Genomic DNA, 112384 nt, shown 5'->3' on the forward strand with positions numbered 1-112384 from the left:
TAGGTGACACGGTCGTCTACCAAGGCGATGTCGTCATCAAAACCTCAATGAATCAAGGAATGTTCAATTAAGGGAAGTCGCTATGACGATGAAGCTCGATTCCGGCCAAATGTTTCCGAGTATTCCGTTATCCCTCGTGTCCGGCGGTCAGGCTGATGCGGCAGAGATGTCGGGCTGGCGCATGCTGGTCGTCTATCGCGGCAAGCATTGCCCGCTTTGCAAGAGGTACTTCCAGACGCTCGACAGTATGTCTGACGAATTCAAAGCTCTAGGCGTTTCCATACTCGCTGTTTCGGCTGATACGAAGGAGAAGGCCGAAGCGGATGTTGCCGAGCAGCGCTGGCGCTTTCCGGTAGGCTACGGCCTCACGCTCAATCAGATGCGGGCGCTTGGGCTTTATGTCTCAGAGCCGCGCTCGCCGCAGGAGACCGACCGCCCGTTCGCCGAACCTGGATTGTTCGTGGTTGATCCGGACGGCAAGGCGCACATCATCGAAATATCCAACGCGCCATTTGCTCGGCCTGATCTCACTGGCATCCTCAATGGAATAAAAATCATCCAGGAACGGAACTATCCGGTACGCGGCACCATGGCCTGAACAATAAGGTCAAGGGGATGCTATCGGAATATAGAGAATTATGCATCCATCGGGCCGCTAAAGCGAGTGTAATCGCTGCGGAAAGCCAAATTAGAAGCCCAATTAGGGGGAAAATAATGAGTAGCGACAGCGTGACTGCACAAGAGGTCGAAAACATCAGTAGAGAGAGCGGCTTCTTGGCGAAGCAGCTTTATGTGGTATTCACGACGCCCACCAATGGGATGGGCCCCGTAATGGCCGCTCTCCAGAGCCACCTCGACTACCAGCGGCATTTGGAGAAGGCAGGCCTCATGTTCGCGGCCGGTCCCCATTGGTCAGACGACGAGCAGCGGTGGGAGGGCGAGGGCATGGTGGTGGTGCGAGCATCGTCGCTATCCGAAGCCGACGCTATCGCGGCTGCCGACCCTATGCACGCGTGTGGCGCGCGCAGCTATCGGGTGCGCCCCTGGCTGGTGAATGAAGGCACACTTACGGTGAAGCTCGACTTTTCATCTGGCCGCTTTGCGCTCGACTAAAATCTGGCTGGCCTTACCAACTGTGCGTATTCCCGAAGAGTGATCTTTTCAAGGAATAGACCATGATTAAGGCATTCGTCTTCGATGCTTACGGAACTCTTTATGACGTGCAGTCTGTCATAGGCTCTGCCGAAGCTGCATTCCCCGGACGCGGCGCACTCATAAGCCAGATCTGGCGACTCAAGCAATTGGAGTATAGCTGGTTGCGATCAATGATGCGGGATTATCAGAATTTCGAATCTATTACGCGACACTCTCTCACTTACACACTCGATGTATTGGGTCAAAAGTCAGACGATAAAACGATCGATAAAATCGTCGAATCTTACAATAGGTTGATCCCATACCCGGACGCTGGTGGCGCTTTGGACGCACTCGGAGAATATAAAATAGCGATTTTGTCTAATGGAAGCCCGCAGATGCTTAACGCGTTGGTCGGGAAATCCACCCTGGCTCGCTACATAGATGTGGTCATCAGTGTGGACTCTAAGAAGGTATATAAGCCAGACCCGCGCGCCTATGAACTGGTCGAAGAGCATTTGGGTCTTTCGCCGAATGAAATAATATTTGTTTCGTCGAACGGCTTCGATGCGTGCGGCGCGAAGCATTTTGGGTTCCGTGTGGCGCAAATCAAGCGCACCCAAACGGACGAACCGCTCAAAATTGTTGACGGGCGCGCAGAGGTTTCGCCGATGGAAATGTTCAATGCGCTTCGCATGCAGCAAGAAAACCTCGGTTGCAAGCCCGACTTCGTGATCTCTTCTCTTGCAGGTCTCGCAAGCCTGCCTTCAATCATATCTCAGAACCGCGACTCTATATCTGCAATTGATCAATCAGGCGTGTATAGTATATCAAAGTGAGGCGGAGGCAAAATTTCGCAATGGAAGCAACGACATTTCTAAATAGAATAGACGCGAACGGATTTATCAGAAATTAGAAATGTCGACCAAGCACGGCTTGATATTTTCATATAAAATGGGAAAGGAGGCATACAAATGCCGAATATTACAATGCTCGACATCGAGGCGCTGCGGAAGACAAAGCTCGCTCCATATATCGACAAGTGTCTCTTGCACCGGGCGCCTGATCCCGGCTTCCACGCGATCATGGGGCACAATCTCGATCTGTGCGAGGCGATGTTCGTGGCTTGGGATGGTGTTTTTAACAAGGGGCGCATCCCGCACAAGCTAAAAGAAGTCATTCGGGTTCAACTGTCGCGGGCGGTATCTTGCACCTATTGAGGGAATGTTCGGTCTGCTTCGGCGAAGCGACAGGGACTTTCTGAGGAATTGCTTGACGAGGGCATCGATAGCTACGCCACGAGCGACCGATATACCGAAGCTGAGAAGCTCGCGCTGCGCTATAGCGACCTGATGAGCGTCAATCCGGACGCTGTGGATGACACATTCTTCGACGCGCTGCGCAAATATTACAGCGAGGAGGAGATTGTCGAACTCGGCCTGTTCATCGGTATGAATCTGGGCTTCCACACATTCTTCGGCACGCTCAAATTCTATCCGTTGTTCTCACCCGACGGCCGCCTGCTGACGCAAGAGGAGTCCGAGGAACTCTACGGAACAGGCGCGTCCTCCTTAAGTGCGAGGTCCGCAAAGTGACACAGATTTCTCCCTTACCGCTCGACACCGTGACCGACCCCGAAATGCTCGACTTGATCGCGCAAGCCCGAGACTTAGGAGTTCCGGACGATGTGTTCATCGGCGTGCTCGCGCGCGCGCCGGAGCAAGGCAAGCCGATCCTGAGGGCGATGTTGATGAGTCATACGCAGGGAAGCGTCGACCATCGTTTGAAGGAGATCATTCGCATTCTGCTTGCGCGTTTTGCGGACGATACGTATTTCGCGTCTTTGCGATCCCGCGCGGCACAAGAACGCGGACTGACTGAAGCGCGCATCAATCAAGGCTGCTACGAATACGAGGATGATACGACGTGCTTCACTGAGGCTGAGAAATTCGCGCTTCGCTTCGCCGACTTGATGTACTTGGACGCAAACCAGATTGACAAAGCCTTTTATGACTCAATGAAGATCCATTGGACAGAGGCGCAGATCATGGAGCTCGGCTCGTTCATAGTTATTCATTACGGAATGCAACGATTTATGAGATCGCTGCGTTAATATTTGTCTTGTTAGCGGGCGGCTATTAGAAGGCGGATCGCTGAGGCTTGAGCGGGGGGCTCTCGAGATTTTCCTGAGCCCATTCCCCCTTTGAGGCGAACCCCATCGATACGAGCCAGAGCCATTTTTCTAGCCACTGAAAGGCCCCCTGAATGGCCGGGTTCGTCCCGGCCATGACAGAAGTTATTGCCACAGTGAGAAATCGATCCTCAGGCGGCGAGCGGGAGAAGGGTGTTGCCTTCCTTCTCCAGAACCCGGCGCACCGCCGGCCGGTCTAGCATCTCCCGGATCCAGCGCGAGGCATTGGGCAGGGTGCCGATCGGCAATTCGCCGCCCTTGCCCCAGCCGAGGAAAACGAGCGCATAGGGGTCGCAGATGGTGTAGCTGTCGCCAGCCATCCATTTCCGCCCCTCCAGCATGGCGTCAATCTCCTGAAGAGCCTTCCAGAAGGTCTTCAGCCCCATTTCCTTGATAGAGGGAAGCGCAGCCGGATCTTCCGAGAAGCGTTCCGCACGACGGTAGCGCGTCCAGTGCGGGTGAACGCCATTGGAAAGCCACGCCACGGTCTCGATGCAGTGCGCGGCGTCGATTGGATCCTCTGGCATCAGCCTGGACTGCGGATAGACCCGCGCGAGATAGGTCAGGATCGCCACGTTCTCGGTGATCACCCGGTCGCCCACAACCAGCGCCGGAACCTTGCCGCGCCTGTTGATAGCGAGATATTCGGGCGAGATATTCTCCTTCTTGTCGAGAGCGATGCGGTGCGCCTCGTAGGGAATGCCCGTCTCTTCGAGGCCGATATGCGAGCCCATGGAGCAGGCACCGTTGGCGTAGTAGAATTTAAGCATCAACCTCTCCCTCCGCCCCATGCAACTAAGCCGGGGTCTCTCCAGCGCTCATTAAGTGCGCCGTTTTATTTAACCGACACGTCATAGGCGTCTCTGGCTTGAAACATACCAGAGATAGCGCGCCGGTTGAAAGGCGCAGTGCGCCGATTGCCATCATCGCGACCAGGCGCAGGTTCGTCTCGCGGTCCGGCGCCGGCCATTTCTCGCGTAGAACTGCGTAGAGGGTCGCCTCGTGCTGAACGCAGCTTGCCTGCTTCCGCGCCTGGACAACCGCGCTGGACCGCATCAACCGGTCAATCGCGATCATCTCATTTGCAGGGACGACGGCGCAGACAATAAAGTCGTCTGAATGCCACCGCCTCTGAGCTTAGCGTTGGCCGGTTCATTCCACCCTCACCAGCTAATGCGCAGTGTCCCGCTCGCACCAATCGTGCTGTAGCTTGACGCGACTTGGGCATCCAATGCCGCGTAGAAGCTCATGTTGGGGCCGGTCTTGAACTGCAGCCCGGCATGGATGTCGGCGGCGTCCGTCACGGTCGGCAGCGCGTTGCCGCTGAAGCTCAGGCCCGGCAGTTCGGCGAAGCTGCGCGGCACGTCGCGGCTGGGGCTGAAGTCGTGCATCCAGGCGAGCCGCAGGAACGGGGCAAGGCCCACGCCGCCGGGCGCGGTCCATATCCCGTCCAACTGGATGCCGACATAGGTCGGCAGGGCCGTGATGGTCGTGGCGTCATAGGTCAGGCCGGACCCGAGGGCGCCGAAGCTTTCGCTCGCAGTGCCCTGCCAGAGCTGCATCGGCTGGAATGCCACGAAGGGCGTGATGCTGGCATGGGTGCCGGGGATGGCGAAGGCGTAGCCGGCCTCGATCCGCCCGCCCAGAACCGTGCTGTCGAAGCCGGACGAGGTCGAAAGGTTGATGCCGAGGCCGTACAGGTTCCGGTCCAGGTTCGATGAGCCATAGCCCAGCGTCGCGATGGCCGAGACATAGGCCGAGCCGCTGCGGTAGAGGCCATACAGGCTCGCGCCGCCGTAGCTGGTCGATGTGCTGGCGCCGAAGTTCGCGGCGGAAAGGCTGGTGTCAGAATAATTCACCGCGCCGCCCAGAAGTAGCGGCAGGTTGGGCAGTTCGGCATCGATGCCGATGGTGCCGCCGAAGGTCTGGCCGGATATCCCGCCGCCGCTGGTGGCACTGCCCATAGGGGTTGCCCATACGCTCTTGGCGAAACCGCTGTCGGCAGCGGGAGCGGCATTGCCGTCCTGCGGCGCGGCGAGGGTCGTGCCGGTGCGGAAATGGTCCAGCTGCCCTGTCACCGCATTGATGGCGAAGGCGGCGGCGCCCAGCGTCGCCTGCGGCACCAGCGAGGCCGCTCCGCCCGCCACGGTCTCATAGCCCTGGCTAAGGCTGACGACGCTCGGCATGGCGATGAGCGCCGGCACGATGACCTGGAACAGGGACGAACTGCCCGCGGTCTGGATCGCGCCGATCAGCGCGCCGATCCGCATGTCGCGCGGCGACAGGCCAGCCGGGGTGAAATTGACCGTGGTTGAGAGCGTCAGGCTGTCTCCGACGCCGGAGAGCGCATAGCTCAGGATCGCGGTCTGCCCGAGGATGGAGAGGCCGGAGGTGGTGATCCCGCCGTCGGCGACGATGAAGGTGTTGGTGATCTGCCCCGGCATGATCAGGCCAGGGTTGAACGGCACCGGATTGATGGCGCCGGACAGCGCAGCCGTGCCGGTGATGTGGAACACATCTGAGGTGCCCGATCCCTGGTCGAACCGCACTTGGATGACGCCCGAGCCGCTCTGGAGCAACGCGCCGTCGATCAACGTGGTGCCGGGGTTGGCGGCACCACTGCGCAGCAGGCCGTCGTTCTGGAGCCGGCCGGTGCCGCCGAGATCAAGCGATGAGCCGGCGAGGATGGTGCCGGAGGCAAGGTTGTGGACCAGATTGTCGGCCCCTACCACCAGGGCGAGATTTCCCAGGATCTGCCCGGAATTGTTCACTGTACCGACGCCGCTCGTGACCCGGATGGCAAGGCCCTCCGCGCCGTCGAAGGTGGAGAGGATGCCGGCATTGTTGATGACGTTCTCCGGTCCGTCGCTCTCGATGGCGACGCCGCCGACACCGCCGGTGATGGCGACGCCGGTGCCGACATTGATGATGGGGTCGGTGGTGCTCTGCGCCAGGATGCCCCTGGAGCCGCTGCCGGAGACGGTGATCGAGGCATTTGCGTTCACCGTGACGAGCCCTGCCGAGCCGCTGCCCTTGGCGGCGTAAAGCTCCATGCCGTTGCCGGTGAGAACCATGCCGCCGCCACCGCCCACGCTCTGGGCAATCACGCCGTCCGCATCGGCCCCGGTGGTCTTGATCGCCGCGTTCACCGTGACGGTGACGTTGCCGCCGTTGCCGGAGCCGGCGCTCATGAACGCCGCAACGTCCCCACCGTTCGACAGCGAGATGCCGCCGCCACCGCCCACGCTCTGGGCGATGATCGCGGGCGCGCCGCCGCCGGAGGTGGAGATATTGCCGTTGCTGGTGATCGTCACCGTCCCGCCGTCGGAGGTACCGCTCGCACCGCCGAGATAGGCTTTTTCAACCGCGAAGCCGAGGCCGCCGCCGCCGCCCACGCTCTGGGCGAGAATGCCCACCGCCGCCGAGTGGGTGGTCGAGATCGCAGCGGAACTCTGCACGTTAACCGTGCCGCCGGAGCCGCACGACCCGCCGCCCAGGCCCAGTTCGTTGGCGAAGATGGCGCTGAACCCGCCGCCGCCGCCGATCGACTGCGCGAGGATGCCGACCGACAAGGCGGCATTGGTGCTGATGCTGCCGGACAGAATGGTGGTGACGGCACCGCCGTTGCCACCGCCGCCACCGGTGCCGCCCAGCGAGATCAGGCCGTCCACAACGGTGGAATTGCCCGAGGTGCCGACACCGGCGATGCCGCCGCCGCCGCCGATGCTCTGCGCGAGCACGGCGGTGGAGAGATAGCCCTGCGTGACGATGGCCTGGGTGCTGGTGACGGAGACGCTTTCGCCGGAGCTTCCGCTGCCGCCGGTTCCGCCCAGTGCCGCGCCCGCGCTCATGCTGACGCCGGGCGTACCGCCATCGACGATGGCGAAGCCGCCCATGCCGCCGCCGCCGCCGACCGACTGGGCGGCGATGGCCATGGCGAGAATGCCGGTGGTGGTGATGGCCCCGTTGTTCTCCACCACCACCTGCCCGGCGCTCTGGCCCGAGCCGCCGCTGCCGCCGATGGCGATGCCCAGCGAGACGCTGCCACTGGTTGCGGTAGAGGACGCCGCGGCCCCGGCGCTGCCGCCGCCGCCGCCGAGGGATTGCACGAAGATGCCGTGCGCCAGGGCGCCGCTGGTCAGGATCGCCGAACCGTTGGTCACGGTGGCGCTGCTGCCAGTCCCGCCGGTGCCGCCACTGCCGCCCAGGGCAAAATTTGCGGCATAGGTCGCGGTGGAGGATGTCAGCGTGTCGATGCTGCCGCCGCTGCCGCCGCCGCCGCCGACCGACTGGGCGAAGATGCCCGTGGCGTTCAGCCCGCTGGTGACGATGGAGCCCGCGCCGGTGGTCACAGCGACAACGCCCGCCCCGCCGCCGCCACCGCCCGAACCGCCCAGCGCGAAGCCGACGCTGACATTGGGCGTGCCGCTGGAACTGGTGTTGCTCGATCCCCCCGCGCCGCCGCCGCCGCCAATGGACTGGGCGAAGATGCCGGCCGCGTTCGCGCCACTGGTATAGAGCGCGACGGAGGCGGAGGTGCCGCTGTTGACAGTGACGTTTCCGCCCTCCCCGCCCCCGGCGCCCGATCCGCCGAGCGCGAACTGGGTCGAGGTGTTGCCGCTGCCGCCGCTGCTGGAATTCACCGCGCCGCCGAAGCCGCCGCCGCCGCCGATCGACTGGACCATCAGCGCCGCCGCGCCCGATCCCTGCGTGGAGACGCCGCCGTTGTTGACGAGGGCGACAGCGTTGCCGTTGCCGCCCGAACCGCCCGAACCGCCGAGGCTCAGCGCGGTGGAGACATCGCCGCCCGTGGCGGTGGAGGTGCTGGCGCCGCCCGCGCCGCCGCCGCCGCCGACGGACTGGACGAAAATGCCGTTGGCCGCATGCCCGGACGTCGCGACCAGGGCGCTGGAGGTCACGCTGACCGTGCCGCCGGTCTGGCCGCTGCCGCCGGAGCCGCCGAGGCTCATGGAGACCGAGGCATCGCTGCCCCCGGAAGAGGCGCTGCTGGACGAGCCCGCCGTGCCGCCGCCGCCGCCGATGGATTGGGCGAAGATGCCGTAAGAGAGATGCCCCGTGGTGACGATCTGGTCCTCGTCCGCATTCACCGTGACCACGCCGCCGACACCACCGGCGCCGCCCGAACCGCCGAGCCCGAGGGCGACGGTGAAGTCGCCGGTATTGGTGGCGCTGCTGGACGCGGCGCCGCCAGAGCCGCCGCCGCCGCCCACCGATTGCGCAAAGATGCCCGAGGCATTGGCGCCGGTGGTGGAAATCGCGCCCGCTCCGCCGCTGACGGTGACGATGCCGCCGATGCCGCCGCCCGCGCCCGCTCCGCCAAGCGCAAAAGTGACGGCATTCCCGTTGGTGCCGCTGGTGCTGGAATTGGATGCGCCGCCGGCGCCGCCGCCACCGCCCACAGACTGGGCGAAGATGCCGTTTGCATTGGCACCGGTGGTGGAGATCAGCGGCAGATAGGGCAGATAGGCCGGCGCGAGCGTCGTGACGATGACCTCGGCGCCCGCACCGCCGCTGCCGCCGGACCCGCCGAGCGCGAAGCTGGCGTTGATCTTGCCGCTGTCGCCGGCGCTGGTGGTGGACGAGCCACCCATGCCGCCGCCGCCGCCGATGGATTGCGCGACGATCGCCCCGGCATTGGCGCCGGTGGTGTAGATGGAGTCTGAGCTGCTCACGCTCACCAGGGCGCTGTTGCCGCCCGTGCCGCCGCTGCCGCCGAGGCCGAAGGAGGCGGAGACATCCCCCTGCGAGGCGGAACCGAGGCTGGAGCCGCCCGCGCCGCCGCCGCCGCCGATGGATTGGGCGAGGACGCCGGTGGCGCCGGCGCCCTGCGTGGCGATCGCTCCGGTCAGGGTCACTGTGACTGTGCCGCCGACCTGGCCGCTGCCGCCCGTGCCGCCCATGGCCATGTCGATGGAGGCTGTGCTACCTCCCGCCGAGGTCGAACTGGAAGACCCCGCCGCGCCGCCGCCACCACCGATGGATTGGGCGAGGATGCCATAGGCCAGCACGCCGCGCGTCTCGATGGTGCGGGTGTCGCTGACCGCCACGGTGCCGCCGATCCCGCCCACGCCGCCGGAACCGCCGAGGCCGAAGCTCAGGGCATAGGTCCCGCTGTTGGCGTTGGTGGTGCTGGAGCCGGCGCTGCCGCCGCCACCGCCCACCGATTGCGCATAGATGCCGGCCGCGCCGGCGCCCAGGGTCTGGATCGCATTGTCGGAGAAGACGCTCACCGCGCCGCCCGCCCCGCCGGCCCCGCCGCTGCCGCCCAGGCCCGCCGCGATGGCGACGCCGTTGGTGCTGGACGATGAGGTGCCGGAGGATGAGCCCGAGGCGCTGCCGCTGCCGGTGTCGCTGGTGCTGGCGGCGGTCGCCGCCGCGCTGAACGCCCCGCCGGAGCCGCCGCCCCCGCCCACCGATTGGGCGAAGATGCCGTAGGAGCCGTCGCCGAGCGTCACCATGGCGGTGCCGGAGAGCACCCGCACGTCCACCGTGCCGCCTTCGCCGCCGCCCGCGCCCGAGCCGCCAAGACCCAGGGCGATGGAGGTGGAGCCGCCGCCGCCCGAGGTGGTGGAGGAAGACCCGCCCGAGCCGCCGCCGCCGCCCACCGACTGGGCGAACACGGCGGATGAACTCGGCCCGAAGGTGACGAGTGAACCCACCGTCTCGACGCTGACGATGCCGCCAACGCCGGCGCCGCTTCCGCTGCCGCCGAGGGAGAGAGCGACGCTGCTCTTGCTGCCGCTGGAATTGGTGGTGCTGGAGCCGCCCGAGCCGCCGCCGCCGCCCACCGACTGGGCGAAGATCGCCCCAGAGTTTCCGGCGGAGGTCGCTGCTGGGGTGACTGTGGGCGCCGAGACGGAGACGGTCGAGACCTCAGCGCTGTCTTCCGGCTCGACTTCGTCCTCCGGCTGCGGCGGTACTGGCGGGGTCGGGGCCGAGCCCTCGCCGGTGGTGATGCTGCGCGTATTGAGAATGGAGACCGCGCCACCCGCGCCGCCGCTTCCGCCCGCGCCGCCGATGCTCATCGCGAGCGCCGTGCCGCCATCGGCCGCCGACTGCGTGCCCTTGCTCCCGGAACTGGTGTTGCCGGCCGAGGAGGAATTGCTGGTGCTGCCGGACGCGGTGCCGGAGATGGTGCCCGTGTTGGCGCTGCTGCCGGCGGATGCGGTGGGGGTGGGATCGGTCGCGACTGCCGAACTCAGGCTGGTGCCGCCATTGCCGCCGCCACCGCCGACCGACTGAGCGAACAGGCCGACGGAATTTTCGCCCGAGGTGGAGATGTCACCGCGATTAATGATGGCGACCACGCCTGCGGTGCCGCCGCCCGCGCCGGTGCCGCCGAGCCCGAAGGAGAGCGCCGCCGTGCCGCCCGTGGCGGGGCTGGACGCCGCACCGCCATTGCCGCCGCCGCCGCCGACCGATTGCGCGAACACGCCGCCCGACTGCATGCCGAAGGTGTAGATCGAATTGGAATTGGTGACGGTCACGCCGCCGCCCGTGCCGCCCGTGGCACCGCCGCCGCCTAGGCTGATGGCGCCGGCATATTTGCCGCCGTTGGCATTTGCCGAGCTTGAGCCGCCATTGCCGCCGCCGCCGCCGACCGACTGGGCGAAGATGCCGCCGGAGAGGTTGCCGAAGGTATAGATGAGCGAGTTGCTGTTGACGACGACGGTTCCGCCGGTCCCACCCTGGCCGCCGTATCCGCCGATACTGAGGGAGGCCGCCGCGCCGGTGTCGGGCGCGGTGGTGCTCGCGGCCGGCTCGGTCGCGCTCAGGTCCGCCGCTGCCTTGCTGGCGGCGCTGGCAAGGCCGCCGCCGGTGACCGAGGCCACGCCGCCGGAGACCTCACCGCCCGGGGTGCCCGTCGCCACCGAAGATGCGGCGCCGCCATTGCCGCCGCCGCCGCCTACTGATTGCGCGAAGATGGCAGCGGAATTGACCCCGAAGGTCTCCAATTGGCCGCCGCTCGCCACATAGACGCTGCCTGCATCGCCGCCGCCGCTGCCCCAGCCGCCGATGGCAAGGCCCGCAGCGTAATTGTTGCTGGAGGAATTGGTCTGCGACCAGCCGCCGTTGCCGCCGCCGCCTCCCACCGACTGGGCATAAATAGCCGAGGCCTGGGCGCCATAGGTGAGGATGCCGGGCTTGCGGGCCAGCACGTTGCTGCGCACGACCACGTCGCCGCCGGTGCCCCCGCTGCCGCCGCCTCCGCCCACGGCGATGGAGGCCGACATGGTTCCGGCGATGGCGTTGGCGTCCGCTGACCCGCCGTTGCCGCCGCTGCCGCCAATGCTTTGCGCCACGATGCCGGCGGAGAAGTCACCGGGTTGCTCGACGTTGCCGGTCAGGATGACGCCGACCATCTCCACCAGCACGCTGCCGCCGGACCCCGCCACGGCTCCATCGCCGCCGATGGCGACAGAGGCCGAGCCGGAGTTGGCATCGCCGCTCGACTGGGTGGCGCTGAACGCGCGGCTGGAGCCGCCATTGCCGCCGCCGCCGCCGATGGACTGGGCGAGCAGACCGACCGAGCCGACGCCGTTGGTGACGATGAGATGGGTGCTGGTGACGGCGACGCTGCCGGCGTTCTGCCCGGTGCCGCCGGTACCGCCGACCGAGGCGGCCGCGCCCACCGCGACCTTCGCCCCGGCCGCGCCGGTTGCCGCGCTGCCGGCCATGGCCGAGCCGCCATTGCCGCCGCTGCCGCCGATGGATTGCGCGATGATGCCGAGCGATTGCGCGCCATTGGTGCTGACATTGGCGTCCACCAGCACGACGACCGGACCCGCTACGCCGCCATCTCCGCCGCTGCCGCCGAGCGCGACGCTCGCGGCGATGACATTGGAGCCGGCCGCCGCGGCGCTGAACCCGCCGGTGCCGCCGGTGCCGCCGATGGACTGGGCGATAACGCCGGACGACAACATGCCGTAGGTGCTGATGTTGGAGCCAGACGCCACCTCGACGGCCACGGGGCCAGCCGTGCCGCCAGCGCCGCCCTTGCCGCCAATGCTCACGGAGGCGGCCGCGCCGTCACCCAGAGCGCCCGCGAAATCCCAGCCGGCGCTGCCGCCGCTGCCGCCGATGGATTGGGCGAGAATACCCGAGGACTGGTTGCCCGAGGTCGAAATAGGACCGACCGATTGATAGAGTTCGACACCCCTAGACGACCCGCCGGAGCCGCCGGACCCGCCGACGCTGGCGGCGATGCTTGCGTCCGCGCCGAGGCTGCCCGAGACGGCGAAGCCGCCATTGCCGCCGCCGCCGCCCATGGACTGCGCCACGATCCCCGGCGAAAGCGGGCCGGACGTGGTCACGCTCGCCTGGTCGGTAATAAAGACCGATTGCGCCGAGCCACCGCCACCGCCACCGCCGCCGATGGCGAGGGTCGCGGAATATTCACCCGTGAGCGAACCCACGGCTGAATAGCCGCCATTGCCGCCGCCGCCGCCGATGGACTGCACCAGAATGCCGGGGGCGTTGCCCGTGCCCGAGGCATCGGCGGTGATGTTGCCGTAGTTGTAAGCGTAGACGTAGCTTCCGCCGGAACCGCCGCCGCCGGTCCCGCCCACGGACAGGCTTGCAGCCGAACCCATCGCCACGTCCGCCGCGACCGAGAAGCCGCCGTTGCCGCCGCCGCCGCCGATGGATTGCACCAGGATGACGGGGGCGCCGCCACCCGATGTGGTCAGTGCGCCCCAGTTTCTCACCTCGGCGGCGCTGCCGGAATTGCCGCCGCCGCCGGCGCCGCCGCCGATGACGGCGATTGAGCCGCCCACGGACATTGATGCTGTGACGTCGAAGCCGCCATTGCCGCCGCCGCCGCCGATCGACTGCGCCACCAAGGCGCTCGCGCCATAGCCCGACGTGGTGATCGCGCCGCTGGTGCCGCCTGAATTGCTGTAGTCTTCGTTATAGAGGTAAACGAAGTTTCCTGCGCCGCCGGAGCCGCCCTTACCCCCCACCGTGAGGGAGGCGGATATGACGCCTGCGGCGTTGGCCGAGATGGTCGAGCCGCCCGCGCCGCCGCCGCCGCCGATCGACTGCGCGATGATGCCGTAGGAACGCGCGCCGGTGGTGGTGATGATCCCTCCGGGATTTTCCGCGATCACCTCGGCGGCGGAGCCGCCACTGCCGCCACTCCCGCCGATGCCCATAACGACCGAGGTTCCCGCCGCAACACTGCCGGCGATGCTCGCGCCGCCGCTGCCGCCGCCGCCACCGATGGACTGTGCCAGCAGAGCGGGCGAATCCGCACCGGTGGTGGTCAAGGCACCGCCGTTCGAGCCGCCATAGATTTCCCCGCTATCGCCGCCCGATCCGCCGGAACCGCCGAACGACACAGCGAAGCTCGCCGCCTCGGCCCCGGACAGCGAGACCGCATACCCTCCCGCACCGCCGCCGCCGCCGATGGACTGCACGGCAATGGCCGGGGAGCCGGTCCCCTGGGTGGAGATCGTCACCGAAGCTGAAAGATTCGGCGCGTCCATGTTATTGTCGCCGCTCAGAATGCACGTATAGCTTGCTTTTGCGGCCTGGCTGTACGTGTTGCAGTTGACCCCGACGTACGAGCTCACGCCGCCGCCGCCGCCGGAACCGCCGCCGCCCATCGCCAAAGACGCAGCCCCGGCCATGGAGAAGGCCACCGCACCGCCGCCGGAGCCGCCGCCGCCGCCGATGGACTGGGCCAGGATGCCGGCCGAATTCACTTCCACCGTGGTGATCGAACCGGTGTTCGCCACCAGCACGAGGTTGCCGGCGCCGCCGCCACCGCCGGTACCGCCGAGCGCCAGTGCTGCGCCGGCCACCTCCGAATAGGAGCCGGAGAGGCCGAAGCCGCCCAGCCCGCCGCCGCCGCCGATCGATTGCGCGAGGATGCCCACGGCACCGCCCGCGCTGGAGGTCGGCGCCGCGCCGCCGTTACAGGAATTGCCGGTGCAGATGGCGGCGCCGTCCGCGTTGGAGACGAAGACATTGGCGCCGTCGCCGCCATCGCCGCCGGTGCCGCCAATGGCGACGCTCAGGCCCGGCGCGCCGCTGAAGGCCATCCCGCCGCTGCCGCCCGCGCCGCCGATGGACTGCGCAAAAATGCCCACGGACGAGGCGCTGGTCAGCGTGATGTTGCCGGTATTGAAGACGTTCACAGTGCCGGAGGTGCCGGCGAGGCCGCCGCTTGCGCCCAGGGCGATCAGCCCGGCGGAGATGCCGGCATTGCCGCCGCCGCCGCCGACCGACTGGGCATAGATGCCGTGCCCGCCCTGCTGGCCGGAGCTGAGGTTGGCATAATTCTGGACCAGGATGCCGCCGGCATTCCCGCCGTAGCCGCCGCCGCCGCCGCTGCCGCCGAACCAGCCGCCGGCCGAGCCGCCATTGCCGCCGTTGCCGCCGATGCTCTGGGCGAAGATCGGGATCGCGGCGCTCGAGGAGACGGCTGCGTTGTTGTAGATGGTGACGCCGCCGCCCGCGCCGCCCTGGCCGGCCTGCCCGCCATTGCCGCTGCTCACGGAGCTGTCTTCATTGCCGCCGTTGCCGCCCTGGCCGCCGACGCTCTGCGCCCACAGGCCGTAGGAGATGGTGTTGCTGCTGGTGACGCCGCCGGTCGCCGAGACCGTAGAGTCATTGCTCAGGGTCACGGCGCCGCCATTTCCGCCTGTGCCGCCGTTGCCGCCGTTGTATTCGGTGGAATTGGTGCGCCCGCCCTGGCCGCCCGCGCCGCCCTGGCTGTAGGCGACGACGGCGGTTCCGCTGAAGCTGTTGGCGCCGGCGCCGGCCTCCACGGTGAGGGTAACGGTACCGCCCACCGCGCCATTGCCGCCGCCGCGCCCGGCAAAGCCGCAACTGATGCCGCCGCCGCCCTCGCCGCCTGAACCGCCGGTGCTGCTGGCGAGCGCGAGGGTGCCGTTATAGCTCGCGCCGGCCGCCAGATTGTTGGGGGCGGTGATGATGGCATTTGGGCCTGTCGAGCCGTCGTGGCCGTCGGTCGGCGCATCGCAGCCGTCGGAATCCGCGCCGTTGCCTCCGTTGGAACCCGGCATCTGGAGGATCGTGCCGTAGCTCGGGCCTAAGGTGGGCGCGGTGATGACGGTGGCGCTCTGCGCGAACGCGGCCCCGCTCAGAGTGCAGGAAAGCGCCGCCGCCAGGGGAATGTGAGACCAGCGGGCCGCGCGTTCCGCCGTGCGCTTCGTTCCGATGCGCAGGATGGCGGCTTGAAGGTGAAACGGCGCGCTCATCGCATGTTCCTGTCAGGCTTCAGGGTCCTGGCAGGTCGCTTAGCTAGAGCGTAACTGCACGGCGGGTGCGTTAGTAGGACGGACCCTAGCCCATTGGAAGATCAGTGCAATGTGGAAAATTGGCCGTAACCGCGATGCTGCGACCTTGGCTATGGATCGCCCCCCAAAGGCTCTGCCTGCCGAGCGAGCGAAAGAAGCTACTTTGATCGTGCTATAGGGAGATCTTAACGCGGCTTCCATCACTTCAATTAAACTTCACAAATCAAAAATTTTGAGAGGCTTGCCGTATTCTGCAATTTCAATGGCTAAGTGTCTCATTTCTTAGTCTCAAAAGTGCGCCGCAGCGAACGCGACGCTTGCCTTTGCGGCCGGTGTTGGCACGTCATGGAACAGAGCAGTAGCGCTCTGGTAACACGGTCCGATACCTTGGTGTCGACGTGGAGGATGCGCTGCTCCTGGCGGAGCGAACCTAAATCTGAACTCAAGCGGTTATCCGTCTCATCGCGGATCACCACTTCGATGCGCAGGATATGTTGTTTGCTTGTCGATCTTGGGATGGGAAGCGGTCAGTCAGCTTTCGGGCCGACAAGGGCAGAAGCTGACTCCGGTATCGCAAAATCGACGGCACCGAATTGTCAGAGAAGAATCTGTAGCAAAGTCGAGTGCGAAAGTCCGACTTGCGCGACAGACATTTGCGATACACGTACCGGAAACCGGCACGCTGCGGACGTGGTGCAGGCTCAGGATTTCCGAGACAATGGCGACGTGCGCCAGTCTGACGGAAGATTGAATGTGCCGCTGAACCCAGCCTCGCCGGCGCGTGTGATACGCAGAGCACGGCTTTCGGCCGTGCGATCGATCCAGCGGAGCGCAAGGGACCGATCGAGAAGGGCAGCGCCTAGACGGCCGGCAAGGTGTGACCGTCGCTCGCTCCAATCGAGGCAGGTTCGGCAAAGCAGGCGTTTAGAACGTGTCGCTTCGTCCAGATCAATGCCGAAATCACAGAAGAAACGCCGCCCTTCGTCGGTCACAAGGCCGGCTCCATCTGCCAGCATGACATAGTTCCTGCCTGTCAAAACGTCCGCCAGGGCAATGGCGAGACGACCGGCCATATGGTCGTAGCAAGTGCGGGCAAGGCGCAGCGCCTCGTCTTTCGGTCCGATCGGGTGATAACGCTTTGGCCCGCTCGCCGCGACCGCCATCAGAGCATGAATGGCGTGCGCCACATCGGGCGAGGCCAGCCGATAATAGCGATGCCGCCCCTGCTTCTCGACGGAGATCAATTCGGCTTCTGTAAGCTTGCCAAGATGGCCGCTCGTGGTCTGCGCGGTCACGCCGGCATGTCGCGCCAGCTCGCCTGCCGTCAAAGCCTGTCCGCCCATTAATGCGGAAAGCATGTTGGCGCGCGCTGCATCCCCGATCAGGCTTGCAACCTCGGCAATCGTATTCCCCGAAGCAACATTCGACATGCCCGGAGTTTAGCAGCCGAACGCAGTGTCGTCAGCGCTAAATAGTTCGGCCAGCGCCGAAACATCCTGCTCTCGATTTCCAGTAGGAAAAAAATCAAAGCCGCACCAGAGAAACAGGAAAACAATGGCTCGTAAGACAAACATAACAACGGAATTAGCGTTGCTTCTGGCCCTATCGACGCTTTGGGGAGCGTCCTATAGCTTCATCAAGATCGGCGTAGAAACTATTCCGCCTGTCACCCTGATCGCGGCCAGAACCCTTGTTGCCGGGGTCGTGCTTGTCGCCATTCTCCATCTGCGTGGGCTGAAGCTGCCTACTGATAGACAAGTTTGGGGACGCTTCCTGTTTCAAGCCTGCCTCAACAGTGTCGTGCCCTTCACCCTGATCGCGTGGGCCGAGCAAACCACCGACGCGGGCCTCGCGACGATCCTCAATTCCACTTCGCCAATCTTCACGTTCCTGCTGACGGCGCTAATTACGCGCCACGAAGCCGTCACCGGCCGCACGCTATTCGGCGTTGCGGCCGGGTTGACCGGAACATGCCTGATCGTCGGTGTCCAAGCGCTCGGTGGCTTCGGACATGAGCTGTCGGCGCAACTCGCCATTGTCGCGGCCACAATCTGCTATGCCGGCGCTGCGATCTTCGGCAAAAACTTCAAGGGCCTCGATCCGATGATGCCGGCTGCTGGCTCGCTGATCTGCGGCGCGGCGATTCTCATCCCGGTCAGTCTCATTGTAGATCAGCCGTGGACCTTGGCACCGAGCACCGATTCCACCCTCGCGCTCCTTGCTCTTTCGGTTTTCTCCACAGCGTTGGCTTTCGTGATCTATTTCCGGCTCGTGCAAACGCTCGGCTCTGTCGGCACAACGGCGCAAGCCTATCTCCGTGTGCCGATCGGTGTTGCGATCGGCGTCCTGTTTCTTGGGGAAACGCTGTCCCCAACGGCATGGATAGGTCTGGCCTGCGTCGTGGCTGGCGTTATTGCCATGACGCTACCTATTAGGAAGCAGGGATGAGCGGGCATGTCATGGCTCGCCCGCATGCTCGTGACGATCTTCTCCATTTGGCCGGATCGGTGGCATCAGCGCCGCAATCTCCGTGAAATAAACGATGACCCGCTTCGCGAACTTAATATCAGCAGTGGTGAAGTGATGAGGGAAGGTAGAAAACCGTTCTGGCCATGAACTGTAGCAACATCCCGAAACCCGCGACAGGTATGACCGAACACAACGGACGCTTGCAGGGCCGCATTCTAGGGCGGGCGCTGGCCTGGTTTGCCCGCCACTGTGTCCTGGTGCAGCTGATGATAACTGATAGCGGCTCGGCCTATCGCTCCAAGCTGTTCGCCGACGTCTTGCGGGGTGTCGGCGCACGCCACGTCAGGCCGCCCCTACGCTTCTGGAAAAGATTGGACAACCTGCTCGACAGCGACATCAACGGCTCAAATTTATAGACGCGTTCGAAGCCATACGGCGAACTCCTGCGTTGTACGTTGAGCTGCGGGCAATGGATGGGGGGTTGAGGGTGGGTGAGGAAATTTGGGCGACAGTCGTGAAGGAGTTCTCGGACGTTCCTGACGTGTCAGCCATGACTCGCATCATGTTGCGTTTGGCGTTGGCCGCATTCCTGGGCGGAGTTCTCGGATATGAACGCGAGCTTAAGAGGAGAAGCGCAGGGGTAAGGACGCACATGCTTGTAGCCGTCGGATCAGCGCTTTTTATCATTGGCCCGATGCAGAGCGGGATGCCATTGGAGGACATGTCTCGTATCTTGCAAGGTATAGTCCAGGGCATTGGGTTTCTTGGTGCCGGCGCCATCATCGTGCGAGCCAAACAGCAATTGGTGGAGGGCCTGACCACGGCTGCGAGTATCTGGGCTACCGCTGGTATTGGAGTCATTGCCGGACTTGGTCTAGAAGCTACTGCTGTATTATCGGCAGCTTTTGTCCTCATTATACTCGCGGCAGTCCCATACATCCTCCCAACGCAGTCTAAAACGGAGGTGGAAGAGGACGACCCGCGTCCCGGAAAGTAGTCAGAATCTGATTGCAGCGCCGCCGAGAAGACATCAAAACGTCCGACTAGGACCATCCACGCCGCAGCGGCTCAACCGGATGCCGAGATCCACGCGGATTATCTCGCGCCGCGTCGAGAAACTATAGAACTCGGTGGTTTCCAGCCTTCGCTGATGCTGGTCAGGGACCATATTACGACGTTTGAGGAGGCGGCGCCGCTCCCAGAAGGCTCCTCAGTTGGATATTTCCTTTCGAAGCGCGGTCTCCCGCCGATCAAGCAAGGTGGCTCGGATCGAGCTGGCTCCCGCTAATCCGCACGATCTCGGCTAACGGAGGACGAAGACCCCCCACCATCGAAGCGTAAAGTCAGACATCGACCGTTGGTTCGGCACAGGCCCCGCGCCGGTTGAGATGGATGGCGAACTCGTTTCGAATTGAGCGACGAAATCTCGGCATCCCGGCGGCTCCCTGACCCTGATTATCGACAGCACCGGGCTAATGCAGCGCGCCGGAAGAGCAAAGCCGGATCGGCCGCCGAAGCGGCCGAAGTCAGAGCGGCAGGCCCTCCAGCGAGGCGATTGCGGTCATCACGCCGCGCACTTCGGCGAGGCCGCGCATGCGGCCGATGGCGGGGTAGCCGGGGTGGTTGGCCTTGCCCACATCGTCAAGAAGCTCGTGCCCGTGGTCGGGGCGAAACGGCAGGCGCCAGTCGCAAAGCCCCGCATCGCGCCGGCGCTTCTGCTCCTGAAGCAGCGCCCGCACAACGGCCACCATATCCACGTCGCCTCCCAGGTGGTCCGCCTCCATGAACGAGCCGTCCGGCTCCTTCGAGACGTTGCGCAGGTGCACGAAATGGATGCGGTCGGCGAACCGCGCGGCCATGGCCGGCAGGTCGTTGCCCGGCCGGGCGCCGAGCGAACCGGTGCAGAAGGTCAGGCCGTTGGCGCGGGACGGATGGAGCGCCAGCACCTCCGCCAGATCGGCCTCGCTGCTGACGATGCGCGGCAGGCCCAGCAGCGGGCGCGGCGGATCGTCGGGATGGATGCCCATGCGGATGCCCACCTCCTCGCAGGTGGGGATCACCTCTGCCAGGAACCGGCCGAGATTCTCCCGCAGCCGCTCGGCGGAGACGTCCTTGAAGCGGGCGAGCATGGTGCGCAGGCCCGGCAGGTCGTAGCGGTCGAAGGCGCCCGGCAGGCCGGCCATGATGTTGGAGAGAAGCTGGTCGCGGTCCGCCTTGCCGGAGGCGTCGAACCAGGCCTTGGCCCGCGCCAGGACGTCGGGGGAATGATCCGCCTCGGCGCCGTCCCGCTCCAGCATGAAGACGTCAAAGGCGGCATACTCGAAGGCGTTGAACTTCAGCGCCCGCCCACCGCCGGGCACCGGGCTGCGCAGGTCGGTGCGGGTCCAGTCCAGCACCGGCATGAAATTGTAGCAGACCGTGTCGATGCCGCAGGCCGCGAGGTTGCGCAGGGAGGCGCGGTAATTGTCGAACAGCTCCGTCAGGTCGCCGGTGCCGATCTTGATGGGCTCGGCCACCGGCAGGCTCTCAACCACGCTCCAGCGCAGGCCCAGCGAGGCGTCCGCCTCGATAAAGTCCTTGCGGGCCTGGATGTCCTCGCGGGTCCACACCACCCCGGCGGGCACCTCATGGAGCGCGTTGACGATGCCGCTCGCGCCGGTCTGGCGCACATGCGCCAGGGTGATGATGTCCTTGGGGCCCCACCACCGCCATGTCTGTTCCATGAGCGCCAGTTCCTTCCTATGAATGATTGCGCCGTCAGGCGTCGTTGACGATGAGGCCCGGGTGGGTCGCGGCGAGCGCGTCCGTCACCTTCAGCACCTCAGACAGATGCTCACGCGTCGCCGCCTCGGTGCGGGCGACATCGCCGGCGCGGATCGCCGCCAGTATGGCCTTGTGCTGGGTGATCAGCGTATCGACGGGCGTCACGTTGGGCAGGCTGAGGAAGCGCAGCCGGTCGAACTGCGCCTTCTCCCGCTCCACCACGTCCCAGATGCTGCCGGCGTCGATGCCGTCCGCGAGGGTGCGGTGGAAGGCATCGTCGGCGGTGGTGAAGCGCTCGGGGATATCGCGGGCCACCTCCTGCTCGGCAATCACCTCGTCCAGGGTGCGCAGCCGTGCGGGAGAGAGGCCATGCTCGGCGGCGTGACGCACGATGGCCACTTCCATGGCCTCGCGCACGAACCGCGCCCGCTTCACCGCCCGCAGCGAGATGCGGGTGATGAAGGTGCCGCGCTGTGGCAGCACCTCGATCAGCCCCTCGTCCACCAGGCGGAACAGCGCCTCGCGCACCGGTGTGCGGCTGGTGCCGAAGCGGCGGGCCAGCTCGTTCTCCGACATGCGGGCACCGGGCATCAGCCGCAGTGCGATGATGTCCTGCCGGATCTCCGCCTGGATCGCCGCGACGCTCGCGGGTCCGGCGAAAGCCCGCACCTCGCCCCGCGCGGCGTCCATCACGCGTCCCAGCCGAGGTGGCTCAGGAAGTCGCGGGTGCGGGTGGCGTGCGGCGCGTCGAAGATCTGCTTCGGCGGTCCCTGCTCGATGACCTCGCCGCGCTCGAACACCACCACATGGTCGGCGACCCGGCGGGCGAACGTCATCTCGTGGGTCACCACGATCATGGTCATGCCGTCGTCGGCGAGCGCCTTCATCACGTTCAGCACCTCGCCGATGGTCTCGGGGTCGAGGGCGGAGGTGGGCTCATCGAACAACATCACCTCCGGCTCCATGGCCAGCGCCCGGGCGATCGCCACGCGCTGCTGCTGGCCGCCGGAGAGGTTGGCCGGATAATTCCCCATCTTGTCGGCGAGGCCGACCTTGACCAGCAGCTTCTCGGCCCGCTGGCGGCAGTCCTTGTCCGCGAGGCGCAGCACCGTGGACGGCCCGATCATCACGTTCTCAAGGGCGGTCTTGTGGGGGAACAGCTCGAAATTCTGGAACACCATGCCCATGCGCTGGCGCACCTTGCGGATGGACGCGGCGTCCTTCGGCAGCGGCACGCCATCGAACAGGATCTCGCCGCCGTCCATGGTCTCCAGCGCATTGGTACAGCGCAGCAGCGTGGACTTGCCCGAGCCGGAGGGGCCGATGAGGCACACCACCTGCTGGCGCTTCACGTCCAGGGACACCCCGTTCAGGGCGACGAATTCGCCGTAGAGCTTGCGGACATCCCGATACTTCAGCACGACGTCCGGGAGCGCCTGCGGCGCGACAGAGGAAGGTGTCATTCCGTTACCCCGAACTTCTGGCGGATCCAGTCCGCGATCTTGGCCTGCGGATAGCCCAGCAGCCAGTAGATGGCCGCCATGGCGGTCAGCATCTCCAGCACCCGGAACGTCTGCGAGCGGATCTGCATGGCGGTGTGGGCAAGGTCGCCCACGGCGATGACGGACACCAGCGAGGTGTCCTTGAACAGCGTGACCCAGGTGGTGGCGAGCACCGGCAGCACGCGGCGCAGGGCCTGGGGCAGGATGATCTTGCGGAACGCCTGCCCCTCGCTCATGCCGAGCGCCAGCGCCGCCTCGGACTGCCCCTTGCGGATCGACTTGATGCCGGAGCGGAATGTCTCGGAATTGTACGCCGTGTTGTTCAGCGACAAGGCGACGAGCCCGGTGACGAAGGGCGAGAAGCTGAGGTCCAGCACCACGGGCATCACATAGAAGGCCCAGTAGACCACCAGCAGGATGGGAATGTTGCGAAACAGCTCCACGAAACAGGTGGCGAGGAACGCCACCGGCTTCAACCGCGATTCCCGCAGCATCGCCACGCCGATGCCGCACGGTACGGCGATCGCCATGGTGAGCACGGTGAGGCCGATGGTGACCAGCGCGCCGTGAAAGAGAAGCCCGGCGCTGGCGGGGACGATGGACCAATCGAGGTTCATGACCGCCCCAGGAAGGAAATGCGCTGGTAGACCATGTCTACGATGCGGGTGAGCGGGAAGATGACGAGGAAGTAGACGAACATCACCGTGGTGAAGACCTCCACTGGCGCATAGCTCTGAGCGGCCACCGTATCCGCGCGGCGCATCAGCTCGGGCACGGCGATGACGGTGGAGATGGCGGTGTCCTTCACCGCCAGCGACAGCAGGTTGCCGAAGGCCGGCATCATGCGCACGAACGCCTGGGGCAACACGATCTTGCGCACCACCTGGGCCATCGACATGCCCAGCGCCAGCCCGGCGCGCAACTGCCCCGGACGCACAGATTCTATCCCCGCGCGCACCACCTCCGCCACATAGGCGGCGAGGTGGAAGGAGAGCGCGAACATGGCCGACCAGAAGGGCGGCAGGTTCACCCCGGTGGCGATGGGCAGGGCGAAATAGATCCACACCAGCACCACCAGCACCGGAATGGCGCGCATTGAGTCGATGTAGAAGACGAGCGGGATGCGCACCCAGGCCGGCCCATAGCGCCTGCCGAGCGCCACCAGCGTGCCGAACATGAAGGCCCAAAGCGCCACGCCGAAGGCGAGCTGGAGGGTGACCCAGAGCCCGCTGAGCAGGAACTGCCAGCTATCCAGGATCGGGGCGAGATTCAATTCCATGAATGCCTGTGCCGGATGCAATTTCGAAGGTGACGGCCCCGGCACGCGCCGGGCGGATTCCCTCCCCCACAAGCGGGAGAGGGAGTTACGTTTCCCCTGAGAAGGCGCTCCTCACATGGTCGAGACGATCTTCTCTTCCTCGGCCATCAGCGCGGGCAGCATGGGCTTGGTGACAGCCTGGAGCCACGCCAGGAATTCCGGCTGGTTCTTGTCGATCGCGAGGCCGATCTCGGTGGCCGCCTCGGTGCTCTCCTGGCAATTGGCGCCCTTGGGCAGCGCCATCAGGCCCTTCACCTTGCGGTTCAGCGCCACCCACGGGATGCGGTTGATGGGGGTGACGTCGGCGCGCTTGGCCATGATCTCTTCGACCGGCGCGGCGGTGCCGGCGCTGGTGACGCCGCGCAGCTTGGCCTTCGGGAAGCGCTCCTTCGCCCAGTTCTCCTCACCGCCGCCGGTGAAGTAGGCGATGGTCACGTCCTCGCGGTTGAAGTCGTCGATGGAGGTGGCGTTGGCGACCTTGGGATTGTCGGCGCGGCCGAACACGCACAGCGCGGTCTTGGAATAGGTGACGAAATCCACCACCTGTTGGCGGGCCTTGGTCACCGAGAGCGGGGACACGGTGATGTCCACCTGGTTGGAGGCCAGCACCGGCACCTTGGTCTCGTGCGACACCGGCACGGCCACCAGCTTCACGCCCAGGCGCTTGGCGAAGTCGTTCACCAGCGTCCAGGCCGGGCCGGACCACGCCTCGCCGGAGCCCGTGGTGTTCTCCACCAGCCACGGCGGATTGGCGAGCACGCCAACGCGCAACTGGCCGGCCTTCTTGATGGCATCGATGCGGGCGCTGGTGCCCGGAGCGGGAACGGCAACGTCCTGGGCGAAGGCGGCGCCCACCGACAGGCTGACGCCCAGGGCAGCCACGCCTAAGAGATTGATAATTCTACCGAAACCCATGGTATCTCCTCCGACTACGGCCTTAAGCCTGTTCAGCCGGAAACCCGGCCCGGCCCTGACTTGCACTCTAGTATACAAATTGAAACCCAGATCAAGACCGATGTCGGAGACCGCCCTCGCCACGCTGCGTGCCGGGAGCCGGAGAGGAGACGCTGCTGTGCGGGGCCATTTGGCAAGGTTACCGCCGAAGAGATCGGCCGGCCGGCCACCCCCAACATTCACATCGGCAGCCGATCGGGCTCGCCCTGGGGCTTCTCGCCATTGTGGGCCAAGACTTCCTGGTGATGACGACCGCGGACGGCCTTTCGGCCCTGCCACATCGCCCAACTGAGGGAGGCAGATCCAAAGGGAGGGGGAGCATTGAGATGAGGACGTCTGGCTCCTGCAGCCCACCACCAACATCGTCGCTGCCAGAAAAGTAGACCTTCCCAAGGCCCGCGATGGGTCAGCCCCGGACGCCGCAGCCGCTTCGCGCGACAACAGGATGGATCAGATTCCAAGGAGCGGCGTTGCTGCAGTCTCTCAGGCACAATCAGGTGCCGGGATTTCCAGAGGCAGCCGACGTGCGCAAATCGACACGCATCTTCGTCCTGACCGCTGTCATCGAGGTCCTGCTCCTTGCCGGAGCGGCCTACATGCTCATGCAGGTCACATCCGGCGCTTGGCGGACATTCGATCAGGCCGACGCAGTCAATCGCATTCTGACTGTGATGGGCGCGGCCGTTGGCGGCGTGGGCGGCGTGATGCTGTTCCTCGGGTTCTTTCTTCGGTCCAAGGGCGAGTAGATCGCGACGTCATTTGGATTTCGGAAAGGGGCGCGTGGAGGGATGCCTGCCTGGAAGCATTCGCGCCCTCCCCTCCCGCAGATGCACGTCAGCTCATACTTCTACAGTTAAGAGGTATGAGCCGGCAGGGAATGGGAGTGCGACGTCTCGGAAAAAGTATCCCGCCACGACCGATGTGAACTCGTTGAATCCACCCCGAGTCCGAACGTCCGAAACGTTGGCGGGAATGGTGGCACTATAGCTGAAGCGCCTAACTCTCAACACTGGACGGATTGCACCGAAAGTGTGGCGACCGGCGAATCCCTCGCCTTGATCGCGAGTCGGCCAGGAAAGCAGTCGCCCCCTTACTAACCGACTTTAGCCCCCGTGGCTAAATGGTGGCTAAACGCGAATGCGCCAGAGCCGCCACCCGAAGGCGGCAGTCTCGCAAGTCGCTGATATCTATGAGAAAAACTGGAGCGGGCGATGGGAACCGCACTCGCCAGATATCGCGTTGAAATTGCTATCTTTTTTTATCGCTAAAATTTTTTATGCCCACGTTAGTGCCTACATTTTTCACGGCTGCTCACGCGCGCGAGGTTCCCTTTCAAAGGCTGTGAGGTGCGAAGCTGACCGAATAGGGCAAGGGACCTACAACGGAAAGCGGGAACTCCAGGGGAACACATAGCTGGCCTCAGCGCTATCACCCCGTGAAGATCGCGACCTTCAACGTCAATGGCATAAACGGCCGACTGCCGGTCCTGCTTCGGTGGCTATCGGAAGCTGAGCCGGACGTCGTTTGTCTTCAGGAATTGAAGGCGCCGGATGCCAAATTTCCCGCAGCGGCTTTGGAGAAAGCTGGCTACGGTGCCCTCTGGCATGGCCAGCAGCGGTGGAATGGGGTCGCCATTCTGGCCCGAGGCGCCACTCCCGTTGAGACCAGGCGCGGCCTCCCTGGGGATAAAGACGACACGCATAGCCGCTACATAGAGGCAGCAGTGAGCGGGGTCCTGATCGGATGCCTCTATCTTCCCAATGGCAATCCGGCACCCGGGCCCAAGCTCGACTACAAGCTTCGGTGGTTCACCCGCCTGGCCGAGCACGCGAGCAGCCTGCTGGCCACAGGAGCACCAGTGGTTCTGGCCGGCGACTACAACGTGATGCCCACCGAGTTAGACGTCTACAAGCCTGAGCGCTGGGTTGATGATGCACTGTTTCGGCCGGAGGTGCGTGCGGCGTTCAGGGGCGTGACCGACCAGGGGTGGGTCGATGCCATTCGTGCCCTGCACCCCAAGGAGCGAATCTACACATTCTGGGACTATTTTCGGAACGCATGGGCACGCGATGCTGGCCTTCGGCTCGACCACCTTCTGCTCAGCCCTTCTCTTTGTCCGCGCCTTCTGTCCGCTGGGGTCGATCGCGATGTTCGTGGCTGGGAGCACGCGAGCGACCACGCACCCGCCTGGGTCGAGCTTTCCGCAGAGCCGCCTCGCAGGCCGCGCCAGGGCCTCTCTCCTGCTCGCCGCACTTCCCATAAGGCTATTTGAGGTACGCAATTCTGTGATCGGGCACCTGCAAGCGCCGACCTAAAATGGCCAGCCGCCCCTCATAGAAATAACGACTTCAAATTGCGCAGATCTAGGTGTCGCAACGATTCTCTTGACATTTATGTGGTATTATGATACAATCATGAGGGCGGAGTTCGCCGCCTCCTTTTCGGAGACCCCTTATGACAAACAAGTCCAACGTGACGCCGATGAACTCTGCCAAGGCCGGCGCCGGCAAGACGAAAGCCGCTGCCAGTGCTGCGCGCAAAGATCCTACGATTGCCAGTCAGGCGGTGAAGCCTGCCGTCGAAAATGCCGAAGCGTCTGCGGCGGCCGTCAGCGGCCAGGCAAAGGCCGATGCGCCGTCGGCCGCTGTGAATGTGACGCCGGCCGCGGGCGGCGTGCCTGAGGCCTCGGAAGCCAATAGCGGCAGCACGTCGATACTGCCGCAGGCCGAGAAGGCCTCGATGATGGAGAGCGAACTGTTTCTCGTCCCATGGCAGGTCGTGGCCATCGGGCAGATCGTTCTTGTCGCTGACAATTCGGACGGCGAGTTCGAGGGGTGGTGGCCCGCTCGGCTCATCGCCAGCGCCGGTGACGACTTCGTCTACGAATGGGTCGACTACGAGGTGATGGGCACCTTCCACGTCAACTACAAGGACATCGCCTTGCTCTTCCCAGCGTTCGCCCGCTGAGACCGCCGGAGGGCGCTGCGTGGCAGCGCCCTCTCCCACTTCGACGGGGTGAGGACACCGATATGGGAAAACGAAACAGGCGACGTCATGGGCAATATGCGCGCGAAGGTGCAAAGCGAGATGCGGCGCTGATCCGAGACTGCATCACCTATGCTCAGGCCTTGGCGGCACTCAAGGCTGGCCACGATGCCGACCCCGACCCGGACGGTCAGTATGCCGACGAGCTTGGCGGCGCGGCGACGTGCAACAGCGTCGAGACGCTTGGGCGGCTGGCGATCCTGTCGGCCGCGACGCCGATCAGCTTGCAGGCAAAGGCACGGGTCGTCCCTTTGCTGCTCGCCCACTGCCATGGCGTGTTGGAAGCGACGGAAGAGGCTTTTCTGAAGCGCTTCGCGGACGATGTGCGGTGCTATCTCCAGCCGCGGATTCGACCTAACCGTTCGGCAGCAGAACGGTGGGGCCAATAGGCCAGCTTACTTGGTCTTCAGACGCGGGGCGCGCTTGCGCTCCGTGGCTGGAGGGCGAAGCTCTTCATCCTCCTCGAACAGCGCCTGAAGCTTCACGCCCAGGGCCTGCGCCGCGTGCCAGGCCGTGAGAACGGTTGGATTGCGGCGGCCGCCTTCGAGGCTGCTCACGTAGGCTCGGTCCACGCCCATCTTTACGGCCACATCCTCCTGAGACAGACCGGCCGCAAGCCGCAGCCTTCTGACATTGATCCCGATGAGTTGCCGCGCATCCAACATGAAGCGCATGCGGCGTTATTGTGCACTGTTGTGCTACGTATTATAGTGCACGTTACAAACGGGGCGTGGGTGCAATCGAGCCATGCTGAAGCGATCAATCAGGCCTTCTTACGCCCCCGGCGTAACGGCTCAGGCGGGCTGGAACCCTCCATCGGAGCGCGGATGAGGTCGGAGACGGGGACCTGCAATATCTCGGCAAGACGGTCCATGAGATCGATAGTCGGGTTCTCTGTCTGCCGCTCGATGCCCCCGAGATATGCGCGGTCGATCCCGGCATCGGCAGCCAGGCGCTCTTGGGAAAGCCCCCGCTCCACCCGCAGGGCTCTCACGTTCCAGGCCAGCAGTGCGCGTCCTTTCATGGGAACGCATGGTCGGTAAATATATGCCTATCAAACCACTGGCTATAGCCATCATAAATAACTAGCCTTACGGCAACGCTATCGGCGAACAGGGCGCCTCTTCGAATGACACGTCTTCTCATCCCCCTCGCGGCAGCGGGGCTTCTAGGCTTGACTCTCGTCCTCCCAGCGACAGCCCAAGCTCAGGTCGAGTTCGGCTACAAAGACCGCATCTTCAAACTCAAATACTACCTGCCCGAAAGCATGGATCTCGTGCAGTCGCGGCTTGTCGATCTGGCGACGACGCTGAACGGGTGGAGCGGCGCGGCAGCAAGCCCGCGTACCATTGAAGAGATCGGAGGCATGTGCCTGGAAACCTTCATCGAAGCGGTGAAGCCGACGCCATCGCCAAGTCCCCTGGAAGCCAAGATCGACGATTTGCTTCGGCAGCGGGCCGAGGTGTCACAGGGTCAAACCACTGGTGTGCCGAGCTTTGCGCCACTCGCCATCCCTGCCACCTCATGCGAGCAGCAGGTTCGCCTCTTTGCACAGGCATTCGAGGATTCACTCTCGACCGACGATCAACTGGCGGGTCTGGCCAAGGAGACACGTCGGCGATTTTCTGATCAATGGATGAAGACAAGCGATCTGCGCGATGCGGGGATGCGGCTTGCTGCGGACCGCCTGGCCGAGATTGTTGCACGTAGCACTCGGCTGATGCGAGCGGGCGTGGACGCGCCGGCGGATGTTCGTACTCTGTTACAAAATGGCCTAACCCGCCGGCTTTTGACGTCTCTGGCAGCCCAGCAGCCATTCGAGGCGATCAATGCCAACCTGACCGCGCTCGAAAATGCGACGGCCACGACACTCTCGGTCATGGTCGGAGATGCGATCCGCGAAAGGGAGGAAATGCAGAGGCTGGCTGCGGCTAACAAAGCCATGCTTTCCCGAGCGAACCAGCAGTTGAGCGCATTGATGAGCGTCGAGTTAGCGCGGGCAAAGCTGAAGGCAGCGGAGCGCCAGCTGATCGATATGCGTAGCCGGACCGCTCGCCAACTTTCGCCATTTGGCGCGTGGGTGCCATCGGTTCCGAATGCCGTGCCGCCAAGCGCTGTGAATTCGGCAGCGGAATACGTGAAGGTCGCGCGAGCGGAACTGGCCAGTGCAACAGCTGCAGCGCGCGCAATAGCACCGGCGCCCGATCCACGTTTCACGCAAAACCCCACACTGGTAGCGCAACTAAGGCCCAGGGACGCAGAGTTTAAGGCGTTCGAGAACCGTTTTATCAGGTGCTGGAGTGCGAACGGGCAGGTGGATCCAGGGATCTCCGCGACAGTTCAGGTTTACCTGAATAAGGACGGGACGCTGGTCCACGCTCCGATGTTGATCGGGGGGGACACTGGGCCGCGCAATGACGTTGACGGATTGTTCAAAGTGGCGTCGAAAGCCATCACGGCTTTGATAGAATGCCAGCCGTACGCCGTGTTTAATCCCGATGGCTATGAGGCTTGGAAGACTTTCGCCATACCATTTGGCGCATTGGGGGCCACCGAAGCGGCTACCCCGAGTCCCGCCACGTCCTCTGTCGGCACCTGCGAAATCGACCAGACGTGTCGGGTGGTCGAAAAGACAGTGTTCTGCAAAAGCTTCAACGACCTGAAGGCGGTGTTGGAGAAGCCCGTCGGGGCAGAGCGTAGAAAACTACTAACGACACTGAAGGCGCGTGGCAGCTGCTCGCTCCTTGAGGTCGATACATCGCTGACCACCTCCGGTTCCAGCCGACAGGTAACTCCTGCAGATGAACCACCGGTGGAGCTTGTGCTGGGTAGCCTCGCGGGCGGCGAGAGGGGCTTCGTTCTGAAGAGTGCTCTCGCATCTCTATCGCCCCCTCCCGAAGAAGAAGGGTCAAAACAACCGCCTGCGCAAACGCGTAAAACAGACGCGCAGCCCTCTCCGACGGAAGCTATCCCCCCGCAGAACGCCGCGATTCCATCCGCAGCCAATGCAGGCATTCCAACATCCGAGCAGGAAGCCTTCCGTGACAAGGTAAAGCAGTGCTGGAAGATGCCGCACGTCAAGGACAACACGATGTACGCCTACGTCGTGCTGCGGCTGAATCCCGACGGCACCTTAATCGGGTCGCCACTACTCAGCGACCGTTATCAACAGACGGCTGATAAGCGGGGCTTCAAGGCCTTTGTAGAGAGTGCATTTCAAGCGCTCGTCGAGTGTCAACCCTACACGATGTTCAGCCCCGATAATTACGGCAGCTGGAAAGAACTAGAGCCTCGCTTCTTTCCAGGCATGCTCAAGCGCGGCTGATAGACGAACACGCCGGTCGTGCGCGGCGGTGCTTCCAATACAGATTTTCCAACCCCCTCTAAAGGAGAACATCATGCGTGGCCTTATGTACATATTCGCCGTACTCGCATTTGCCATCGGCGCTCTAATGGCCGCCATCAGCAAATCCGATATCCAGCTCGGCATGAGCGTCACCGGGTTCATCGGCAGTTTCGTCCTGCTTGGCCTCGGCCACTTGATGGGAATAGTCAACAAATGAAAGGCGCCGCACTGGTCTCGTGCTTCATCAGCAGCCTGCTGACGATACCGGCGGTGGCGCAAGTTGAACGCAGCTCAGGCGGATGGGCCTGCTTCGACAGCATGCATGACCTGCTCAACTATCAAACGGATGGAACTGTCCGCTTGAACAATATCAGCCTGCGGGAAGGCAGGGACGTGATGTTTGACGTTCCCCAGATCACCTTCAAGGCATCGATCGCCAATCGAAGCGATACCGACATCGTGGCGTCTGTAGAACTGGTGGGAAGCAGCGGCAACTCGTCATTGTTCGCACTCTCCGCCGAGCCTCTTATGGGCACTGTAAGGGCGGGATAACTGAAAGAAATAATGAGCACGCTGTACGTCGAGAAGAATACGCTTTCCCGCACCGACGGCGGCTGCGTCAAGATCACGGTCTTCCCCGTCAAGTCAAATGTACCCTGAATGAGGCGATACACTAATCGCTGGATAAATTATTAACGTATTGACTGTTTGGAATTGCTGCAAGACGCAACCACTAAGCTAACAAGGTCTACCCTCATGAAAATCTGGCTCGTAGACCCCTCCACGGGCGCCGTCAAGCATGCGCCGGCGTCGCGGCACTGGGTGATGCAACGTATCGCTCTTCAGCTAGCGCTATCCGCAGCTCTTCTTATTCTCAACGAAGCGATACCGCGCTTGAGACACGGAGCACCGGAGTTGCTGCGCGAGCTGGCCTTTCTCGCGGTCATTCTCGCTACGATCGTTCGCCCTTTCTTTATCGCGCGCCGCCACGGCAAGTCGCTCTTTATGCGTGGCTGGCGCTTTGCCGACCCCGCTAGCCTTGATGCCCGGTGGGCTCTAGCCGAATGGCAACTCCAGTACACGCCATCACCCACAGCCGGCGCTGCCACGCCCACAGCGCGGCCCGCTCCTCTCGCGAATTTCCTACACGACGAGAGCGTCTCCCCTTCGGGCGGATTATCGGCGAGCCCTCAAACATCACCTTCACCACTTCACACCAGCATGGGGGACACTATGAAGATCATGTTGCATAATCCGAGGACCGGAGCACTCAAATCGATCAAAGTCGGCTTTAGTTGGACGCTGCTATTATTCTCAAGCTTCTTCGGGGTCCCACTCTTTATGCGCGGCCTCTATGGTTGGGCTATTTTCTTCTTGGTAAAGCCGATTGTGTCAACGTTCATTTTTTATGGAATGCATTTCCCCACCAAAGATGCTGACACGGCCGCAACCGTCCTCAGCTGGATCATTGAATTGGGGTTGGCCCTTTTCATCGCTATCAAGGGCAACAAATTCACCGCGTTGAACATGCTCGGGAAGGGCTGGACCTTCGCAAGCCCGGACGCCATCGAGACCCAATTCGCAAAGCGTAAGTGGGGTCTGATGTGAATTGACCTCCAGATGGCTCCGACATGCCCCGTGGCGGATTACTTTAGTCCGTGACGGGGAATCTTTTTGCGAACGGATTCCGAAAGGCGGTGAGCATGGTGCACGACGTCCTGGGACTTCAGAGGCCGGTCTGTACAATCGATTTCGAGGCCAGTTCAGTGGACGAATGCGGCTACCCGATAGAGGTGGGCATTGAAGTCTGGCCGGCGCCGAATGAGCCCATCGTCGGCTGGTCCACCCTTATTAGCCCGACGGAAGAGTGGCGGGAGTTCGGGTGTTGGGGCGATGAGGCCGCGATGGTCCACGGGATAACGCCCGAACAAGTTGAAGGAGGTGCACTCCCGCACATGGCAGCGGCGGAATTAAATGCTCGTCTGGGACGCGGCCTCGTGTGGTGTGATGGAGGTGCGTTCGATCAGCACTGGCTAGGCGAGCTGTTCGAGGCGGCGAACATGCAGCCGACATTCACGTTGCGCGATTGGCACGTTTTCCTCCAGGGCATCCCTCCGGACGCTCGCACGACAGCACTGAAGCTAGCCGAAAGCAGCCCCCGCACACATCGCGCACGAGCAGACGCTGAGGTGCTCCTGCATATCTTATCTTGCGGGTCGCAGAAGGGGGGAACTTGATCGGACTGTCGAGACTGGTATCTCGCTGATCGGCCTCGCGAGGTAGCGTGTGATCACGGGCCGAGAGCGCTGGGCAAAAGCGGTCTGTCCAGATGATCCATCGTGCTTTGGTGCGCATCGTCCGGGACGGGCGTTGGCGGTCTAATTACTTAAGCTATCGTTGTGAATCCCAGAACCTCCCCAAATCGAACAGCGTGGCTTGGCGGGGGTTCCCTTTTAGTCAGGAGGTGAACGATGCAGAACATTTAGCCGATGGCAGGCGGGCGCCCATGGAGCGGGGATAGCAGCCCTAGCCATCGACTTTCGGTGCGATGTTGGCTTTGGTCGTCATCACAGCGACCGCATTATGATAAGTCGAGGCTCGCGCTTGAATGAATATCTTCCGAAAGGCCGGAAGACGTTCTCTGCCTTTTAAAAAAAGGCCTCTTGCATATGCGGTTCACTAGGGCACGTCGTTAGCCGGTATTGAGCTGGCGTGCTGCCGCTTCAGCGGTGTCTTCTGGACGCGTGTTGAATGCGATTTTTGCGCCGGGTGCTGCTTTGTGAACGGAGTTGACCACCATCTCGAACAGGGCCAAGCTCTTTGGCGGAATCCTAAGGCCTCCACCGATCACGACGCAGTCATAGGCAGCCTCCTTCAGCTTTTTTTCAAGCATATCGCGCCCGGCTTCATCGGGTGTGATCATGCAAGTGTCACCTTTCCATCCGCGTTCTCCGATCTTCGCCACGGCTACGGCAATGCCAGCGTTAATCTTCTCCGCATCGAAACCTGGCGGCAAAGCCGGGTCGGAGAAGTCTACGGTTTCGGGCTTTTGACCGACGAACAATATATGCGTCATATGTTTTATCCGCCATTCGGTCGCATTCACGACTAGCCAAGTACTTAGCGATGTCGGTTCCAGGTCATTCGAGCCGCTTTTAGCATGTCAGCGCCATTTCCGCCATCCGACCCATTTGGGAAATCACGTTTGTGTTGCGAGCAGCAAGATAGACACGATTCAAGCTCACGAACCGGGGCCTCGAATCACGAGATACGAACTCACGAACTATGAGTTGACTGCCATCAGGCCGTTCCTTCCGAACAAGCCGCGCGGCGTGCCGAGGGTGGACGCTGGCGGGGTCCTCAAGGCATTTTCTGGATACCGCGGTCGGGAGCGCCATGGCGCGATCTGTGGGAGAACTTTGGGCCTCACACGACCTGCTAAAACCGGTTTGTTCGTTGGCGGAAGGCTGTCGCTGGCACCACGCAGCGGTTCTCGGCGCCCAGCCGCCGCTGCCAATGCGGTATCCAAGTTTTGCGTACACTGGTGACGCCGGTGTCGGGGGCTTCCGGCGATCTCAAATGTTCGATCGGTGTTGGCATGCCCTAGGTCAGGCGAACGAATTCGATGGTGCCGCCGATGTTGCGCGCGACCGGAGTTGGGCGGTCAGGGTCGGCACGGCCCTATCGGCGCCCACAGCATCGTGCCGCGCGGTTCGCGACGACGCGGCCATGTGGTTTGTCATTCCCGTCAATGTGTCGTTGCGATACAACTCCGTTCGATTTCAAGAACGAACAATAGGCACCGACACGATGAAAACGCTGAGTTTGATTTTGCTCTGCAATGCCATGACCATTTCTGTCGCCTCCGCTCAGGCGCCCGACATGAAAGGTGATTGGGTCGGCAAGACCAATACGATCGTCGCCGGCGTGGGTGGCCCGCACTGGCCGGACAGCAAGGGCACATGGGCAAAGCCTTTGCTGGCGCAGCGGGACATCACGCTCCGCATTGTCGGTCAGGACGACCGCCGCTTCTGGGGCGAGAGCGTCATTGCCGGCGACGCGGCCTCGGGCGGCGCGGTGACGTCAGAACCCTTCATCGGAACCCTCTCAAAAGGTGGCGACAGGGTGATGATGACGGACACGGACGGCTATTTTCTCGGTGACCTGTCCGGCACCACGCTTTCCTATTGTTATCTTCAGGCCGGCGCCCGGCAGGTCAATGATAAGCCGGCCGTCGCGACCTGCAACGATGTGACGAAACGCTGATTGCTTCCCTGCGGCGGCGGCCCCGCCTCCCCCTTGGGTGAGGCGGGCTTTGCTGCTTCAGTCCATGCAGGCGCGTGCATCATTCTCGCAGGATGCTCCGACGGACCCCACAGCTTGGCCTGCCGACCGGATCGAACGTGATCGGCCGGCACAGATGCCGTCTCCCAGTCATTCTGAACCTGAATGTCTCGTCTCATGGCCCGGCTGATGACAGAGCCCGCTCCACTCGCCTGGCTTGAACGTCGGTCCTGGCATATCTGGCTTGTCGTCGGCCTCGTCTCTATGGGCGCTTTTATCGGGCAACTCGACGCCACGATCGTCCAACTCGCTTTGCCAACTCTTGGGCACCAGTTCGATGTGTCGCTTCAGCATGTGAGTTGGATCGCGCTTTCGTATCTCGCGGCCTTCGTTGCCTTTCTGCCGATCTGCGGCCGCCTGTGCGAAATGTTTGGCCGCAAGACGCTGTATATCTTCGGGTACCTTATCTTCATCGCCGCCAGCGCCCTGTGCGGCTTTGCGTCCAGTTTTGAGCAACTGGTGATCTTCCGCTTTCTGCAGGGGGTGGGCGGGTCGCTCCTCGGCGCCAACAGCATTTCGATCCTGGTTAAAACGGTCTCGCCGGCGCAGCGAGGACGGGCACTTGGCTTGTTTGCGGCGGCTCAGGCGGTGGGCATGAGCGCGGGCCCGGTACTGGGCGGGCTTCTGCTCGCGACGCTCGGATGGCAATGGATCTTCTGGCTCACCGTGCCTTTCGGCGCGCTGGCCGTTGTCCTTGGCTGGCTGGCCCTGCCTCGTAGCACCGACACGCAGCCGAACCGCGCCTTCGACTGGGGTGGGTCCCTGATGATCGGGCCGGCTCTGATCCTGACCGTGACTGTGCTCAACTATGTCTCCACCTGGGGGCTGGGCTCCCCCGCGACGCTCGGTAGCCTCGCCATGGCCGCCCTGTTGCTCGGGCTGCTGGTGCGGCGCGAGCGCACCTTCGCTGCGCCGCTGATCGATCCTGCCCTGTTCCGGAGCTGGTCGTTTTGCAGCGCTGCGGCCGGGGTGACGCTTGGCTACGCGCTGCTGTTCGGCATGTTCTTTCTCATGTCCTTCGCGCAGGGACACGGCTTCGGTGAGCCACCCGGTACGGCCGGCCTGCACCTCGCCATCATTCCAGTCTCCATCGGGCTGACGGCTCCGTTCAGCAACATGGTGAAGGAGCGACTAGGCGGGCGCTGGGTCGGTCTGGCGGGCATGGCGCTGAGCCTGTTGGCCGTTGCTCTGCTGTTTGCCACGCTCGGACGGGTCGAGGATCATCGTGTTTTCGACGGCATCGCCTATGCCCTGTTCGGCGCCGGCATCGGCCTCTTCATCGCCCCCAACAATCAGGTGGCAATTGCGGCTGTACCGCCGGCCTTGTCGGGCCCCGCCGGTTCGCTGCTCAACCTCATGCGCGCGTTGGGAACCAGTCTCGGCGTTGCCGGCGGCGCGACCATGCTGGCGTTGAATCTGGACAGCACCGATGGGGTACCACGCACATGGCTTTCTTCCAGCGGCACCGACATGGTCATCGCGGTCCGCCACACCCTGCCGCTGCTCGCAGGCATTGCTGTGCTGGCCGGCGTGGCAGCGTGGTTTGCCGCACGGAAGATGGCGTATCTCGACAGGCGCCCCACGGCGACGTCCGCCAAGGTTGGCTGATCGATCAATGCAAGGGGTCGGGCAATTGGGTGGCGTTTGAGAGGACGTGTTGCACCGATGTTGTTGAAAAAGTGGGAGCACCACCACGGGAGAGGGCGGCGAAGGCCATAATCTCATCTGGTCCCGCCGCCGCAGCGGACTGAGACCGGGCACCTCAAGAAACCCAGCTCGGCCGAGCGGGGTTTCTTCATGATCAGCGTTGTCAGCGAGCCATCGCCACGGGAATACAACCAACTTTCTATTGTCAGGCAATAGGGTTGGGATCAGCCGTCTGTGCCGCGTTGCTGGGCGAGGGCCATGGCGAATACGCCGTTTCCAACGCTCCAGTCCGAATAGTCATTTTCGTGCATGAAAATGAAAATGTCCTTGGGGGACACGGCTGCATTCGCCTCCAGGTTCCTCGCAATCGCGGCATAGAGGGAGCGCTTCATGGCATCGCTTCTCCCTCTGCGCATGGTGATCTCCACGGTGATCAACTCACTTGAACGAGCGATTCCGTTGAAACCACGGTCAAAAAAGAACTCTCCATCCCGATACTCGGTCACGAGGTTGAACAGTTCGTCCTTGGGCATCCCGATGCTTTCGACCAGAGCGTCATGAATGCCTTGTACAATATTCATCTTGCGGGCGGGCTCAGTTCCTTGGGGCAATGCGGTTCTAACAAATGGCATGGTACGACCTCAGTTCTTGATGACGGCACCATTTATCACAGACAACTCATTGAATATATTGACATATTGGCAGCTTTATTGTGACTATAACTCACATGAGAAGTCGCAAGAACATACCTGTCGCAGCGCTCCGCGCCTTTGAAGCCGCTGCGCGCCATGGCCAGCTTACGGCAGCCGCCGAGGAACTCGCCGTGACCCATGGGGCGATCAGCCGGCATGTCAGCCATCTTGAGGCATTCATCGGCACGCAGCTTTTCGAGGGTGCTCGCAATCGCCCGAAACTGACGGCGGAAGGCCGCGTGTTCGGCTTCGCACTAACTGCAGCGTTCGACCAGATAGAGGACGCGCTCCGCATTGTAGGGAAGGGTGATGACCACATTCTGGATGTGGCGTGCCTCAGCACTTTCGCCATGCGGTGGCTTATTCCGCGCCTTTACGATTTTGCCACGAAGTATCCGCAGTATGATGTGCGCCTTGCAACTGATGATCGCCCCCCACGCACGCAGATCGATGTTCACATATCGGTTCTATCTCCAGGCGATCCAATGCCGGATAATGCCTCCCTCTTGTTTCAGGAGAAATTGGGGATGATCGTTGCGCCGTCGGTTGCTGAAGCAAATGTGAATGGACGCAGAGCTTATACTGTCAATTATCCTCGACTGGAAACACGAACACGCCCTCGCGTCTGGCACGAGTGGTCGCGCCTCACGCGGGAGGATGAGCCGGATATGCCCTCCGCAACCAGAATTTTTGACCACTATCACCTCACTATCGAGGCTGCTCTGAGTGGCCTCGGTGCCGCAATAGCGCCATGGCATCTGGTCGCGGGAGACGTAGCATCTGGTCGGTTGATTGCGCCTTATGGATTCCTGCATAGCGATTATCGGTATGTCGTAAAGGTAGCTCGCCCTGGTCGTCGCAAGACAGAACATTTCGTCAAGTGGCTGAAAGAAGCAATCGCTGCGTTTCCAGAGCAGTAATCAGCGAGGTTTATACAGCGGCCGCCCAAGCGTCTGTTTGGAACCTCGGATGCCGTAGGATTCCAGAGGCCGGGATTATGATTCAAGCTCTGGATTTGGACACCAGAGCACCGAGGCCGAATGGCCAGGATCGCCGGGAAAACGAAGCGCGATCCGTCGGATCTGACGCATGAGGAAAGGGAGCCGACGGCGCCGCTGATGCCGCTTCTACAGAGCCCCAGCTTAAGCGCCTTGCATCCCTCATCAGGAACCGCTTCGCCGACGAATGGATCGCGAACGATGAAATCGCAAACCCAGCGGTGCAGAGTGCGATGCAACGGCTCCCCGAGCTTAGAAACCGCGCAGCGGCTCTCCTAAGGGCGGGCACATCCCTTCCCGATGCGGTCCGGATTCCTTTAGACGACGGCACTCTCGCGGCGCGCGTTCGAGGGAGAGCTTCTCTCTCGATGAGGCGGAATTCCAAACCGACATCGTCGCACCGCCGGTCAAGCCGCCGCTGCGCGCGACGACCACCGTTCCACCACCTCACATCACCATGGGGAATACGATGAAAGTCATGCTGCACAATCCCAACACCGGGGACATGAAGGCCATCAAGGTTGGCTGGAGCTGGACGCTATTTTTCTTCGCGTGGTTCCTCAGCGTTCCGCTGTTCCTGCGCCGCCTTACGGCTGGGCGATCTTCTTCATACTGCTACCTTTCGCCTGCACGATCATCCTGAATGGAGTGCACTTTCAAAGCGACGAGGCAGAGCTAGTAGCGGTCATTGGAAGCGTGATCATGCAGTTCGCGCTTTACGTTTTCACCGTGGCGAAGGGCAATGAGTTGGCTGCCCGCAAGCTCATCCGGAAAGGTTGGAAGTTTGCCCAGCCGGATGCCGTTGACGCGCAATATGCTAAGCGCAGGTGGGGTGTGTCTGACCTCCCGTTATAAGCATACTTACGGCCGAGACCGTTGTTTAACCGCCGTCTCCAATCCGACCTGATCCTCAAGTCGATCCCGGAAGCCCGCGCTGGTAACTCTGGGCGGCAGCTGTCGCCATAGGACTTAGGCTGCTTCTTCGATTTTGGGCGAACAAGCCTGTCCCTGGGACGCCCTCCGGCGCGTCTTCCTCATCCTCGGCAAGCCGAAGGGTCATGGCCAGAGAATAGACGGCATAAAGAACCTTACGATCGCGCAGCTCATCGGCGCTGAGGGCCAAAAACGCCGCCACCACAGTCGCCTCGCTTTTTACCTTAGGACACTCGCGCCTTCCAAACTCACGCGGGGCTAAGGGGCCAGATGGAATTATTATGTATCGCGTGATACAGAACGGCTGTAGACTGATAGTTAGCCGGGGAGGATGCAAACGTGGCTCGGCCGAGAGAATTCAACACAACCAAGGCCCTGCAAGCCGCCGTCATGTGTTTCTGGGAGCAGGGATATGAGGCGACTTCCATGCGAGACCTGACGGATCGCATGGGAATTAGTGGGCCGAGTCTCTATGCCGCGTTTGGTCACAAACGCAGCCTGTTTACACACGTGCTTGAGCTTTATTTTCAAACCTTCACTTGTGACCGTATCGTTCGGCTGGAGGCTGCGCTCCCCGCGCGCGCGCGCCCAGGCGCGTTTCTCGCGGAGGTCATTGAAAATTCCACGCGGGATATACAACAGCGCGGATGCCTTCTTGTTAACACGGCGATCGAGGTTGCACCGCACGACGCTAAAATAAGCGAAATTGTCCGCGCTCACCTGGAGCAGGTCCGTGCGTTCTTCGAGCGCAGTCTCGTTGCTGCCCGTTCTTCCAGAGCCATTCTGCCGGATGTTGATTGCGTGCAGGCTGCCGATCATTTGATGGCTGTCCTGATTGGAATTCGCGTTCTGGCGCGCACCAAGCCGCTTCGAGAGCAGCTCACCAGCATCGCCACAACAGCGCTGGCTCCCTTGATGCTAGGTGACACGGTCGTCTGCCAAGGCGATGCCGTCATCAACAGCTCGATGAATCAAGGAACGTACAATTAAGGGAAGTCGCTATGTCGATGAAACTCGATGCCGGCCATATGTTTCCGAGTATTCCGGTGTCCCTCGTGTCCGGCGGTCAGGCTAATGCAGCAGAGATGTCGGGCTGGCGCATGCTGGTCGTCTATCGCGGCAAACACTGCCCGCTTTGCAAGAAGTACTTCCAGACACTCGACAGTATGGCTGATGAGTTCAAAGCTCTGGGCGTTTCTATGCTCGCTGTTTCGGCTGATACGAAGGAGAAGGCCGAAGCGGATGTCGCCGAGCAGCGCTGGCGCTTTCCGGTAGGCTACGGCCTCTCGCTCAATCAGATGCGGGCGCTTGGGCTCTATGTCTCAGAGCCCCGCTCGCCGCAGGAGACCGACCGCCCGTTCGCCGAACCTGGATTGTTCGTGGTTGATCCGGGCGGCAAGGCACACATCATCGAAATATCCAATGCGCCGTTTGCTCGGCCTGATCTCACTGGCATCCTCAACGGGATAAAAATTATCCAGTAACGGAACTATCCGGTAAGAGGGACCATGACCTGAACAAGTAAGGTCGCGTGGATTCTGTCTGGAGCTCAGACATTTATGCAGTCACCAGGCCGCTAAAGCGAGTGTAAAATCGCTGCGGAAAGCCAAATTTAAAACCCATAGGGGGGGGGGGAGAATAATGAGTAGCCATAGCGTGAGCGCACAGGAGGTCAAAGACATCAGTAGAGAGGGCGGTTTTCTGGCGAAACAACTTTATGTGGTATTCACGACGCCCACCAATGGGATGGGCCCCGTAATGGCCGCTCTCCAGAGCCACCTCGACTACCAGCGGCATTTGGAGAAGGCAGGCCTCATGTTCGCAGCGGGTCCCCATTGGTCGGACGACGAGCAACGGTGGGAGGGCGAGGGCATGGTGGTGGTGCGGGCATCGTCGCTATCCGAAGCCGACGCTATCGCGGCTGCCGATCCTATGCACGCGTGTGGCGCGCGCAGCTATCGGGTGCGCCACTGGCTGGTGAATGAAGGCACACTTACGGTGAAGCTCGATTTTTCATCTGGCCGCTTTGCGCTCGACTAAATCTGGCTGGGCTTACCAACTGTGCGTATTCCCGAAGAGTGATCTTTTCAAGGAAGAGCCCATGATTAAGGCGTTCGTCTTCGATGCTTACGGAACTCTTTATGACGTGCAGTCGGTCATAGGCTCTGCCGAAGCTGCATTCCCCGGACGCGGCGCACTTATAAGCCAGATCTGGCGACTAAAGCAATTGGAGTATAGCTGGTTGCGATCAATGATGCGGTATTATCAGAATTTCGAATCTATTACGCGACACTCTCTCGCTTACACGCTCGACGTCTTGGGCCAGAAGGCCGACGATGAAACGATCGACAAAATCGTTGAGTCCTACAATAGGTTGATCCCATACCCCGACTCCGGCGGCGCTTTGGCTGAGCTCGGAGAATATAAACTAGCTATTTTGTCTAATGGAAGCCCGCAGATGCTTAACGCGTTGGTCGGCAATTCCACCCTGGCACGCTACATAGACGTGGTCATCAGTGTGGACTCTAAGAAGGTATATAAGCCAGACCCGCGCGCCTATGAACTGGTCGAAGAGCATTTGGGTCTTTCGCCGGATGAAATAATATTCGTTTCGTCGAACGGCTTTGATGCGTGCGGCGCGAAGCGATTTGGGTTCCGTGTGGCGCAAATCAAGCGCATCCAAACAGACGAACCGCTTAAAATTGTTGACGGGCGCGCAGAGTTTTCGCCGATGGAAATGTTCAAGGCGCTGCGCATGCAGCAAGAAAACCTCGGTTGCAAGCCAGACTTCGTGATCTCTTCTCTTGCAGGTCTCGCAAGCCTGCCTTCAATCATTTCTCAAAATCGAGATTCTATTCCCTGCAATTGATCGGTTAGGCACGTATCGTATATCAAAGTGAGCCGAGCATCTAAATTAGCATTGGAAGCAATTGCGTTTTGAAATAGGCTCGATATTCGCGAGGCGATAAGATCAGAAATTGGAAATTTCGATCGAAGGGGTCTTATACCTTAATCAAAAATAGGAAGGAAACATAACAATGCCGAATATTACAATGCTCGACATCGAGGCGCTGCGGAGAACAAAGCTCGCTCCATATATCGATAAGTGTCTCCTGCACAGGGCGCCCGATCCCGGCTTTCACGCGATCATGGGGCACAATCTTGACCTATGCGAAGCGATGTTCGTGGCTTGGGATGGTGTTTTTAATAAGGGACACATCCCGCACAAGCTAAAGGAAGTCATTCGGGTTCAACTATCGCGGGCGGTATCTTGCACTTATTGAGGGAATGTTCGGTCTGCTTCGGCGAAGCGACAGGGACTTTCCGAGGAATTGCTCGACGAAGGCATCGATAGTTACGCCACGAGCGAGCGCTATACCGAGGCCGAGAAGATTGCGCTGCGCTATAGCGAACTGATGACGGTTAATCCGGACGCTGTGGATGACGCCTTTTTTGACGCCTTGCGCACGTATTATAGCGAGGAGGAGATTGTCGAACTCGGCCTCTTTATCGGCATGAATCTGGGCTTCCATACGTTCTTCGGCACGCTCAAATTCTATCCGTTGTTCTCACCTGATGGCCGCCTGCTGGCGCAAGAGGAGTCTGAGGAACTCTACGGAACAGGCGCCTCCTCCTTAAAGGCGAGGTCCGAAAAGTGACACAGATTTCTCCCTTACCGCTCGACACCGTGACCGACCCCGAAATGCTCGACTTGATCGCGCAGGCCCGAGACTTAGGGGTTCCGGACGATACGTTCCTCGGCGTCATCGCGCGCGCACCGGAGCAAGGCAAGCCGATCCTGAGGGCGATGGTGATGAGTCATACGCAAGGAAGCGTCGACCATTCCCTGAAGGAGATCATTCGCATTCTGCTCGCGCGGTTTGCGGACGACACATATTTCGCGTCGTTGCGATCCCGTAAGGCGCAGGAACGCGGGCTGACTGAAGAGCGCATCAACCAGGGTTGTTACGAATACGAGGATGAAACGAAGAATTTCACCGAGGCCGAGAAGTTTGCGCTTCGCTTCGCTGATTTAATGTATTTGGATGCGAACCAGATTGACAAAGCGTTTTATGACTCAATGAAAGTGCATTGGACAGAGGCGCAGATCATGGAGCTTGGGTCGTTCATCGTCATACAGTACGGCATGCAACGCTTTATGAGATCGATGCGTTCATCCGCGTCTGGTTTGCGATAGCAACTCTCGGGGTGTGCCCCGAGGCTAACGGAACAGATATGGAGAGTTCCCTGGTTCGATCCCCGAAATGAATGCGAGCGGAGAGGGTAGTGAATGGCCGGGATTAGCCCGGCCATGACAACATTATTGCGACCTTTGGCATCGGCGCTCAGGCCGCGAGCGGGAGAAGGGCGTTGCCTTCCTTCTCCAGCACGCGACGGACCGCGGGCCGTTCCAGCATTTGCCTGACCCAGCGCGATGCGTTTGGCAGGGTGTCGATGGGCAGTTCGCCGCCCTTGCCCCATCCGAGGAAAACCAGCGCATAGGGGTCGCATATTGTGTAGCTGTCGCCGGCCATCCATGTCCGCCCCTCCAGCATCCCGTCAATCTCTTGGAGAGCCTTCCAGAAGGTCTTCAGGCCCATCTCCTTAATGGAGCCAAGCGCGGCCGGATCTTCTGAGAAGCGCTCCGCGCGACGGTAGCGGGTCCAATGCGGGTGAACGCCATTGGAGAGCCACGCCACAGTCTCGATGCAGTGCGCCGCATCGATCGGATCGTCTGGCATGAGCCTCGACCGGGGGTAGACCCGTGCAAGGTAGGTCAGGATCGCCACGTTCTCGGTAATCACCCTGTCGCCCACGACCAGCGCCGGCACCTTGCCGCGGCGATTGATGGTGAGATAGTCGGGCGAGAAATTCTCTTTCTTGTCGAGGGCGATGCGGTGCGCCTCGTAGGCAATGCCCGTCTCTTCGAGCCCAATATGGGAGCCCATTGAACAGGCACCGTTTGCATAATAAAATTTCAGCATCAAACCCTCCCGTCGGCCCATGCACTAAGGCGGGGCCTTCGAACACTCATTACGGGCGCGGTTTTCAACCGCCGCCTCATAGGCGTCTCCAGCTTGAAACTTACCAGCAATCATCTGCCGAACGCCAGCCGCGGTCCGCTTGACTTAGAGGGCGGGAGGGGGCCGACGCGCCAACGTCCCGGCATCGGCAGCTAGTCGCTCTTGGGAAAGCCCCCGCTCGGTCGCGCCCTTGGCGGCGCTACCACCTGAGAAATGTTGAACCGACGCAATACCCTATCGCCGCTACTGCGGAAATGGCGAGCGGATACCAGGTTGCCACGAACAGAGGGCTGTCATCCGGGCAGTTGGCGGCATAGAAGGCGGCGGCAATGCCGCTCGCGGCAATTCCTGCAATGGCTCCGGCTCGGCCGGGATGATCGGGCGCACCCCGCCTCAAGGCGAGAAGGAGGCAGGCCAGCGGTCCTGCCGCCATAAGGGGAACCAATGTCAGGCAGTGGATCGCGTTGCCACCCATCAGCAGAGTGACCCAGGCACTTCTCTGCGTCGTTGTCAGTTCCACGGCGACTGCGATGCAAAGCATCGCGCTTATGGCAAACAAGCCCCATCCCCAGATGCCCGACGCTCCCCCAGGGCGGGCGACGCGTGCGGCGAGACCAATGCCCGCGACGGCGAGCGACAGGGTGAATGCAAACTTGAACAGAAACCGCGGCGACTCCAGCGAGGCGGCAGCGTTCGCGCGAAATCCCAAAAACAAAAAGAAGATGGCTCCGGCACTTGCTATGGCACAAACGACTGCCAGCACCAGAGTGCGACGGAGGGTCCGGTGCATCGCCGCATCTTCCGCCAGGACATTGATCAAGTTACTCGTTTTCACCGCACGTCACTCCGGTACAATGCTGCCAGTTGCTTCAGTGCTCGATGCAGCGTCACGCGAACCGTGCCCTCGGACATGTTGAGGCGGCTGGCTGTCTCGCGAGCGGTATATCCATCCACGGAAATGGCGAGAACGATGTCGCGCTGCTTTTCCTTCAATTTGCCGAGAAGGCGCTCGACGTCTTGATCAACGTGGATCTCCGTTCTGGCGTCCGCGCCAAGCGTCTCTATCACCTCTTCAATCGGCACTTCCACCCGCCCCCCACGGCGACGCAGGACGTCGACGAGCTTGTTACGCACGATGGCCGCGAGCCACGGGCCGATGGCGCGCGATGTGTCCCACGTGTCGCGTTTCAGATGAATTAGAAGAAGCACTTCCTGGACGATGTCTTCGGCGTCCCCAGTCGAAATACTGCTGCGCTCACACCCGCGATGGGCAACGGCGCGAAGATAAGGCGTCACAGAGATAAGGAATTTTCGATACGCGTTGCGATCGCCGGTTAGGGCTGAACGCATCCACGTCGCCCACTCCTCTTCGCGCGAATTACCCACACACAATCCTTATACGGTTCACGAGGTGAGTTTGTTACGGCTAAAGGGAGAAGATAATTTCAGGCGGTCTTGTACGCGCGGAAGTCGCGTCCCTTGAGGAAGCCGCTTCGCGCACGTCTGGTCACAATGGCATTCCGGCGGCCCAATCAACAGGCCAGATCAAGCGGCGGGCGCGACGACGTAACGTCACTTCACTCTGCCGTGATCCAGGTAACGAACCGGCGTCCGTCTGCGTATCTACTTGTGACGGTAGCGACGCGTCACCGCGCCAGGAGTGAAACGCCCGAATGCCGACACGCCACGTGACTATTTCAACCCGCCAATGGGATTGTTGATCCGCATGGATGATAGGCCCAGCAATGCCTTGAAAGCCCGCACTATGGCTACGCGCGCGCTCGGCCCTGGTGATCAGAACTCGACGGCCCTGACACCTCCCATCCATATCGCGACCACGTATCTGCGCGACGCCGACAACACCTACAGTTCCGGCTGTGTTTACGGACGGACCGATAACGCCTCGGTCAAATGCGCCGAAGCTCAGATTGCCGAGCTTGAGCATGCGCACGAGGCGCTGCTGTTCAGTTCCGGCATGGCTGCCGCGACGGCGGTATTCCTGGCTCTCGACCCGACGCACATCGTGGTGCCAAAGGTGATGTATTGGGGGCTTCGCGTGTGGTTGCGAGAGCTTCATCGCTACGGTCACGACTTGTCGTTCGTCGAGATGTCGGACATCGACGCAGTCCGGGCTGCAGTCTTGCCGGGAAAGACGGGTCTCGTCTGGATTGAGACGCCCAGCAACCCCCTGTGGACGATTACCGACATAGCAGCAGTCTGCGACTGCGCACGTCGTGCAGGCGCCGCGGTGTGCGCGGATTCCACCGTCGCTACGCCCGTCCTCAGTCAGCCGCTCGATCTCGGCACTGACATGGTGATGCACTCAGCGACCAAATATCTGAACGGGCATTCGGACGTAGTTGCCGGCGTGCTAGCGGCGGCACGGCCCACCGAGTTGTGGGCGCGCATCAAGGCGGCGCGTGGCCAGCACGGCGCGGTGCTGGGGTCGTTCGACGCCTGGCTGCTGACGCGCGGGCTTCGCACGCTCGATCTGCGTGTGAAGGAGCAGAGCAAGAGTGCCGCCATACTGGCCGACACTCTTGTCGGCCACCCCGCGCTTTCCGGGGTGCTTTATCCCGGGCTGAAGGACCATCCCGGCCGCCGGATCGCCGAGCAGCAGATGACCGGAGGCTTCGGCGGCATGCTGTCGATCCGGGTGAAGAAGGGGCCAAACGCCGCAATAGCCGTCGCGGCGCGGGTGAACCTCTGGCGCCGCGCAACATCGTTCGGTGGGATTGAGAGCCTCATCGAGCACCGCTCCTCCATCGAGGGGGACGGCTCGCCGTGCCCGCCGGATCTGCTGCGCCTCTCGGTGGGGCTGGAGGACCCGGATGATCTCTACCGCGATCTGTCTCACGCGCTGGACACAGTGATCTAGCCCCGAAATCCCATTTCAGGACGTGTCTCATGAAGCCCGTCGTCAAACCCGTCGCCCTTGGACTCATCTGCAAGACGCCGAGCCCCGGGAAGTCAAAGACCCGGCTTTCGCCGCCGCTGCGACCCGAGGAGTGCGCCGACATTTCCTCATGCTTCATCCAGGACATCTCGCGCACCATCGCGGGCGTGGCCGAAGCCGGACATGCGGCGGGCTGTGCGGTCTATACGCCGGCGGGGTCGGAGAGCGAGTTGCGCGCGCTGCTTCCTGATGGGTTCAATCTCGTCCTACAGGGCGGCGGGGATCTCGGCGTGCGCCTGAACAAGGGCATCCTCGATCTGCTAGAGCAAGGGCATGCCGGGGCCATTCTGGTGAATTCCGACAGCCCGACGCTGCCGCATTCCATATTGAAGGCGGCCGTAGATGCGGTGAGCGCCGGCGACAATGTGGTGCTCAGCCCGGCCATCGACGGGGGCTACGTCTTGGTCGGCCTTTCCCGGCCGCACCCGCGCCTGTTCGAGGACATCGCGTGGAGCACGGAAACGGTCTACCGGCAGACCCTTGAGCGGGCACGTGAGATCGACCTTCCGGTGGTTGTGCTTGACCCCTGGTACGATGTGGACGATGCGGCATCCTATGGAATGCTGGAGGCCGAGCTTGCTGGGACCCGGCCCGCGTTCTCCGCCCCTGATGTGCCCGCGCCGGATGCAGCGCAGACGCGCACATTCCTTCACCGCCGCCGTCCCATCGCCGCCGTATGACCCAGATGGCAGCACGCTGCGCGGTCGCGGTCATCATCCCGTGCCTCAATGAGGAAGACCCGATCGCGGACGTAGTTCGCGAAGTCAGGGCACAAAATGTCGCTGAGGTAATCGTCGTCGACAACGGTTCTGCCGATGCTACGGCTGCCCGTGCCGAGGCCGCCGGAGCGCGGGTCGTCAGCGAGCCTCAGCGCGGCTATGGGCGGGCCTGCGCGGCGGGCCTTGCAGCCGTACCGCCCGAAACTGAAATTGTGTGTTTCATGGATGGCGATGGCAGCGATGTCCCCGCATTCATTGAGCGGATCGTCAGACCAATCGCCGACGGCACCGCCGACTTCGTGATGGGATCGCGCCTGCGCGGGCATCGGGAGCGGGGAAGCTTAACCCCTCAACAGGTGGTCGCGGGGTGGCTCGCGGGACTCCTGCTCAAGACGACGTATGGTGTCAGTTTCAGCGATATGTCCCCGCTCCGGGCCATGCGGGTGGACCGACTCATCGCCCTTAACATGAGCGAAAAGACCTACGGCTGGAACCTGGAGATGCAGATGCGCGCGGCTGCCGCCGGCCTGCGCGTCGTTGAAATCCCAGTCGACCATCGCTGCCGCCGGGGCGGTAAATCGAAGGTCTCAGGAAATCTGGCCGCGGGACTGCAGGCCAGTTGGAAGATCACCAGCACCTTCATCCGCCTTGCGCGATCACTGCGCCGGGAACTCCCAAATTGAGGACGGTCATGTTTCACATTCGGAGGCGGGCATGCATGTCCTTCTGACCGGCGGCGCGGGCTTCATCGGCCGGCACGTCCTCGCGCGTCTGATCGAGCGCGGACACGATGTTCGCGTCCTGGATTCGTTGCGCGCGGACGTGCACCGGAGTAGCGAGGCATGGTGCCCGCCAGGAAGCGTCGGCCTGCACGTCGGTGATGTGCGGGATGCGACGGTGTTTGATGTTGCGCTGGGGGGCGTCGACGCGGTCATCCACCTGGCCGCAAAGGTCGGGCTGGGCGTCGATGTTGGCGACCTGCCCGACTACGCCTCCTCGAACGATGTGGGAACCGCGACGCTGCTGGCGGCCATGGCGCGCACGGGAGTCTCACGTCTGGTCCTTGCCAGCTCGATGGTGGTCTATGGAGAAGGCGTCGGGCAATGCCCCACGCACGGTGAAGTCACCCCTGCCCCGCGCTTGGAAACAGCATTGGCGGGGGGAAACTTCGAGCCGCCATGCCCCATTTGCGGGCTTAACCTTGGGACCAAGTTGGTCAGCGAAACAACGCCTTTCGATCCGCGCAACGCCTATGCCACGAGCAAGGTCGCGCAGGAATTCTACGCCGCCAATTGGGCGCGCGTAACGAGCGGTTCGGCCTCCATGATGCGCTACCATAACGTCTATGGACCCGGCATGCCGCGCGACACGCCATATGCCGGCGTTGCATCGATCTTCACCTCAGCGTTGCGCAAGGGTCAGGCGCCGAGTGTGTTCGAGGACGGCAGGCAACGGCGGGATTTCGTTCATGTGCGCGATGTCGCCTCAGCCACTGTCATGGCCTGCGAAGCATATAGGGCGGGTATAACGGCCTTCAACGTGGGGTCCGGCACCCCGCGCACGGTCGGAGAGATGGCAGAGGCGCTGGCGCGCGCCCTCAAGGGGCCCCTGCCCGTGGTCACCGGCCAGTACAGGCTCGGCGACGTCCGGCACATCACGGCGGATTCCTCCCGGCTTCGGGCCGAACTGGGCTGGCTACCCGAGGTGGAATTCGAGGACGGCATGGCGGAACTGGCCCATGCCGCAGACGTGGATGACGGGCCCGATGCCGGATCTGTTGCACCCCTGAAGCGGCAAGCCTGATGAGCCGCGCCGTCCTGATCTGCATGATCCTGTTCAGCGTTGCCACGAATGCCCTGGCGCAGATCCTGCTGCGATGGGGCGCGCGCTCGGGGCTGGGTTTCGGTGAGGGCTGGACCCCACGAGTGCTGGTCGACGTGCTTTTGCGGCCCGGGATCATCGGCGGGTTGGCCTGCTATGCCCTCAGCGTCATCGTCTGGATCACCGTCCTCAGTCGGGCAGAAGTGTCGTTCGCATACCCCTTCCTCGGGCTAGGCTTTGCCCTGGTCTCGCTGGCATCTTGGCAGTTGCTCGGCGAGCCGCAGACGCTCCAGCGCATAGCCGGAACGGCACTGGTGGTGTCAGGCGTGGTTCTGATCGCCGGTAGCTGATGGAATTCGTCCCTGCGCCTCCGGTCGGCGCGGCAGCGCAAATTCTCCCCGCAGCACTTGGGCCTCAAACATTCCGACCGCAATAGCGAGCCGCTCGTCTATCAGCGCCAGATATTCTGTCCAATCCTCCAGGCGGGAGACCGCCGAGCGTCCATCGCTGATGCCGCGCAAGCCGATTGTGGGAACCCCGAAACGCTCTGCCGCCCGCAGGACGGCAAAACTCTCCATATCGACCATGTCGGCCTCGATCGCCTCATAGGCGGGGCCTGAAATGATCGAGCCGCCGGTGGAAAGGGAGGCCGCCGGAAGGCCGGCAATGCGATGGGGAATCTCGATGGTCGCCGGGTGATCGGCGAACGGTGTCACGCCCTTTTCAAAGCCCAACGCGGACGCGTCCATGTCGCGATATCCGACGCGCGCCATCTGGTAGATTTCCGCGTGATCGAGACGCCGCGAGCCGGCGGAGCCGATCGCGAAGACGAGATCTGGAAGCCGCCCGCCGAAGGCCAGCACCGAGAGCGCATGCGCCGTCGCGGCCGCCGCCTCCACCGGCCCCACGCCGGTGATGAGCGGGTCCATGCGAGCCCGCAGGTGCGGGCCGTATTCGTGCGGGGTCGCCATCACATACAGCACCTTGAGTGTCCCGATGGCGGCGACGTGGCGGGCAATGCTGTTCATTCGCGCTCCTCAGTGCGGCGCCGAGCCGGTGGCAGTATAGATCCGCCATTGGCCGGGTTCGGTTTCCATAAGCCGGTAAGCCTCGGTGCCGGCGAACGGATCGCTGTTCCATGCGCCATCCTGGGATGTGACCAGCACGACCCGGCATCCGTAGTCACCGGCGAGCATGTCCACATCCTGCGGCGATCCATTGCCCGCGAACACGCGGATGAAGCGGTCGGACATCTCCTCGCGCTGGGCATTGGTTAGAGGCGCGAAGGCAAGGGCCATCTCGTTGCCGGCAAAGCAGGACCGGCGGTGCGCCAGCAGCGCCCAGGATATATTGACCGGCCAAGGGGTCAGGTCCTGGAACAGGAGCGGATTGCTGGCGACGCGGGCGTATGGCGGTGTGTGCCGGCGCACGGCCTGCCACACGGAAGGCGCCCGCTTGAAGGCTGCAGAGGACGCAGCCGGCTGGCCGGTGATATTGCCGGTGATGATCTTGGCACCATCCGGAAGGGCGGCAGCCACGACAGCGACAACCACCGCGCCGCGCCAGACGGCCCGCTGCGCCATCCAGCGCGAGATGCCCGCCGCCGCCGAAGCCGTAAGGACAATTATGGCAGGCAGTACGGCGCGCCATCCGAGGTCGTTGTTTTCGCCGGCGGTACTCACCAGCAGCCAACCGCATGCGAGGCTGACCAGTGCGAGAGTTCCCAGCGCCAAGGCATCGCGGGTGCGCTCCCGGTCGGCACTTTGGGAAAGGGCGCAGCGCGCAAGCGTCATGGCGCCGATCCCGAAAATGACCGGCAACTCCACTGCCAACAGAACCACCCAGTAAGCGGGAAGGTCCAACAGACGGCGGACCGCGTCAGGAAAGGCCGGTCCCAAGACATGGAACGGATCGACGAGGATTGGTGCCCCCGCGCCCCGCGCGAGTGCGGCGTGGGCCTGTGCGGAAAGCAACGGGGCTGAAACCGCTGCCGCGCCGACGGCGGCCGCAAGGCACGCGGCAAGAAACGGCAGTCGCCGGTTCGAGGGCAACGAGCCGAGCATGGTGAGCGTCACCGCGCTGCCGGCTACGGCGAAAACAATGCCGCCCACCCATATGGAACTGCCGAAGCCGGCCGCCACCACAAGGGCAAGGACAAGCGCACGGAATGGCGTTGGTCGCGTCGCCAGTCTGGCGATCAGCAGGCACGCCAGCACAGCACAGCCTGCCGCTTGCACATGGTGGGGGCTCCAAGTGATCTGGAACAGCCAGCCAGCCAAACCGCTGGAAGGCTCCAGCAAGCGGTCGACGCGGTCGGCGCCGAAAAGCATCGTGAGAGCCGGCCTGACCGAGCCCGTGCAGCAAGCGGCCAGAACGAGCACGGGCGCGATGGCACGTCCGCCGAAATTGAGCGCGAGGCCGGCCATCAGGCAGAGCGAGGCAAACGCGCTGAACCAGCTCGATGCGATATCCGCTTCCCAACCGCTTGAACCCGTCAGGAGGCCGAGCTGCGCCGCACCGAAATGCCAGAGATAATAATAGGCGACCTCTCCCCGAGCACCGCCGGCGCCGAACACCGGATTGCCCGGGGGGACGCCGCCCCGCATGATTTCATCGATCAGGGCGACCTTGGCGTGGTCGAAGATCGGCGCCGCCAGCACCACGCCGTCGGCGGTGAACTTCGGCAGGACCGCCGCAGCGGGGGCCAGCGCCAGCAGAGCCGCGGCCAGATAGATCCAGGGCGCGAGCGTGGCGCCACCCCTCATTTCCACGTCGCGAGATCCGCCAGTCAGGACGGCGGCCATGCCCGCCAGCACGGAGCCGCCGATGATTGTCAACCATGAAAAGCCGGCGCCTAGCGACAGGGCGAGGGCGAGGACATTCTGTACGGCCCAGCCGAGGGCCGGCGCGCACGGCAGCGCGAGCGTGGGGTTCAGCGCCAGGCGCCGGGCCACGAGCCATCCGACGCCGGTCCACAGAAGGAACCCGGCAATCGCACAGAAGAGGGCAGAGAGGATCGAGGCCATTGCGCTCCGGCTATTCTTTGGCGCACGCCCGACCGCCGGCCGCGATGACAGCGCACCGAAAGTCGCTCACTGGCGCGACGTTCACAGGCCGCTGAACCAGTTGAACCCCTGCTTTTCCCAGAAGCCCTGAGTATAGGTATTCGTGACCTCGATGGCCCGGATCCATTTGGGATTCTTGAAGCCAAGCTTCACTGCCGTGCGCAAACGCAGCGGAAAGCCGTAGGGGTCGGTGATCGGCTCGCCGGCATATTTGGTCGCCAGGATGGTCTGCGGGTGGAGTGCGGACGCCATGTCGATGCTTTCCATGTAGTCGTCCGCCCCGTGGAAAGCGACATACTTGGCATTCAAATCCGCACCGATGCGCGTCAGGAACTGCTTGAGGTTTGGGCCCGACCACTGGCCGATATAGTCCCATCCCTCGACGCAGATGTGCTTGATGATCTCTTCCTGCTCGGGCAGCGCATATATCTGCTCCAGGCTCCAGGACCGCTTGTCCTGGATGAGGCCGGAGAGTTCCAGCTTCCAGTCGGCGGCATCCACCGGCTTGACGTCCTCGATTTCGTAGTACGCGTTGAAGCGCGGCGGTTTGACCACCTGCGAGGGAGAATAGGTGGGGGCAAGCTTGTTGGGGTCGAACAGCAGGGCCTGAACCCCGTCGTTGAAGTCAGAAACCTTCAGCAGCACCTTCTGCACGGCATCGATATCCTTCACGTCACAGCCGGCCAGGAAGGACAGCGCCCCCAGGCTGAGCGTGCCGCGAAGCAGCTTTCGGCGGTCGATATCATCGACCAGCTTGCGGTGCTCGGTGAGCACACTCTGGTCAAGGCCACGCAGCGGCCGGAAGATCGAGGAACGCGGGCGGAACGGCATGATGCCCCCTTACAGGTTCGAGGCAGGGGGAGGGGCATCAGCCGTGCGGACATGACTGGTACCGACGCGTGGGCCGCCGGTGAACATGGCGAGAATGGTCTTCGGAACCAGCAGTGCCAGCGAAACGTGGACCAGCAGGAACAGGACGATCGCCGCCATCCCGATGAAGTGTGCGAGGCGCGCACCCTGAAAATTATAGAATAGGTTTATGAGAAAGGAGAACTGGACGGGTTTCCAGATGGCGAGGCCCGATATCACCTGAACGATTATGACCCATATGATGCCGACATAGAGCGTCTTTTGCACCGCATTGTAATGAGTGAGATCGGTGTGCTTGAGCCTGAATTTAAGCGCTGCGATCGCTTCGCGGATTACCTCCCTCGGTCGGATGGGAAGCAGCATGCGGCCGAACCGCCCCGAGATGAGCCCATAAGCCAAATAGGCCAAGCCGTTCAGCATAAGGATCCACATGCCGAAGAAGTGCCATTGCAGCCCGTTCTGCGCCCATCGACCCAGAACGATCTCCTCGGGAAAAAGCAATAATCCGAATATCACTTCATCATTGTAGATCTTCCATCCGCTCATGATCATGATGATCATCGCGACGGCATTGGTCCAATGCATGATTCGAATAGCAATCGGGTGCATTTTTGGCGTAAGTCGAGCCGATTTTTCTTCATTTATGAGGCTCATCGGATAATATCCTGATTTATGTAATATATTTCTCTACATTTACTTGACTTACTATTTAATATTGCCACTTCTATCGCCTTGATGAGGCCATAAGCCTCGCCAGAGGAGCCTTCCATGCGCCCCACCAACCCGGCCGTTCTGATAGCTCTCGCTCTGCTGGCGACGATCCATGCTCCGGCCAGCGCCCAGGAGGCCGGGCCGCGTCGCGCGGAGGGCGGCGCGCATAGTCAGGCGGAAGTACCGGCGCCGGACAATCTCACCCCCGAGGAGCGCATGAACGGGCGCTTTCCGCAGAACGTCCGCGTCGGCGATCTGTTGGGCCTGCCGCTGCTGGATCTCAACGACCGCACCCTCGGCCATGTGGAGAAGGTGGTGCGCACGCCCCAGGGCAAGATCCTGCTGATGACCAGCTATGGCGGCTGGTTCGGCTATGGTGGCCGTCCGGTGCCGGTTCCCATCGAGGCCGTCGCCATTCTCGCGCGCCAGATCGCCCTTCTGGACATCCCGCGCGAAGACCTGCCTCGTCTCGCGACCGGAAGCGGAAGCGGCGACACGGTGATCCCGCCGGATACGACCATCAAGATCGCCATCACCCGGCGCTGAGGGCGCACCCATGCGGGGCGTCATACCCCGCGCCCCTCGATGCCGGCAATGAAGGCGGTCACCTGGCCAGGAGTCTGGAACGAGGCCGCGTGGACTGCCATTTCACGGCCGGCCACGAGCGCCTTACGCTCGCAAGCGGCTCGCACGACCTCGTCGGTAATGGTCTCGAATTCCGGGATGTGGGCGAGGCCGAGGATGCGGCGGAGCATTTCGATGCCCGCAAATCCAATGGTGTCCCGCCATATCTCGCCGAGCAAGCCCTGCAGCGCCAGCGCCGCCCCGACCCCATCGCCTTGATCCTCCAACAATTCTCGCCCGCCTAGGATGCCGGTGCGCTCCTGGTGCCAAAGCTGCGAGAATTCTGCGGCGAACGTGCTCCAGATGTCCTCGGCCAAAGTCAGTATCCATGCACGATAGGCATCGGCTTCGGCAGCATCGGCGCGGTGGCCGGCCTGGGCGAAATATGCCATCCAGAGGTTGCCTAGCAGCGCCCCGATATCGAAGCCAAATGGGCCATAAGTCGCGAATTCGGCGTCGATGACCCGTGTGTCCACATCAGAGACCATCACCGAGCCGGTGTGCATGTCGCCGTGCAGCAGCGTCTGCGCCGCCGTGCAGAACCTTGCCTTCAGCGCCAGCGCCGAGAGCTTCAGGTCGCGATCGGCGCGGATGTTCCCGACTTCTGCATCGAGTCCCGCCGTATGGCGGTTGCGCGGGCAAGCCCAGAACGGATCGGTGAACACCAGATCTTCGGTTATTCCGCACAGCTCCACGTTGCCGGAAAACAGCGCGACATCGGCCTTGCGCCGTGCTGCGTCCATGGCCAAATCCGAGCCGCGGAACAACGTGCGGCCCAGATAGCGCCCGAGATGCCCACCTAGCCCCGGCAGCACCGTGCCTGCAATCAGGCTCTTGCGCAGGATGATGTGGGGGGAAAGGTACTCCATGATTTGGAGCGCCTGGGTCTCATCGAAAAAATACCGTTCCGGCAATCGGCCGGGATCTCGGGCGCCAAGGCGTACCGAGGCATGGTGCTCGAAATAGGCGCGCTGCAATGACATCGGCCAGCTTTCGCCCACCACGCGGCAATACGGCAGCGCCTGCTTGACGACCACCGAGCCACCGGCGCCCTTGACGATGAAGACTAGATTGAGATTGCCATCTCCGACCTCGTGCACGCGCCAGCCCGTGGACGCGCCAAGGCGTTCGACCATTTGCGGAAGATTTGCCAGCCGCGTGTGCAGCGTCTCGCTGCACAGCGCTTCGTAAGCATTTCTCGCCAGCATGCAGCCTCCCGATCATTGCTCGCTAAGGAGGGATACGGAGGACGGGGCGAGTTTGTTACACTTCACACGGGTTCGTGAAGGTAGCATAACTCAAAAGTTTTGAGACGCTTGCGACGTTCAGCAATCGCAATGGCTTAAGCGTCTCGTTTCTTAGTCTCGAAAGTCTCGCGCTTCTGGCGGCTTAAGCAGGCGCCACCGCCTGCGCTGACCCAAAGCGGCCCTCCCGGCACGGCGTTTCGAACGGCCGCTTCGCGCCGCCGTTTCGGTCATTCAGGCTGAAAGCGGCGGCGCCCGAAAGCGGACATAGTCACTCTGAAATTCTCACGACTTCGAGATAGTTCGAATCGTTCCGGGCGCCCCAGCGTTGATGAAACTGACAACTACGTCTCCGCCGGGGAGCCATGATTTCGCAGCCAGCAACCGCACCCAAATTCTAGTACCGCGACCAAGTTGGAAATTTCACTGCGCCGCTGGGGATACAGTCAGCAACCGTATTTGGATGAAAATGGATGGATAATCGAACGGCGTGTTGGTTGGTCCTCCCTTATGACTTTGATCCAGTATCCGTCATTGTAGATGCAGATATTCGCCGCAGCCTGGGTAGCGGCTCTCTGCGTAGGGCGAACCGTCCATCCGAGTTGTAGCCCGTCCGCCGATTGCTGCAGTAAAATTACGTTGCCAGACGAGCGATGGCTGCGAACGCGACGATCGCTCCGCAACCGAGCAAAGCCGAAACGCGCAAGGATACGCCTCACGTGTGATCCATCAGATCGTCGACTGTTTTGGCCTTGATGTGTCGAGCTGGGTCCGGCCCGGAGGCGAGCGCGCTGAAGCGCTCTTCTCCACGTTCGAGCAGGAAGCAGATGGACCAGGCGCATTCGGGGCCATGGCGGCGTAACTCAAACGAAATGGCTTCCGGAAAACCCGCTGCGGTTCAACGTTGCTGCGCATTCCGCAATGAGGCCGGGGAACCTACATTTCCGGTGCGACCTTATGGTTGGCCATAAGCTCTAATGCCCGCACCAGTGCCGAATGATCCCAAGCCGCGCCGCCATGAGCTGAGCACGCGCTGAACAACTGCTGGGCGATTGCTGTGGCCGGCAGCGTCATCTGCAGTTGGCGGGCTCCGGCAAGGGCGAGGTTGAGATCCTTCTGATGGAGCTCGATGCGGAATCCCGGGGTGAAGGTGCGCTTGACCATACGCTCGCCATGGACCTCCAGGATGCGCGAATTGGCGAAGCCACCCATCAGAGCCTGGCGCACCTTTGCCGGATCCGCACCGGCTTTCGAGGCGAAAAGCAGCGCTTCGCCCACGGCTTGGATGGTCAGCGCGACGATGATCTGATTGGCGATCTTGGTTGTCTGCCCGTCGCCATTTCCACCGACCAACGTGATGTTCTTGCCCATGAGTTCGAAGAGGGGCCTCACCTTCTCGAACGCTTCCTCCGGTCCACCGACCATGATGGTGAGTGAGGCTCCCTTGGCGCCGACTTCACCTCCGGACACCGGGGCATCGAGATAATCGCAGCCGATAGCATTGATCTTCGATGCAAAATCCTTCGTCTCGACGGGGGCGATCGAACTCATGTCGACGACGATCTTGCCCGCCGAAAGGCCGGCGGCGATGCCGCCCTCTCCGAACAGTACCCGGGCGACATCCGGCGTATCCGGAACCATGATAAAGATGACGTCGGCACTGCGCGCGACCTCCTCCGCGCTGGCGCAGGCGATCACCCCGGCCTCCTTCAGGGGCTGAGGCACGCCACTGCGTGAATGGGCGTGGAGCGCATGTCCGGCGGCGGCGAGGTGACCCGCCATCGGAGCACCCATGATCCCGAGGCCGACAAATCCAACTTTCATGTTCGTTCTCGCTTGTCCTTGGAAGGTATTTCCGACGAACCGCCAGCGGCGCCGGAATCCGCCACCGCCGGGGCTGCCGGCGGTCTGATCAATGACTGCCCAATAGTGCCGGCAGGCCGAGGCTGAAGGCCGGGACGAGCGTGATCAGCGCCAGCACCACGATCTGGAGCGCCAGCATGGGCCATAGCTCGCGATTCAGCTCGGACATGGAGACCTTGGCCACCAACGCGGTGATGAACAGCAGCCCGCCCACCGGCGGCGTGATCATGCCGATGGTGAGGTTGACGATCACGATGATGGCGAAGTGCGTCGGGTCGATGCCAAGCGAAGCCGCCATGGGGGCGAGGATGGGCGCCAGCACCATCACCGCCGGCAAAGGCTCGATGAAGATGCCGAACAACAGCAGAAAGATGTTGATGACCAGCAGGAACCCCAGCGGCGGCAGGCCGAGCCCGCCGATCCATTGCGAGAGCATCTGGGGCACCTGCACCACGGTCAGCACCCAGGCGAAGGCCGAGGACATGGCGACGATGAGCAGCACCGCCGCCGAGAGGAAGGCCGCCCGCGCCAGGATCGCCGGCAGCATGGCGAGAGTGAGCGTCCGGTAGATGAGGAAGCCGCAGGCGAGCGCGTAGAACACCGCCGCCACGGACGCCTCCGTGGGGGTGAAGACCCCGCCATGCACGCCGCCGACGATGAGCGCCGGCAGCAGCAATGCCGGCAGCGCCCGCCATCCCTGATGGAGGATGGTCTGGAGCGTGGGCGCCGAGCCCTCGGCCCGGAAATGGCGGCGCCGGCTTGCCCAGAAATTATAGAGCACCAGCGAGCCGGAGATCATCAGGCCCGGAATGATCCCCGCCAGGAACAGGTTGAGGATAGAGACACTCTCATCTTGCAGTGCATAGATGATCATGATGATAGAGGGCGGGATGATGGGCCCGACCACGGAAGCGGTGGCGGTGAGCGCCGCCGCATAGGCGGCCGGGTAGCCGGACTGGCGCATCATGCGGATAAGGATGGCGCCAGGCCCGGCCGCATCCGCCAGCGCCGAGCCGCTGATACCGGAGAAGAAGGTGATGGTGAGGATGTTGGTGTAGCCGAGCCCGCCGCGCTTATGACCCACCAGCATGGCGGCGAAACGCAGCAGAACTTCCGCCAGGGCGCCGCTGGTCATCAGCTCGGCGGCCAGGAGAAAGAAGGGGATGGCCATGAGGGGGAAGCTGTCCGCCCCCGCCAGCAGCTTCTGCGCCACCGCAACCGGCGGCAGCCCCTGGGCGAGCACCGCCAGCAGCGTGGACATGCCGAGCGCGAAGGCGATGGGCATGCCAAGGATGATGAGGGCGGTGAGCCCGCCGAAGAGCACGCCGGCAATCATAGGGAGGCCGCCTGTTCAGGATCGAGGTCGGCGGAGGTCTCAAGGCGCGCCTCCGTTATGAAGCCTCCGGCCACCGCGCAGAGGTGCCAGAGCGCCAGCGCGAAGCCCACCGGCACTGCGCCGGCGACGAAGCTGAAGGGGATCTCCGTGATGGCCGTGGACTGCACCCAGGTGCGCCCCGCATAGACCACGCCCAGATGGATAAAATAGGCGATGAAGGCGGCCAGCAACACAACGATGGTTATCCGCACAATCCGCGCCGCCGCGGGCGGAACCTTCTGCTGGAGCGTGTCCACTGCCATGTGGCCGCCGAGCCGCAGCACCGGGCCGATGCCGAGGAAAGTCATCCACAGCATCAGGTAGCGGCTCACTTCCTCGGCCCACACGAGGCCGTCATGGCGATATAGCGCAGCAGCACGTTGGCGAAGATCAGCACCGCCATGAGGGCGAGCGCGATGATCATGAGCGCGCGGTTGACCGCGAGCACCGTCCGGTCAAGGCGGCGCAGGAGAGAGCGATTCTGCGCCTCGGCCGTCAAGGCCGGCACATCCATGGCTCCGTTGTTCATTTCACCTCCTGGATCTGCTGGATGGCGCTGGCACCGAACTGCTTGCCGAACTCCGCGAAGGTGGGCGCCAGCGCCTTCTGGAACGCGGCCGTGTCGACCGGTTCGATGACGGTCATGCCGCGCTGCTTGAGGGTGGCGATGCCGGAGGTCTCGTCCTCGTCCACCCGTGCCCGGTTCGCCTTCACCGCCTCTTTGGCGGCCTCGATGAACATGGCCTGGTCCGCCTTGGGCAAGGCGTCGAAGGTCGCCTTGTTCATGATGATGACGGCGGCGGAATAAGCGTGGCGGCTGATGGAGAGATACTTTTGAACCTGGTCGAACTTGTTGGAGATGATGATGGAGAGCGGGTTTTCCTGGCCATCCACGGTGCCCTGCTGGAGGGCGGTGAACACCTCGGTGATGGGCATGGGGGTGGGCGCGGCACCAAGCGCCCGGAAGGCGGCGATGTGGATGGGGTTCTCCTGCGTCCGCAGCTTCAACCCCTTCAGGTCCGCCGGCTCCTTCACGGGCTTGTTTGAGGTGATGTTTCGGAAGCCGTTCTCGCCCCAGACGAGCGCCACCATGCCCTTCTTCGGAAAGTCCTGGAGCAGCTTGTCGCCGATGGGTCCATCCAGCACCGCGCGGGCGTGGGCGTAGTCGCGGAACAGGAAGGGGATGTCGAGAATCTTCGTCTCCGGCACGAAGCTGGGCAGCGCCGCCGTGGTGGCGAAGGCCAGTTCGTGGGTGCCGAGTTGCACCGCCTCGATCTGCTCGCGCTCGTTGCCCAGGGCGCCGGAATAGAAGGTGAGGATCTTGTATTTGCCCCCGCTCTTCTCGTTCACCGCCTTGGCGAAGGCATCGATGCCGGCTCCGAGCTGGGAAGTCTGAGGCAGGGCGATGGAGATGCGCATGTCCTTCTGCGCGGCGGCGGGGGTGGCGAGCGCCGACAAAGCGAGGGCGGCCGCGATGAGGAAGCGAGGGTGCGAGACGGATTTCATGGCGAGGTCTCCTGCGGGCCGATTTCAGGTCTGGGGAACGAGCGGGGCCGGGGCGGGGGCGCCGGGCAGCAGGCCATAGGGCCGCGCCCATTGCAGGCCCTCCAGCGTCGTGGTGAGGGGCTTGTATTCGCAACCGATCCAGCCGGCGTAGCCGAGGCGGTCGATGAGCTCGAACAGGAAAGGATAGTTAATCTCGCCTCGGTCCGGCTCGTTGCGGCCAGGAACGCCGGCAATCTGGATATGCTGAAGCAACGGCATGGTCTGTTGCAGCGTTTCGGCAAGATTCCCGTCGGTGAGTTGCATGTGATAGACGTCGAGGTGTAGCCGGAGATTGTCGCGCCCCACCTTTTCGATAATCCGCACGGCGTCGCGGGTGTGATTCAGGAAGAAGCCGCGCATGCCGTAGGTGGTATAGGTCTCCCCACCGACGATGAGGTCGCGCCCGCCATTGATGGGCTCAATGACGGCGGTGATGCCGTGGGCGGCGAAGCGGTCCGCGGCATAGCGCAGATTGTCCACGAAGGTGGTCTCCGCCGCCTCGCGGCTGATGCCGGGGGGTACGACGCCCGCGATGGCGTGCACCGTGTCGCAGCCGAGCGCGCTGCAATAGGCGATGGTGGTTTCCAGCGCCTGGCGAAACTCCTCCTCCCGTCCCGGCAGCGCCGCGATGCCCCGCTCGCCCGCGTCCCAATCGCCGGGCGTGGTATCCATGAGCACCATGGAGAGTTTGTTCTGCGTGAGCCGAGCCGCGAGCACTTCCGCTGGGAAGCCGTAGGGCACTTGGAACTCGACGCCTTTGAAGCCGGCCTGGGCGGCGGCGGCGAAGCGATCGAGGAACGGCATCTCGTTGAACATGTAGTGGAGGTTGGCAGCGAACTTCGGCATGGCATCCTTCTCTGGCGAGGTGCACCGACGTCCCTGGAGCGCGCACGGTGGACGTTTCATCGCCCCTCCCTGCGAGAAGCGTGCCACGATAGTAGACCAATCTGCGTAAATGATACTATAGGAGAATTCTGCGCATGACGAAAACGCGACCGTCTCTCTGCACACAAAATGCTCGCATCATGCGAGCAAATGATCGCATTTTAAGCTCGATCGCGGAGCGTCCACCCACGCAACGAGCGATCCTCCAAAATCTCCGATAGGAGAATTCGGCCCTCAGCGGTCCTGACTGCGGAATAATGCCAGCCAGTGAGAGGCCTCTGCGTCCACGACATCAGATCAGCCGCCAGACCCGCCTTGTGTGAAAGCGGAATATGGCGGGCGGCGACCTGCCGCCACCCGCCCGCAGAAATCTAGCTCCGAGCTAGCGTGGGATACCCAATATTGGGCGTTTCCTGCGTCATTGGCGCGCCTTTCCCATGCGCATCGCCGATAGCGCCGAGACCACGGCCAACGCGGCGAGATAGAAGCCCACCATTCGTGCGTTGCCGAAACTCGCTACGATGCCGGTGGCAATCACCGGAGCAAAGCCACCGGCCAATGCGCTGGCGAGGCTTACACCCAAGGATATCCCGCTGTAGCGCAGCTCCGGCGGAAATTGGGAGGAATACAAGGCGGGCTGGGTGCCGAAGATAAAGGGATAGATGCATCCGAGCGGCACAATCAGAGCAATCGCCACAAGCGTCGGATCGCCCGTCTCGATCAGGGCGAACATCGGAATGGCTACGGCCGCAAGCGCGATACAGCCGAGAACGTAGACACGGCGTGCGCCAAACCGATCGCCCATAGCGCCAGCCAGGGGCATGAGCAGGAACGACAGAGCCGCACCCGCTAGGACCATGTTCAGCACGGCGGACCGCGGTATAGAAATGTGCGTTGAGACATAGGACACAAGATAGACCGTGACGAGAAAGAACAGCGTAACTTCTCCGACCTTTCCACCCGCAGCCAGAAGCACCTGCTTCCAGTGATTGCGAAGCAGGACTGTGAATGGGATCTTCACCAACTTGCCGGTCGTGCGGCTTTTCTCAAATTCTGGGGACTCCGATATCTGCCAACGCATCACGATACCGAAGACGACCAGAACTGCGCTGGCGAGAAACGGCAGTCGCCACCCATAGGCCAGAAAATCTGCCTCCGGAAGTTGGCTGGTCAGCGCGAAGGCGCCGAGGGAAAGCAGGACTCCACCGGGCACACCGAGCTGAGGAAAGCTGCCGAACAGGCCTCGCTTGCCAGTTGGCGCATGTTCGACGGCCATGAGGACCGCTCCACCCCACTCGCCGCCCAATGCAAAGCCCTGGATTATACGCAGCACCACCAAACAAATGGGCGCCCACACTCCAATGGAATTGTAGGTCGGAAGCAGCCCGATCAAGACGGTAGGTGCGCCCATCAGAAGCAGGCTGAGCATCAGCATCGACTTACGACCAAGGCGATCGCCGAAATGACCAAATACGATGCTGCCGACGGGGCGTGCGAGGAGCCCGACCGCGAAGGTTAGGAGCGAGGCGAGCGTGCCGACGGCGGGGTCTGAAGCCGGAAAGAACAGCTTGCCGAACACGAGTGCAGCCGCGGTGCCGTAGATATAGAAATCATACCATTCGATGATGGAGCCGATCGCCGTAGAGATCAGCACCCATCGGCGCATTCTGGCTTTTGGACGATCTTCCACTGGCTGGGCTAGGTCTGAAACAGCGTCGACCGGATAAGTCATCAAGAAGCTCCTTCACTTGAGGGAGCAGCGGGCTATGCAAGATGGATTCCACCTTATGTGCCAAATTGGTAATATCGTAGAAATTACCGGATAGACACGCTCGTCGGCGAACCGGCGCCGCCCCGCTATCTGGCGGCTGTGCTGTCCACCACGATGAAAAATTCCACATCGTCGTCGGTAGAGTTATGAAACTCGTGCTTCACATGACCGTGGTAGAAAAGCGATGCCCCTTGCGGCACGGTGAACCGTTGGTTGTCAACGACGACGTCGAGAATGCCACGACTCACAAAAAGGTATTCTTCAACGCCGTGATGGTGCGGCGGAAAGGAAACCTGCGATTTCGCAGGGAGGCTGTTCAAGGCAAAATCCACTGACCGATCAGGGAATAGTGGGGAAAGGGAGCGCCGTTCCAAGCCGGATTCGGGATCGCGGAAGATCGGCTGATCGACCGGATATAGCAGCGTCGGCGCTCGCGTATGGTAGCCACCGACGAGCACCGACAATCCGGTGCCCAGGCCCGCCGCCAGCTTGCCAAGCACGGTCGCCGTCGGGGTCGCAACTCCACGCTCGATCTTTGAAATCATCGCCCGACTGACCCCGCAGCGCTCACTGAGGGCATCGAGCGTAAAGCCCCGCTCCTTTCGCATACGGCGCAGATTATCTGCCAACAAAGGCCCGACGGACGTCGTCGAGAAATCCGGCCGAGTTTGCGGCCGGCGAAACAAAGCAACCATCGCTCCAACTTTCAAACAGGTCTATCAGCGAACCGAATCTCGGCGCACCAGCTCGCCGGCAGGCGATGTGTCGCCCTGACACTAGTGTATTCAGCCCGTTGAAGGGGTTCAATGCCTTGCCATCTCCCGTTAGGGGTGGTTTCCACGAGACGTCTTGCCCGTCGCGCGAGCGGCGAGAGCGTGATTGCGGGCGCCGGCCCAGAAGGTGACATCGTGAAGCGCGCCCTGGGGCGGCAGGGCTTTGCAGAAGCCGATTTGCACAAGGGGCGTTAGTGCTTGGCCGAACCCGGTGCTCCGGATATCCTCACAGCGGCCATCCTCGGCGAAGGATGTCATAGGCCTGGAGGTTCGCATAGGCGACGGTCAGGAGAGGCAGCGCGACGCCTGCTTGGCTCCCTCTTCGTAGCAAATCTCCGATAATATGCTCATGCTCGGTGCGGCCGCCCCGCGCCATGTCGCGCATCATGGAAGATGTGCCAGACGACAACTTGTCACTAAGGGTCGCGTGGGATTCCTCTACGAACTCAGGACGTGGCGCATAGCCAGCTTCTGACGCGACAAGGGAGCATTCCTCGAACATCGCGATCGCCAGATCCCAGCCAGCAGCCGTCGCGCAGATCGCGCCGACCGGCGCGCGCATCAAGCATGTGATGCCGGCGTAGGCTGAGAGGAAGGCGAATTTCTCCCACATGTCCTGCATGATCGACGCGCTCAACCGGGGTGAAAAGCCGCCCCGACCAAGGATGCCGTAGAGAGCCTGGGTCCGTGCCAACTGCACTTCGTCGCGTGCGCCAAGGGCAAAAAACTCGAGCGCGTTAAGGTGCTCAATGTGCCCCGCATCATTCAGCACAACGCCGATATGAGCCAGCCCCCCGAGCACTCTCGAACGCCCGAACCGGAGGTCAAGGGCATCAAGATGGCGCAGACCGTTCAGCAGCGGCAAGACGAGGCTGTCGGTTCCAACGGCCGGGGCGATGGCATCCATCGCGCCTTCAAGGTCATATGCTTTGCAAGCGAGGATCACGATGTCGAAAGGTCGATCCGCGCGGGACAACGTGGCTGCATTCAGTTGGACATCACCCTTCGGGCTGCGGATCACAAGCCCGTCTCGCATGATCTGCGCGGCCCGCTTCTCACGCACAAGGAATGTGACATCGCCTCCCGATGCCAGTACCCGACCTCCGTAATAGCCGCCGATACCACCGGCGCCGAGAATAAGTATCCGCATGACCATTTCCGCTTCGCGAAATCCGAGGGCCCTTGCAGCCCCCGGCACCTTAACGCAGCCTCAAAAAATCTACCATAGTAGAAATATCGCCGACAGCGGTGCATGCGTTCGCGTCATGTCGGCGCGAGCCCCTCGACCGGCCTGACTACCGCTCGGATCAGAAGTCCAACGCCGATCAATCCATTGACCGTGGTGCGATGCATCCTGCCCCGCAATCGCTAATTTGATGAGACCCGCCCAAATTCGGCCAAGTCCGCCCGGAGCCTTGGCACCGCGAAATCAATGAAAGCTCGAAGCTTCATCGGCATCACACCATGCGAGGTATGGATGACGTGGACCGGCAGTGGACCCAATTCAAACTCGGTCAAAACATAGCGCAGCTTTCCTGCGGCCACGGCCGAGGCAACGTCGTGCTCAAGGACGACCGTCACGCCAATACCATCAACGGCGGCATCGACGGCTGCGTCGGGTGACGAAACGGTCAACCTCGATGCATTCGCGATCGTAAAAGGCTGTCCGTCACCGGGGTTGCGGAAACGCCAGGGCGATAGGTTGGGGTTGTCAAACATGACGCAAGGATAATCGACAAGATCGTGCGGAGATTTTGGCTCCCCCAACTTCTCCAGCAGACCCTGGCTCGCGACCAGGACCGTGCGCAGGCTGCCGACTCGCGTGGCGACGAGGCTGCTGTCGCGCAGCGGCCCGATCCGGACGGCGACGTCAGCATGGGCATCGACGAGATCGACATTGCTGTCAGATTGCAGGAGCCGAACCTTAATCTCCGGGTAGGAGGCGAGAAATTTGTTGATGACGGGCAAGACGCGAAGTCGGGCGACTTGAACCGGCGTGGTGACGACGAGCTCGCCTCTCGGGGCCATAAACTCGCCGGCAGCGCGGCGCTGCTGCTCATCGACCTGTTCCAATATTTGTTTCGCCGAGGCGATGTAGTCGTTTCCAGCGTCGGTCAGCTGAAGTTTCCGCGTCGTCCTGATCAGCAACTTCGTGCCGACCAGCGCTTCGAGTGCGTTGACGTTTCGCGTTAGTGTCGCGACGGGAACACGCTGTTTTCTGGCAGCGGCGGACAAGCTCCCCTCCTCGATGGAGGACACCAGCATCGCCATAGCTTCTAAACGGTCCAAAGGGACGCCTGCCTTCCCGTGCGCACCATCAGCGCTCCGCCGAAACTTCTTCTAGCGCACCATCCATAAGGCGCGCCACTCCATCTCTCAACTTTTTGGTTAGATGTTGCGCATTTTCAGGACATTCCACAGCAAGCCGGCGAGGTGCAACTTCCGTCTCAGGCGAGGAGGCAATCCAATATGCGATCGGCTCCCGCTTGACTTGAAGTTTCCACCTCTAACCAACAGCAACTGGAGTGATTGAAATGAAGCTGAAAAACAAAGTGGCCTTTATCACCGGCGGCACTTCTGGAATCGGTCTGGAAACGGCGAAGCTCTTCCAAGCCGAGGGCGCCAATGTGGTCCTGGTGGGCTCAAATGAAGAGCGTCTGGCCGAAGCTGGCAAAGCTCTGGATGGCAAGGCTCTGCTGGTGCGGGCCGACATCCGCAAGGTGTCCGACATTGAGCGTGCGGTCGCGGAAGCCCGGGCGAAGTTCGGCCACATCGACGTCGTTTTCGCCAATGCCGGCGCTACGACCGTCGCCCCGCTCGAGGCCGTGAGCGAGGAATATCTCGCCGACAACATCGCCCTCAACTTCACCGGCACGTTCTTCACAATTCAGAAGACCGCGCCCGTCATGGCCGGTGGAGGCAGCATCATCGTCACCACGTCGTTTCTTAACACCATCGGGTTCGCGGGCCTGTCGATCCTCGCCGCGACAAAGGCTGCGACCCGTTCGCTCGTCCGCACCCTGGGCGCGGAACTGGCGCCCCGCGGCATCCGCGTGAACGCTCTCAGCCCGGGGGCCATCGCGACCCCGTTTTACGGGAAGATCGGCCTTCCGGACGCCGCGCTGTCGGAGGTCGCGGCCGGCGTCACGCAGAAGATCGGCCTGAAGCGCTTCGGTGAGGCGGCGGAGATCGCGAAGACCGCGCTCTTTCTGGCCAGTGACGATTCCTCCTACACCACCGGCACGGAGTTGGTCGTCGATGGCGGCCTGACCCAGTTCTAGCCATTCGTGTCGGGCGTCAGGCTCTGACCTCATCCCTACGGCTGTCGTCGCCATGGTCTCTCTATCGAAAGCCACCTCAATCTTATGTCCGCTCCTCGTTTGAAGTCCCCAATAGCGGCCAGTCCGCATCCGGCCCCTGTGCGGTAGGGTCCCTCGACGTTTCTCCCTTGGCCAATCAAGGCCAGGGAGAACTCACATGGGCCATTCTCAATTTGACGATGCCAGCCGCGAGCGTGCAGCTTGGAATGCCGGAAAGCATGTCGGCACCAAGCGTCCGCTCACCCAGAAACAGATCTGGGCAATTCGATTTTTCCTCGATCGCGAAAGACGCATTCGTGACCGTGCGCTGTTCGATCTGGCCATCGACAGCAAGCTGCGCGGCTGCGACCTGGTCAAGATCAGGATCCGTGACGTGGTCGCCGGTCCGGAGATCAGGACGCGCGCGATCGTCGTGCAGCAGAAGACGGGGCGGCCGGTCCAGTTCGAGATCACCAGCGACGTACGAGCGAGCATGCTGGCTTGGCTGGAACGGCGCGGCGGCACCGTTGAGGACTATGCCTTTCCGAGCCGCATCGATCATGCGCACCACATGAGCACAAGGCAGTATGCTCGCTTGGTCGACGAGTGGGTCACCGCGATCGGCCTACGCCAAGAGGAATATGGCACTCACTCGCTCCGTCGCACGAAGGCGTCCATGATCTACAAGGCGACGGGTAACATCCGCGCCATCCAGATCTTGCTCGGTCACTCCAAGATTGAGAACACGGTCCGATATCTTGGTGTCGACGTGGAGGACGCTCTGCTGCTGGCAGAGCGGACGGAAATCTGACGTTGGGCGGCCATCCGCGCTACCTCGGATGGCCGCTTTGACGCGCAGGATATGTTGCCTGGCCGTCGGTCCTGGGGTGGGAAACGGACTGGCAGGTTTCAGGCGATTCCGCGGGGCAAACTGCCTTACTTGGTCCGAGCGTCACCGGGGAGGGTCAGGCGGTAAGCCCCCAAATTTTCGTTGCGCGAATGAGGCTACTCACCCTTGGTCCATCAGTTTCATGACGCCAAGAATGGCAGAGGCGTCTTGAACCAAGGCGGCTCGGGCTGAAATAACCCCGGAGAAAGGGTGTCTTGCTTCGGCTTATAGAGGCGAGTTCCAAGCCGCCAGAGATTATCGATGTTCCGAAGGTAGGTCTCCACCTTAACGTCCGTATCGTTGATGATCCCCACCGTGTCAGTTTGGTGCGGCGACCCAAGCTCTCGATCGAATGTGCCGACCTCGGATGTCCAGCTATCAAATTCGAGGTTAGTCGCAATCTCCCCTATTGCCTCGCGATATTGCTCCAGCTCTGCCTCGTCACCGTGAAAGAAGAACTTCGCGGCGACGATGACGGAAAGGCAGCCCTTTCTTTCGCCAATGAACTGGACCGGGGAAAGCAGGCCAGCCATGTAGATGCGTTCGATAGCCGGAATGACGCGGGTGTCATGATCCTCATCCCAGATCACCGCGAAGTCGTGAATTTGGGGAGTTGCAAGCGGCTTACGAACCACGTCGAGCCATTCGACGCTACGTAGAACGGAATAGTGAGTACCGCGCCCAATGGAACCTACGGGTCCAGTTTCATCATGGAGGCAGGAAAACAAAGTCGAATAGACAGGCAGGCAAGCCATTCTCATCTCCGGGTCGGGGTCAAATGTCGCGGCTATCAACCGCTGCGAGGAAGCTTTCGGCTCCCGCGCCGTTCACGATGCAGAGATAGGGAGGACCAACCGCGTATTCAAGGCACCTCGGTGGCAGGCATCCGTTGAGATACGTGCCTTCCCAGGCAGCGGGTTCGTTCCACAGTCCCCAAGGCGCCGGAGCCAGAATAGTGAACGAGCTGCAGCTTTAGGGAGCCCGTCCACGAAGGTTGACTGGCAGAGATGGGATCGGGTCCAGAACGGCAGCTACACTGCATTCGCTACCGGATAGCGGACAGTCCGCTCCCGGCCCCGAAGCCGTCTGTCAGGAAAGCGCCCCCATCTCGGTCATTGCTCTGTCGACGGACACGGCCCAAAAGGCGACCTCAGCGGAGGGTGGGGCGCGGAATAGAGAACAGGTGCAGCGGGTGATCGACGGGGAAACCTATACATGTGTGATTTAACAAGGTCGGGCGGCCCCTGCGTGCGTGCCGCGTCGCAGCAGTCCGCTCTTCTGCAAAAAGACGTGGCCAAATAACCGGTGCACGCATAACGTTGCGAATAGGTAGTGGGGGAGATCTATTTGCCGGACGCCGCTTCTATTTCAGTCAAGGAAACACTTGCGCTGTTCGAAGGCGAATTCGCAGGGCTGAGCAACGGCGCCGCGCACGGGCAATATGCGTTCTGGCTCGGATCAGGTATATCGCGCGATCGTGTCGTCGGGCTCGACGGCGTCCTGGCAAAGCTCCTCGAATTCCTGCGTGCCCGTTCCACCGCGGCGGCAGCGTGCGGATACCGCTTGGCGCTCGAGAAGATCATCGGGATGGCCGCTCCCTCGGAAGACGAACGTGCGGGCATCGACCTCGCCCAGCCGGTATCGACCTGGCCAAGCCTGAAGAATATTCTCAAGCGCCTTTGGAATCAGTATTCGGCCGTGCTGTCGGTGGAAATACCGGGCGAGAAACTCGATTATTTGCTATGGGTTGGCCTCGACTTTCCCCACACTTTCGGCGCACAGTCCGCCGACGCAGAGCATCTGGCCATCGGCATGCTTGCCCTCGAAGGGGTCGTGACCGAACTCGCCACCGCCAATTGGGACGGCTTGCTCGAAGCGGCGATGCAGGAGCTCGGCTACGACGAGACTTTTTATCGGATCACCGTGACTGGCGAAGACCTCCGCAATCCGGCCGCGGCAGCCATTCTCTACAAGTTTCACGGCTGCGCCCTACGCGCGATCGCCGACGAGACTGGCTATCGCCCGCTGCTCGTCGCGCGTACCGCCCAGATCACCGGCTGGAAGAGCAGCGAGACCTTCAAGATCGTGCGCGATCAGCTTGGCGCCCTCGTTCAGCGCAGCCGAACGCTCATGATCGGCATGTCGGCGCAGGATGAAAACATCAAGCATCTCTTCGCCTCGATGAACGCCCAGAAAGGCTGGAAATGGACCGACCAGCCGACCCCGATCGTGTTTTCCGCGCAGGAACTCGGCGACGATCAGAAGAATGTTCTGATCGGAGCCTATAGTGAGGCCGACTACGAGGCGCACCGCGACGAGATCTGCAAAGCGGCGCGGCTCCAGGCATACGCCAAGCCGTTGCTGCTGGGGCTGCTTCTCCATGTTCTCGCTGCCAAGCTCGAGGTCCTGGCTAGCGATGCGCAGGCAGCCAATCTCGATCAACCGGCGCGGACCGCGATCGCCGAGGGGATAAGGGCTCTCCGCGACCGCGTGGCCGATGCCGGCGATGCCGACCGGCCTGCGCTTGCCCGCGCCATAGCGGCGGGGCTCGCTCGCGCCCGCCACCAATTGCAGAACGGCGTCAGCGCCGCAGGTGTCCAGACCTATTTCCCGCTCGACGGTGAACCGGTGCACCGCATGAAGAACAAGCTGGCCCTGAAAAGTTCAGGCCAGCGAGAAGCTGCCGTGGCCTTGGGCCTGATCGGAATAGAGGAACAGGCGGCGAATTGGGTCAGTTCGATCGACGACCCTGCGGATCCGCGAACCGGCGCCCTGCGGCTCACCTCGCCAAACGCCAGCACACGCATCTTTTTCGCCGCCAATGACGACACCGTCACCAGCCTGCTCGACGCGGGCGCCTTCGACGAGACGGATGACGATGCCGTGGTGATCTGCTCCGGGCGGGTCTCCGAGCGACAGCAGCGCAGTCCGAGTGGCGCCATGCGCAGCGGCGCCCTTGGGCCGCGCTACGTCGCATTCGGTCCGATGCTCGGCGGCGCTGCCGACCTCGACGAACTGCGCGACCGGTTTCGCGGCGAGGTGGGACTATGAGCACGGCGGACCGCGTCCTCGATATTCTCCTTCAAGAAGGTGGCTATCGCCAGCTTCCCAAGCCCTTCAAGATCGGCTCGATCTCCTTCGACTTCACGCATGCGCTCGTCGCGGGTGAACGAGCCAATGACCTCGTCATCGTCATCGAGCTCAAGGGCGATACCGTCGATGACGGGGTGACGCGTAAGGTTATGGCGCTTACGCGCGCTCTGGACGTGATGCGATCGAAACGGCCCGTGACCGCGGTTCTCACCTCCGGGCAACCGCGCGCCGACACCCTCCAGTCGATCAGCAAGGTGTGCCGTGTCCTGCCTGTCGGCGCGCCGACTGGACCTGACGCGATCAGCGCGGTGCGCGACTGGCTCGCCGTCTTGTTGCCGCTGACCCAGCCGCCTGCCGTCGACACGCTGCTCGATTGGGAAGCCGACCTGCGCGCCGCCACGGCGGCGTCCGCCACGGGCGAACTGATGGACGCCGTTATCAGCGCGGCGCCGCGCGGCAAGGAGGCGGTCGAAACGGTGCTTGCTGACGCGATCGCCGGCCCCGTCGATGCCGCCATCGGCGATGAAGGGGACGAGGAATGACTGGTGTTCGGCTGAAGAACCTCGTCGTCGAGAACTTTCGCAGCCTTCGCGGCAAGGTGGTCGTGCCGCTTGACGCCCAGGTGGTGCTGATCCACGGCACCAACGGTATGGGCAAGACGAGCGTGCTTTCCGCACTCGAGCTGGGGCTCACCGGCAAGATCGCGCATCTCGCGGCCGAGGGGCCGAGATACCAGTCATATCTCACCACGCTCGACACCGGCGGCGGCTCGATCTCGTTAACCACGACAGCCCCTCTCATCGACGGAGCGACCACCGCCGGCGCCCTCGCCTTTTCCGACAACACCTTTCTTCCCAATCCCCTGCTCGATGCCGACGAGGCCCGCTTCTTCGCGGAGCGATGCTATCTGCCGCAGGCCACTCTCGGGCGCCTGCTCGAAATCTATGACGACCAGAAAACCGGGACGACGTCGCCGCTGACCTTGTTCGTCAAAGAACTGCTCGGCCTCGATCCGCTCGACGCGTTGGTCGACGGCCTCGATCACGCTTTCAACGTCACGCGCGTACGGAAGCTTGTGCCGGACTATCGTCGCCTTGAGGCGCTCAAATCCTCGCTCGACGACGAGCGCCGCCGCAAGGACCAGGCGATCGACGAAGCGGCAAAGGCCGCTGGCGAACGGCTCACCCGCCTCAACGAAATCCTCTCCTCGATCATCGTCGACGACGCGGTGCTGGTGGTCAAGGAGACCACCGAAATGGGCTATCTCAAGGACAGGCTACAAGCCGCCCGAGACGGCGATCGTCAACTCATGGAGCTCACCCGCACACGCTCGGAATTGCGTGGGCTCCACGAACGATGGCGATCGCTGCCGTCGCAAGAATTAAGCCTCGACCAAGCTGGAAGGGAAAGGGCTGATCGGGCGGCGGGCGAAGTGCTCGCCACATGGCGGGCAGCGGGCGGCGATGCCCTCGAGACCGCGATCAACGCGGTCCGCGCCCATTTCTCCGACGTGCCCTCATTGGATAACGGCCCCGAGCAAGGCAGATCGGAGGCGCAGCGCCGCGCGCAAGCAGAAGCCGTGCGTTGCGAAAGACTGCTGTCGACTCACGCTACGGCGAGCGAAAGGGTCGCGACCTTGAATGCGACCGTGCAACGCGCTTCCACACGAATCGAGGAGCTCAACCGGGACCTTTCCGGTGCGGCTGAAGATGCAAAAACGCTCGCGAACGCACTCGCCGACATCGTTCCCCACATCGACGGCGAGATATGTCCGGTCTGCAGCCGCAACTACGCCGAGGTGAACGCCGGGTCGCTGTCGGCTCATGTCGCCGCCAAGATCGCATCCCTGACCAGCGAAGCCGGCCGTATCCAGTCGCTGGCGACGGCGCGGGCCGAAGAGAGTTCGCGTCTGGCTACCGCCCAGCGCGACCTGCTCAGCGCCGCAAACGGACAGCTTTCTGCCGAAGAGCTCGCCGAGCTCACCGTTCGCCGGGCCCAGATGACGGACCTGGCGCAACGCCTGTCCGACCTTCAGCAAACTGCCGCAGAAGGAAGCAGATTGATTGCCGATGCGGCCGCCGCCCGACAGGCGGTGATGACAGCCCGCCGGCGAGACGAGCAGTCGGTCACACTACTTCCCGAAATCGAGACCATGGTGCAGGCCGTTCTGCAAAATTCGACCAGCAGCTTCGAGAGCATCGATCGCGCGCTCGCCGAGGCCCTTAAGACTGTCGAGGAGCGCGTCACAGAGGCCGAGCGCGTCGCCGCCGTCAGGATTAGGGCCGGCTCGGAGCTCGACCTGCGTATCAACGACATCGCTCAGATAGCCATCCTGCGATCGGAACGCGATGAGACGCTGGCGCGCCTCCAGACCCTCGACACGGCATACAAGAAAATTGACGCTACGCGCGGATACGCGAAGAAGGTCTCCGAAGCCGCCGACAAAGTGCGCTCTGACATCGTCAAGAAGGTGTTCAACACATCACTCAACAGGGTTTGGCGCGATCTGTTCGTCAGGCTGGCCCCATCGGAGCAATTCGTACCCGCGTTTCGGCTTCCCATCGGCAGCGGCGGCAAGGTCGAGGCGGTGCTTGAAACGCTGCATCGCTCCGGCAAGGCGTCCGGCTCACCGGGAGCGATGCTCAGTCAGGGCAATCTCAACACCGCTGCGCTTACCCTTTTCCTCGCGCTTCATCTATCCGTTCCGGTTCGCATGCCTTGGCTGATACTCGACGACCCTGTCCAGTCGATGGACGATGTTCACATCGCGCAGTTCGCCGCGTTGCTCCGCTCGCTTTCAAAGGGCATGGATCGCCAGGTGGTGATCGCCGTGCACGAGCGCGCCCTATTCGACTATTTGACCCTTGAGCTCAGCCCCGCCTTTCCAGGGGATAGCCTGATAGCGGTCGAGATCACACGCAACTTCGATGGCGAAGCGGTCGCGACACCACGCGCATTCACCTTCGAGGACGATCGCGCCATCGCCGCCTAATGCACCAAACCACTAGGGTTGGTTCCACGACAGAACTCAAGCGTTTTACCGTGCGCCAGTTTCAGCCGATTAAGCGAAGATCACCAAACTTCCTAGAAGCAGCCGTTACTAAGGTCGGGAAATGGGTCAGTTTCGGCCTCGCACATTCATCAGCAATATGTCCGATTCTTGTTTGAAGACTCCAATAATGGACAGTCCGCTCCCGGCCCTTGCGCGGTACTGGCCCTTGACGTTTCTCCGTCGGCCAATCAAGGCCAAGGAGAAGTCACATGGGCCATTCCCAGTTTGATGATGCCAGCCGCGAGCGTGCAGCTTGGAATGCGGGAAAGCATGTCGGCACCAAGCGTCCGCTCACCCAGAAACAGATATGGGCCATTCGATTCTTCCTCGATCGCGAAAGACGCATTCGTGACCGTGCGCTGTTCGATCTGGCCATCGACAGCAAGCTTCGCGGCTGCGACCTCGCCAAGATCAGGATCCGTGATGTGGTCGCCGGTCCGGAGATCAGGACTCGCGCGATCGTCGTGCAACAGAAGACGGGGCGGCCGGTCCAGTTCGAGATCACCAGCGACGTACGAGCCAGCATGCTGGCTTGGCTGGAACGGCGCGGCGGCACCGTTGAGGACTATGCCTTTCCGAGCCGCATCGATCATGCGCACCGCATGAGCACAAGGCAGTATGCTCGCCTAGTCGACGAGTGGGTCACCGCGATCGGCCTACGCCAAGAGGAATATGGCACTCACTCGCTCCGTCGCACGAAGGCGTCCATGATCTACAAGGCGACGGGCAACATCCGCACCATCCAGATCCTGCTCGGTCACTCCAAGATTGAGAACACGGTCCGATATCTTGGTGTCGACGTGGAGGACGCTCTGCTGCTGGCAGAGCGGACGGAAATCTGACGTTGGGCGGCCATCCGAGGTAGCGTGGATGGCCGCTTTGACGCGCAGGATATGCTGCCTGCCTGTCGGTCTTTGGGTGGATAACTGACCGGCGGCTTGTAGTAGGCATGTCACTGTAAGCTGCCAGAGCGCTCGCTTCCTTTTTCCCACTGTTGCGTTAGGTTTGGTCATGCTCACCCTCAAACATCCAGAACTGATGTCTTTAGTCCACGGGTATCCTGGCGGGTTGTTGCCTGTCAGGCATCCCGAGAGCGGCAAGCTGTTGCTCGTCATCAAGGCTCAAAAAGAATACATCCTGGCTGCAAAGTTAAACGGTGGTTTCAGCTTCTACCTCGCCCCGCTTATGTCCACCTCAGGGCTTACCGTCGCATTGACGACGGCCTTCTTCGACGATGACGATGAGCCACTGGTCGTTCAGACGGGCATCTTCAATGACCCCGATGGCAAGGACATCCTCGAACTGCTCGCTTACGACGAACTCGATATCCACTTCCTGGACGAGCATAACCGGGAGTGGATGAGCTACCGGGCCACCCTTCGGGACGGCGGTAGCGTGATTGTCCAGCGCACGCCGATCAGCCTGCTAACCTACCCCGAGGAAACTGTGACGGGGATTTACGCCGCCCTGGCGGAGTGGTTCGGTAATAGGACGGCGGCAGACGACGACAGGGCCATAAAGGTGGTCTTCGAAGATGAACTCTTTCCTTCCGACATATTCATCTCGGACCTCCGTCCTGAGGCCCATGACTACCTAGGCAGCGCGGGACATTCGCTTTCCACGCTTGAGCGAGAAGATGCCGGTTATTTCCAAGAACGGGACATAATCCTCAATCTGAAAAGCGCCTTTAGAGGTCCCCAGATTGCTCTGAATCCAGTCCGCAGAGATACGGGTAAGGAACTCGTCGATGTGATGGCGGAAAACTCTACTCATCTGATTCTGATACAGGCCAAGGACAGTCCCAACACCGGGGTTAGCTTGGTCCGCACGCTGGATCGGAAGCGGCGTACCTCACAACACCAGATCGGGAAAGCCGTCAACCAGGCTAAGGGGGCGGCGAAATATGCGCGCGGACACGATATCCTCAAGCTTGCCGTCAAGGACAAAAACCTGGACGTTGACACAGCTGGAAAAAGTATTGTCAGCCTCATAATAGTACAGGAAATGTTCCTGGACCAAGGCGATAAATTCGTCGCTCGATACCGTGAGATGCAATGTATCGTAGATGTTTTCGTCATGCTGGACTACTCGGCTTTCACTCAGTTCTGCTACGAGTTCTCCACTGACCAAGGACTCATGGAAGCCCTGACTGCTTACAGCTCTGATATCGTTAAGAACGGCAAATGGATAGAGCCGCAGGCGTATGTAATCAATCACAGGATAAAGCGATTGGGCGGCTACTCAGGCAGTTCTGCGGAAACCGAGTGGCACCCACGCGATAGGCCAACCGGAAGGAAGGTTTAAAGGCGGCGCCAAGGTCCAACTGCGCAGCGTGCCCACAGCCAAGACCTCCCAGCCGTGCTCGCGGACACTGGCTGCTTTGAGGAATCGTAGGTGAAGCTGCTAATGACCGAGATGGGGTCGGGTGCAGAAGGTCGGCTACACTGCATCGCTACCGATAGCTGACAGTACGGAGACGGCCCCATACCGGGCGTTCAGATACGCACTTGGCAAGGTCTGCTTCTGGCGCTCGCGGATCACGCGATGGCGAAGACAGCCTCCACCGCTGCGGACGAATTCTGGGGAGCTGCGTAACGCCGATGATCGAAGCGGGATAGCTCCTGTGCCGCGACGCAGTGGCTTGTCTCTCCCAGGCTATAACGAACATTCCCAGTCCCAGAGGATGTGGAGGGTAGGCCTCTCGATGTCGTTGCCTACTTCTCGGCGTCAAGTGCCAGCTGAACCGCAGGCCTAGCCATGATCAGCGCGGCGTGCGCTACGATGCTGGGAAACGGCGAGAAATCGAAGCCGGTGAACGCTTCCCATCGCTGGATCACGAAAAGATAGGCGTCGGGGAGAGTGAAAGCCGAACCGGCCAGGAACGCCCGTCCATCAGCGAGTTCCTGCTCGATCAGCGCAAACCTGCGATTCAGGTGGGCTATGGTCGAGGCACGGGCCTCAGGTGTCAGCGCTCGATCGAACAGCCGCTCGAACGGCTTGTGCAACTCGGTGCTGATATAGGCCAAATAGCTGTTGACCCGTGCCCGCTCGATCGTGCCGGAAAGCGGCGCGATAGTGCCAGGCGCGTATCTGTCGGCGAGATACTGCGTAATCGCGGGGCCTTCGGTTAGAACCTCCCCGTCATCAAGCTCCAGCGCGGGTACGTAGCCCTTCGGATTGATCGCCAGGTAGTCGTTTCCAGACTCGGTTCGCTTGGTCACCGGATCGACGCGGTCGAGCGTAAAGGGCAGATCGAGTTCGCGCAGGACGATGTGCGGCGACAAAGAGCATGAGGAGGGAGAGTAGAACAGCTTCATTGGATCTACCTGCTATAGGGAGAGTAGGCGCGGCGACGCGGATCTCCTCAGCCGCTCGGGCCAAGGCTTCCACTCGCGCTCGGTCGATCTGAGACTGCTGCATCCGCTCTGAGCGACGCCTCTGCGATGACGGTCCATCTCAATCTGGCCTTCCTGCAAGGTCGGCGAACACCAGCGCTTGGCGCCATCCGGCAGGGCTCGTCTTCATGGCCTGGCGGAACGCGTCGGCCATCGTCTCTGCCAGCCACGCCGCGTCCAGCCCCCCGAGATCAACCGCCGCCAGCCCCACATCCGCCGCCAGCGCGGCAGCCACCATCTTCGCCTCCGCGTCGTCGCCGGCGAGAAACACCTGTGCTCCTACCTCCGTCAGCCGCTCGGGATTCTCCCTCAGCAATCGCATCACCACAGTATTGAAAGCCTTTACAACGCGCGCCCGAGGTGCGGCTGCCTGCAGCTGCTCGGCGAAGCTTGGTCCCTGGGGACGCGGTGAGGCGTAATCGCCGACCGGACCGGGCTCTCGGTTGTTCGGGTCAAGTACGATCTTCCCGGCGAGCATGTCCGGGTTGGCAGGCATCACGCCGCGCGGCGTCCACAATACAACCTCGCCGAACGCCGCAGCCTGTTCCTGTGTTGTCGCTCTCGCACCGGCAAGCCCCATAACCGCCTCCGCCGCCCGAGCCGGGTCGCGCGAGCCGAAGGCCACTTCGTGACCCACCCGCGCCCAGATGGTCCCTAAGGTCTGTCCCACGGGCCCAATACCCACAATTCCAATGCGCATCATCGTTCTCCTACTTCTGATACTCCGAAGGTAAGGGCGCCGCGCCATGCAGGGGAGGACAACTGATGTTGCGATTGAACCAACCAAATGTATTGAATGAAGCATGGACACTCTGCGCGCCGCCGTTGTCGTTCTCCGTGTTGCCGAGGCCGGCTCCTTCGCCGGGGCCGCGCGCGAGCTCGGCGTGACCCCGGCCGCCGTTGCCCGCCTCGTCGGACGCTTTGAGGCCACGCACGGTGCGCGCCTGTTCCGCCGCTCGACCCGCGCGCTCTCTCTCACACCCGACGGCGAGCGCTTCCTCGCCGAGGTCCGAGGCCCAGCCCTCGCACTCGCCGCTGCCGCCGGCCGTCTCGGCGCACCGGTAGGGGTCGCGGGTACGGTGCGCGTGACCGCCGCCGCCTCCCTCGCTCCGACCCTGCTGCACGCCTTGGCCTCGCTCCTGGAGCTGTACCCCTCCCTGCGCGTGGAGTTGGCCCTCGATGACCACTTGGCCGACCTGGGCGGCGGCCGCTGGGATCTCGCGGTGCGGATTGCGCCCCGTATCGCCGACGCCAGCCTCCTCGCCCGGCGCCTTGCGCCGTTGCCGCTCGTGACCCTTGCCGCGCCCGCCTATCTCGCGAGGCACGGGATGCCTCTAACGCCCGATGATCTCCCAAAGCACCGGCTTGTCGGCCTGCGTCTTCCTGCGACGGGACGGATGATGCCGTGGCTGTTCCGCGCACCGGGCGGCACGCGCCGCATCCAACCCGACTTCGCACTGACCGTGGACGGTTCGGATGCCCTGCGCGCAGCAACAGTGCTTGGGGCCGGGATCGGGCAGGCTGGCTCGGAGGGAACGGCCGCGCTCATCGGCTCGGGCGTTCTCGTGAGGGTACTCGACGCCTACGCACCGCCTCCTTGGGCCGTGTGGATGTTGCGCGCGCCGGGTCCTGCAGGCTCGGCGCTTGCCGCAGTCATGGCCGCGTTCGCCGCGGCGTTTCGGCGGAAGGAGAAATGACGACAAAGGCGATGGGCCGTGCCGGATGGCCGCCTCTCACGGGCTTGGCTGTGTTGTTAAGTTTTTTGGTCCTGACGAACCTGTTGCCCCGTTTGGTCTGTTGATCAAGTTCCGCTTCTGGCGGCTGAGCCGAATGACCGCTCTTGGCGCATCCCCTCACTAACGCGCCGGGATACGCCCGATAGTGGCTTTGCTGACCCCCATGATCCGCGCGATCTGGCGCACGCCCTCACCATCCGCCCTCAGCCGAGCGACGTAGGCTTGCTGGTCGGGCGAAAGCTTCGGCTTGCGCCCGAACTTGATCCCACGGGCCTTTGCCCGCACGCGCCCTTCGCCCGTCCGCGAGCGAATGAGTTCCCGCTCAAATTCTGCCAGCCCCCCCAAGATCGTGAGCATCAAGCGGCCATGAGGGGTCGTTGTATCCGCCCAGGCATCCGAGATGGATCGGAAAGCGGCACCTCGCTCGCTCACTTCGGCGAGAACGTTGAGCAGGTCCCGTGTCGAACGGGCTAGGCGGTCAAGGCGAGCAACAATCAGGACGTCGCCGCCCTTGAGCTTGGCGAGGCATTTGCGAAGTTCGCGCCGCTCGGTCTTTGCACCGCTGGCGGTCTCGGAGAAGATCGTTTGGCATCCGGCTGATTTGAGGTGTTCGATCTGGGCTTCTAAAGACTGACCATCTGTCGATACACGTGCATAGCCGAAAATCATGCGTTACTTATAAGACTAGAATATGAGACACGCAAGTAATTGATATCGTTGAGCCCGGTACGTGTCTCATAATTTTAGAAATATGAGAAATATGCGGATCAATAATCTTCGGTGTTCGAAACATCACGCCTCTCTGAACGTGGATTGCGGAGGACAAGGACCTGTCTGTTAGATATAGAGATGTGACCGGCGATGCGCTTTATTAGGCGAAAATTAAGCTCTTAAAGCGGGCCGTCTTCCAACTGCATAAGGTTCAGGTTTTTTGTTATCTCGGCCCCCGCCTTCTTTAAATCACCCAGGTATTTGGCTGCGGCCTGCGCGGGTGTGAGCAAAGACGCAATGAAAGTGATGTTGATGCATCCGCGTACGCGGCCATTGTCGTAAATGGGAATCGCGATCGAGCCGGTTTCCTGAATAAGTCCGCCGTGGCGCTCGCCGTATCCGACGCTGAGAGTGTGGTTCACGATCTGCTCAATATCCCGGGGATTTTCCGCCTTGTTAGAAGCGGTATCTGGATGACACAGAATCGATGTAATCGCTGCACGTTCCCTAGGGGGACAAAAAGCGAGATAGGCACGGCCTGTTGCGGACCCAAGAATGGGTAGCTTGAGGCCGATGGAAGCGCGATCGATGGTCCAAGGACTATTCTGCCGGGTGGTTTCTCGGAGGTACATTGCACCATTCCAATAGGTCGCGAGGTCAGTCGGCCAGATTATCTGGCGCTGAAGCGACTGGATGATGGGGCTGGCAATATCGGCGACCCAGTGCTCCTCATCGAACCCGATGCTGAGTGAGCGGACTAAATGCGTAAGCTGGTAGCCTGGAGAATGGTCCGCCAGGCGGACATAGCCGAGCGAACAAAGTGCTTCTAGAATGCGGTACAGCGCCGGGCGAGAAATCCCGGTTCGGCTCTGCAGCTCAGAAATCGTATGGGGCCCGGTATAGGAATTCATGCACCTCAAGACCGATAAGCTTCTAGTTACGGCGCGCATGGCGATCTCATCGAGCATTGTGAACATGTAAATCGAGAGTTACTTACTAATAACTATCTATATGTAAATTAAAGCATCAGGTGCGTCTGAAGCGTCATGTCTTGGCGCCGATTGCAACGTTGAGTGGATAGCTGCCCCTCGTCAACACGCGTCCAAAATCGATGTTGCGATGCATCATTATTATGTCGTTAGTTGAAATAAGCGACACGTATCCCTGGCATATCGTCTTTTTGATACCCCGGTCATAGCGATTTATCCACCCTCAGGTTCATTGTCATTGGCGACCCCTCTGATGTACAGCCACCTTTCATTCTGTCCGCCTAGCGGACAGGGCAGCTCTCGGTCCTTGCATCCGGCGCATGACACGATGACGATCCAGAAACACCGGTGCGCCAGCACTGAAAGATATAACGGCCGACAATCAATGGGCCGACGATGGGGAGAGACATGAATAGATTCGCAAATGTCGTGCGGCTAGCGGCAGTGGGAATTGCTACCTTTGCCCTGTCGTTGGGGTCCGTTCATGCGGACGCTCTTATACCGGTCAAGGTCGGATACATCCCATCCGCAAGCGCAGCTCCTCTGATGAGCCCGATTGCTGAGAGCGTCTTCAAGAAGCACGGCCTCAAGCTTGAGTTGGTCCAGGTGAATTCGGGCGCCGCTGCCGTACCGCTACTGCTGAACGGCCAACTCGATTTCACGATCTCGGATCCGGCAGCCGTCCTGCTCGCGGTCAAGCAAGGCGTTCCGGTAGGGATCGCCGCCGGTCTCGTGGTCTGTCCGCCTGAGGCGGCAAAGGACTACACTGCGGTGATCGTCCGGGCTGATAGCCCGATCAAGACTGCAAAGGATCTGTCCGGCAAGACGGTCGGCATCTTCGGCCTGAACGGGCTTGCCCACGTTCTCACTTTGGCAGCCATCGACAATCTGGGCGGCACTTCCGCCGACGTGAAGTTTGCGTCTGTTCCCCTCCCTCAAACGGTGCAGGCTGTCGAGAGCGGCACCGTCGATGCCGGCTTCATCGTCGAGCCGTTCCTGACCCCGGCCGTCGAGGCCGGGAAGGTCCGGATCCTCTTCAACCCCTATGCCGCGGCGCAACCAGGGACGCCGCAGGCCCTGTACATCGCCTCGCGCAATATCGTTAAGACCAAGCCTGAGCTCTTCAACAAGTTCGTCGCCGCCGCCAATGAGCTCAATCAGGCCATGGTCAAAAACCCGGCCGATTTGGTCGCTGGCCTCAAGGCGCTCGGCACTGTCCCTGACGACGTCATGGGCAAAATGCGCATGCCGAACTTTCCAGCCACGGAGAAGGAGGCGCTTGCTGGCCTGCAGGGCGTGATCGACTACATGGTGAAGTACAAGGTTCTCCAGGAGCCGATCGCCATCGACAAGGTCGTCCTGTCGACCGCGAAGCCGTGAGCCCGCGAACTAGGATGGCGCGCTCGGGCATCAACCTGCTGCTGAGGGAGCGATTTGTTCCCGAAACGCTAGCCACCGTGGCGATCCTGATCGCCATGGAAGCCGCGAGCCGGCTCGGCGTGTGGGATCCGCGCACCATTCCCCCCATCAGCCGGATCTTGGCCGAGCTCGCTACTTTGGTTCAGAGCCGCCCATTTTGGGCCGCTATGGGCGAGACCATGTATCAATGGGTGCTCGGCCTGCTGATTTCCATCTGCTGCGGCGTCACCATCGGTATTGTGGTCGCCGCCAGCTCGTTCGGCTTCCGCTCGACCCAGTTCGTCATCGACTTCCTGCGCACTATTCCGCCGGTGATGCTGGTACCGCTGGGTCTCCTGCTGTTCGGGCCCACACTCCCCATGGCCCTCATCCTCATCATTCACGGTTGCACGTGGCTGATCGTGCTCCAGACCATCCAGGGGCTGCGTCAGTTGGAGCCGGGGGTGCAGGATACCGCGCGGTCGTTCCGGCTGAACTGGTGGTGCCGCACCGCATACGTGGTGCTCCCGAGTGCTGCCCCCTTCATTGCCACTGGGGTGCGCATCTCGGCCACCATCAGCCTGCTATTGGCGGTGGGCGCCGAGGTCATCGGGGGCGCGCCGGGCCTCGGCAATGCCATCGCGCTGGCCCAGCAGGGGACGCGTATCGATCGGCTCTACGCCCTCATCACCGTCTGCGCCCTGTTGGGCGTGGTGATCAATGTGTGCTGCCAGATGCTGGAGCGTTCGCTGTTGTCCTGGCACCCCTCACATCGCGAGGCGTCGATATGATGCGGCGTCTGCGACGGGTCGCGGTGGAGCTTTGGCTCCCGATTGTCCTGGTGGCGCTCTGGTGGACCATCAGTGCGTCCTACAATTCTCTGTATTTCCCGTCCCTCCAGACGATCATGGATGCGTTCGCGCGCGCCTGGGTGTTCGGCGGAATCGTCACGCATCTGATACCGACCCTGCTGAACCTCTGGGTGGGGTTGATGATCGGCGTCGCGCTGGGCATTTCGGCGGGTCTCGCCATCGGTTCGATCACCCTGCTGCGGCGGGCACTGTTCCCCACCGTCGAATTCCTGCGCGCGATTCCCGCCGTCGCGCTCGTCCCTCTGTTCATCGTGATCATCGGGATCGGCGCGAAGGTGTCGATCGCCATCGTCGCCATCACCTCGTTCTGGCCGGTGCTTCTGAACACGGTGGATGGTGTGCGCGGCATCGACAAGACGGTTCATGACATCGCCAAGTCATTCAAGATCACGCGCCTAATGGTGCTGCGCGAGATCATACTGCCGGCGGCATCGCCGCAGATCATGGTGGGCATCCGGCTCGCTATTCCGCTTTCGATCAGCCTGCTGGTCTTCGCCGAGATGGTGGCGTCGACGCGCGGCGTCGGTTTCTTCGTGTTCTCCGCGCAGCAAAGCTTCGCGATCGCCGACATGTGGTCGGGAATGGTCCTGCTGGGCGTGGTCGGATACCTGCTGACCGTGGCCTTTCGCATGTTCGAAGGCTGGGTGCTGTGGTGGAGCGTTGAAAGAAACGGGGGCGGCGATGCTGGATCTCAATAGGCAACACAAGCACCTGACATTGCCAAGTATCGGCCGGATGAGCGTCAAAAAGCTGGGCGTGCGCTTCGGCAGCTACACAGTGATCGAAGACCTGTCGTTCGACGTCGAGCCCGGCAAAATCACCTGTATCGTGGGTCCCTCTGGCGCCGGAAAGACGACGCTGATGCGCTGCCTCGGTGGCCTTCTCGCGCCGACGACCGGCCAAATCCTTATCGACGACGTGGCGGTCGAAGGACCACCGCTTCAGCTCGCGCCGGTCTTCCAGGACTACAGCCGCTCCCTGCTGCCCTGGATGAATGTCGAGAAGAACGTGACGCTGCCGCTGCGCAGCCAGGGGATCGGCACCCGGGAATGCCGCGAGCGCGCCACAGAGGCGCTTGACGGCGTCGGGCTGCACGGCGTGGGGCATAAATATCCCTGGCAGCTCTCCGGCGGCATGCAGCAGCGAGTCGCCATCGCCCGCGCGCTCGCCTATGGGCCGGAAATCCTGCTGATGGACGAGCCCTTCGCCTCGGTAGACCCACAGACACGCTCCGACCTCGAAGACCTCGTGCTCAAAGTCCGCGAGCGGTTCGGCGTGACGGTCGTGCTGGTGACCCACGACATGGATGAGGCGATCTACCTCGGCGACACCGTCGTTGTGCTGGGTGGAAAGCCGACGCACGTGGTGGAGGTCATTCCAATCGATCTTCCTGCGCCGCGTGATCAGCTCGTAACGCGCGCTGATCACCGTTTCGCGGATTTGCGCGCGCATATTTTCCGTCTCGTCCGCCCGCCCCGCAATCCTTCCACCTGTCCCTGAGGGATTGCCGTCATCCTCGCCCCACGGCGCGTCACGACCGCATTCGGCCCCAATGCCGGAGCCAGGAAACTCACAGATCACACTTTCATTTTCAGCAAGCAGGAACACTCACATGAGACTCCTCTCCTATCGCACCGCGACTGGCTTCCGCGCCGGGCTCCGTGTCGGCGATTCCATCGTGGACCTGCAGAAGGCGGCTGCCGCGCACGGGTTCGACATCGCGCCGGGCATGCGCGCATTCCTGTCACGCGAGGACTGGCGCCAGATTGCCACGTTGGCGAGCGAGCGCCATCCGCAGAGCGCGACCCTTCCCTATTCGCGCGACGTGATCGGGCCGGTCATCCCCGATCCACAGAAGATCATCTTCGCCGGTGCCAACACGCGGTCTCATATGGCGGAGGCCGCCAAATTCACCAATGCCGCACCGCCTCGCCGGCCGATGGTGACGTCGAAGACGATCAACGCCATCAACGGGCCCTACGACCCCATCGTTCAGCCTGCCGGCACTTCGAAGCTCGATTATGAGGCCGAGTTGTGCGTGATCGTCGGCGCGCGGTCGCGGCGGGTCGCCGAGGGGGAGGTCAAGCACATCATCGCCGGCTACACCGTTTCCAACGACGTTTCGGACCGGGAATACCAATTGTCCGAATGGGAGGAAAATGGGTTCTACCGGACGCACTTTCTCGGCAAATCCTTCGACGGTTTCGCTCCTTGCGGGCCGGAAATGGTGACCCCTGACGAATTCGGCGAATTGGGGCCGCAGATCGTTACGTGCCACGTGAACGGCGTCCTCAAGCAGAACGGCCCTCTGACCGATCTTTATTTTTCGGTGGAGCAGGTTCTCAGCCATCTTTCCATCGGGCTCACGTTAGAGCCCGGCGACATGGTGTTGATGGGGTCTCCGGCCGGGGTGGCCTATTTCGAAGATCCGCAGGGCTGGGCGAAGCCTGGCGATACGGTTCGGTGCGCGATCGAGGGGATCGGCTACATCGAAAATCCCATCATTGAGGATAACGCTGCACCGTTTTCGTTGAAGGAAGCCCGCAAACTCGAATACGCCGGCAAATGAAACGTGAGGTAAAAGCTTCATCTCGTCATCCATCGGCACTCCGGGAGCCTTAGTCTATGAGAAACGGTCAGATCATATTCGATCTCGTGGTCCACATACATAATTTCCTGAACGAGAACTTCGCGACGAAGACGGGGCGTATTGTCCAGCCTTGGAAATACGATCACGTCAAGATGCTCAAGGAGGGGGTGGAGCCCATTCCCTCCTATGAGAAGCTCTACAGCACGCCGCCGAATGCGCAGGATGTCTATAATCGAATCTTCGGCGGCAATTCGCAGATCGACTTCGCGATGGTGCAGGCGGTTCCGCTATTCGACCTGTTCCGAGAAGCCCCTGAGGTCAATATCCGGCGCGTTCACGAACTCGCGCAGATGGACACCGAGCGTTTCATCTTCTGCGGCGCGACTGACCCGCGCATCCGGGGTATCGATCGGGCCGTCGAAGACGTGCGCTATCAAATCCGGGAATTGGGAGCGCGCTCCATCAAGCTCTACACGGCACATCCGTCGGGAAATGCATGGCGCATGGACGATCGTTTCGTGGCCTATCCGATCTATGAAGAAATGCTTCGGAACGGCGTGAACCTTGTGCAGGTCCACAAGGGCGATCCGCAGGGCATGGAGCAACTGGATGATCTTCATCCGCGCGACGTGCATCAGGCCGCGCTCGACTTTCCCGCGATGAACTTCATCGTCCACCACCTCGCCTTCCCTTTCGAGGATGCCGCGATCGATCTCGGCGCTAGGCATCCGAATGTGTACCTGGCGATGTCGACGTGGATCAACATGATCAAGACCGCGCCGATGGAGACCGCGATGCGGATGGGCAAGCTGCTGCGGTGGTGCAGCCCAGAAAAGGTTCTCTGGGGTAGTGAATCGCCCATATGGCCGAGGGCACAGCACCTGCTTGACCTGAGCTGGGACTTCCAGATTCCCGAAGACCTGCGCCGCGGCTGGGGCTTTCCCGAAATCACCGACGAAGACCGACAGCTAATGTTCGGCGGCAACATGATGCGACTGCTAGGTATGGACGAGATGAAGACCAAGGAAGCCGTCAGGGCGCGGACCAGATCAAAAGTGAGCGCTTGATCCATTCGAACAGAGGAAAAGGCCGATGCTTCATCTCGAAGATGTCCGGCAATTCGTCGCCAACCACGTGTCATCGGCCCTGGCGAACCATCTCGGGGGTGTGGAGGTTCTCGAAGTGGTGGATGATCGGATCCGCCTGCGCATGACTCACAGCTGCCGCACCTGCTACTTCCGCCAAGGCTGCATCGACAATCTTGTCATCCCCGAGCTGCACGAGGCTTATGGCAGCGACATAAAAATCGTTGTCAGATAGCGGTTCAGCCTCGGCACGGTGCAGCCAGTTAAATGCCAGTGCATCGTAACCTGCGCGGAGGCTATGGCATCACGGGACCGGCGATGGGTAGAGGTGGCCGGCCTTGTCCTCGTGCGTCAGCGGCCAGGATCCGCGAAGGGCGTCATGTTCATCACAATCGAGGATGAGACCGGGGTCGCAAATCTCGTGGTCTGGCAGCGGGTGTTTGAAGCGCATCGGCGCACCGTGCTCGGCGCCGGCATGATGGGTGTGAAAGGGCGCATCCAACGAGAGGGCGAGGTCACGCACCTCATCGCCCACCACCTCACCGACCTTTCTACGGAGCTAGCGAGCGTAGGTTCGAGGGAGGGGAGCTTTCCCCTCCCTCACGGGCGAGGTGATGAATTTCATCACGGCTCGCCAACCCCGGACCCTCGCGGCACCCCAAGAGGTCCGATCCCGCGAAACATTGTCGACCCCTACGGCCACATCGACGAGATCAGGGTGAAGACCCGCGACTTCCGGTAGTCTTCCGCCGCTATAACGCTTCCGCGGTTGCCTTCGGCTTGCGCCCCCGCTTGACGGGCTCAGGTACAGGCTGGCGACGCTGCTGGCCGAGACCCATGTCTTTCGCGAGCTGCGACCGCGCTGCGGCGTATGCAGGAGCTACCATGGGGTAGTCGGCAGGAAGGCCCCATTTCGTGCGGTATTCCTCCGGTGACATGGAGTAGGCCGTCCGAAGATGGCGCTTCAGCGACTTGAACTTTTTGCCATCTTCGAGGCAGATCAGAAAGTCGGGGGTCACTGATTTGCGCACAGACACGGCAGGGGCCTGGGGTTCGGCAGCAGGCGCAGCAGGCTTCGAAAGGCCCGCGAGGGCGGAGTAAACGCTCGAAATGAGAGCGGTCAGGTCGGCCTTGGAGACGGAGTTGTTGCTCACATACGCGGCGACAATCCCTGCCGACAGTTCAATGGCGTCAGTCGAAATCTTCGCTTCAATATCTTTGTTCATCACGTCACCTAGACATTTTAGACTACGGCCTATGCTGAATTGCGCGGTCGCTGATAGCAACATTATATTGCGAGCGACAACGCGACGGAACTTCGGTTCTAATTGGAACGAGGAAGGGAACTGCGAAGCAGAAAAGTAAAGGTCCGCCGGCCCATATCCATATTAGAGCCCTAAAGCCCCCGGCATTCCAGTCATCGGCCGTTTCCAGATACCGCCGCCTAATCCTTGCAACCCTTCCTTGTGGGCGATACGTTTCGGCGATTCGGGAGGGATAAAATGATCGATTTCGACGTATCGAGTGCCGGCCAACGAACTTATGCAAAAATTATCAGCCTGATGGACGGTGGCTTCCTGGAGGTTACCGGAACCCCGTTGCAAGACTATTCAGATCTCGCAATCGATGAGAGATTCCGAAAGAAGCTAAATCACTATTTGAACGAAATTCGAAACAACAAATCGGCCTCGTCTAAACTGACTTCTGAACTCACGGAGGTTTCTCAAACCCAGCCGATCTTGGCCGAAATGATCAGCGATGGTTTGCTTTCGGAGAAATCGATAGCCTCGGAAAATCGCGAGATTATCTTGCCTCCCGATATCGATGACGTTTCCCCGAATCTGTTCAAATCCGCCTGCTATGCCGAGGCAAAATCTGTGACGGCCAAGGGCGGAATAGACAGTCCTCTCAACGAGTTCCTGCGAGGCGTGATCAACAGGGTCGGTGTCTCCATGGGTTGGAATAGAAGGATGAATATCGGAGCGAATCGGCATTTCCCCCGCATGGCTCAATGGTTGCGTGAGCTTGAGGCCGAAACCCATTGGGAGACTGGAATTGGATTCTGGCTGCTGAATGTCAGCGGAACGGGGCGTGTCCGAGAGTTTCCGATCGATCCTAGTACGTTGAAGATTAGAATTGACCCCGCGCACTTATAATTTGGATACGCTTTAGCCGTAGAGCCGGGCACTAAACCCGCCCGGCTCTACGGCTAGAATTCGACTAACTGAGATTTATTTAGCCATCCTCCTGCCCCGGAGCAGTGTCAGCCGCGCGCGAAGAGCCGGCCGCCTAAGATTCCGATTTCTTTGGGAGAGCAGGAAGTCGGTCGAAATCAACCATCAGGACGCTTGTCCTTTCGTTGTTTAGCCCCCCTATCCTCAGCTGTCGAACGTTGTGTGACGCCGTCTTACCGGGCATTAAGATCCCCCTTTTCTTGAGTTCGCTCAAAACCGCATCCTCATCAGCGGCACCAACGATTTCCTCTAAGCGAGCCCGAAAAACAGCAAGAACTCGGATCCCACCAACAGAACGGCGAACACCAAATACAGTACCTGCGAGCTTGGGCGAGACGGCTTTCGTGGATTCCACCAGCGGGAAAAGCTGCTCGTCCAACGCGGAAGTGGCCAACCAATCGACAAGGTCATCCGTTGCACAGGAGACAGGTCGCACGAGTAACCAAGCGTCCCGATATACCTTGGCGATCGATTCGTGCGCTTCCTTCTTGGACCAGGGCCCAACACCATAATCGGCGGAAAGCGCTGCAGCTGCATATACGACAGCAAATTTGTTTGCAAAGCGAAGCGCATATGGATTTTGAGTCACCACCTCCCTGCGCATGAACCTATTCGTATACTTCTCTAATTTATGCGCAAGCTCGCCGTCGTGAACTAATTCCTTCAGAAATGCACGGATCGGAGTTCCATATTGCTGTTCAATGTCTTTCTCCAATTTCTCGGCGATGGCGCGGTGCTTGGACATATCGGGCTCTCGATCGAAAATGCCCCCTTCCATCTGCTCAGGGACGGGTATGCCAATTAGGCGCACCGTCTCTCCGCCTTTTCGCTCCTTTATCCCATCTAACGGCTTTTCGCCCGACGACATACCAAACATTAGGTATTCGACATTGCGCAGGCCTGGTAGCATCGAGGTCACCGACTTAGACCGTTGCTTGCCCTTTCCCCCTCCAGCAAAGTATGCAAGATCGGATTGATATTGTTCCATTTTTTGCCCACTCAGGCCTAAGCGACCAATCTCATCCAAGATCAGCAGCCCGTCGTTGCTGCGCGCAGCGGATTCTTCCAAATGCCGATTGGTTTGAGAATGGGTATCAATTTGGGGGCGAGAGGCGGCAGACCAGACAGACAGAGCTGCCAATGCACAGGTGGTCTTTCCGGTCGTCGTCTTGCCGTACATATGAAAAATCGCGCCTTCGCTTAGCGCCGACGATCGGAGAAGGGGCCCCGCAAATCCCAGAGCAACCGAGAAAAGAAGATAACTTGATCGAGAGATGGGATGAGACACTGCTTCCCGCCAGCGCTCCAGGCTACCCCGTACATGCTTCTTGACATCCACCATCTCGGAAAAGCGAATATTGGTCTCTTTGCCCACAGAGCCATCCGGTAGGAGGAAGGTATCCGGGTTGTCGCCCTTCCAGCCGATAAGCTGGGTAAGCTCGATTACAGGTCGCCCACTCCAGGCAAACACGGCCTGCAACTCACGCAAAACATCATCCGGCGCCGCATCGATACCGATGGATAAGAGAAAATCGCGTGCAGAGCTCAGTTTCGCCGACCACTCATTGTTCAGGCGCGTCTTTGTCTGGGCGCCCGCCTTGTCCTTTATCTCGACTTCAACGAAGCACTTTCCGCTATCAATGTCTTTGCAGAAGGCCACGGGTTTGAGCCACTTCTTCCAGCTGTGATTCATGTTCGAGATTTCCTAGCTGATGTGAGACGGGGCTGTCTCACTTGGAGGCACAATTTCTCAACTGCGCGACGGCCTATAGCGCGCTTGTAGTGTGTCACTATGTTTTCAGAGATTGAGCCTCTAGAGCACCTAACTCGCTATCCAGACGGCATTTCAAAGGGTTTTACTCGAATATCGCGTTTACATTTCTACGAGGCAGCCATTATTGATTGAGAGGCCTATTAGCTGGATCCTCTGATTTGTTGTCTGACCTAAGAGCCAGTTATCAGCTTCAATTTGGTATGGTTTTTCGAGGGAGCCTTTGTAGATTTTCTTCTGGCCCTCTTTCTTTGTGCGCGAGAATAGTTTGCGCTTAATCACGTAGCCTACGCTCATGCCAACATCAGAGTGATTACGCTCTTCTATTTTCGTGGGGAAGCGCGTTGTTTCTGTAGGCTCGAGCTTCAGTGCCTTCTTCAGTTCCTTGGCACTGGTACCGGTTACAACGGCATGCAGATGGGGTTGCCAGTAGACATCGTCGCCTCGCTTTTCCAAGCTGACATCAACTGCCATAATCCCTTTCACACTCCGCAGAGTGTCTAAGCGACGGGTCATCCATGCATGGAGCGTTGCCGGCTTGCTTTCGAACAGATGGCCTACTTCCTTTCGCCATTTATCTCGAACAACAGTGATGAAGAAAACGGGCTGGTCGTTGCTCGACAGGAAAGGAGTGAGCAATAACATATGTTTCGCTCGCTCGAGCCGGGAGGCGTGATGGCAAGCCGCTGGGCATAGCTCGGTAGCTAAACATACCCTGTCTGCATGACACTTTTCCAACTGCTGAACGTCAAAAGCGGTGGGATTGATCTTGAGCATGCGGCCGACCATTCGTTGATTGCGCTCTATGCATTCCAAGTTCGTCTCGAAGCCGGTTACTCCAATCTCTTGTAGATCTTTGTCCAGCCTCTTTTCATTTCCGAATATGGAAAGAGAGAAGAGCGGGCGCTGAGGTCGCTCGAAACGTACGGGGCGAGGTGTCGGGATTTCGCGCTTGCGGACCGTCATATCGCCTCCTTGCCGAAAAGTGCTTCAATCTCAGATGCGCGCCATGCCACTGCGCGCGAGCCCAATTGAATCGACTTTGGGAAACGTCCTTCTTGAATTCCCCGGTACCAAGCCGCCCTTGAAACGGGGATTGGGCCGGTGGGAGCGAGAATATCTTTTAGGCGAACGAGACGCTCCCCTTTGCACCAACTCAAAAGATCGACGCCGTGATCCATTATGAGCTCCTAGGAATGATAACAAAGACTATTTACAGACGAACGAAAGGCGCGCGAATTTTGCCTCCGCAGGCGGAAGAAGATTTGCATGAAGTACTGGGAAATCGGTTGCAGAGGGCTACAACACGACTAGATGAGCCTGGGTGGCACGAAAGAAATCACCTCAAAACGGCGGCCAATAGCCCCGGGCTTCAGCCCTTAATGGTAATTTCTACATTCTCGACGGGGATATTGTAGTAGAGAGCGAGGGCCTTCTTGGCGTCTTGCAGAGACAGGGCGAGCCCCGCTGTAGCTGTAGGATATGAGTGCGCTTCTAAGCGTCCATGTTGCTCGCTAGAGACGGCCGGCCCTGGAGCGGCAACGGACTCAATTGTGTCCTGGGGTGTCAACTCAATGTCTTGGTCTGACTCGTCGTCAAAACCGGCCGCCGCTACCAACTCGTGAGATTGCCCTAATGCGACCTGGCATAGACTGATGGTCGTGAAATACCAAACGATGCGGGTGGGATTGCCGAGCCGGCCCACGACGTACTTTCCGCACCCGATCTCCTCCAAAAGCCGCGCTAATGCCACGGCCTCCTTCATCGTGAGATCGAGTGCGTTACACACCTGAGAGAGCGGGGTGCTCGATGCATTGTTTTTGCGAGTCGACAAACGCTCGAACAGGCGAAGCACCAACTGGTTGTGCCCACAAAGCCTGCGCAGGCTTTGGGCCACATTGTTGGCTGACTTCTTCAACATCGAATACGCCCCGGCCGGGCGATCCGGCTCTCCTCCTTTTAAGGATCTTTCACCGCGCGTCAACTGAAAAGGCGAAAAAGGCTATAAAAAAGGGACGCCAAAGACAGAGAGCAGCTGGCTCCTGAGCTAAATCACTCCAACCACTTGATATAAGAGCGAAATATCTAATCTAGCACTTTCAAGCGCCGGGAGCGCTTCGCCGGTCTTTACCGCTTGAGAGTGCGGAATTGATCCAAAAGGTCGGCCCAAGACTGCATAAGAGCGACGCGCTCGGGCCAATACGTCGCTCGGTTGTATACGCGGCGGACGGTGTTTTTATCCACATGTGCGAGAGCGGCCTCAATCACGTCAGCGGAGAAACCGCGTTCGTTCAGAATCGAACTGGCGGTCGCCCGAAATCCATGGGCGGTCATTTCATCGTGCGTGAAACCCATCCGGCGTAGCGCGCTGTTAAAGGCGTTATCGCTTAGCACTTTCCGGTTTGTGCGCACCGAGGGGAATACGAGCTCACTTACACCAGTGATCGGTCGCAATTTCTCAAGCACCTCGAGCGCTTGGCGAGAAAGGGGGACGAGGTGTGGGCGGCGCATCTTCATGCGCTCCTGCGGGATAGTCCATACTGCCCTCTCAACGTCAATTTCCTGCCACCGCGCTCCGCGAACTTCGCCGGGGCGGCAGAAGGTCAGTGCATTGAAGAGCAGAGCCGATCGAAGCGATGGCCAGCCCGTGTAGGCATCGATTGCGCACATCAAGGCACCGACTTCTTTCGGATCCGTAAGAGCGGGACGATGGGTCACTTGAGGGGGGCGAAGAGCGCCACGGAGCGGTCCGGTCGGGTCAACCTCAGCCCTTAAGGTGGAGATTGCCAGGCGAAAGACCCCGCCAATTGTCGACCTCAGCTTGGTCGCTGTTTCATGTCGGCCGCTTCGCTCGATGCTTTGTAGAACGCTCAGCACCTCGACGGGGGTAATCTCGGAGATTGGCCGCAGGCCGAGTGCCGGACCCGCGAGCTTCTGAAGAAACCATCGGTTTTTCGCCAGCGTCCGCTCGGTGCAACCCTTAGCGGCCAATCTCGCTATGTACTCGTCGGCGACCAGTCCAAATGTATTTTCGGCGGTGGCGGCCGCTTCGATCTTGGCCTTACGCCTTACGACCGACGGGTCCTCCCCATTCGCGAGCGTTCGTTTGGCGTCGTCGCGCCGATGCCGAGCGTCCGCGAGCGAAATTGTGGGATACGGACCAAAGGAGAGTTGTTTCGCCTTACCGGCGAATCGATAGGCAAGGCGCCAGAGGCGGCTGCCGGAGGGACTAACGAATAGGAACAGGCCGCCGCCGTCGAATAGCTTGTATGCTTGATCCTTCGGCTTGGCGTTCCGGAGCGCGATGTCAGTCAAAGGCATGTGTAGGCATCTCAAATCGGCGAGTAGCCGCGATGCCTACAGAAATGCCTACAATTTCAAGAGATGCAACGAGGCCTCACGCGCGCGCAAGACACGCCGTGAGACACTCAACTAATTGAAATCTCATCAGAAAACGACGCAGTGAGACGTCCTGACACCCGAAACTGGAGCGGGCGATGGGATTCGAACCCACGACCCCAACCTTGGCAAGGTTGTGCTCTACCCCTGAGCTACACCCGCATCCATCCGGCGTCGCAGTCTCCTGCGCGGCAGGTGGGTGTCTATGCCAAAAGCTAAGGGGGAATGCAACAGGCTTATCTCAAACTCGCCTGGAATCGCCCAACCGCGCCCTCAGGCCCTGTGGATGGGGTCGATCCATTTCACCTCGGAGGGGGTCTCCACCGGCGCGATGTCGAGATTGACCACCACCGGGTCCTGGCCCGAGCGGATCACCACGCATTCCAGCATGTCGTCGGGCGAGGCGTTGATTTCCTGGTGGGGCACGTAGGGCGGGATGAAGATGAAGTCGCCCGGCCCCGCCTCGGCGGTATATTCCAGATGCTCGCCCCAGCGCATGCGGGCCTTGCCCTTCAGCACGTAGATCACGCTTTCCAGGTCGCCGTGGTGGTGCGCGCCGGTCTTGGCATCGGGGTGGATGTGCACCGTGCCGGCCCAGATCTTTTCCGCTCCGGCCCGCGCCTTGTTGATGGCGGCGGCGCGGCTCATGCCGGGGGTCTGGGCGGTGTTGGGATCGAGCTGGTCGCCGGGGATCACCTTCACGCCGGTGTCGCGCCAGTCGTGCGGATGCCCGTGGTCATGGCCGTGGTCGTGGTCATGCGGATGATCGTGATCGTGATCGTGCTTATCGCCCATGGCCGTTTCTCCTCAGCGCGAACCGTCGGGTTTGCCCACCCGTTCGCTTTGCTTGCCCGCTTCGAGGCGTGAGGCTAGAACAGCGGCAACTTTCCTGCATCCTCTTTCGGAGCCGCACCTCCCATGGCTGCCTATCAGTATGCCTACCACATGCACGGCCTCACCAAGGCCTATCCCGGCGGCAAGAAGGTGCTGGAGAACGTCCACCTCTCCTTCTACCCCGATGCTAAGATCGGCGTGCTTGGCAACAACGGCGCGGGCAAGTCCACGCTGCTGAAGATCATGGCCGGCATGGACAAGGACTTCTCCGGCGAGGCGCGCCCCGCCGAAGGCGTGCGGGTGGGGTATCTCGCCCAGGAGCCGCATCTCGATGCCACCAAGAACGTGCGCGAGAACGTCATGGTGGGCGTCGCCAAGCAGAAGGCGATCCTCGACCGCTACAACGAACTCGCCATGAATTATTCGGACGAGACCGCGGACGAGATGACCGAGCTTCAGGACCAGATCGAGGCCCAGGGCCTCTGGGATCTGGACAGCAAGGTCGACCAGGCGATGGACGCGCTGCGCTGCCCGGCGGACGATGCCGAGGTCGCCAAGCTCTCCGGCGGTGAGCGCCGCCGCGTCGCGCTGTGCCGCCTGCTGCTGGAAAAGCCTGAACTGCTGCTGCTCGACGAGCCCACCAACCATCTCGACGCCGAAACCACCGCTTGGCTGGAAGGCCATCTGCGCGCCTATCCCGGCGCGATCCTGATCGTCACCCATGACCGCTACTTCCTGGACAATGTGACCGGCTGGATCCTGGAGCTGGATCGCGGCCGCGGCATTCCCTACGAGGGCAATTATTCCGCCTGGCTCGGCCAGAAGCAGAAGCGCCTCCACCAGGAGGGCCGCGAGGACGAGGCGCGCCAGCGCGCGCTCGCCCGCGAGCAGGAATGGATGGGCACCTCGCCCCGCGCCCGCCAGGCCAAGAGCAAGGCGCGCATCCAGCGCTACGAGGACCTGCTGCAGAAGGCCTCCGAGCGCATGCCCTCGGCGACCCAGATCGTCATTCCGGTGGCGGAGCGCCTGGGCCAGAACGTCATCGCCTTCGACAATCTCAGCAAATCGTTCGGCGACCGCATGCTGATCGAGGATCTCTCCTTCAAGCTGCCGCCGGGCGGCATCGTCGGCGTCATCGGGCCGAACGGCGCGGGCAAGACCACGCTGTTCCGGATGATCACCGGTCAGGAGAAGCCCGACGCCGGCTCCATCACCATCGGCGAATCGGTGCAGCTCGGCTATGTCGATCAGAGCCGCGATGCGCTTGATGACAAGAAGACCGTCTGGGAGGAAATCTCCGGCGGCAACGAGGTGATCTACGTCGGCAAGAAGGAAATCCCCTCGCGCGCCTATTGCGCGGCCTTCAACTTCAAGGGCGGCGACCAGCAGAAGAAGGTGGGCATGCTCTCCGGCGGTGAGCGCAACCGGGTTCATCTGGCGCGCACGCTCCAGCGCGGCGGCAACGTGCTGCTGCTCGACGAACCGACCAACGATCTCGACGTCGACACCCTGCGCGCCTTGGAAGAGGCGCTGGAAGATTATGCCGGCTGCGCCGTCATCATCTCCCATGATCGCTTCTTCCTGGATCGCATCGCCACCCACATGCTCGCCTTCGAGGGCGAGAGCCATGTGGAATGGTTCGAGGGCAACTTCGCCGACTATGAAGAAGACAAGAAGCGCCGCCTGGGCATCGATTCGATCATCCCCAAGCGCATCCACTACAAGAAGTTCGGCCGCTGACCTCAGGCGGGCGCCACGGCGCCCGCCTATCGCCTGTCGGCCTGATCTCTGCTCGAAATAAAACCGGGCCGTCCCGGTTTCGCCCCCCGCAAAGGTCGCTTGCGGGGGAGGGCCGGGAGGGAAAAGGCTGCGTGTGCCGCGGGCTTAGCCCTCCAGCAGCGCCGCCATGATGCGGTCGCGGGTCAGCGGCAGATGGCGCAGGCGCGCGCCCAGGGCGCGGGTCACGCCGTTGCCGATGGCCGCCGCTGTGGGGCCTTGCGACACCTCGCCCATGCCGAGAGGCGGATTGTTGGGATCGCCGATCAGCCGGGTCTCGATGCGCGGAACCTCGGAGAAGCGCAGGATCGGGTAGGTTTCCCAGGTGTTGGACGACACCGCCCCATCCTCGAACGTCACCTGCTCCTTGAGGGTCCAGGAGATCGCCTGGATGATGCCGCCCTCGATCTGGTTGCGGGCGCCGTCCGGGTTGATGACGAGCCCGCCATCCACCGCACACCAGACGCGCGAGACGCGCACCTCCTCCTCGACGGACAACTCCACCACCATGGCGAGGTAGGCGGCGAAATTCTTGTAGCGGCTGAAGGCGAAGCCGCGCGCGAAGCCCTCCGGCGGCTCCTCGCTCCACTCCGACATCTCCGCCGCCGCCTCGATCACGGCGCGGGCGCGCGGATCGGACATCAGCGACAGGCGGTAGGCGACAGGGTCGACGCCGGCTTCTTCCGCCAGCTCGTCCATGAAGCTTTCCAGCGCGAACACATTGGCGAAGGCGCCGAGCCCGCGCATGGATGAGGTGCGCACCGGCGCCTGGGGAATAAAGTGGTGCACCAGCTTCTGGTGCGGCAGGTCGTAGAGCAGGAAGGCGTTGCGGGAGGCGCCGCCGCCGGCCGCATCCGGCAGGTCGGCGGGCGGCGGCTCGGCCGAAGGGTGCTCCAGCGCCAGGGCGGTCAGGAGATTGACCCCGCCATTGGCACCGGGCCGCTGGACATGGGTGGGGCTCCAGATGTTGATGGTCCAGTCGATCGGCCGCGCGTCGGCATCGAGGTCCGCGCTGACGCGCACCACCATGGCGGCTCCGAACGGGGAGACGCCCAACTCATCCTCGCGCGTCCACAGGACCCGGACGGTGCGTCCAGGATACGCCTGTGCCACGAACGCGGCGTCGAACGCGGCGTCGTCCGCGCCGTTGTGGCCGTAGCAGCCCGCGCCCTGGTGGTGGATCACATGCACCGCCTCCGGCGCCAGGGAGAGCGCCCGGGCGATCGAGCCGCGCAGGAAGAACACCCCCTGGGAGTGGGTCCACACCGTCATCCGGCCGTCTGCGAAGCGCGCGAGACCGCACGAGGGGGCGATGGAGCCGTGGGCGATATAGGGCTTGGAAAAGGTGGATTCCACGCGCCGCGCGGCATTGGCGGCGACCATCGTCCCGCGCTCCACCACCCGGTCCGGCGCGGCCGGCCGATCCAGAAGCGTGATGGCTTCGCTGTCGGTCGGCTGAAGGTCGGCGCCGCCGTCCCAGCGCGCACGTTCGCGCAGCTTCTGGAAGGCGGCGAGCACCTGCGCCTCGTCATCGCCGGTCACCGCGACCGCATCGCCGGAGCGATGGAAGGAAACGGCGCCGCCGCCGGCACGCAGCGCGGCCGCCTCGTCCAGTTCGATGAGCTGGGCGCCCCGGCGCGGCCGATGCAGGACGCGGGCATGCAGCACGTCAGCGGGCGAAATATCCTGGATGAAAGGCGCGCCGCCGATCTTCTCCGGCAGATCGAGGCGCTGAACCGCCGCGCCGACGATGCGCAGGTCAGACACCGCCTTGGGGCGCGCCGTGCCGCTGGCGATGCGGGTCAGATCGAGTTCGCCCGCCAGCACCCAGTAATCGAGCCCCGTGGCCGCGCCGTCCTTCAGGACCGCGCCATCGTGGATTGAAAGGTCTTCGGCATCGCAGCCGAGCCGCGCGGCGGCGGCCGCGAGCATCTGGGTGCGGACTTCGGCGCACACCAGACGGATCGCGCCGCCGGACAATTCCACCGACCGGCTACCGGCCGTGTAGCCCTCGTCCGGGGTCATCTCGGTATCGCCCGAGGTGAGCCGAATGCGGGCGATGCTCACGTCCAGTTCGTCGGCGGCAATCTGCATCAGGGCCGTCAGCAGGCCCTGGCCCAGTTCCACCTTGCCGGTGCGCACCGCGACCGCGCCGGGTTCGGAGAAGCCGATCCACTGGTCGATGCGGGGATTGTCGGTGAGGCTCATGGAGAGTGCGGCGGCGATCATGCTGCGTCTCCACGCAAGGTGGCGGCGGCGCGCTCGACGGCGCGGATGATGCGCTCGTGGGCGCCGCAGCGGCACAGATGGGGGTCGAGAGCGGTCACCACGTCTTCGCGCGAGGGCGTGTGGGTCCGGTCCAACAGCGCCTTGGCGGACATCAGGATGCCGGAGAGGCAATAGCCACACTGTCCGGCCTGTTCGGCGAGGAAAGCGTCATAGAGCGGATGGGCCGGAATGCATTCGGCGGTTTCCACCCGGCGGCCCGCGACATCGCCGGCCGGCAGGGTGCAGGAATAGGATGGCGTGCCGTCGATCAGCACCATGCAGGCGCCGCACTGCTCCTCGCCGCAGCCGAACCGTGTCGCCTTGAGTTCGAGGATATTGCGCAGCACATGAATCAGTGGCGCGGCCTCGTCCGCCAGCACGGATTTCGCCGCGCCGTTCACATGAAATGCGATCTCAAGCGCCATGGATACTCCTGGACCCGGTTTGGATGGCCGCACGAACCGTGCGCGCTCTCACGCCTCGCCCTGCGGCGGCACACGATAGATGCGCAGGCAGATGGCAAGCATGGAGTAATAGCCCAGAAGCCCGGCCAATTCGACCACTGCCTTCTCGCCGAACCGCGCCTGTGCCTCGGCGAACAGCGCGTCGGGCACGTCGTTCTGGGCGAAGTAGGTGCTGGCGAAGCGGTAAACCAGGGCGTCGTCGGCATCCTCGAACACCGGAACCTGGTCCCTCTCCAGGGCCTGGATGATGGTCTCCGGCAACCCCGCCTTGCGGGCCTCGTGCACATGCACCGACCATTCGTAGGTCGCGTCCCAGTGGCGGGCCACCACGAGGATGGCGAGTTCCGACAGACGCGGGGTGAACTCGGTGCCATAGCGGCAGAACACGCCCAGCGCCTGGGACTTCTCCGCCAGTTCCGCGCTGCCCAGCAGCAGATGGTAGATATAGGGCACGCTCTTGCGCGGACCCGAGGCGATGGCGTCGAACACGGTCTTCTGCGCCGGGTTGAGCTTGGCGGGGTCCAATTCCTTAAAGCGTTTGGTCACGCTGACGTCCTCCCGAGGGCGCGCCGTGCCGGCGCTATTGACCGCCTGTGCGGCGGTAGATTTTGGCGCGGAAGCGATCCCCGGCACCGGGCATAGAGATAGGTCGCGGGACACGTCTTGTCCTCACACGTTTTGTCCTGCCCCCACGGTCCATTCCGAAGCGCGCTTTGCAGATCGGTCGTTTCCCGAAGGCCACCGGCGCGTGGTTTTTTTCTGTTTATCGATTGATAATTCTTGCTCGGCTCCGACTTGTCAATTATGGCCGGAGGGGAGGGCTAAGCCCCGCCACAACTCATCAACGAGTGCCCGGAACGCGCACACGACGACGCGAAGGGCGGAGGAGACAATCATGAGCGGCACTGCGGAACGCCCCACGGTCGGCGTCGTCGGCCTCGGTATCATGGGCCTGTCCTATGCGCGCAACCTGCGCGATGCAGGTTTCCACGTCATCGGCTTCGACGTGGCCGAAGCGCCGCTGAAGGCGCTGACCGACGTGGGTGGCGAAGTCGCCGCCACGCCCAAGGACCTGGCGGCCAAATCCGATGTGATCCTGATCGCGCTCGCCTCGGTGGATGCGCTGAAGTCGGCCTGCGGCGGCGAAGACGGCATGGTCCATTCGATCCGCGCGGGCACCGTGGTGTGCGAGATGGGCACCCTGCCCATGTACGCCAAGGATTATGTGCTGAAGCTTTTTGAACCCAAGGGCGCCCCGGTGCTCGATTGCCCGGTGTCCGGCACCGGCGCCCAGGCGGCGGTGCGCGATCTGGTGGTCTATGCCTCGGGCGACGAGGCGGCCGCCACCCGCATCCGCCCGGTGTTCGACGGTTTCGCCCGCAACACCCGCTACGTCGGCGAGTTCGGCGCCGGCATCAAGCTGAAGTTCGTGGCCAACCTGCTGGTGACGATCCACAACCTCGCCACCGCCGAGGCGCTGCTCATGGCCGAGCAGTCCGGCCTCGACCTCAACATGGTGTTCGACGCGATCCGCGACGGCGCCGGCAATTCGCGCATGTTCGAGGTGCGCGGGCCGATGATGATCGAGGAGCGGTATCAGCCGGCGACCATGAAGATGGACGTCTACATGAAGGACCTGACACTCATCACCGAATTCGCCCGCGACATCCGCACGCCGACCCCGCTGATGGCGGCGAGCGTGCCGTTCTATGTCGCCGCCCTCGCCGCCGGCCGCGATGCCGACGACACGGCGGCGCTTTATGCGGTGCTGAAGGAAATGACCCAGAAGAAGGGATGACGCCTCGCCTTAGGGCGCCGGGCCAATTCCTTCTCCAACCAATTCCTTCTCCACTTGCGAGAGCCCTGAGAAACGCAGATCGCGCCGTTTTCTTAGGGCTGTCGCAGGTGATTGCGGGCGGCGGCCGGGTGGTTTCACCTCTCCTCGGGACCGTTGCAAATTATGGCCATGTGATTCCCTCCGTATCGGAGGGGATTGGCTCAGCTCAAAAACCTGATCTCGCGCCGTCAAAACCGGCGTGACCTCGGCGTCACGATAACCCGTCCGTCCCTAATACCAAGGCCACGCTTGCCCCTTCCTAACTGTAAGGGTTACATATTCTCGCCTTGGTTCCCTGTTTGACAGGGGTCGGCAAGGAAACGGTTACCAAACTCCGCTAGCGTCGTGCGCTGCCGGGGCCTGTGACCGGGGGGCGGGAGATCGTCACCCAGACACGAGCATTGCAGGATTGTCGCGAGATTGTCCTACGAACGGCATTTGTTTCCCGGTGTCAGACCGGTGCAAGGCGATTGGGGCTTGAGTTTGCCCGCGCGCCACATGTTCGAGCAGTGAGGACCATGACCGATACGGCCTGGATCGACGAATTCGACTCATACGAGGCTCCCCTCGCGTCGAACAACCGGCCGTACCTGCGCACCGTGGGCGTGGCCCTTGTGGGCTTCGCCGGAGTGGCCAGCGCAGCCGTCGTGGTCGCCTGGGCCGGTGGCTGGATGGGCCACGGCAATGGCAATGGCGCGGCGACCAGTGCCCGCAGCGATGTGTCCCGGCCGCTCGATCCGCTCTCCGCTGACGACATGCTCGACGAAAAGATCCTCGCGGCGCGCGCGGCACAGCTGAGTGCCGACGCCGACACCGTGACCGACATCGAGAATTTCCGCCCCTCCGGCGCGATCGCCTACACCCCCGGCTGGCTGTTCGATCCCACCCCGCAGATCGCCTGGCCCTCGGTTGCGGTCGCGGCGCTGCCGTCAGGTCCTGCGGCCATGCCCGCACCGGTGCAGAGGATCGAGACGCTGCGCGCCGTGCCCATGCCGCAGGCCAACCCCTTGCTGGCGCAGCGCGGACAAGGCATTCCGCTGGCGATGCTCGACCCGGATACGCAGATCGCGGCGGTGCCCATGCCGCTGCGCAATCCGCTGCTCCAGGGGCGTGAACAGCTTGCTGCTCTCCCGCCGATGGACCAGCAGCCGGCCCCCGCCACCGTCGAGCCGACCCCGGACCAGAAGAAGGACGTGGCCCTTCCCGGACCGGGCGACCGCTACGCCATCTATGACATCAAGGCCCAGGTGGTCTACATGCCGAGCGGCGAGCGGCTGGAAGCCCACTCCGGCTATGGCGACATGTTCGACGATATCCGCCATGTCGCCGTGCCCATGCGCGGGCCGACGCCGCCCAATATCTACGACCTGACCATGCGCGAATCGCGCTTCCACGGCGTCGAGGCGCTGCGGATGAAGCCGGTGGGCGACAGCAAGATGTACGGCCGCAACGGCTTCCTCACCCATCCCTACATGATGGGATCGCGCGGGGATTCCAACGGCTGCGTCTCGTTCAAGGATTATGACACCTTCCTCGCCGCCTATAAGAAGGGCGAGGTCACGCGCCTGATCGTGGTGGCGAGCCTGGCGAACCCGCCGCCCTCCACCGCCAATCCGCTCCTGTCCTGGCTCGCCGGAAACGCTGGCACCACACGCTGAGACCTTTCGACCTCAGCGTTGGGCGCGGGGCGTTAGCTTGTTGAACAAGATCATCAGCCCGCCGCACAAGGCGAGGGCGACCAGGAAGCCGTAGCTTCCCACATAGCTTCCGACACGGTCGTGGATGTGTGAGAAAATCACCGGGCCGAAGACCACGCCGGTGAAGGTCAGGAACATGGAGGCGCCGGTGACGGCGCTCACCGCACCCGGCGGCGCCTGGCGGGCGACCTCGGAGAGATAGACCCCGTTCCAGCCCACCGCCGTCAGCCCCAGCACCAGCAGGATCGCCGAGGTGAGGGGCAGCGGCCAATCCGGCTGCGCGAACGACAGCGCAAACGCCGAGGCCGCCATGGCAAGAGCCAGGCCGAGCAGGACGACGAGCCCGTCTCCCACCATATCCGCCACCTGCCCCCACAGCACGCGGCCGACCGCGCCGCCCATCTGCACCGCCGCCAGCAGCGCCCCGGCCTGAACCAGCGAGAAGCCGAGATCCTCCACCAGCAGCACGACAATGAAGGTGATGGCGCACAATTGCATCGACGAGAAGAAGAAGGAGGAGAGCGACAGCCAGCGCAGCGCCGGGCGCGAGGCCACCAGGCGGATCGCCGACATGGAGAACAGATGGAGCCGCCCGCGGGTGCGGTGGGCATCGAGCTTTGATCGGCCGAACTGCGACATCGCCGCCAGCAGCAGGCAGGCGCCGCTCACCGAGAGCAGCGCCGCGTGCCAGTTGAAGGCCAGCGCGATCGGCGGGCCGATCAGCCCCGCCACCATGCCGCCGAGCGGCACCCCGGTCTGCTTGAACGAGAAGATCAGATTGCGCCGCCGCTGCGGCGCATGGCGCATCAGCAGTTCGGACGCCGCCGGATTGATGAGGCCATAGGAGAAGCCGGTGACGAGGCTCCCCAGCACGACCGTCCAGACCTCGGCGAGGCTCGCCAGCGCGCAGCCCGCCCCGGCCAGCAGCATGGCCACCTGCCCCACCCGCACCGGGCCGAACCGCGTCACCAGCCCACCCGCCAGGATCGAGGCGGTCATGGCGGCGAGATAGACCAAAGCGATCTGATAGCCCACCGCGCTGGTGGGCATTCCAAGGTCCGGTGCGATCAAGGGGGCGAGGGCGGGAATGACCAGAACCGAGGTGGTGCCCATCACCTGAACCAGGAGGGTCTCGGCCAACAGCCCGAACAGACCCACGCGCTCCTCATCCCCGCCGTGGGGCATTTTCCGGTCGGTACCGCTCACGGCTGACGCCGGCGGCAACGAGAGGCGAGCAGTGAGCCGCACGCGGATATGCAGAGGGGCAAGGGCACGAGCCTCAGGGGCGAAGCAGGAGGACACCGCGCGGGGCGAAGTCGGACGAGGATGGCTCGGGATTAATGCCCGCCACTCTGGACTTCGACAATAGACGTAAACGCCGATCTATCGGTTGAGCCATGCGCCATCCCGTGTCGATCAACCTGTTGGCGAGAGCGAAATCGACTTTTCTCTCCTGGCAATATCTGCAAGATATGGACCTTCAAGGAAAGTCCCCGAAGGGGATAGAGCAACCGTCCGGGAGGGCGTTTTGAGCATCAGTGGTGACCTCGCCTCCGACCCCAAAGCCTTGCCCGGACTGCCGGACGACTTCTGGACCCGCTTTGAAAGCCGCCGGATTCCGGTCGGCGACATCTCCATTCATGCCGTCACCGGCGGCAAAGGCCCCCCGCTTTTGCTCATCAGCGGCTGGCCCCAGACCTGGTATGTCTGGCGTTTCATGATGCCGGCACTGGCCGAGCATTACAGCCTCGTGGTGGCCGAACCGCGCGGTCTCGGGCTGTCCGACAAGCCGCAGTCCGGTTACGATACTGCCATACTTGCCAATGACTTAGTGGGGGTTATGGCCGCCCTGGGACATGAGCGTTTCGCGGTGGTCGGCCACGATGTCGGCATGTGGATCGGCTACGCCATGGCGGCCGATCATCCCCAGCGCGTCGCCCGCCTCGCGGTGATGGACGCGAACGTGCCCGGCGTCCTGCCCTCCCCGCCGTTGCTCGGCGAGGCGGCGCTCAACAAGCGGCTCTGGCACTTCGCCTTCAACCGCCTGGACGGCCTCAACGAACGCATGGTGGAAGGCCGGGAAGAGATCTATTTCGGCGACCAGTTCACCGCCAAAGCCGCGACGCCGCAGAGCATTTCCGCCGAGACCGCCGCCATCTACATCGCCCCCATCAAGGCCAGCCGCAACGCCCTGCGCGCCTCCTTCGAACTCTACCGCTGCGTCGATACCAACATCGCCCTCAACACCGAGCGGAAGAAAATTATGCTGGAAATGCCGGTACTTGCGATCGGCGGCGCGATTGGATTGGGCGAGCGTGTGGGCGACCAGATGAAGCTGGTGGCGCGGGATGTGACAACCGTCAGCATCCCCGGCTGCGGCCATTACGTGCCCGAAGAAGCCCCGGAAGCCTCGCTCAATGCGATCCTTCCGTTCCTCGACGGCTACGCCTGAACGGAGGCTCAGACCTGGCCGTGACGCAGCAGCGCGCGCGGCACGGCCTCGTCCTTCGCCGCCAGCCCCAGCAATGCCAGAAACAGCGCCTCGACCGGCGCGCGCCTGAGGCCGCGGGTGATGAAAACCAGCCGCGTGCTCCGCTCCTCGGTGGGCCAGTTCATCAGTTCCTCCGGCTGGGCCAAGAGGTGCTGAACCGCATGCACCACAACCGGCCCGGAACAGCCCACCACGTTAACGAAACCCTTGACGCGCAACAGGTCTGCGCCCCGCAACGCGGCCAGCGCATCCATCGCCCGAGCGAACAGCGGCCACTCGAATGGCGCGTCGAAGGTGAGGGTGAAGGTCTCATATGCGGCATCGCCGGCCGCCGGGCGGGGCGCGCAGACGAAGGCGGACCGCTCGCGCTCGCCCCTTCCGAACAGGAAGGCCGGATCAGCCAGGACCTCCCGGGCATCGGCCTGAATGGCCTCGGGATTGAGCGCGGCAAGCCGCCCGCGCACCTCGTCCGCCATGGTGGTCGTGGCGATGTCGGTTTTCGACAGGATCAGCCGGTCCGCCAGAACCACCTGCTCGGTCCAGGTGCCGCCGGCGCTCTCTTCGGTGCCCAGAGCCAGCGCCGCATCCACCACCGTTACCAGCCCTTCGAGGGCGTAATGGGTGAAGACCGTTCGGTCGTTGGTGAAGCTTTGCAGGATCGGCCCCGGCTCGGAAACCCCTGATGTTTCAACCAAAACCCGCTCGAACGGCGGCACCGCTCCGGTCTCCTGCTCGGCCGCAAGATTGCGCAGCGCCCGGTGGAGATCGTTCTTGGCGGCGCAGCAGATGCAGCCGTTGCCGATCAGCGCCACCTCCTGCGAGGAGGTGCGCAGCAGCACATCGTCGATGCCGGCCTCGCCGAATTCATTGACGATCACGGCGGTCCGCGCCGCCCCCGGCTGAGCCAAAGCGGCGCGGATCAGCGTGGTCTTTCCTGCGCCCAGGAACCCCGTCACCACCGTGACGGGGACACGCCCAGCGCCCGGCCGACGCAGGCGACGGCCGAACTGGCCGGCGCCGAACAGAACGGCCGGATTGTTCATCCTCAGAAGTCCATTTCCAGGATGTAGAGGCCGCCGGTGTGGCGATCGACGGTATAGACGATGCCGCGCTCGTCCACGAACACGTCGTTGATCTGCACCGCGCCGACCGGCGACAGCTTGGGGGCGGGGGGTACGAAATGTGCGATTTCAACAGGTTGGTACGGATTGGAGATATCGTAAGCCCGCAGGCCACCGTTGAAGAAGGTACCGATGATGACCTGATCGGAGAACCAGGAGGTGGGCAGCGGCAGGTTCTCGTGAAGGTTATGAGCGCCGACGCGCCCGCCCCGGCCGACATAGGCATCGCGCTGCACTGGGGGGCAGGTGGAGATCGGGATTGGATTGGTCTCTTCGCGACCATCGAGAATCCAGATCATCTTCGGCCAGTCGGCCCCGTCGTCGAGCACGGATTCGTCCGTCACCACGATCAGGCCGCGATCGAACAGCGGCAGCACGGTGTGGGTGAAACCCCAATAGGGCGGGGAATTGTCCCAGCGCGAAATCGGCTTCGGGCGGCTCTTGTCCGAGATGTCCATGATGAACATGCCGGCGTCGAGATAGCCGAGATAGCAGCGGTCCGGGCGCTGGGGATAAACGTTGGTGTTATGGGCGCGGAAGCCGAAATCCTGATCCGGCGCGTGGCGCACGGGGGGCGCGTCGGTGTCGCCCTCGCGGGTGCCGGGCAGCCACCAGCGGCCGACTTCCTCAGGCTTGGACGGGTTCTTCACATCGATGATGCGGTAGAACTGGTCGTCCTTGGGGTTGCGCGCCGTAAAGTCCGGGGCGCCGGCCGCCATGTGCACATATTCGCCGTCACAGAACCAAAGCTGGTGGACGCCGCGCGAAGTCGGCCCCGAGCAATCCAGGAATGAGATCGAGCGCGGGTTTTCCGGCACCGAAATGTCAAATAGCTCCATGCCTGCGGGCTTCAGGCCGAACTTCTGGGTCTGGTAGGCCACAGCCATGATATCGCCGGTCACTTCCAGCGAATTCGAGCGCATGTGGGCCTGGGGCAGGTCGGTCTGCACCACCATGCGGGGGTTTTTGGGGTCGGTAACGTCGATGCCGGTGAAATTCTTTGGCGCGCTTTCATGCGCAAGCCAGAGGATACGGCGGCCATCCTTGGCGATCTGGATCGACATGCCTTCGCCCATGCCGCCAAAGCCGCCCATCTCGTGACGAGCGATGAGCTTGAAGTTACGGATGGCGCCCTGTTCTTCGGCCAGATTAGGTCCCTGGGTCGTCAGCATGCTCGATCCTATCTGTCGGGGTCTCTTCGGGACCGCCGGCGGGCTTGCGTTGCGTAAAATATCGGGCCGAGCCCGATCTCCCCGGAAGCGACTTCTCTCAAGTCGCGAGCGTTCTATCAAGAGTGGTTTGTACGAAATTTTTGACGGGGCCCTCGAAAAAGGTACATTCAGCGATAATGTGCCAATCTCGGCCGCGCTGATCAGGCGCGGCGATACCCTACGGAGCCTCCATGGAGCGCGCGAAAGGCAAGGCCCCAAGCGCCCGCAAAGCGCCCGCCCCCGTTATGGCTCTGGTCGAGCCGCCGATGGCGATGGACATGGACCTCAAGGCGGAAACCAAGGTGGATGCAAAGACCATCGGGGAAGGCGCCTACACCAAACTGCGCTCGGACCTGATCGCCGGCCGTATCGCACCGGGCACGCGGTTGCCGTTCCGCCAACTCAGCGCGCGCTACAAGGTGGGCATCGGCCCCCTGCGCGAAGCCTTGGTACGGCTCGCTTCCGAACAGCTCGTCGCTTTCGAGGGACAGCGCGGCTTCATGGCCGCGCCCTTGTCGCTGGGAGACCTGAAGGATCTCTGCGGGCTGCGCATAGACCTGTCATGCCGGGCGCTGCGCGAATCCATCGAGCGCGGCGGGGAGGATTGGGAGGACGAAATCCTGGTCGCCATGCACCGCCTGGAACGCAGTCCCCTGCCGACGTCCTTCGACGATGACGCCTCGATCGACGAATGGGAAAAGCGCCACGACCGTTTCCACACCAGCCTGATCGCCGCCTGCGGGTCGCGCTGGCTGCTGCATTTCTGCGCCACGCTTTCCGACCAGTTCCAGCGGTACCGCCGCTTCACGGTGCTGCGCATGGCACAATCCTATTCTCTGTTCGATGCGGTACGCAGCCAGCACCGCACCTTGGCCGAGGCGGCCCTGGAGCGGCGGGCGGATGATGCCGTCGCAATCCTCAAGACCCATTATGAGGGCAGTCTCGTCAATGTGACGGAGCAGATGGAAAGCTTCGCCAATCGCAAGCGCGCGTAAGGGTTTTATGAATCCTGCCTGAGGATGGCCGACAGGTTTTGGAGCAAGCTAATGATCGATCGCTTATTAATGCGGTTGACAGCGGAAATTCAGAACACGAAGATAATCACAGAACACTGAGCATAATTTCTAACATCCTGCAGAGCGCAAACGCCAGACGCTCTCAAGACCTAAGATCGACGAACCGGCTGAAGCGGCGTCGCCTCCGGTTCGCCCACGCGTATTCGACCGCCGGTCCACGGCGGCGAACCCTAAAGGGAGGACACCATGAGGACGTTTCTCGGGCGATTGGCTCGCCTTGGTCTCATCGTTTCAGGATTGGTCGCGGCAAGCTCCGCCTTCGCGGAACCGGTGAAGATCCGCATCGGCTGGTCCACCATGCCCGGGCACATGATCCCGGTGCTCTATTCCAATCCCTCGATCCTGAAGCATTACGGCAAGACCTATGTGGTCGAGCCCATTCTGTTCCGCGGCTCCACCCCGCAGATCACCGCCATGGCGGCCGGCGAGATCGACATGGCGGCTTTCTCGGCCACCGCCCTCGCGCTGGCAGCGACAAACGCCGGTCTCGACGTCAAGGTGGTCGCGGATATCATCCAGGATGGCGTGGACGGCTCCCATTCCGACTCCATCCTTGTGAAGGCGGATTCGCCCATCAAGACCGTCGAGGACCTCAAGGGCAAGCGCATCGCCACCAACGCCATCGGCTCCGCCTCCGACACCGGCATGCGGGTGATGCTGCTGAACAAGGGCCTGGTCGATAAGCGGGACTACACCTCCATCGAAGTGGCGTTCCCGAACATCCCCGCCATGATCGAGGAAGGCAAAGTGGACGCCGGCCCCGTGCTCCAGCCGATGTATGGGCAGCTCATCAAGAGCGGCAAGTTCCGCAAGATATTCTCGGTCTCGGACGCTGTAGGCCCCTCCGAACTGGTGTTCCTGGCGGCGCGCAACGACTTCATCCAGAAGAACAAGCAGGCGGTTCTGGATTTCTTCGAGGACCATGTCACCGCCATGCGCTGGTTCATGGACCCGAAGAACAAGCAGGCCGGCAGCGAGATCATCGGCAAGTTCATGAAGCAGCCGCCGGAGAACTTCGGCTACATGTTCACCAAGGAGGATTATTTCCGTGATCCCTACCTGGTGCCCAATGTTGCGAACATCCAGACCATGGTGGACGCCTCGGTAAAGGCCGGCGCGCTGCCCGCAGCTTTCGCGGTGGCCCCCAAATATGTCGACCTGACGTTCATCGAGGAAGCCAAGAAGCGGGTTCAGGCGAACGAGGGCAAGAGCCAATGAGCGCATCCCCGCGCGCAACCGTCCCGGCGGCGGAGGGCATCGAAATCCGCGATGTCGTCCACCAATATGGCGGTCGCAATGGCCAGGGCGGCGTGACCGCCCTGGACCATATCAACCTGCATATCCGCGACAACGAGTTCCACTGCCTGCTGGGCCCATCGGGCTGCGGCAAGAGCACGTTGCTCTACCTCATCGGCGGCTTCATTCCGGTGCAGCACGGCGTCATCGAGACCGCGCGCGGCAAGGTCACAGGACCCTCCCCCGAGCGGGGCATCGTGTTCCAGAACTTCGCCCTGTTTCCCTGGAAGACGGTGCTCCAGAACACGCTCTATGGCCTCGAAAAGCTCGGCCTGCCGAAGAAGGAACGGCTCGAGAAGGCCAAGCACTTCATCGATCTCGTGCATCTCACGGGCTTCGAGAACGCCTATCCCTCCCAGCTCTCCGGCGGCATGCAGCAGCGCGCCGCCATCGCCCGCACCTTAGCGGTGGACCCCGAAATCCTGCTCATGGATGAGCCGTTCGGCGCGCTCGACGCGCAGACCCGGCGCGTAATGCAGGAAGAATTGCGCTCGATCTTCGAGCGCACCCGCAAGACCGTGGTGTTCGTTACCCACGACGTGCACGAGGCGGTATTCCTCGCCGATCGCATCTCGATCATGAGCGCGCGGCCGGGCCGCATCCAGCATGTGCTCGACGTCGCCATCGACCGCTCCGGCGGCGAGGAAGTGATGAAGCGGCCGGAGTTCGTCGAGATCGGCGAGCACATCTGGGGCCTCGTGCGCGACCAGGCCGTGGCGGCGACGCGGGGAGCCCACTGATGGGCAGCGTCCTCAACACGATCTGGCGCTATACGCCGCTGCTGATCTGCCTTGCCATATGGGAGCTGCTGGCGACCACCGGGCCGCTCGCCAATCAGCTTCTGCCCGACGTGAAGGCGGTGGCGTCCGCCCTTTGGGAGCTGATCAAGGACGGCGAGATCATCCAGCACGGCGCCCGTTCACTGTATCGC

The 112384-nt window shown here is 62.1% G+C and carries 109 protein-coding genes, 1 tRNA gene and 1 pseudogene (2 of these 111 running past the window's edge); 61 read left to right on the top strand and 50 right to left on the bottom strand.

The annotated features are described in order from the left end of the window. From ADADO0_RS08190 to ADADO0_RS08220, 7 genes are all read left to right on the top strand, one after another. Window positions 1–71, top strand: the end of a protein-coding gene (locus ADADO0_RS08190) for a TetR/AcrR family transcriptional regulator (protein WP_511304628.1). 580 nt of this gene lie to the left of the window's left edge; only the last 71 of its 651 coding nucleotides appear in the window; its start codon lies off the left edge, out of view; it ends in the stop codon at window positions 69–71. 11 nt (window positions 72–82) lie between these two features. Next, window positions 83–598 (top strand): redoxin domain-containing protein, encoded by a 516-nt coding sequence (locus ADADO0_RS08195; RefSeq protein ID WP_511304629.1) that lies wholly within the window; start codon window positions 83–85, stop codon window positions 596–598. Between the two features lie 116 nt (window positions 599–714). Further along, window positions 715–1113, top strand: coding sequence for a YciI family protein (locus ADADO0_RS08200; protein ID WP_511304630.1), 399 nt, complete (start codon window positions 715–717; stop codon window positions 1111–1113). Window positions 1114–1175: 62 nt separating this feature from the next. Then, window positions 1176–1973 (top strand): haloacid dehalogenase type II, encoded by a 798-nt coding sequence (locus tag ADADO0_RS08205; protein ID WP_511304631.1) that lies wholly within the window; start codon window positions 1176–1178, stop codon window positions 1971–1973. 150 nt (window positions 1974–2123) lie between these two features. Then, on the top strand, window positions 2124–2354 hold the full coding sequence (locus ADADO0_RS08210) for a hypothetical protein (RefSeq protein ID WP_511304632.1): 231 nt from the start codon (window positions 2124–2126) through the stop codon (window positions 2352–2354). Window positions 2355–2402: 48 nt separating this feature from the next. Next, a complete protein-coding gene (locus tag ADADO0_RS08215) occupies window positions 2403–2729 on the top strand; it encodes a carboxymuconolactone decarboxylase family protein (RefSeq protein ID WP_511304633.1) in 327 nt (108 codons plus the stop codon). Beyond that, complete coding sequence (locus ADADO0_RS08220) at window positions 2726–3247, top strand: carboxymuconolactone decarboxylase family protein (protein ID WP_511304634.1); 522 nt, start codon at window positions 2726–2728, stop codon at window positions 3245–3247. The genes ADADO0_RS08215 and ADADO0_RS08220 overlap by 4 nt, the downstream gene beginning before the upstream one ends. A gap of 209 nt (window positions 3248–3456) precedes the next feature. On the opposite strand, the gene ADADO0_RS08225 is transcribed toward ADADO0_RS08220, so the two are convergent. From ADADO0_RS08225 to ADADO0_RS08235, 3 genes are all read right to left on the bottom strand, one after another. Further along, complete coding sequence (locus tag ADADO0_RS08225) at window positions 3457–4095, bottom strand: glutathione S-transferase family protein (RefSeq protein ID WP_511304635.1); 639 nt, start codon at window positions 4093–4095, stop codon at window positions 3457–3459. A gap of 393 nt (window positions 4096–4488) precedes the next feature. Then, on the bottom strand, window positions 4489–15573 hold the full coding sequence (locus ADADO0_RS08230; protein ID WP_511304636.1) for an autotransporter outer membrane beta-barrel domain-containing protein: 11085 nt from the start codon (window positions 15571–15573) through the stop codon (window positions 4489–4491). Window positions 15574–16313: 740 nt separating this feature from the next. Continuing rightward, window positions 16314–17042, bottom strand: a complete 729-nt coding sequence (locus tag ADADO0_RS08235) for an ArsR/SmtB family transcription factor (protein WP_511304637.1) — start codon at window positions 17040–17042, stop codon at window positions 16314–16316. 124 nt (window positions 17043–17166) lie between these two features. On the opposite strand from ADADO0_RS08235, the gene ADADO0_RS08240 reads away from it, so the two are divergent. From ADADO0_RS08240 to ADADO0_RS08250, 3 genes are all read left to right on the top strand, one after another. Beyond that, window positions 17167–18060 (top strand): DMT family transporter, encoded by an 894-nt coding sequence (locus ADADO0_RS08240; protein ID WP_511304638.1) that lies wholly within the window; start codon window positions 17167–17169, stop codon window positions 18058–18060. Between the two features lie 200 nt (window positions 18061–18260). Continuing rightward, window positions 18261–18497, top strand: coding sequence for a hypothetical protein (locus ADADO0_RS08245; RefSeq protein WP_511304639.1), 237 nt, complete (start codon window positions 18261–18263; stop codon window positions 18495–18497). 98 nt (window positions 18498–18595) lie between these two features. Beyond that, on the top strand, window positions 18596–19078 hold the full coding sequence (locus tag ADADO0_RS08250) for an MgtC/SapB family protein (RefSeq protein ID WP_511304640.1): 483 nt from the start codon (window positions 18596–18598) through the stop codon (window positions 19076–19078). Between the two features lie 529 nt (window positions 19079–19607). Here ADADO0_RS08250 and uxuA read toward each other — a convergent pair. From uxuA to ADADO0_RS08280, 6 genes are all read right to left on the bottom strand, one after another. Continuing rightward, on the bottom strand, window positions 19608–20804 hold the full coding sequence (gene uxuA, locus ADADO0_RS08255) for a mannonate dehydratase (protein ID WP_511304641.1): 1197 nt from the start codon (window positions 20802–20804) through the stop codon (window positions 19608–19610). A 34-nt stretch (window positions 20805–20838) separates the two neighbouring features. Beyond that, window positions 20839–21534: a GntR family transcriptional regulator gene (locus tag ADADO0_RS08260; protein ID WP_511304642.1), complete on the bottom strand. Its 696-nt coding sequence runs from the start codon at window positions 21532–21534 to the stop codon at window positions 20839–20841. Next, on the bottom strand, window positions 21534–22307 hold the full coding sequence (locus ADADO0_RS08265) for an amino acid ABC transporter ATP-binding protein (RefSeq protein ID WP_511304643.1): 774 nt from the start codon (window positions 22305–22307) through the stop codon (window positions 21534–21536). The genes ADADO0_RS08260 and ADADO0_RS08265 overlap by 1 nt, the downstream gene beginning before the upstream one ends. Further along, entirely contained in the window at window positions 22304–22963 is a 660-nt protein-coding gene (locus tag ADADO0_RS08270) for an amino acid ABC transporter permease (protein ID WP_511304644.1), read from the bottom strand. The genes ADADO0_RS08265 and ADADO0_RS08270 overlap by 4 nt, the downstream gene beginning before the upstream one ends. Further along, complete coding sequence (locus tag ADADO0_RS08275) at window positions 22960–23625, bottom strand: amino acid ABC transporter permease (protein WP_511304645.1); 666 nt, start codon at window positions 23623–23625, stop codon at window positions 22960–22962. The genes ADADO0_RS08270 and ADADO0_RS08275 overlap by 4 nt, the downstream gene beginning before the upstream one ends. Window positions 23626–23736: 111 nt before the next feature. Beyond that, window positions 23737–24579, bottom strand: a complete 843-nt coding sequence (locus tag ADADO0_RS08280) for a substrate-binding periplasmic protein (protein ID WP_511304646.1) — start codon at window positions 24577–24579, stop codon at window positions 23737–23739. A 509-nt stretch (window positions 24580–25088) separates the two neighbouring features. On the opposite strand from ADADO0_RS08280, the gene ADADO0_RS08285 reads away from it, so the two are divergent. From ADADO0_RS08285 to ADADO0_RS08300, 4 genes are all read left to right on the top strand, one after another. Beyond that, window positions 25089–25364, top strand: coding sequence for a hypothetical protein (locus ADADO0_RS08285; RefSeq protein WP_511304647.1), 276 nt, complete (start codon window positions 25089–25091; stop codon window positions 25362–25364). Window positions 25365–26053: 689 nt separating this feature from the next. Beyond that, the gene (locus ADADO0_RS08290; RefSeq protein ID WP_511304648.1) at window positions 26054–26890 is read left to right on the top strand and encodes an exodeoxyribonuclease III; all 837 of its coding nucleotides are present in this window, start codon (window positions 26054–26056) and stop codon (window positions 26888–26890) included. Between the two features lie 182 nt (window positions 26891–27072). Beyond that, window positions 27073–27585, top strand: coding sequence for a hypothetical protein (locus tag ADADO0_RS08295; protein WP_511304649.1), 513 nt, complete (start codon window positions 27073–27075; stop codon window positions 27583–27585). A 62-nt stretch (window positions 27586–27647) separates the two neighbouring features. Next, window positions 27648–28052 carry a hypothetical protein gene (locus ADADO0_RS08300; protein ID WP_511304650.1) on the top strand — a complete coding sequence of 135 codons (405 nt, stop codon included), beginning with the start codon at window positions 27648–27650 and terminating at the stop codon, window positions 28050–28052. A 6-nt stretch (window positions 28053–28058) separates the two neighbouring features. On the opposite strand, the gene ADADO0_RS08305 is transcribed toward ADADO0_RS08300, so the two are convergent. Both ADADO0_RS08305 and ADADO0_RS08310 read right to left on the bottom strand, forming a co-directional pair. Beyond that, complete coding sequence (locus tag ADADO0_RS08305) at window positions 28059–28337, bottom strand: helix-turn-helix domain-containing protein (RefSeq protein WP_511304651.1); 279 nt, start codon at window positions 28335–28337, stop codon at window positions 28059–28061. An 89-nt stretch (window positions 28338–28426) separates the two neighbouring features. Then, the gene (locus ADADO0_RS08310; RefSeq protein WP_511304652.1) at window positions 28427–28687 is read right to left on the bottom strand and encodes a helix-turn-helix domain-containing protein; all 261 of its coding nucleotides are present in this window, start codon (window positions 28685–28687) and stop codon (window positions 28427–28429) included. A 105-nt stretch (window positions 28688–28792) separates the two neighbouring features. Between ADADO0_RS08310 and tolA the strand changes: the two genes are divergently transcribed. From tolA to ADADO0_RS08335, 5 genes are all read left to right on the top strand, one after another. After that, on the top strand, window positions 28793–30988 hold the full coding sequence (gene tolA, locus ADADO0_RS08315) for a cell envelope integrity protein TolA (RefSeq protein ID WP_511304653.1): 2196 nt from the start codon (window positions 28793–28795) through the stop codon (window positions 30986–30988). A gap of 73 nt (window positions 30989–31061) precedes the next feature. Further along, entirely contained in the window at window positions 31062–31226 is a 165-nt protein-coding gene (locus ADADO0_RS08320) for a hypothetical protein (protein ID WP_511304654.1), read from the top strand. Next, window positions 31223–31561 carry a hypothetical protein gene (locus ADADO0_RS08325; protein WP_511304655.1) on the top strand — a complete coding sequence of 113 codons (339 nt, stop codon included), beginning with the start codon at window positions 31223–31225 and terminating at the stop codon, window positions 31559–31561. Before ADADO0_RS08320 ends, ADADO0_RS08325 begins: the two co-directional genes overlap by 4 nt. A gap of 204 nt (window positions 31562–31765) precedes the next feature. After that, window positions 31766–32617: a hypothetical protein gene (locus ADADO0_RS08330; RefSeq protein WP_511304656.1), complete on the top strand. Its 852-nt coding sequence runs from the start codon at window positions 31766–31768 to the stop codon at window positions 32615–32617. A gap of 95 nt (window positions 32618–32712) precedes the next feature. Beyond that, window positions 32713–33246: a 3'-5' exonuclease gene (locus ADADO0_RS08335; RefSeq protein ID WP_511304657.1), complete on the top strand. Its 534-nt coding sequence runs from the start codon at window positions 32713–32715 to the stop codon at window positions 33244–33246. Window positions 33247–33701: 455 nt separating this feature from the next. Here ADADO0_RS08335 and ADADO0_RS08340 read toward each other — a convergent pair whose 3' ends face one another. Further along, window positions 33702–34085 (bottom strand): hypothetical protein, encoded by a 384-nt coding sequence (locus ADADO0_RS08340; protein ID WP_511304658.1) that lies wholly within the window; start codon window positions 34083–34085, stop codon window positions 33702–33704. A gap of 184 nt (window positions 34086–34269) precedes the next feature. Here ADADO0_RS08340 and ADADO0_RS08345 point away from each other — a divergent pair. From ADADO0_RS08345 to ADADO0_RS08355, 3 genes and pseudogenes are all read left to right on the top strand, one after another. Then, window positions 34270–34448: pseudogene (locus tag ADADO0_RS08345) on the top strand (transposase); the annotation flags it as partial. Between the two features lie 290 nt (window positions 34449–34738). Further along, a complete protein-coding gene (locus ADADO0_RS08350; protein ID WP_511304659.1) occupies window positions 34739–35275 on the top strand; it encodes a hypothetical protein in 537 nt (178 codons plus the stop codon). Window positions 35276–35458: 183 nt separating this feature from the next. Further along, window positions 35459–36961: an MFS transporter gene (locus ADADO0_RS08355; RefSeq protein WP_511304660.1), complete on the top strand. Its 1503-nt coding sequence runs from the start codon at window positions 35459–35461 to the stop codon at window positions 36959–36961. Window positions 36962–37224: 263 nt separating this feature from the next. Here the strand turns inward: ADADO0_RS08355 and ADADO0_RS08360 are convergent, their stop codons facing one another. Continuing rightward, window positions 37225–37632 carry a tautomerase family protein gene (locus ADADO0_RS08360; protein WP_511304661.1) on the bottom strand — a complete coding sequence of 136 codons (408 nt, stop codon included), beginning with the start codon at window positions 37630–37632 and terminating at the stop codon, window positions 37225–37227. Window positions 37633–37727: 95 nt separating this feature from the next. Between ADADO0_RS08360 and ADADO0_RS08365 the strand changes: the two genes are divergently transcribed. From ADADO0_RS08365 to ADADO0_RS08400, 8 genes are all read left to right on the top strand, one after another. Continuing rightward, on the top strand, window positions 37728–38612 hold the full coding sequence (locus ADADO0_RS08365) for a LysR family transcriptional regulator (RefSeq protein WP_511304662.1): 885 nt from the start codon (window positions 37728–37730) through the stop codon (window positions 38610–38612). Between the two features lie 547 nt (window positions 38613–39159). Continuing rightward, window positions 39160–39333, top strand: coding sequence for a hypothetical protein (locus ADADO0_RS08370; RefSeq protein WP_511304663.1), 174 nt, complete (start codon window positions 39160–39162; stop codon window positions 39331–39333). A 629-nt stretch (window positions 39334–39962) separates the two neighbouring features. After that, window positions 39963–40613, top strand: a complete 651-nt coding sequence (locus ADADO0_RS08375; protein WP_511304664.1) for a TetR/AcrR family transcriptional regulator — start codon at window positions 39963–39965, stop codon at window positions 40611–40613. A gap of 11 nt (window positions 40614–40624) precedes the next feature. After that, window positions 40625–41107, top strand: a complete 483-nt coding sequence (locus ADADO0_RS08380; RefSeq protein ID WP_511304665.1) for a redoxin domain-containing protein — start codon at window positions 40625–40627, stop codon at window positions 41105–41107. Window positions 41108–41264: 157 nt separating this feature from the next. Then, entirely contained in the window at window positions 41265–41663 is a 399-nt protein-coding gene (locus ADADO0_RS08385; RefSeq protein WP_511304666.1) for a YciI family protein, read from the top strand. Between the two features lie 61 nt (window positions 41664–41724). Beyond that, a complete protein-coding gene (locus tag ADADO0_RS08390; RefSeq protein WP_511304667.1) occupies window positions 41725–42492 on the top strand; it encodes a haloacid dehalogenase type II in 768 nt (255 codons plus the stop codon). A gap of 463 nt (window positions 42493–42955) precedes the next feature. Next, entirely contained in the window at window positions 42956–43282 is a 327-nt protein-coding gene (locus tag ADADO0_RS08395) for a carboxymuconolactone decarboxylase family protein (RefSeq protein WP_511304668.1), read from the top strand. Further along, a complete protein-coding gene (locus ADADO0_RS08400) occupies window positions 43279–43821 on the top strand; it encodes a carboxymuconolactone decarboxylase family protein (protein ID WP_511304669.1) in 543 nt (180 codons plus the stop codon). The genes ADADO0_RS08395 and ADADO0_RS08400 overlap by 4 nt, the downstream gene beginning before the upstream one ends. A 148-nt stretch (window positions 43822–43969) precedes the next feature. Here the strand turns inward: ADADO0_RS08400 and ADADO0_RS08405 are convergent, their stop codons facing one another. The 3 genes from ADADO0_RS08405 to ADADO0_RS08415 form a co-directional block, all read right to left on the bottom strand. After that, entirely contained in the window at window positions 43970–44608 is a 639-nt protein-coding gene (locus ADADO0_RS08405) for a glutathione S-transferase family protein (RefSeq protein WP_511304670.1), read from the bottom strand. Window positions 44609–44846: 238 nt separating this feature from the next. Next, a complete protein-coding gene (locus ADADO0_RS08410) occupies window positions 44847–45467 on the bottom strand; it encodes an NrsF family protein (RefSeq protein WP_511304671.1) in 621 nt (206 codons plus the stop codon). An 11-nt stretch (window positions 45468–45478) separates the two neighbouring features. Continuing rightward, on the bottom strand, window positions 45479–46033 hold the full coding sequence (locus ADADO0_RS08415; RefSeq protein ID WP_511304672.1) for a sigma-70 family RNA polymerase sigma factor: 555 nt from the start codon (window positions 46031–46033) through the stop codon (window positions 45479–45481). 379 nt (window positions 46034–46412) lie between these two features. On the opposite strand from ADADO0_RS08415, the gene ADADO0_RS08420 reads away from it, so the two are divergent. The 5 genes from ADADO0_RS08420 to ADADO0_RS08440 are packed head-to-tail and all read left to right on the top strand — an operon-like array spanning window position 46413 to window position 50493. Continuing rightward, a complete protein-coding gene (locus tag ADADO0_RS08420) occupies window positions 46413–47525 on the top strand; it encodes a trans-sulfuration enzyme family protein (RefSeq protein WP_511304673.1) in 1113 nt (370 codons plus the stop codon). Window positions 47526–47554: 29 nt separating this feature from the next. Further along, entirely contained in the window at window positions 47555–48283 is a 729-nt protein-coding gene (locus ADADO0_RS08425) for a TIGR04282 family arsenosugar biosynthesis glycosyltransferase (RefSeq protein ID WP_511304674.1), read from the top strand. Further along, window positions 48280–49005: a glycosyltransferase family 2 protein gene (locus ADADO0_RS08430; RefSeq protein ID WP_511304675.1), complete on the top strand. Its 726-nt coding sequence runs from the start codon at window positions 48280–48282 to the stop codon at window positions 49003–49005. Before ADADO0_RS08425 ends, ADADO0_RS08430 begins: the two co-directional genes overlap by 4 nt. A gap of 31 nt (window positions 49006–49036) precedes the next feature. Continuing rightward, entirely contained in the window at window positions 49037–50125 is a 1089-nt protein-coding gene (locus tag ADADO0_RS08435; protein WP_511304676.1) for an NAD-dependent epimerase/dehydratase family protein, read from the top strand. Next, complete coding sequence (locus tag ADADO0_RS08440) at window positions 50125–50493, top strand: DMT family transporter (RefSeq protein WP_511304677.1); 369 nt, start codon at window positions 50125–50127, stop codon at window positions 50491–50493. The genes ADADO0_RS08435 and ADADO0_RS08440 overlap by 1 nt, the downstream gene beginning before the upstream one ends. Here ADADO0_RS08440 and ADADO0_RS08445 read toward each other — a convergent pair. From ADADO0_RS08445 to ADADO0_RS08460, 4 genes are all read right to left on the bottom strand, one after another. Further along, the gene (locus ADADO0_RS08445) at window positions 50464–51162 is read right to left on the bottom strand and encodes a 5'-methylthioadenosine/S-adenosylhomocysteine nucleosidase (RefSeq protein WP_511304796.1); all 699 of its coding nucleotides are present in this window, start codon (window positions 51160–51162) and stop codon (window positions 50464–50466) included. The genes ADADO0_RS08440 and ADADO0_RS08445 overlap by 30 nt on opposite strands. Before the next feature lie 18 nt (window positions 51163–51180). Next, window positions 51181–53169 (bottom strand): hypothetical protein, encoded by a 1989-nt coding sequence (locus ADADO0_RS08450; RefSeq protein WP_511304678.1) that lies wholly within the window; start codon window positions 53167–53169, stop codon window positions 51181–51183. Window positions 53170–53250: 81 nt separating this feature from the next. Then, window positions 53251–54039: a molybdopterin-dependent oxidoreductase gene (locus ADADO0_RS08455; RefSeq protein WP_511304679.1), complete on the bottom strand. Its 789-nt coding sequence runs from the start codon at window positions 54037–54039 to the stop codon at window positions 53251–53253. A gap of 9 nt (window positions 54040–54048) precedes the next feature. Beyond that, the gene (locus ADADO0_RS08460; RefSeq protein ID WP_511304680.1) at window positions 54049–54732 is read right to left on the bottom strand and encodes a cytochrome b/b6 domain-containing protein; all 684 of its coding nucleotides are present in this window, start codon (window positions 54730–54732) and stop codon (window positions 54049–54051) included. Window positions 54733–54846: 114 nt separating this feature from the next. Between ADADO0_RS08460 and ADADO0_RS08465 the strand changes: the two genes are divergently transcribed. After that, a complete protein-coding gene (locus ADADO0_RS08465) occupies window positions 54847–55335 on the top strand; it encodes a PRC-barrel domain-containing protein (RefSeq protein ID WP_511304681.1) in 489 nt (162 codons plus the stop codon). 20 nt (window positions 55336–55355) lie between these two features. Here ADADO0_RS08465 and mtnK read toward each other — a convergent pair whose 3' ends face one another. The 11 genes from mtnK to ADADO0_RS08520 form a co-directional block, all read right to left on the bottom strand. Beyond that, entirely contained in the window at window positions 55356–56621 is a 1266-nt protein-coding gene (gene mtnK, locus ADADO0_RS08470) for an S-methyl-5-thioribose kinase (protein WP_511304682.1), read from the bottom strand. 972 nt (window positions 56622–57593) lie between these two features. Beyond that, complete coding sequence (locus ADADO0_RS08475) at window positions 57594–58574, bottom strand: 2-hydroxy-3-oxopropionate reductase (RefSeq protein WP_511304797.1); 981 nt, start codon at window positions 58572–58574, stop codon at window positions 57594–57596. Then, on the bottom strand, window positions 58570–59856 hold the full coding sequence (locus ADADO0_RS08480) for a TRAP transporter large permease (RefSeq protein ID WP_511304683.1): 1287 nt from the start codon (window positions 59854–59856) through the stop codon (window positions 58570–58572). The genes ADADO0_RS08475 and ADADO0_RS08480 overlap by 5 nt, the downstream gene beginning before the upstream one ends. Beyond that, entirely contained in the window at window positions 59853–60242 is a 390-nt protein-coding gene (locus tag ADADO0_RS08485) for a TRAP transporter small permease (protein ID WP_511304684.1), read from the bottom strand. The genes ADADO0_RS08480 and ADADO0_RS08485 overlap by 4 nt, the downstream gene beginning before the upstream one ends. Next, window positions 60224–60424 (bottom strand): hypothetical protein, encoded by a 201-nt coding sequence (locus ADADO0_RS08490; protein ID WP_511304685.1) that lies wholly within the window; start codon window positions 60422–60424, stop codon window positions 60224–60226. Before ADADO0_RS08490 ends, ADADO0_RS08485 begins: the two co-directional genes overlap by 19 nt. Then, the gene (locus ADADO0_RS08495) at window positions 60421–61401 is read right to left on the bottom strand and encodes a TRAP transporter substrate-binding protein (protein ID WP_511304686.1); all 981 of its coding nucleotides are present in this window, start codon (window positions 61399–61401) and stop codon (window positions 60421–60423) included. Before ADADO0_RS08495 ends, ADADO0_RS08490 begins: the two co-directional genes overlap by 4 nt. Window positions 61402–61425: 24 nt before the next feature. After that, the gene (gene otnI, locus ADADO0_RS08500) at window positions 61426–62286 is read right to left on the bottom strand and encodes a 2-oxo-tetronate isomerase (protein ID WP_511304687.1); all 861 of its coding nucleotides are present in this window, start codon (window positions 62284–62286) and stop codon (window positions 61426–61428) included. A gap of 457 nt (window positions 62287–62743) precedes the next feature. Continuing rightward, window positions 62744–64057, bottom strand: coding sequence for an MFS transporter (locus ADADO0_RS08505; RefSeq protein ID WP_511304688.1), 1314 nt, complete (start codon window positions 64055–64057; stop codon window positions 62744–62746). A gap of 125 nt (window positions 64058–64182) precedes the next feature. Further along, on the bottom strand, window positions 64183–64806 hold the full coding sequence (locus tag ADADO0_RS08510; protein WP_511304689.1) for a helix-turn-helix domain-containing protein: 624 nt from the start codon (window positions 64804–64806) through the stop codon (window positions 64183–64185). Window positions 64807–65095: 289 nt separating this feature from the next. Next, window positions 65096–66025, bottom strand: coding sequence for a ketopantoate reductase family protein (locus ADADO0_RS08515; RefSeq protein ID WP_511304690.1), 930 nt, complete (start codon window positions 66023–66025; stop codon window positions 65096–65098). A 212-nt stretch (window positions 66026–66237) separates the two neighbouring features. Continuing rightward, the gene (locus ADADO0_RS08520; RefSeq protein ID WP_511304691.1) at window positions 66238–67140 is read right to left on the bottom strand and encodes a LysR family transcriptional regulator; all 903 of its coding nucleotides are present in this window, start codon (window positions 67138–67140) and stop codon (window positions 66238–66240) included. Between the two features lie 263 nt (window positions 67141–67403). On the opposite strand from ADADO0_RS08520, the gene ADADO0_RS08525 reads away from it, so the two are divergent. Further along, complete coding sequence (locus tag ADADO0_RS08525; protein WP_511304692.1) at window positions 67404–68150, top strand: SDR family oxidoreductase; 747 nt, start codon at window positions 67404–67406, stop codon at window positions 68148–68150. A 196-nt stretch (window positions 68151–68346) separates the two neighbouring features. After that, window positions 68347–68979, top strand: coding sequence for a tyrosine-type recombinase/integrase (locus ADADO0_RS08530; RefSeq protein WP_511304693.1), 633 nt, complete (start codon window positions 68347–68349; stop codon window positions 68977–68979). A 218-nt stretch (window positions 68980–69197) separates the two neighbouring features. On the opposite strand, the gene ADADO0_RS08535 is transcribed toward ADADO0_RS08530, so the two are convergent. After that, window positions 69198–69812 carry a hypothetical protein gene (locus ADADO0_RS08535; RefSeq protein ID WP_511304694.1) on the bottom strand — a complete coding sequence of 205 codons (615 nt, stop codon included), beginning with the start codon at window positions 69810–69812 and terminating at the stop codon, window positions 69198–69200. A gap of 592 nt (window positions 69813–70404) precedes the next feature. On the opposite strand from ADADO0_RS08535, the gene ADADO0_RS08540 reads away from it, so the two are divergent. The 5 genes from ADADO0_RS08540 (at window position 70405) to ADADO0_RS08560 (ending at window position 77506) form a co-directional block, all read left to right on the top strand. Beyond that, entirely contained in the window at window positions 70405–72108 is a 1704-nt protein-coding gene (locus tag ADADO0_RS08540) for an SIR2 family protein (protein WP_511304695.1), read from the top strand. After that, window positions 72105–72692, top strand: coding sequence for a hypothetical protein (locus ADADO0_RS08545; protein ID WP_511304696.1), 588 nt, complete (start codon window positions 72105–72107; stop codon window positions 72690–72692). The genes ADADO0_RS08540 and ADADO0_RS08545 overlap by 4 nt, the downstream gene beginning before the upstream one ends. Next, window positions 72689–75142 (top strand): AAA family ATPase, encoded by a 2454-nt coding sequence (locus tag ADADO0_RS08550; RefSeq protein WP_511304697.1) that lies wholly within the window; start codon window positions 72689–72691, stop codon window positions 75140–75142. The genes ADADO0_RS08545 and ADADO0_RS08550 overlap by 4 nt, the downstream gene beginning before the upstream one ends. A 269-nt stretch (window positions 75143–75411) precedes the next feature. Next, window positions 75412–76044, top strand: coding sequence for a tyrosine-type recombinase/integrase (locus ADADO0_RS08555; RefSeq protein WP_511304698.1), 633 nt, complete (start codon window positions 75412–75414; stop codon window positions 76042–76044). A gap of 169 nt (window positions 76045–76213) precedes the next feature. Next, a complete protein-coding gene (locus ADADO0_RS08560; protein ID WP_511304699.1) occupies window positions 76214–77506 on the top strand; it encodes a DEAD/DEAH box helicase family protein in 1293 nt (430 codons plus the stop codon). Window positions 77507–77916: 410 nt separating this feature from the next. Here ADADO0_RS08560 and gstA read toward each other — a convergent pair whose 3' ends face one another. Further along, window positions 77917–78519: a glutathione transferase GstA gene (gene gstA, locus ADADO0_RS08565; protein WP_511304700.1), complete on the bottom strand. Its 603-nt coding sequence runs from the start codon at window positions 78517–78519 to the stop codon at window positions 77917–77919. A 139-nt stretch (window positions 78520–78658) separates the two neighbouring features. After that, complete coding sequence (locus ADADO0_RS08570; RefSeq protein ID WP_511304701.1) at window positions 78659–79297, bottom strand: NADPH-dependent F420 reductase; 639 nt, start codon at window positions 79295–79297, stop codon at window positions 78659–78661. 103 nt (window positions 79298–79400) lie between these two features. Here ADADO0_RS08570 and ADADO0_RS08575 point away from each other — a divergent pair, with 103 nt between their 5' ends. After that, a complete protein-coding gene (locus tag ADADO0_RS08575) occupies window positions 79401–80294 on the top strand; it encodes a LysR family transcriptional regulator (protein WP_511304702.1) in 894 nt (297 codons plus the stop codon). Between the two features lie 159 nt (window positions 80295–80453). Here ADADO0_RS08575 and ADADO0_RS08580 read toward each other — a convergent pair whose 3' ends face one another. After that, entirely contained in the window at window positions 80454–81002 is a 549-nt protein-coding gene (locus tag ADADO0_RS08580) for a recombinase family protein (RefSeq protein WP_511304703.1), read from the bottom strand. A gap of 221 nt (window positions 81003–81223) precedes the next feature. Further along, window positions 81224–82012: an IclR family transcriptional regulator domain-containing protein gene (locus ADADO0_RS08585; RefSeq protein ID WP_511304704.1), complete on the bottom strand. Its 789-nt coding sequence runs from the start codon at window positions 82010–82012 to the stop codon at window positions 81224–81226. Between the two features lie 429 nt (window positions 82013–82441). Here ADADO0_RS08585 and ADADO0_RS08590 point away from each other — a divergent pair, with 429 nt between their 5' ends. The 8 genes from ADADO0_RS08590 to ADADO0_RS08625 all read left to right on the top strand — a co-directional run bounded on the left by ADADO0_RS08590 (window position 82442) and on the right by ADADO0_RS08625 (window position 88720). Then, window positions 82442–83413: an ABC transporter substrate-binding protein gene (locus ADADO0_RS08590; protein WP_511304705.1), complete on the top strand. Its 972-nt coding sequence runs from the start codon at window positions 82442–82444 to the stop codon at window positions 83411–83413. A 14-nt stretch (window positions 83414–83427) separates the two neighbouring features. Beyond that, entirely contained in the window at window positions 83428–84222 is a 795-nt protein-coding gene (locus tag ADADO0_RS08595; RefSeq protein ID WP_511304706.1) for an ABC transporter permease, read from the top strand. Then, window positions 84219–85001, top strand: coding sequence for an ABC transporter permease (locus tag ADADO0_RS08600; RefSeq protein WP_511304707.1), 783 nt, complete (start codon window positions 84219–84221; stop codon window positions 84999–85001). The genes ADADO0_RS08595 and ADADO0_RS08600 overlap by 4 nt, the downstream gene beginning before the upstream one ends. A gap of 37 nt (window positions 85002–85038) precedes the next feature. Further along, window positions 85039–85803, top strand: coding sequence for an ABC transporter ATP-binding protein (locus tag ADADO0_RS08605; protein ID WP_511304709.1), 765 nt, complete (start codon window positions 85039–85041; stop codon window positions 85801–85803). Between the two features lie 52 nt (window positions 85804–85855). Beyond that, window positions 85856–86872, top strand: a complete 1017-nt coding sequence (locus tag ADADO0_RS08610) for a fumarylacetoacetate hydrolase family protein (RefSeq protein WP_511304710.1) — start codon at window positions 85856–85858, stop codon at window positions 86870–86872. 56 nt (window positions 86873–86928) lie between these two features. Next, window positions 86929–87960, top strand: coding sequence for an amidohydrolase family protein (locus ADADO0_RS08615; protein WP_511304711.1), 1032 nt, complete (start codon window positions 86929–86931; stop codon window positions 87958–87960). A 25-nt stretch (window positions 87961–87985) separates the two neighbouring features. Further along, complete coding sequence (locus tag ADADO0_RS08620) at window positions 87986–88213, top strand: NifU family protein (RefSeq protein ID WP_511304712.1); 228 nt, start codon at window positions 87986–87988, stop codon at window positions 88211–88213. A 63-nt stretch (window positions 88214–88276) separates the two neighbouring features. Then, window positions 88277–88720 (top strand): OB-fold nucleic acid binding domain-containing protein, encoded by a 444-nt coding sequence (locus ADADO0_RS08625; protein WP_511304713.1) that lies wholly within the window; start codon window positions 88277–88279, stop codon window positions 88718–88720. Between the two features lie 10 nt (window positions 88721–88730). On the opposite strand, the gene ADADO0_RS08630 is transcribed toward ADADO0_RS08625, so the two are convergent. Continuing rightward, window positions 88731–89204 carry a Ros/MucR family transcriptional regulator gene (locus tag ADADO0_RS08630; protein ID WP_511304714.1) on the bottom strand — a complete coding sequence of 158 codons (474 nt, stop codon included), beginning with the start codon at window positions 89202–89204 and terminating at the stop codon, window positions 88731–88733. Window positions 89205–89480: 276 nt separating this feature from the next. Between ADADO0_RS08630 and ADADO0_RS08635 the strand changes: the two genes are divergently transcribed. Further along, window positions 89481–90134 (top strand): hypothetical protein, encoded by a 654-nt coding sequence (locus tag ADADO0_RS08635; protein ID WP_511304715.1) that lies wholly within the window; start codon window positions 89481–89483, stop codon window positions 90132–90134. 133 nt (window positions 90135–90267) lie between these two features. Here the strand turns inward: ADADO0_RS08635 and ADADO0_RS08640 are convergent, their stop codons facing one another. The 7 genes from ADADO0_RS08640 to ADADO0_RS08670 all read right to left on the bottom strand — a co-directional run bounded on the left by ADADO0_RS08640 (window position 90268) and on the right by ADADO0_RS08670 (window position 96177). Further along, window positions 90268–91905: a DUF927 domain-containing protein gene (locus ADADO0_RS08640; RefSeq protein ID WP_511304716.1), complete on the bottom strand. Its 1638-nt coding sequence runs from the start codon at window positions 91903–91905 to the stop codon at window positions 90268–90270. A 180-nt stretch (window positions 91906–92085) separates the two neighbouring features. After that, complete coding sequence (locus ADADO0_RS08645; RefSeq protein ID WP_511304717.1) at window positions 92086–92949, bottom strand: hypothetical protein; 864 nt, start codon at window positions 92947–92949, stop codon at window positions 92086–92088. Continuing rightward, on the bottom strand, window positions 92946–93164 hold the full coding sequence (locus ADADO0_RS08650; protein ID WP_511304718.1) for a helix-turn-helix transcriptional regulator: 219 nt from the start codon (window positions 93162–93164) through the stop codon (window positions 92946–92948). The genes ADADO0_RS08645 and ADADO0_RS08650 overlap by 4 nt, the downstream gene beginning before the upstream one ends. 191 nt (window positions 93165–93355) lie before the next feature. Then, window positions 93356–93904: a hypothetical protein gene (locus tag ADADO0_RS08655; RefSeq protein ID WP_511304719.1), complete on the bottom strand. Its 549-nt coding sequence runs from the start codon at window positions 93902–93904 to the stop codon at window positions 93356–93358. 206 nt (window positions 93905–94110) lie between these two features. Beyond that, complete coding sequence (locus ADADO0_RS08660; RefSeq protein WP_511304720.1) at window positions 94111–95304, bottom strand: tyrosine-type recombinase/integrase; 1194 nt, start codon at window positions 95302–95304, stop codon at window positions 94111–94113. 165 nt (window positions 95305–95469) lie between these two features. Beyond that, window positions 95470–95544, bottom strand: a tRNA-Gly gene (locus ADADO0_RS08665). A gap of 111 nt (window positions 95545–95655) precedes the next feature. After that, entirely contained in the window at window positions 95656–96177 is a 522-nt protein-coding gene (locus tag ADADO0_RS08670; protein ID WP_511304721.1) for a cupin domain-containing protein, read from the bottom strand. A gap of 123 nt (window positions 96178–96300) precedes the next feature. Between ADADO0_RS08670 and ettA the strand changes: the two genes are divergently transcribed. Further along, on the top strand, window positions 96301–97956 hold the full coding sequence (gene ettA / locus ADADO0_RS08675) for an energy-dependent translational throttle protein EttA (RefSeq protein WP_511304722.1): 1656 nt from the start codon (window positions 96301–96303) through the stop codon (window positions 97954–97956). Window positions 97957–98100: 144 nt separating this feature from the next. On the opposite strand, the gene ADADO0_RS08680 is transcribed toward ettA, so the two are convergent. Genes ADADO0_RS08680 through ADADO0_RS08690 form a run of 3 tightly spaced genes read right to left on the bottom strand, consistent with a single transcriptional unit; the run spans window position 98101 to window position 101270 of the window. Then, window positions 98101–100221, bottom strand: a complete 2121-nt coding sequence (locus ADADO0_RS08680) for a xanthine dehydrogenase family protein molybdopterin-binding subunit (protein ID WP_511304723.1) — start codon at window positions 100219–100221, stop codon at window positions 98101–98103. Beyond that, window positions 100218–100685, bottom strand: coding sequence for a (2Fe-2S)-binding protein (locus tag ADADO0_RS08685; RefSeq protein WP_511304724.1), 468 nt, complete (start codon window positions 100683–100685; stop codon window positions 100218–100220). The genes ADADO0_RS08680 and ADADO0_RS08685 overlap by 4 nt, the downstream gene beginning before the upstream one ends. Window positions 100686–100733: 48 nt before the next feature. Further along, complete coding sequence (locus ADADO0_RS08690) at window positions 100734–101270, bottom strand: carboxymuconolactone decarboxylase family protein (protein ID WP_511304725.1); 537 nt, start codon at window positions 101268–101270, stop codon at window positions 100734–100736. On the opposite strand from ADADO0_RS08690, the gene ADADO0_RS08695 reads away from it, so the two are divergent. Then, window positions 101200–102522, top strand: a complete 1323-nt coding sequence (locus ADADO0_RS08695) for an NAD(P)-dependent oxidoreductase (protein WP_511304726.1) — start codon at window positions 101200–101202, stop codon at window positions 102520–102522. The genes ADADO0_RS08690 and ADADO0_RS08695 overlap by 71 nt on opposite strands. 557 nt (window positions 102523–103079) lie before the next feature. Then, complete coding sequence (locus ADADO0_RS08700; protein WP_511304727.1) at window positions 103080–104219, top strand: DUF2778 domain-containing protein; 1140 nt, start codon at window positions 103080–103082, stop codon at window positions 104217–104219. 12 nt (window positions 104220–104231) lie between these two features. On the opposite strand, the gene ADADO0_RS08705 is transcribed toward ADADO0_RS08700, so the two are convergent. Further along, on the bottom strand, window positions 104232–105464 hold the full coding sequence (locus ADADO0_RS08705; protein ID WP_511304728.1) for an MFS transporter: 1233 nt from the start codon (window positions 105462–105464) through the stop codon (window positions 104232–104234). A 322-nt stretch (window positions 105465–105786) separates the two neighbouring features. Between ADADO0_RS08705 and ADADO0_RS08710 the strand changes: the two genes are divergently transcribed. After that, window positions 105787–106710, top strand: a complete 924-nt coding sequence (locus ADADO0_RS08710; RefSeq protein ID WP_511304729.1) for an alpha/beta fold hydrolase — start codon at window positions 105787–105789, stop codon at window positions 106708–106710. Between the two features lie 8 nt (window positions 106711–106718). On the opposite strand, the gene ADADO0_RS08715 is transcribed toward ADADO0_RS08710, so the two are convergent. Further along, a complete protein-coding gene (locus tag ADADO0_RS08715) occupies window positions 106719–107792 on the bottom strand; it encodes a CobW family GTP-binding protein (protein ID WP_511304730.1) in 1074 nt (357 codons plus the stop codon). Between the two features lie 2 nt (window positions 107793–107794). After that, on the bottom strand, window positions 107795–109042 hold the full coding sequence (locus ADADO0_RS08720) for an LVIVD repeat-containing protein (protein ID WP_511304731.1): 1248 nt from the start codon (window positions 109040–109042) through the stop codon (window positions 107795–107797). A gap of 230 nt (window positions 109043–109272) precedes the next feature. Between ADADO0_RS08720 and ADADO0_RS08725 the strand changes: the two genes are divergently transcribed. The 4 genes from ADADO0_RS08725 to ADADO0_RS08740 all read left to right on the top strand — a co-directional run. Continuing rightward, complete coding sequence (locus ADADO0_RS08725) at window positions 109273–110076, top strand: FCD domain-containing protein (RefSeq protein ID WP_511304732.1); 804 nt, start codon at window positions 109273–109275, stop codon at window positions 110074–110076. Between the two features lie 267 nt (window positions 110077–110343). Beyond that, window positions 110344–111375, top strand: coding sequence for an ABC transporter substrate-binding protein (locus tag ADADO0_RS08730; RefSeq protein WP_511304733.1), 1032 nt, complete (start codon window positions 110344–110346; stop codon window positions 111373–111375). Further along, window positions 111372–112193 carry an ABC transporter ATP-binding protein gene (locus ADADO0_RS08735; protein WP_511304734.1) on the top strand — a complete coding sequence of 274 codons (822 nt, stop codon included), beginning with the start codon at window positions 111372–111374 and terminating at the stop codon, window positions 112191–112193. The genes ADADO0_RS08730 and ADADO0_RS08735 overlap by 4 nt, the downstream gene beginning before the upstream one ends. Further along, window positions 112193–112384, top strand: partial view of an ABC transporter permease gene (locus ADADO0_RS08740; protein ID WP_511304735.1) — the 5' end (the start) only. 564 nt of this gene lie beyond the right edge of the window; the window shows 192 of its 756 coding nt (coding positions 1–192); its start codon is at window positions 112193–112195; the stop codon falls past the right edge of the window. Before ADADO0_RS08735 ends, ADADO0_RS08740 begins: the two co-directional genes overlap by 1 nt.

The organism is Aquabacter sp. (genome assembly GCF_965279295.1).
Classification (GTDB): domain Bacteria; phylum Pseudomonadota; class Alphaproteobacteria; order Rhizobiales; family Xanthobacteraceae; genus Aquabacter.

What these genes read in the sequence shown, in the direction of transcription:
- ADADO0_RS08560 (WP_511304699.1), top strand. Translation starts at nt 76,214, where the DNA reads ATGCTCACCCTCAAACATCCAGAACTGATGTCTTTAGTCCACGGGTAT.
- ADADO0_RS08425 (WP_511304674.1), top strand. Translation starts at nt 47,555, where the DNA reads ATGAAGCCCGTCGTCAAACCCGTCGCCCTTGGACTCATCTGCAAGACG.
- ADADO0_RS08600 (WP_511304707.1), top strand. Translation starts at nt 84,219, where the DNA reads ATGATGCGGCGTCTGCGACGGGTCGCGGTGGAGCTTTGGCTCCCGATT.
- ADADO0_RS08225 (WP_511304635.1), bottom strand. Translation starts at nt 4,095, where the DNA reads ATGCTTAAATTCTACTACGCCAACGGTGCCTGCTCCATGGGCTCGCAT.
- ADADO0_RS08625 (WP_511304713.1), top strand. Translation starts at nt 88,277, where the DNA reads ATGGCATCACGGGACCGGCGATGGGTAGAGGTGGCCGGCCTTGTCCTC.
- ADADO0_RS08350 (WP_511304659.1), top strand. Translation starts at nt 34,739, where the DNA reads ATGTGGTTTGTCATTCCCGTCAATGTGTCGTTGCGATACAACTCCGTT.
- ADADO0_RS08385 (WP_511304666.1), top strand. Translation starts at nt 41,265, where the DNA reads ATGAGTAGCCATAGCGTGAGCGCACAGGAGGTCAAAGACATCAGTAGA.
- ADADO0_RS08495 (WP_511304686.1), bottom strand. Translation starts at nt 61,401, where the DNA reads ATGAAATCCGTCTCGCACCCTCGCTTCCTCATCGCGGCCGCCCTCGCT.
- ADADO0_RS08730 (WP_511304733.1), top strand. Translation starts at nt 110,344, where the DNA reads ATGAGGACGTTTCTCGGGCGATTGGCTCGCCTTGGTCTCATCGTTTCA.
- ADADO0_RS08210 (WP_511304632.1), top strand. Translation starts at nt 2,124, where the DNA reads ATGCTCGACATCGAGGCGCTGCGGAAGACAAAGCTCGCTCCATATATC.
- ADADO0_RS08320 (WP_511304654.1), top strand. Translation starts at nt 31,062, where the DNA reads ATGCGTGGCCTTATGTACATATTCGCCGTACTCGCATTTGCCATCGGC.
- gstA (WP_511304700.1), bottom strand. Translation starts at nt 78,519, where the DNA reads ATGAAGCTGTTCTACTCTCCCTCCTCATGCTCTTTGTCGCCGCACATC.
- ADADO0_RS08355 (WP_511304660.1), top strand. Translation starts at nt 35,459, where the DNA reads ATGTCTCGTCTCATGGCCCGGCTGATGACAGAGCCCGCTCCACTCGCC.
- ADADO0_RS08670 (WP_511304721.1), bottom strand. Translation starts at nt 96,177, where the DNA reads ATGGGCGATAAGCACGATCACGATCACGATCATCCGCATGACCACGAC.
- ADADO0_RS08720 (WP_511304731.1), bottom strand. Translation starts at nt 109,042, where the DNA reads ATGCTGACGACCCAGGGACCTAATCTGGCCGAAGAACAGGGCGCCATC.
- ADADO0_RS08270 (WP_511304644.1), bottom strand. Translation starts at nt 22,963, where the DNA reads ATGAACCTCGATTGGTCCATCGTCCCCGCCAGCGCCGGGCTTCTCTTT.
- ADADO0_RS08370 (WP_511304663.1), top strand. Translation starts at nt 39,160, where the DNA reads ATGAAAGTCATGCTGCACAATCCCAACACCGGGGACATGAAGGCCATC.
- ADADO0_RS08335 (WP_511304657.1), top strand. Translation starts at nt 32,713, where the DNA reads ATGGTGCACGACGTCCTGGGACTTCAGAGGCCGGTCTGTACAATCGAT.
- ADADO0_RS08480 (WP_511304683.1), bottom strand. Translation starts at nt 59,856, where the DNA reads ATGATTGCCGGCGTGCTCTTCGGCGGGCTCACCGCCCTCATCATCCTT.
- ADADO0_RS08200 (WP_511304630.1), top strand. Translation starts at nt 715, where the DNA reads ATGAGTAGCGACAGCGTGACTGCACAAGAGGTCGAAAACATCAGTAGA.
- ADADO0_RS08580 (WP_511304703.1), bottom strand. Translation starts at nt 81,002, where the DNA reads ATGATTTTCGGCTATGCACGTGTATCGACAGATGGTCAGTCTTTAGAA.
- ADADO0_RS08205 (WP_511304631.1), top strand. Translation starts at nt 1,176, where the DNA reads ATGATTAAGGCATTCGTCTTCGATGCTTACGGAACTCTTTATGACGTG.
- ADADO0_RS08660 (WP_511304720.1), bottom strand. Translation starts at nt 95,304, where the DNA reads ATGCCTTTGACTGACATCGCGCTCCGGAACGCCAAGCCGAAGGATCAA.
- ADADO0_RS08605 (WP_511304709.1), top strand. Translation starts at nt 85,039, where the DNA reads ATGAGCGTCAAAAAGCTGGGCGTGCGCTTCGGCAGCTACACAGTGATC.
- ADADO0_RS08590 (WP_511304705.1), top strand. Translation starts at nt 82,442, where the DNA reads ATGAATAGATTCGCAAATGTCGTGCGGCTAGCGGCAGTGGGAATTGCT.
- ADADO0_RS08380 (WP_511304665.1), top strand. Translation starts at nt 40,625, where the DNA reads ATGTCGATGAAACTCGATGCCGGCCATATGTTTCCGAGTATTCCGGTG.
- ADADO0_RS08640 (WP_511304716.1), bottom strand. Translation starts at nt 91,905, where the DNA reads ATGAATCACAGCTGGAAGAAGTGGCTCAAACCCGTGGCCTTCTGCAAA.
- ADADO0_RS08295 (WP_511304649.1), top strand. Translation starts at nt 27,073, where the DNA reads ATGACAAACAAGTCCAACGTGACGCCGATGAACTCTGCCAAGGCCGGC.
- ADADO0_RS08490 (WP_511304685.1), bottom strand. Translation starts at nt 60,424, where the DNA reads ATGAACAACGGAGCCATGGATGTGCCGGCCTTGACGGCCGAGGCGCAG.
- ADADO0_RS08325 (WP_511304655.1), top strand. Translation starts at nt 31,223, where the DNA reads ATGAAAGGCGCCGCACTGGTCTCGTGCTTCATCAGCAGCCTGCTGACG.
- ADADO0_RS08430 (WP_511304675.1), top strand. Translation starts at nt 48,280, where the DNA reads ATGACCCAGATGGCAGCACGCTGCGCGGTCGCGGTCATCATCCCGTGC.
- ADADO0_RS08515 (WP_511304690.1), bottom strand. Translation starts at nt 66,025, where the DNA reads ATGGTCATGCGGATACTTATTCTCGGCGCCGGTGGTATCGGCGGCTAT.
- ADADO0_RS08275 (WP_511304645.1), bottom strand. Translation starts at nt 23,625, where the DNA reads ATGGAATTGAATCTCGCCCCGATCCTGGATAGCTGGCAGTTCCTGCTC.
- ADADO0_RS08420 (WP_511304673.1), top strand. Translation starts at nt 46,413, where the DNA reads ATGGCTACGCGCGCGCTCGGCCCTGGTGATCAGAACTCGACGGCCCTG.
- ADADO0_RS08535 (WP_511304694.1), bottom strand. Translation starts at nt 69,812, where the DNA reads ATGGCTTGCCTGCCTGTCTATTCGACTTTGTTTTCCTGCCTCCATGAT.
- ADADO0_RS08655 (WP_511304719.1), bottom strand. Translation starts at nt 93,904, where the DNA reads ATGTTGAAGAAGTCAGCCAACAATGTGGCCCAAAGCCTGCGCAGGCTT.
- ADADO0_RS08460 (WP_511304680.1), bottom strand. Translation starts at nt 54,732, where the DNA reads ATGAGCCTCATAAATGAAGAAAAATCGGCTCGACTTACGCCAAAAATG.
- ADADO0_RS08530 (WP_511304693.1), top strand. Translation starts at nt 68,347, where the DNA reads ATGGGCCATTCTCAATTTGACGATGCCAGCCGCGAGCGTGCAGCTTGG.
- ADADO0_RS08280 (WP_511304646.1), bottom strand. Translation starts at nt 24,579, where the DNA reads ATGGGTTTCGGTAGAATTATCAATCTCTTAGGCGTGGCTGCCCTGGGC.
- ADADO0_RS08735 (WP_511304734.1), top strand. Translation starts at nt 111,372, where the DNA reads ATGAGCGCATCCCCGCGCGCAACCGTCCCGGCGGCGGAGGGCATCGAA.
- ADADO0_RS08365 (WP_511304662.1), top strand. Translation starts at nt 37,728, where the DNA reads ATGAGAAGTCGCAAGAACATACCTGTCGCAGCGCTCCGCGCCTTTGAA.
- ADADO0_RS08525 (WP_511304692.1), top strand. Translation starts at nt 67,404, where the DNA reads ATGAAGCTGAAAAACAAAGTGGCCTTTATCACCGGCGGCACTTCTGGA.
- ADADO0_RS08465 (WP_511304681.1), top strand. Translation starts at nt 54,847, where the DNA reads ATGCGCCCCACCAACCCGGCCGTTCTGATAGCTCTCGCTCTGCTGGCG.
- ADADO0_RS08305 (WP_511304651.1), bottom strand. Translation starts at nt 28,337, where the DNA reads ATGCGCTTCATGTTGGATGCGCGGCAACTCATCGGGATCAATGTCAGA.
- tolA (WP_511304653.1), top strand. Translation starts at nt 28,793, where the DNA reads ATGACACGTCTTCTCATCCCCCTCGCGGCAGCGGGGCTTCTAGGCTTG.
- ADADO0_RS08555 (WP_511304698.1), top strand. Translation starts at nt 75,412, where the DNA reads ATGGGCCATTCCCAGTTTGATGATGCCAGCCGCGAGCGTGCAGCTTGG.
- ADADO0_RS08575 (WP_511304702.1), top strand. Translation starts at nt 79,401, where the DNA reads ATGGACACTCTGCGCGCCGCCGTTGTCGTTCTCCGTGTTGCCGAGGCC.
- ADADO0_RS08390 (WP_511304667.1), top strand. Translation starts at nt 41,725, where the DNA reads ATGATTAAGGCGTTCGTCTTCGATGCTTACGGAACTCTTTATGACGTG.
- ADADO0_RS08650 (WP_511304718.1), bottom strand. Translation starts at nt 93,164, where the DNA reads ATGGATCACGGCGTCGATCTTTTGAGTTGGTGCAAAGGGGAGCGTCTC.
- ADADO0_RS08615 (WP_511304711.1), top strand. Translation starts at nt 86,929, where the DNA reads ATGAGAAACGGTCAGATCATATTCGATCTCGTGGTCCACATACATAAT.
- ADADO0_RS08245 (WP_511304639.1), top strand. Translation starts at nt 18,261, where the DNA reads ATGACCGAACACAACGGACGCTTGCAGGGCCGCATTCTAGGGCGGGCG.
- ADADO0_RS08620 (WP_511304712.1), top strand. Translation starts at nt 87,986, where the DNA reads ATGCTTCATCTCGAAGATGTCCGGCAATTCGTCGCCAACCACGTGTCA.
- ADADO0_RS08695 (WP_511304726.1), top strand. Translation starts at nt 101,200, where the DNA reads ATGGCGTCGAACACGGTCTTCTGCGCCGGGTTGAGCTTGGCGGGGTCC.
- ADADO0_RS08630 (WP_511304714.1), bottom strand. Translation starts at nt 89,204, where the DNA reads ATGAACAAAGATATTGAAGCGAAGATTTCGACTGACGCCATTGAACTG.
- ettA (WP_511304722.1), top strand. Translation starts at nt 96,301, where the DNA reads ATGGCTGCCTATCAGTATGCCTACCACATGCACGGCCTCACCAAGGCC.
- ADADO0_RS08545 (WP_511304696.1), top strand. Translation starts at nt 72,105, where the DNA reads ATGAGCACGGCGGACCGCGTCCTCGATATTCTCCTTCAAGAAGGTGGC.
- ADADO0_RS08715 (WP_511304730.1), bottom strand. Translation starts at nt 107,792, where the DNA reads ATGAACAATCCGGCCGTTCTGTTCGGCGCCGGCCAGTTCGGCCGTCGC.
- ADADO0_RS08635 (WP_511304715.1), top strand. Translation starts at nt 89,481, where the DNA reads ATGATCGATTTCGACGTATCGAGTGCCGGCCAACGAACTTATGCAAAA.
- ADADO0_RS08260 (WP_511304642.1), bottom strand. Translation starts at nt 21,534, where the DNA reads ATGGACGCCGCGCGGGGCGAGGTGCGGGCTTTCGCCGGACCCGCGAGC.
- ADADO0_RS08300 (WP_511304650.1), top strand. Translation starts at nt 27,648, where the DNA reads ATGGGAAAACGAAACAGGCGACGTCATGGGCAATATGCGCGCGAAGGT.
- otnI (WP_511304687.1), bottom strand. Translation starts at nt 62,286, where the DNA reads ATGCCGAAGTTCGCTGCCAACCTCCACTACATGTTCAACGAGATGCCG.
- ADADO0_RS08195 (WP_511304629.1), top strand. Translation starts at nt 83, where the DNA reads ATGACGATGAAGCTCGATTCCGGCCAAATGTTTCCGAGTATTCCGTTA.
- ADADO0_RS08645 (WP_511304717.1), bottom strand. Translation starts at nt 92,949, where the DNA reads ATGACGGTCCGCAAGCGCGAAATCCCGACACCTCGCCCCGTACGTTTC.
- ADADO0_RS08230 (WP_511304636.1), bottom strand. Translation starts at nt 15,573, where the DNA reads ATGAGCGCGCCGTTTCACCTTCAAGCCGCCATCCTGCGCATCGGAACG.
- ADADO0_RS08725 (WP_511304732.1), top strand. Translation starts at nt 109,273, where the DNA reads ATGGAGCGCGCGAAAGGCAAGGCCCCAAGCGCCCGCAAAGCGCCCGCC.
- ADADO0_RS08520 (WP_511304691.1), bottom strand. Translation starts at nt 67,140, where the DNA reads ATGGCGATGCTGGTGTCCTCCATCGAGGAGGGGAGCTTGTCCGCCGCT.
- ADADO0_RS08450 (WP_511304678.1), bottom strand. Translation starts at nt 53,169, where the DNA reads ATGGCCTCGATCCTCTCTGCCCTCTTCTGTGCGATTGCCGGGTTCCTT.
- ADADO0_RS08405 (WP_511304670.1), bottom strand. Translation starts at nt 44,608, where the DNA reads ATGCTGAAATTTTATTATGCAAACGGTGCCTGTTCAATGGGCTCCCAT.
- ADADO0_RS08455 (WP_511304679.1), bottom strand. Translation starts at nt 54,039, where the DNA reads ATGCCGTTCCGCCCGCGTTCCTCGATCTTCCGGCCGCTGCGTGGCCTT.
- ADADO0_RS08680 (WP_511304723.1), bottom strand. Translation starts at nt 100,221, where the DNA reads ATGATCGCCGCCGCACTCTCCATGAGCCTCACCGACAATCCCCGCATC.
- ADADO0_RS08700 (WP_511304727.1), top strand. Translation starts at nt 103,080, where the DNA reads ATGACCGATACGGCCTGGATCGACGAATTCGACTCATACGAGGCTCCC.
- ADADO0_RS08550 (WP_511304697.1), top strand. Translation starts at nt 72,689, where the DNA reads ATGACTGGTGTTCGGCTGAAGAACCTCGTCGTCGAGAACTTTCGCAGC.
- uxuA (WP_511304641.1), bottom strand. Translation starts at nt 20,804, where the DNA reads ATGGAACAGACATGGCGGTGGTGGGGCCCCAAGGACATCATCACCCTG.
- ADADO0_RS08435 (WP_511304676.1), top strand. Translation starts at nt 49,037, where the DNA reads ATGCATGTCCTTCTGACCGGCGGCGCGGGCTTCATCGGCCGGCACGTC.
- ADADO0_RS08440 (WP_511304677.1), top strand. Translation starts at nt 50,125, where the DNA reads ATGAGCCGCGCCGTCCTGATCTGCATGATCCTGTTCAGCGTTGCCACG.
- ADADO0_RS08310 (WP_511304652.1), bottom strand. Translation starts at nt 28,687, where the DNA reads ATGAAAGGACGCGCACTGCTGGCCTGGAACGTGAGAGCCCTGCGGGTG.
- ADADO0_RS08585 (WP_511304704.1), bottom strand. Translation starts at nt 82,012, where the DNA reads ATGCTCGATGAGATCGCCATGCGCGCCGTAACTAGAAGCTTATCGGTC.
- ADADO0_RS08595 (WP_511304706.1), top strand. Translation starts at nt 83,428, where the DNA reads ATGGCGCGCTCGGGCATCAACCTGCTGCTGAGGGAGCGATTTGTTCCC.
- ADADO0_RS08265 (WP_511304643.1), bottom strand. Translation starts at nt 22,307, where the DNA reads ATGACACCTTCCTCTGTCGCGCCGCAGGCGCTCCCGGACGTCGTGCTG.
- ADADO0_RS08360 (WP_511304661.1), bottom strand. Translation starts at nt 37,632, where the DNA reads ATGCCATTTGTTAGAACCGCATTGCCCCAAGGAACTGAGCCCGCCCGC.
- ADADO0_RS08240 (WP_511304638.1), top strand. Translation starts at nt 17,167, where the DNA reads ATGGCTCGTAAGACAAACATAACAACGGAATTAGCGTTGCTTCTGGCC.
- ADADO0_RS08685 (WP_511304724.1), bottom strand. Translation starts at nt 100,685, where the DNA reads ATGGCGCTTGAGATCGCATTTCATGTGAACGGCGCGGCGAAATCCGTG.
- ADADO0_RS08340 (WP_511304658.1), bottom strand. Translation starts at nt 34,085, where the DNA reads ATGACGCATATATTGTTCGTCGGTCAAAAGCCCGAAACCGTAGACTTC.
- ADADO0_RS08610 (WP_511304710.1), top strand. Translation starts at nt 85,856, where the DNA reads ATGCCGGAGCCAGGAAACTCACAGATCACACTTTCATTTTCAGCAAGC.
- ADADO0_RS08235 (WP_511304637.1), bottom strand. Translation starts at nt 17,042, where the DNA reads ATGTCGAATGTTGCTTCGGGGAATACGATTGCCGAGGTTGCAAGCCTG.
- mtnK (WP_511304682.1), bottom strand. Translation starts at nt 56,621, where the DNA reads ATGCTGGCGAGAAATGCTTACGAAGCGCTGTGCAGCGAGACGCTGCAC.
- ADADO0_RS08570 (WP_511304701.1), bottom strand. Translation starts at nt 79,297, where the DNA reads ATGCGCATTGGAATTGTGGGTATTGGGCCCGTGGGACAGACCTTAGGG.
- ADADO0_RS08505 (WP_511304688.1), bottom strand. Translation starts at nt 64,057, where the DNA reads ATGACTTATCCGGTCGACGCTGTTTCAGACCTAGCCCAGCCAGTGGAA.
- ADADO0_RS08330 (WP_511304656.1), top strand. Translation starts at nt 31,766, where the DNA reads ATGAAAATCTGGCTCGTAGACCCCTCCACGGGCGCCGTCAAGCATGCG.